This is a genomic window from Mumia xiangluensis, assembly GCF_010994095.1.
In the GTDB taxonomy this organism is placed as follows: domain Bacteria; phylum Actinomycetota; class Actinomycetes; order Propionibacteriales; family Nocardioidaceae; genus Mumia; species Mumia xiangluensis.
Window position 1 is genome coordinate 170874 of sequence record NZ_WJYO01000001.1, and the last position, 114263, is coordinate 285136.

The 114263-nt window shown below is 71.4% G+C and carries 110 protein-coding genes, 1 tRNA gene and 2 riboswitches (2 of these 113 cut by a window edge); of the genes, 51 read left to right on the forward strand and 60 right to left on the reverse strand.

The genetic code is table 11. The features are described 5' to 3' along the window. The 7 genes from pstA to GH747_RS00760 form a co-directional block, all read left to right on the forward strand. Positions 1-931, forward strand: the 3' portion of a protein-coding gene (gene pstA, locus GH747_RS00730) for a phosphate ABC transporter permease PstA (protein ID WP_149767354.1). It extends 233 nt beyond the left edge of the window; only the last 931 of its 1164 coding nucleotides appear in the window; its start codon lies off the left edge, out of view; its stop codon occupies positions 929-931. After that, on the forward strand, positions 928-2538 hold the full coding sequence (locus GH747_RS00735) for a substrate-binding domain-containing protein (RefSeq protein WP_149767356.1): 1611 nt from the start codon (positions 928-930) through the stop codon (positions 2536-2538). Before pstA ends, GH747_RS00735 begins: the two co-directional genes overlap by 4 nt. Next, positions 2535-5204, forward strand: a complete 2670-nt coding sequence (locus tag GH747_RS00740; protein WP_149767358.1) for a hypothetical protein — start codon at positions 2535-2537, stop codon at positions 5202-5204. Before GH747_RS00735 ends, GH747_RS00740 begins: the two co-directional genes overlap by 4 nt. After that, a complete protein-coding gene (locus GH747_RS00745; RefSeq protein WP_149767360.1) occupies positions 5201-6190 on the forward strand; it encodes a sortase in 990 nt (329 codons plus the stop codon). The genes GH747_RS00740 and GH747_RS00745 overlap by 4 nt, the downstream gene beginning before the upstream one ends. 154 nt (positions 6191-6344) lie before the next feature. Continuing rightward, complete coding sequence (locus tag GH747_RS00750) at positions 6345-7943, forward strand: Ig-like domain repeat protein (protein WP_163695226.1); 1599 nt, start codon at positions 6345-6347, stop codon at positions 7941-7943. A gap of 166 nt (positions 7944-8109) precedes the next feature. Continuing rightward, positions 8110-8874: a phosphate ABC transporter ATP-binding protein gene (locus GH747_RS00755; RefSeq protein WP_240466107.1), complete on the forward strand. Its 765-nt coding sequence runs from the start codon at positions 8110-8112 to the stop codon at positions 8872-8874. Positions 8875-8885: 11 nt separating this feature from the next. Next, on the forward strand, positions 8886-9656 hold the full coding sequence (locus tag GH747_RS00760) for a lytic transglycosylase domain-containing protein (protein WP_228552719.1): 771 nt from the start codon (positions 8886-8888) through the stop codon (positions 9654-9656). Positions 9657-9714: 58 nt separating this feature from the next. Here the strand turns inward: GH747_RS00760 and GH747_RS00765 are convergent, their stop codons facing one another. After that, the gene (locus tag GH747_RS00765) at positions 9715-11928 is read right to left on the reverse strand and encodes an MMPL family transporter (protein ID WP_149767364.1); all 2214 of its coding nucleotides are present in this window, start codon (positions 11926-11928) and stop codon (positions 9715-9717) included. 42 nt (positions 11929-11970) lie between these two features. Further along, positions 11971-12552 carry a TetR/AcrR family transcriptional regulator gene (locus GH747_RS00770; protein ID WP_163695230.1) on the reverse strand — a complete coding sequence of 194 codons (582 nt, stop codon included), beginning with the start codon at positions 12550-12552 and terminating at the stop codon, positions 11971-11973. A gap of 333 nt (positions 12553-12885) precedes the next feature. On the opposite strand from GH747_RS00770, the gene GH747_RS00775 reads away from it, so the two are divergent. Further along, positions 12886-14823 carry an acyl-CoA dehydrogenase family protein gene (locus GH747_RS00775; RefSeq protein WP_149767368.1) on the forward strand — a complete coding sequence of 646 codons (1938 nt, stop codon included), beginning with the start codon at positions 12886-12888 and terminating at the stop codon, positions 14821-14823. Positions 14824-14827: 4 nt separating this feature from the next. On the opposite strand, the gene GH747_RS00780 is transcribed toward GH747_RS00775, so the two are convergent. The 3 genes from GH747_RS00780 to GH747_RS00790 are packed head-to-tail and all read right to left on the reverse strand — an operon-like array spanning position 14828 to position 17525. Then, entirely contained in the window at positions 14828-15496 is a 669-nt protein-coding gene (locus tag GH747_RS00780; protein ID WP_149767370.1) for an SIMPL domain-containing protein, read from the reverse strand. Between the two features lie 23 nt (positions 15497-15519). Then, positions 15520-16083, reverse strand: coding sequence for a GNAT family N-acetyltransferase (locus GH747_RS00785; RefSeq protein WP_205602709.1), 564 nt, complete (start codon positions 16081-16083; stop codon positions 15520-15522). Next, positions 16080-17525 carry an NAD(P)/FAD-dependent oxidoreductase gene (locus tag GH747_RS00790; protein ID WP_149767372.1) on the reverse strand — a complete coding sequence of 482 codons (1446 nt, stop codon included), beginning with the start codon at positions 17523-17525 and terminating at the stop codon, positions 16080-16082. The genes GH747_RS00785 and GH747_RS00790 overlap by 4 nt, the downstream gene beginning before the upstream one ends. Before the next feature lie 96 nt (positions 17526-17621). On the opposite strand from GH747_RS00790, the gene lpdA reads away from it, so the two are divergent. Next, positions 17622-19034, forward strand: coding sequence for a dihydrolipoyl dehydrogenase (gene lpdA / locus GH747_RS00795; protein WP_149767374.1), 1413 nt, complete (start codon positions 17622-17624; stop codon positions 19032-19034). Positions 19035-19173: 139 nt separating this feature from the next. Here lpdA and GH747_RS00800 read toward each other — a convergent pair whose 3' ends face one another. Next, on the reverse strand, positions 19174-20691 hold the full coding sequence (locus tag GH747_RS00800; RefSeq protein WP_149767376.1) for an LVIVD repeat-containing protein: 1518 nt from the start codon (positions 20689-20691) through the stop codon (positions 19174-19176). 113 nt (positions 20692-20804) lie between these two features. On the opposite strand from GH747_RS00800, the gene GH747_RS00805 reads away from it, so the two are divergent. Continuing rightward, positions 20805-21494, forward strand: a complete 690-nt coding sequence (locus tag GH747_RS00805; protein WP_149767378.1) for a DUF305 domain-containing protein — start codon at positions 20805-20807, stop codon at positions 21492-21494. A 16-nt stretch (positions 21495-21510) separates the two neighbouring features. On the opposite strand, the gene GH747_RS21930 is transcribed toward GH747_RS00805, so the two are convergent. From GH747_RS21930 to GH747_RS00925, 24 genes are all read right to left on the reverse strand, one after another. Further along, on the reverse strand, positions 21511-22731 hold the full coding sequence (locus GH747_RS21930; protein ID WP_194842889.1) for a hypothetical protein: 1221 nt from the start codon (positions 22729-22731) through the stop codon (positions 21511-21513). Positions 22732-22821: 90 nt separating this feature from the next. Beyond that, positions 22822-25425, reverse strand: coding sequence for an ATP-dependent chaperone ClpB (gene clpB / locus GH747_RS00815; RefSeq protein WP_149767379.1), 2604 nt, complete (start codon positions 25423-25425; stop codon positions 22822-22824). A 111-nt stretch (positions 25426-25536) separates the two neighbouring features. Then, positions 25537-27363, reverse strand: coding sequence for an acyltransferase family protein (locus GH747_RS00820; RefSeq protein ID WP_149767381.1), 1827 nt, complete (start codon positions 27361-27363; stop codon positions 25537-25539). 111 nt (positions 27364-27474) lie between these two features. Then, positions 27475-27891 carry a hypothetical protein gene (locus GH747_RS00825; RefSeq protein ID WP_149767383.1) on the reverse strand — a complete coding sequence of 139 codons (417 nt, stop codon included), beginning with the start codon at positions 27889-27891 and terminating at the stop codon, positions 27475-27477. Positions 27892-28004: 113 nt separating this feature from the next. Continuing rightward, positions 28005-28406 carry a heat shock protein transcriptional repressor HspR gene (locus tag GH747_RS00830; protein WP_149767385.1) on the reverse strand — a complete coding sequence of 134 codons (402 nt, stop codon included), beginning with the start codon at positions 28404-28406 and terminating at the stop codon, positions 28005-28007. Further along, on the reverse strand, positions 28406-29536 hold the full coding sequence (gene dnaJ / locus GH747_RS00835) for a molecular chaperone DnaJ (RefSeq protein ID WP_149767387.1): 1131 nt from the start codon (positions 29534-29536) through the stop codon (positions 28406-28408). Before dnaJ ends, GH747_RS00830 begins: the two co-directional genes overlap by 1 nt. A 34-nt stretch (positions 29537-29570) precedes the next feature. Next, positions 29571-30167: a nucleotide exchange factor GrpE gene (gene grpE / locus GH747_RS00840; protein ID WP_149767389.1), complete on the reverse strand. Its 597-nt coding sequence runs from the start codon at positions 30165-30167 to the stop codon at positions 29571-29573. Then, complete coding sequence (gene dnaK / locus GH747_RS00845; RefSeq protein ID WP_149767391.1) at positions 30164-32008, reverse strand: molecular chaperone DnaK; 1845 nt, start codon at positions 32006-32008, stop codon at positions 30164-30166. Before dnaK ends, grpE begins: the two co-directional genes overlap by 4 nt. Before the next feature lie 165 nt (positions 32009-32173). Continuing rightward, on the reverse strand, positions 32174-32770 hold the full coding sequence (locus tag GH747_RS00850; RefSeq protein WP_149767393.1) for a hypothetical protein: 597 nt from the start codon (positions 32768-32770) through the stop codon (positions 32174-32176). Between the two features lie 76 nt (positions 32771-32846). Further along, positions 32847-33299, reverse strand: coding sequence for a MaoC family dehydratase (locus tag GH747_RS00855; RefSeq protein ID WP_149767395.1), 453 nt, complete (start codon positions 33297-33299; stop codon positions 32847-32849). A gap of 88 nt (positions 33300-33387) precedes the next feature. Then, positions 33388-34077, reverse strand: coding sequence for an energy-coupling factor transporter transmembrane component T (locus GH747_RS00860; RefSeq protein ID WP_149767397.1), 690 nt, complete (start codon positions 34075-34077; stop codon positions 33388-33390). After that, positions 34074-35438 (reverse strand): ATP-binding cassette domain-containing protein, encoded by a 1365-nt coding sequence (locus GH747_RS00865; RefSeq protein ID WP_228552720.1) that lies wholly within the window; start codon positions 35436-35438, stop codon positions 34074-34076. Before GH747_RS00865 ends, GH747_RS00860 begins: the two co-directional genes overlap by 4 nt. An 83-nt stretch (positions 35439-35521) precedes the next feature. Next, entirely contained in the window at positions 35522-36178 is a 657-nt protein-coding gene (locus GH747_RS00870) for an ECF transporter S component (protein WP_149767400.1), read from the reverse strand. Then, positions 36168-36288, reverse strand: a riboswitch (TPP riboswitch). Its footprint overlaps the gene before it by 11 nt. An 86-nt stretch (positions 36289-36374) precedes the next feature. Next, positions 36375-38114 (reverse strand): sulfatase, encoded by a 1740-nt coding sequence (locus GH747_RS00875; protein ID WP_149767402.1) that lies wholly within the window; start codon positions 38112-38114, stop codon positions 36375-36377. Positions 38115-38226: 112 nt separating this feature from the next. Further along, a complete protein-coding gene (locus GH747_RS00880) occupies positions 38227-38601 on the reverse strand; it encodes an ankyrin repeat domain-containing protein (protein ID WP_149767403.1) in 375 nt (124 codons plus the stop codon). A 45-nt stretch (positions 38602-38646) separates the two neighbouring features. Beyond that, complete coding sequence (locus GH747_RS00885; RefSeq protein WP_149767405.1) at positions 38647-39390, reverse strand: SGNH/GDSL hydrolase family protein; 744 nt, start codon at positions 39388-39390, stop codon at positions 38647-38649. A gap of 79 nt (positions 39391-39469) precedes the next feature. Next, positions 39470-39814 (reverse strand): cupin domain-containing protein, encoded by a 345-nt coding sequence (locus tag GH747_RS00890; RefSeq protein WP_149767407.1) that lies wholly within the window; start codon positions 39812-39814, stop codon positions 39470-39472. Between the two features lie 5 nt (positions 39815-39819). Further along, a complete protein-coding gene (locus GH747_RS00895; protein ID WP_149767408.1) occupies positions 39820-40674 on the reverse strand; it encodes an ABC transporter permease in 855 nt (284 codons plus the stop codon). Next, positions 40671-41576 carry an ABC transporter permease gene (locus GH747_RS00900; RefSeq protein WP_205602710.1) on the reverse strand — a complete coding sequence of 302 codons (906 nt, stop codon included), beginning with the start codon at positions 41574-41576 and terminating at the stop codon, positions 40671-40673. Before GH747_RS00900 ends, GH747_RS00895 begins: the two co-directional genes overlap by 4 nt. Further along, positions 41573-42736: a polyamine ABC transporter substrate-binding protein gene (locus tag GH747_RS00905; protein ID WP_149767410.1), complete on the reverse strand. Its 1164-nt coding sequence runs from the start codon at positions 42734-42736 to the stop codon at positions 41573-41575. Before GH747_RS00905 ends, GH747_RS00900 begins: the two co-directional genes overlap by 4 nt. Beyond that, entirely contained in the window at positions 42733-43827 is a 1095-nt protein-coding gene (locus tag GH747_RS00910) for an ABC transporter ATP-binding protein (protein ID WP_149767412.1), read from the reverse strand. Before GH747_RS00910 ends, GH747_RS00905 begins: the two co-directional genes overlap by 4 nt. A gap of 97 nt (positions 43828-43924) precedes the next feature. Further along, positions 43925-45370 carry an NAD(P)/FAD-dependent oxidoreductase gene (locus tag GH747_RS00915; RefSeq protein WP_149767414.1) on the reverse strand — a complete coding sequence of 482 codons (1446 nt, stop codon included), beginning with the start codon at positions 45368-45370 and terminating at the stop codon, positions 43925-43927. Then, positions 45357-46682, reverse strand: a complete 1326-nt coding sequence (locus tag GH747_RS00920; protein WP_205602711.1) for an aspartate aminotransferase family protein — start codon at positions 46680-46682, stop codon at positions 45357-45359. Before GH747_RS00920 ends, GH747_RS00915 begins: the two co-directional genes overlap by 14 nt. 120 nt (positions 46683-46802) lie before the next feature. Next, positions 46803-48326 (reverse strand): CoA-acylating methylmalonate-semialdehyde dehydrogenase, encoded by a 1524-nt coding sequence (locus tag GH747_RS00925; RefSeq protein ID WP_149767418.1) that lies wholly within the window; start codon positions 48324-48326, stop codon positions 46803-46805. Positions 48327-48475: 149 nt separating this feature from the next. On the opposite strand from GH747_RS00925, the gene GH747_RS00930 reads away from it, so the two are divergent. Next, positions 48476-50113, forward strand: coding sequence for a PucR family transcriptional regulator (locus GH747_RS00930; RefSeq protein ID WP_149767420.1), 1638 nt, complete (start codon positions 48476-48478; stop codon positions 50111-50113). Positions 50114-50129: 16 nt separating this feature from the next. Here GH747_RS00930 and GH747_RS00935 read toward each other — a convergent pair whose 3' ends face one another. Further along, a complete protein-coding gene (locus GH747_RS00935; protein ID WP_149767422.1) occupies positions 50130-50780 on the reverse strand; it encodes a TetR/AcrR family transcriptional regulator in 651 nt (216 codons plus the stop codon). Positions 50781-50944: 164 nt separating this feature from the next. Between GH747_RS00935 and GH747_RS00940 the strand changes: the two genes are divergently transcribed. From GH747_RS00940 to GH747_RS00965, 6 genes are all read left to right on the forward strand, one after another. After that, complete coding sequence (locus GH747_RS00940; protein ID WP_149767424.1) at positions 50945-52450, forward strand: gamma-aminobutyraldehyde dehydrogenase; 1506 nt, start codon at positions 50945-50947, stop codon at positions 52448-52450. A 90-nt stretch (positions 52451-52540) separates the two neighbouring features. Beyond that, on the forward strand, positions 52541-53857 hold the full coding sequence (locus GH747_RS00945) for an NAD(P)/FAD-dependent oxidoreductase (protein ID WP_149767425.1): 1317 nt from the start codon (positions 52541-52543) through the stop codon (positions 53855-53857). Continuing rightward, on the forward strand, positions 53854-54546 hold the full coding sequence (locus GH747_RS00950) for a DUF1365 domain-containing protein (protein ID WP_205602712.1): 693 nt from the start codon (positions 53854-53856) through the stop codon (positions 54544-54546). Before GH747_RS00945 ends, GH747_RS00950 begins: the two co-directional genes overlap by 4 nt. Next, positions 54543-55820 carry an SAM-dependent methyltransferase gene (locus GH747_RS00955; protein ID WP_149767427.1) on the forward strand — a complete coding sequence of 426 codons (1278 nt, stop codon included), beginning with the start codon at positions 54543-54545 and terminating at the stop codon, positions 55818-55820. Before GH747_RS00950 ends, GH747_RS00955 begins: the two co-directional genes overlap by 4 nt. Continuing rightward, positions 55817-57073, forward strand: a complete 1257-nt coding sequence (locus GH747_RS00960) for an SAM-dependent methyltransferase (protein ID WP_149767429.1) — start codon at positions 55817-55819, stop codon at positions 57071-57073. Before GH747_RS00955 ends, GH747_RS00960 begins: the two co-directional genes overlap by 4 nt. Continuing rightward, the gene (locus tag GH747_RS00965; RefSeq protein ID WP_149767431.1) at positions 57070-57864 is read left to right on the forward strand and encodes a DUF1295 domain-containing protein; all 795 of its coding nucleotides are present in this window, start codon (positions 57070-57072) and stop codon (positions 57862-57864) included. Before GH747_RS00960 ends, GH747_RS00965 begins: the two co-directional genes overlap by 4 nt. Positions 57865-57873: 9 nt before the next feature. On the opposite strand, the gene GH747_RS00970 is transcribed toward GH747_RS00965, so the two are convergent. Then, a complete protein-coding gene (locus tag GH747_RS00970) occupies positions 57874-58551 on the reverse strand; it encodes a hypothetical protein (RefSeq protein ID WP_149767433.1) in 678 nt (225 codons plus the stop codon). A gap of 80 nt (positions 58552-58631) precedes the next feature. Here GH747_RS00970 and GH747_RS00975 point away from each other — a divergent pair, with 80 nt between their 5' ends. Genes GH747_RS00975 through GH747_RS00985 form a run of 3 tightly spaced genes read left to right on the forward strand, consistent with a single transcriptional unit; the run spans position 58632 to position 60604 of the window. After that, positions 58632-59240, forward strand: coding sequence for a hypothetical protein (locus tag GH747_RS00975; RefSeq protein WP_149767435.1), 609 nt, complete (start codon positions 58632-58634; stop codon positions 59238-59240). Position 59241: 1 nt separating this feature from the next. Beyond that, positions 59242-59874, forward strand: coding sequence for a nitroreductase family protein (locus tag GH747_RS00980; protein WP_149767437.1), 633 nt, complete (start codon positions 59242-59244; stop codon positions 59872-59874). A gap of 25 nt (positions 59875-59899) precedes the next feature. After that, positions 59900-60604 (forward strand): GPP34 family phosphoprotein, encoded by a 705-nt coding sequence (locus tag GH747_RS00985; protein ID WP_149767439.1) that lies wholly within the window; start codon positions 59900-59902, stop codon positions 60602-60604. Between the two features lie 9 nt (positions 60605-60613). Here GH747_RS00985 and GH747_RS00990 read toward each other — a convergent pair whose 3' ends face one another. Further along, positions 60614-62071 (reverse strand): MFS transporter, encoded by a 1458-nt coding sequence (locus tag GH747_RS00990; RefSeq protein WP_228552721.1) that lies wholly within the window; start codon positions 62069-62071, stop codon positions 60614-60616. Positions 62072-62119: 48 nt separating this feature from the next. Here GH747_RS00990 and GH747_RS00995 point away from each other — a divergent pair, with 48 nt between their 5' ends. Continuing rightward, entirely contained in the window at positions 62120-62662 is a 543-nt protein-coding gene (locus GH747_RS00995) for an NUDIX hydrolase family protein (RefSeq protein ID WP_149767443.1), read from the forward strand. Between the two features lie 140 nt (positions 62663-62802). On the opposite strand, the gene GH747_RS01000 is transcribed toward GH747_RS00995, so the two are convergent. After that, positions 62803-63117 (reverse strand): DMT family transporter, encoded by a 315-nt coding sequence (locus tag GH747_RS01000; RefSeq protein WP_149767445.1) that lies wholly within the window; start codon positions 63115-63117, stop codon positions 62803-62805. 24 nt (positions 63118-63141) lie between these two features. After that, a riboswitch (guanidine-III (ykkC-III) riboswitch) is annotated at positions 63142-63201 on the reverse strand. Positions 63202-63252: 51 nt separating this feature from the next. Here GH747_RS01000 and GH747_RS01005 point away from each other — a divergent pair. The 6 genes from GH747_RS01005 (at position 63253) to GH747_RS01030 (ending at position 70039) form a co-directional block, all read left to right on the forward strand. Next, positions 63253-64455 carry an MFS transporter gene (locus GH747_RS01005; RefSeq protein ID WP_194842871.1) on the forward strand — a complete coding sequence of 401 codons (1203 nt, stop codon included), beginning with the start codon at positions 63253-63255 and terminating at the stop codon, positions 64453-64455. A 75-nt stretch (positions 64456-64530) separates the two neighbouring features. Next, the gene (locus GH747_RS01010; RefSeq protein WP_149767447.1) at positions 64531-66249 is read left to right on the forward strand and encodes a MarR family transcriptional regulator; all 1719 of its coding nucleotides are present in this window, start codon (positions 64531-64533) and stop codon (positions 66247-66249) included. Positions 66250-66328: 79 nt separating this feature from the next. Next, positions 66329-68710 (forward strand): (Fe-S)-binding protein, encoded by a 2382-nt coding sequence (locus tag GH747_RS01015; RefSeq protein ID WP_149767449.1) that lies wholly within the window; start codon positions 66329-66331, stop codon positions 68708-68710. A gap of 101 nt (positions 68711-68811) precedes the next feature. Then, positions 68812-69363, forward strand: coding sequence for a TetR/AcrR family transcriptional regulator (locus GH747_RS01020; protein WP_149767450.1), 552 nt, complete (start codon positions 68812-68814; stop codon positions 69361-69363). Further along, positions 69360-69719 carry a DMT family transporter gene (locus tag GH747_RS01025; RefSeq protein WP_149767451.1) on the forward strand — a complete coding sequence of 120 codons (360 nt, stop codon included), beginning with the start codon at positions 69360-69362 and terminating at the stop codon, positions 69717-69719. The genes GH747_RS01020 and GH747_RS01025 overlap by 4 nt, the downstream gene beginning before the upstream one ends. Beyond that, complete coding sequence (locus tag GH747_RS01030) at positions 69719-70039, forward strand: DMT family transporter (RefSeq protein ID WP_149767452.1); 321 nt, start codon at positions 69719-69721, stop codon at positions 70037-70039. The genes GH747_RS01025 and GH747_RS01030 overlap by 1 nt, the downstream gene beginning before the upstream one ends. A gap of 72 nt (positions 70040-70111) precedes the next feature. Here GH747_RS01030 and GH747_RS01035 read toward each other — a convergent pair whose 3' ends face one another. From GH747_RS01035 to GH747_RS01045, 3 genes are all read right to left on the reverse strand, one after another. Beyond that, the gene (locus GH747_RS01035) at positions 70112-70924 is read right to left on the reverse strand and encodes an ABC transporter permease (RefSeq protein ID WP_149767453.1); all 813 of its coding nucleotides are present in this window, start codon (positions 70922-70924) and stop codon (positions 70112-70114) included. Beyond that, positions 70921-71841: an ABC transporter ATP-binding protein gene (locus tag GH747_RS01040; protein WP_149767454.1), complete on the reverse strand. Its 921-nt coding sequence runs from the start codon at positions 71839-71841 to the stop codon at positions 70921-70923. Before GH747_RS01040 ends, GH747_RS01035 begins: the two co-directional genes overlap by 4 nt. A gap of 149 nt (positions 71842-71990) precedes the next feature. Further along, positions 71991-72899 carry a carbohydrate kinase family protein gene (locus GH747_RS01045; protein WP_149767455.1) on the reverse strand — a complete coding sequence of 303 codons (909 nt, stop codon included), beginning with the start codon at positions 72897-72899 and terminating at the stop codon, positions 71991-71993. 102 nt (positions 72900-73001) lie between these two features. On the opposite strand from GH747_RS01045, the gene GH747_RS01050 reads away from it, so the two are divergent. Next, complete coding sequence (locus GH747_RS01050; RefSeq protein WP_149767457.1) at positions 73002-73193, forward strand: hypothetical protein; 192 nt, start codon at positions 73002-73004, stop codon at positions 73191-73193. Between the two features lie 156 nt (positions 73194-73349). Beyond that, entirely contained in the window at positions 73350-73544 is a 195-nt protein-coding gene (locus GH747_RS01055) for a hypothetical protein (RefSeq protein ID WP_149767459.1), read from the forward strand. Positions 73545-73632: 88 nt separating this feature from the next. Here the strand turns inward: GH747_RS01055 and GH747_RS01060 are convergent, their stop codons facing one another. The 3 genes from GH747_RS01060 to GH747_RS01070 all read right to left on the reverse strand — a co-directional run bounded on the left by GH747_RS01060 (position 73633) and on the right by GH747_RS01070 (position 75496). Further along, positions 73633-74538: a pseudouridine-5'-phosphate glycosidase gene (locus GH747_RS01060; protein WP_149767461.1), complete on the reverse strand. Its 906-nt coding sequence runs from the start codon at positions 74536-74538 to the stop codon at positions 73633-73635. Positions 74539-74553: 15 nt separating this feature from the next. Next, positions 74554-75129: a dCTP deaminase gene (gene dcd, locus GH747_RS01065; RefSeq protein WP_149767463.1), complete on the reverse strand. Its 576-nt coding sequence runs from the start codon at positions 75127-75129 to the stop codon at positions 74554-74556. Between the two features lie 187 nt (positions 75130-75316). Then, positions 75317-75496, reverse strand: coding sequence for a hypothetical protein (locus GH747_RS01070; RefSeq protein WP_149767465.1), 180 nt, complete (start codon positions 75494-75496; stop codon positions 75317-75319). 80 nt (positions 75497-75576) lie between these two features. Between GH747_RS01070 and GH747_RS21935 the strand changes: the two genes are divergently transcribed. From GH747_RS21935 to GH747_RS01085, 3 genes are all read left to right on the forward strand, one after another. Beyond that, positions 75577-76305, forward strand: coding sequence for a VldE C-terminal domain-containing protein (locus GH747_RS21935; protein WP_194842872.1), 729 nt, complete (start codon positions 75577-75579; stop codon positions 76303-76305). A 45-nt stretch (positions 76306-76350) separates the two neighbouring features. Continuing rightward, positions 76351-76421 (forward strand) — tRNA-Gly (locus GH747_RS01080). A gap of 232 nt (positions 76422-76653) precedes the next feature. Continuing rightward, positions 76654-78228 carry a M28 family peptidase gene (locus GH747_RS01085; RefSeq protein WP_205602713.1) on the forward strand — a complete coding sequence of 525 codons (1575 nt, stop codon included), beginning with the start codon at positions 76654-76656 and terminating at the stop codon, positions 78226-78228. Positions 78229-78447: 219 nt separating this feature from the next. Here GH747_RS01085 and GH747_RS01090 read toward each other — a convergent pair whose 3' ends face one another. Further along, a complete protein-coding gene (locus GH747_RS01090) occupies positions 78448-79194 on the reverse strand; it encodes an SCO6745 family protein (RefSeq protein WP_149767466.1) in 747 nt (248 codons plus the stop codon). An 82-nt stretch (positions 79195-79276) separates the two neighbouring features. On the opposite strand from GH747_RS01090, the gene GH747_RS01095 reads away from it, so the two are divergent. Next, positions 79277-79498 carry a hypothetical protein gene (locus tag GH747_RS01095; protein WP_149767468.1) on the forward strand — a complete coding sequence of 74 codons (222 nt, stop codon included), beginning with the start codon at positions 79277-79279 and terminating at the stop codon, positions 79496-79498. A gap of 26 nt (positions 79499-79524) precedes the next feature. Here GH747_RS01095 and GH747_RS01100 read toward each other — a convergent pair whose 3' ends face one another. Further along, entirely contained in the window at positions 79525-79983 is a 459-nt protein-coding gene (locus GH747_RS01100) for an RrF2 family transcriptional regulator (protein ID WP_149767470.1), read from the reverse strand. Between the two features lie 145 nt (positions 79984-80128). Here GH747_RS01100 and GH747_RS01105 point away from each other — a divergent pair, with 145 nt between their 5' ends. After that, positions 80129-82000, forward strand: a complete 1872-nt coding sequence (locus GH747_RS01105; protein WP_149767472.1) for an acyl-CoA dehydrogenase — start codon at positions 80129-80131, stop codon at positions 81998-82000. A gap of 81 nt (positions 82001-82081) precedes the next feature. Here the strand turns inward: GH747_RS01105 and GH747_RS01110 are convergent, their stop codons facing one another. Beyond that, positions 82082-83020 carry a hypothetical protein gene (locus GH747_RS01110; RefSeq protein ID WP_149767474.1) on the reverse strand — a complete coding sequence of 313 codons (939 nt, stop codon included), beginning with the start codon at positions 83018-83020 and terminating at the stop codon, positions 82082-82084. Continuing rightward, a complete protein-coding gene (locus GH747_RS01115) occupies positions 83017-83619 on the reverse strand; it encodes an RNA polymerase sigma factor (protein WP_149767476.1) in 603 nt (200 codons plus the stop codon). The genes GH747_RS01110 and GH747_RS01115 overlap by 4 nt, the downstream gene beginning before the upstream one ends. 67 nt (positions 83620-83686) lie before the next feature. On the opposite strand from GH747_RS01115, the gene GH747_RS01120 reads away from it, so the two are divergent. Together GH747_RS01120 and GH747_RS01125 are read left to right on the forward strand one after the other, a co-directional pair. Beyond that, positions 83687-84226, forward strand: a complete 540-nt coding sequence (locus GH747_RS01120; protein WP_149767478.1) for a hypothetical protein — start codon at positions 83687-83689, stop codon at positions 84224-84226. A gap of 132 nt (positions 84227-84358) precedes the next feature. Continuing rightward, complete coding sequence (locus GH747_RS01125) at positions 84359-85093, forward strand: SDR family oxidoreductase (RefSeq protein ID WP_149767480.1); 735 nt, start codon at positions 84359-84361, stop codon at positions 85091-85093. Between the two features lie 28 nt (positions 85094-85121). Here the strand turns inward: GH747_RS01125 and GH747_RS01130 are convergent, their stop codons facing one another. The 4 genes from GH747_RS01130 to GH747_RS01145 form a co-directional block, all read right to left on the reverse strand. Continuing rightward, on the reverse strand, positions 85122-86981 hold the full coding sequence (locus tag GH747_RS01130) for a thioredoxin-like domain-containing protein (RefSeq protein WP_149767482.1): 1860 nt from the start codon (positions 86979-86981) through the stop codon (positions 85122-85124). Beyond that, a complete protein-coding gene (gene erm / locus GH747_RS01135) occupies positions 86978-87769 on the reverse strand; it encodes a 23S ribosomal RNA methyltransferase Erm (RefSeq protein ID WP_149767484.1) in 792 nt (263 codons plus the stop codon). The genes GH747_RS01130 and erm overlap by 4 nt, the downstream gene beginning before the upstream one ends. 211 nt (positions 87770-87980) lie before the next feature. Beyond that, on the reverse strand, positions 87981-88637 hold the full coding sequence (locus GH747_RS01140; protein WP_149767486.1) for a response regulator: 657 nt from the start codon (positions 88635-88637) through the stop codon (positions 87981-87983). Further along, positions 88634-89743 carry a sensor histidine kinase gene (locus tag GH747_RS01145; protein ID WP_149767487.1) on the reverse strand — a complete coding sequence of 370 codons (1110 nt, stop codon included), beginning with the start codon at positions 89741-89743 and terminating at the stop codon, positions 88634-88636. Before GH747_RS01145 ends, GH747_RS01140 begins: the two co-directional genes overlap by 4 nt. A 131-nt stretch (positions 89744-89874) precedes the next feature. Here GH747_RS01145 and GH747_RS01150 point away from each other — a divergent pair, with 131 nt between their 5' ends. Both GH747_RS01150 and GH747_RS01155 read left to right on the forward strand, forming a co-directional pair. Next, positions 89875-90804 (forward strand): ATP-binding cassette domain-containing protein, encoded by a 930-nt coding sequence (locus GH747_RS01150; protein ID WP_149767489.1) that lies wholly within the window; start codon positions 89875-89877, stop codon positions 90802-90804. Further along, positions 90801-91670, forward strand: a complete 870-nt coding sequence (locus GH747_RS01155) for an ABC transporter permease (RefSeq protein WP_149767491.1) — start codon at positions 90801-90803, stop codon at positions 91668-91670. Before GH747_RS01150 ends, GH747_RS01155 begins: the two co-directional genes overlap by 4 nt. Before the next feature lie 13 nt (positions 91671-91683). On the opposite strand, the gene GH747_RS01160 is transcribed toward GH747_RS01155, so the two are convergent. Genes GH747_RS01160 through GH747_RS01170 form a run of 3 tightly spaced genes read right to left on the reverse strand, consistent with a single transcriptional unit; the run spans position 91684 to position 93688 of the window. Next, complete coding sequence (locus GH747_RS01160) at positions 91684-92343, reverse strand: SanA/YdcF family protein (RefSeq protein WP_149767492.1); 660 nt, start codon at positions 92341-92343, stop codon at positions 91684-91686. A 39-nt stretch (positions 92344-92382) separates the two neighbouring features. Further along, positions 92383-93279 (reverse strand): hypothetical protein, encoded by an 897-nt coding sequence (locus GH747_RS01165; RefSeq protein WP_149767494.1) that lies wholly within the window; start codon positions 93277-93279, stop codon positions 92383-92385. Then, entirely contained in the window at positions 93260-93688 is a 429-nt protein-coding gene (locus GH747_RS01170) for a hypothetical protein (protein ID WP_149767496.1), read from the reverse strand. The genes GH747_RS01165 and GH747_RS01170 overlap by 20 nt, the downstream gene beginning before the upstream one ends. 145 nt (positions 93689-93833) lie before the next feature. Between GH747_RS01170 and GH747_RS01175 the strand changes: the two genes are divergently transcribed. Genes GH747_RS01175 through GH747_RS01185 form a run of 3 tightly spaced genes read left to right on the forward strand, consistent with a single transcriptional unit; the run spans position 93834 to position 96142 of the window. Then, entirely contained in the window at positions 93834-94637 is an 804-nt protein-coding gene (locus tag GH747_RS01175; RefSeq protein ID WP_149767497.1) for a maleylpyruvate isomerase family mycothiol-dependent enzyme, read from the forward strand. Then, positions 94634-95587 carry an oxidoreductase gene (locus GH747_RS01180; RefSeq protein ID WP_149767499.1) on the forward strand — a complete coding sequence of 318 codons (954 nt, stop codon included), beginning with the start codon at positions 94634-94636 and terminating at the stop codon, positions 95585-95587. The genes GH747_RS01175 and GH747_RS01180 overlap by 4 nt, the downstream gene beginning before the upstream one ends. 57 nt (positions 95588-95644) lie before the next feature. Next, the gene (locus GH747_RS01185; RefSeq protein WP_149767501.1) at positions 95645-96142 is read left to right on the forward strand and encodes a GNAT family N-acetyltransferase; all 498 of its coding nucleotides are present in this window, start codon (positions 95645-95647) and stop codon (positions 96140-96142) included. Positions 96143-96151: 9 nt separating this feature from the next. Here the strand turns inward: GH747_RS01185 and GH747_RS01190 are convergent, their stop codons facing one another. The 8 genes from GH747_RS01190 to GH747_RS01225 all read right to left on the reverse strand — a co-directional run bounded on the left by GH747_RS01190 (position 96152) and on the right by GH747_RS01225 (position 106094). Then, positions 96152-97474 carry an MFS transporter gene (locus GH747_RS01190; protein ID WP_228552722.1) on the reverse strand — a complete coding sequence of 441 codons (1323 nt, stop codon included), beginning with the start codon at positions 97472-97474 and terminating at the stop codon, positions 96152-96154. After that, positions 97471-98163, reverse strand: a complete 693-nt coding sequence (locus GH747_RS01195; RefSeq protein ID WP_149767503.1) for a GntR family transcriptional regulator — start codon at positions 98161-98163, stop codon at positions 97471-97473. The genes GH747_RS01190 and GH747_RS01195 overlap by 4 nt, the downstream gene beginning before the upstream one ends. 51 nt (positions 98164-98214) lie before the next feature. Beyond that, positions 98215-99699, reverse strand: a complete 1485-nt coding sequence (locus GH747_RS01200; RefSeq protein ID WP_149767505.1) for a hypothetical protein — start codon at positions 99697-99699, stop codon at positions 98215-98217. Between the two features lie 144 nt (positions 99700-99843). Then, positions 99844-101277 (reverse strand): dihydrolipoamide acetyltransferase family protein, encoded by a 1434-nt coding sequence (locus tag GH747_RS01205; protein ID WP_149768624.1) that lies wholly within the window; start codon positions 101275-101277, stop codon positions 99844-99846. Between the two features lie 5 nt (positions 101278-101282). Beyond that, the gene (locus GH747_RS01210) at positions 101283-102266 is read right to left on the reverse strand and encodes an alpha-ketoacid dehydrogenase subunit beta (protein WP_149767507.1); all 984 of its coding nucleotides are present in this window, start codon (positions 102264-102266) and stop codon (positions 101283-101285) included. Beyond that, the gene (gene pdhA / locus GH747_RS01215) at positions 102263-103372 is read right to left on the reverse strand and encodes a pyruvate dehydrogenase (acetyl-transferring) E1 component subunit alpha (protein WP_149767509.1); all 1110 of its coding nucleotides are present in this window, start codon (positions 103370-103372) and stop codon (positions 102263-102265) included. The genes GH747_RS01210 and pdhA overlap by 4 nt, the downstream gene beginning before the upstream one ends. A 186-nt stretch (positions 103373-103558) precedes the next feature. Further along, a complete protein-coding gene (locus tag GH747_RS01220; RefSeq protein ID WP_149767511.1) occupies positions 103559-104491 on the reverse strand; it encodes an alpha/beta hydrolase family protein in 933 nt (310 codons plus the stop codon). Between the two features lie 127 nt (positions 104492-104618). Further along, complete coding sequence (locus GH747_RS01225; RefSeq protein ID WP_149767513.1) at positions 104619-106094, reverse strand: MFS transporter; 1476 nt, start codon at positions 106092-106094, stop codon at positions 104619-104621. An 82-nt stretch (positions 106095-106176) separates the two neighbouring features. Between GH747_RS01225 and GH747_RS01230 the strand changes: the two genes are divergently transcribed. Both GH747_RS01230 and ligD read left to right on the forward strand, forming a co-directional pair. Next, positions 106177-106842, forward strand: coding sequence for a TetR/AcrR family transcriptional regulator (locus GH747_RS01230; protein ID WP_149767515.1), 666 nt, complete (start codon positions 106177-106179; stop codon positions 106840-106842). A 43-nt stretch (positions 106843-106885) separates the two neighbouring features. Further along, positions 106886-107875 (forward strand): non-homologous end-joining DNA ligase, encoded by a 990-nt coding sequence (gene ligD / locus GH747_RS01235; RefSeq protein WP_228552723.1) that lies wholly within the window; start codon positions 106886-106888, stop codon positions 107873-107875. Positions 107876-107890: 15 nt separating this feature from the next. Here the strand turns inward: ligD and GH747_RS01240 are convergent, their stop codons facing one another. After that, positions 107891-108511, reverse strand: a complete 621-nt coding sequence (locus GH747_RS01240) for a LysE family translocator (protein ID WP_149767517.1) — start codon at positions 108509-108511, stop codon at positions 107891-107893. A gap of 189 nt (positions 108512-108700) precedes the next feature. Here GH747_RS01240 and GH747_RS01245 point away from each other — a divergent pair, with 189 nt between their 5' ends. The 8 genes from GH747_RS01245 to GH747_RS01280 all read left to right on the forward strand — a co-directional run. Further along, positions 108701-110020, forward strand: a complete 1320-nt coding sequence (locus GH747_RS01245) for an ATP-dependent 6-phosphofructokinase (RefSeq protein ID WP_149767519.1) — start codon at positions 108701-108703, stop codon at positions 110018-110020. Between the two features lie 60 nt (positions 110021-110080). After that, positions 110081-110596, forward strand: a complete 516-nt coding sequence (locus GH747_RS01250) for a hypothetical protein (protein ID WP_149767521.1) — start codon at positions 110081-110083, stop codon at positions 110594-110596. A gap of 43 nt (positions 110597-110639) precedes the next feature. After that, positions 110640-111593, forward strand: a complete 954-nt coding sequence (locus GH747_RS01255; RefSeq protein WP_149767523.1) for an EamA family transporter — start codon at positions 110640-110642, stop codon at positions 111591-111593. A 31-nt stretch (positions 111594-111624) separates the two neighbouring features. After that, entirely contained in the window at positions 111625-112002 is a 378-nt protein-coding gene (locus tag GH747_RS01260) for a phage holin family protein (protein WP_149767525.1), read from the forward strand. A 22-nt stretch (positions 112003-112024) separates the two neighbouring features. Next, on the forward strand, positions 112025-112528 hold the full coding sequence (locus GH747_RS01265; protein ID WP_149767527.1) for a low molecular weight protein-tyrosine-phosphatase: 504 nt from the start codon (positions 112025-112027) through the stop codon (positions 112526-112528). A gap of 57 nt (positions 112529-112585) precedes the next feature. Then, positions 112586-113479, forward strand: a complete 894-nt coding sequence (locus GH747_RS01270) for a fructosamine kinase family protein (protein WP_149767529.1) — start codon at positions 112586-112588, stop codon at positions 113477-113479. A 72-nt stretch (positions 113480-113551) separates the two neighbouring features. Further along, positions 113552-114244 carry a response regulator transcription factor gene (locus GH747_RS01275; RefSeq protein ID WP_149767531.1) on the forward strand — a complete coding sequence of 231 codons (693 nt, stop codon included), beginning with the start codon at positions 113552-113554 and terminating at the stop codon, positions 114242-114244. Positions 114245-114260: 16 nt separating this feature from the next. Next, a protein-coding gene (locus tag GH747_RS01280; protein ID WP_228552724.1) for a sensor histidine kinase crosses the window boundary here: on the forward strand, positions 114261-114263 show its 5' end (the start). The gene runs 1410 nt beyond the window's last position; 3 of the gene's 1413 nt are visible here — the first part of the coding sequence; it begins with the start codon at positions 114261-114263; its stop codon lies off the right edge, out of view.

A 114263-nucleotide genomic window follows, 5' to 3' on the forward strand; every position in this document is an offset into this window, starting at 1 on the left:
GTGGGACGGTGTCCTGCCGTTCGTCGTGGTGATGCTCGTCTGCGCCCTGATCCTCATCGCGCTCACGACCGCCCTCACCGGCACGCGCGCGGAGGTCGGCGACCGTGTCGCGTCCGCGCTCGTGCACGCGGGCGCCCTCACGGTCGGCATCGCGCTCGTGAGCACGATCGTGTTCGTCTTCGCCCGTGGCGCCGAGGCGCTGCCGCACCTCAACCTCTTCACCGAGGACATGTCCGGTGTCGGGCCGCGCGACCCGTTCACGCGGGGCGGCGTCCTGCACGCGATCCTCGGCACGCTGATCCAGGTCGCGATCGCCGTCGTCATCACCGTGCCGCTCGGGATCGGCGCTGCGGTCTTCATGACCGAGGTGGGCGGCCCCTTCGCACGGGTGGTGCGTACGGTCGTCGAGGCGATGACCGCGCTGCCGTCGATCGTCGCGGGCCTGTTCATCTACACGACGCTGATCGTCACCCTCGGGGTGGCACGGTCGGGCATCGCGGCCGCGCTCGCCCTGTCGGTGATGATGCTGCCGATCATCGCGCGGGCGGCCGACGTGGTGCTCCGGATCGTCCCGGGCGGACTGCGCGAGGCGAGTCTCGCGCTCGGCTCCTCACGGTGGCGCACGGTGTGGCACGTCGTGCTGCCGACCGCTCGTCCCGGTCTCGCGACCGCGCTGATCCTCGGTGTCGCCCGCGGCATCGGCGAGACGTCCCCGGTCCTGCTCACGTCCGGCGCGGCGTCGTTCGTCGTGGTCGACCCGACCGACGGCGTCATGAACTCGCTGCCGCTGTTCATCTTCTCCACCGTCCGCAGCGGCGAGCCGATCTACATCCAGCGTGCGTTCGCCGCGGCCGCCGTCCTGATGGCGCTCGTCCTGATCCTGTTCGTCGTCGCGCGACTCCTGGCGCGCCCCAGAAAGGGAACCCGATGACCCCCGCCCTCCGCCGGCTCCACCTCCGTACGTGGGTGGTGGTGCTCGCCGCGCTCCTGACGGCGTTCACGCTCGTCCTCCGTACGGCCTCGCCCGCCCAGGCGGCGTACGCCCAGATCGAAGGCTCGGGGTCGACCTGGAGCGAGCTGATCGTGCGGCAGTGGATCGCCGACGTCGACGCCATGGGCATGAAGGTGACCTACAGCAGCGGCGGCTCGTCGCAGGGCCGCAAGAACTTCGCGCAGAACGTCACCGACTTCGGCATCAGCGAGATCCCGTACCAGGGTGTCGACGAGTACGGCGCCGCCGACACCGCGGGCAAGCGCGCGTTCGCGTACCTGCCGATCGTCGCCGGCGGCACTGCCTTCACCTACCAGGTGAGGGTCGGCGGCAAGCTGGTGAAGAACCTGCGCCTCTCCGGCGACACGATCGCCAAGATCTTCACCAACAAGATCACCGACTGGTCCGACGCAGCGATCACGAAGGACAACAACGGCCGCAAGCTCCCCTCGTTGCGGATCATCCCGGTGGTGCGCTCCGACGGCTCGGGCACGACGGCCCAGTTCACGACGTGGCTGGACAAGGAGCACCCGAAGGTGTGGCGCCCGTTCTTCGGCCGGTCGGGCCTGACCTCGTACTTCCCGCGCAAGGGCACCGCGATCGCGGCGTCCGGGTCGGACCAGGTGATGAACACGATCTCCGGCGACGCGGGCAACGGCACGATCGGGTACGTCGAGTACTCGTACCCCGTGAGCAAGAAGTTCCCGGTGGTCAAGGTGCTCAACAAGGCCGGCTACTTCGTGGAGCCGACCGAGCACAACGTCGCCGTTGCGTTGACGAAGGCGCGGATCAACGAGAACAAGAGCTCGCCGCTCTACCTGACGCAGATCCTCGACGGCGTCTACCGAGCGACCGACAAGCGGGCGTACCCGCTGTCGTCGTACTCCTACATGCTCTTGCCGACCGGGGCGAAGGACCAGCGCATGACCACGGCGAAACGGCAGACCCTGGTCGACTTCATGTTCTACTCGCTGTGCGAAGGGCAGAGCAAGGCAGGCCCGTACGGCTACTCGCCGCTCCCGCTGAACCTCGTCCAGGCCGGGTTCGCCCAGCTGGCGAAGCTGGGCACCGCCGACAAGGGCGTCAACGTGAAGAACCGCGACGCACGCCGCTGCAACAACCCGACGTTCGTCAAGGGCGACCTCTCGCGCAACCACCTCGCCGAGATCGCGCCGCAGCCCGCCGCCTGCGACAAGGTGGGCGCCGGACCGTGCGGCACCGCGCCGGCGGCGGACACCGGGGCGACCGACAAGCCGAAGGCCGGCGCGCAGCCGACGGCCGCCGCCGCGCCGGGCGCTGCCGCTCCGTCCGCGGGGGCGGCGCCGCAGGTCGCTGCGAGCACCGACCCCGAGACCGGACAACCCGTGGCGGCGGCTGCGGTCGTCGACCCGGAGTCGATCGCCGGTGTTCCGACCGAGCTGACGTCGAGCGCCCTGGGCGACCGCAAGGAGTGGTTCGGCGCGATCGCGATGCTCGAGCTGCTGCTCATCGTCACCGTCCCGGGCGCGCTGGCGCTCTACTTCCGCCGGCGGGGGGCAGCACGATGAGGCGGCGACTCGTACGGGGCGGCCTGGCGCTGCTGGTCGTGGCGACGGCGGTGGTGGGGCCGGGGTTTCGACTCGCTCCGCTCGCTCAACCAGCGGGGGCCGCTCCGGCTCAACCAGCGGAGGCCGCTCTCGCTCAACCAGCGGGGGCCGCTCTCGCTCAACCAGCGGGGGCCGCTCTCGCTCGGGCCGCTGCTGCGTCGTCCGCGTACGGCGCGTCCAAGACGCTGACCCGCGCGCACGTCGCCGCCGACGGCACGACCGAGGTCGTCGACGAGCGCAAGGTGACCGTGCGGGTCGACCAGACCACCGGGCTGCAGGGTCGGCAGCGGCTCCGTGTCAGCTGGACGGGCGCACACCCGAGCGCGGCACGCGCGGCGAACCCCTACGGCGAGGGCGGGATGGCGCAGGAGTATCCCGTCGTCATCCTCCAGTGCCGCGGCGTGGACTCGGCCAGCGTGCCCGCGTCCCAGCGGCTCTCGCCGGAGACGTGCTGGACCTCGACCCGTCAGCAGCGGTCCCAGATGGTGACGGAGCGAGCCGCGATCTGGCGCAAGGACCGCGCCGCGTCGACCGGCGAGCGCGAGCAGAAGACCGGCATCTCCCCGTGGCCGAGCGCGAAGGTCTGCCCGGACGTCGACTTCATGTCGACGCACCTGACCCCGTTCGTCGCCCGCTCGGGCAAGGTCTTCCCTGCGTGCTCGTCCGAGACGATGCCGCCCGAGGCCGCCACCGGCGCGTCGTTCCCGCCGGCCGAGATCGCAGCGTTCACCGACCTCGAGGGCAAGGGCGAGGTGCAGTACGAGGTCCGCAGCGCCGTCGAGAACGAGTCGCTCGGCTGCTCGCGCTCGGTGCGCTGCTCGATCGTCGTCATCCCGATCATGGGGATCAGCTGCGGCAGGGACGCGGCCACGCCGGCTGACGAGGAGTGCCGCAAGCCCGGTCAGTGGACCGCAGGCTCGAGCAACTCGGCGAGTCTCGGCGTCGACGCCGCCGTCTCCCCGTCGTACTGGTGGTCGGAGTCGAACTGGAAGGGCCGCTTCAGCGTGCCGTTGTCGTTCGGCCTCCCGCCGGACGCGTGCAACGTCCTCGACAGCCGGGCGCCGGTCGCGTTCTACGGCTCCGAGCTGCTCAGCCAGGCGGCGCTCCAGTGGGCGCCCGCGTACTGCCTGCGCAAGGACCGGTTCAAGTTCCAGCACAACCGGATGGCCGACGACGTCGCCTTCACCCTGATGCAGGGCGGTGGCGCCGCAGCGGCATTCGTCTCGCGCGGCCACGCGGACGAAGGGGCGACACCGGTCGGGTACGCGCCGGTCGCCGTGACCGGGTTCGCGGTCTCGTACGTCGTGGACAAGCCCGGCAACACAGGCGAGGCACTGCGGCTCCGGTTGAACGCCCGCCTGCTCGCGAAGCTGCTCACGCAGAGCTATCCCGCCTCGTACTCCGGACGTCAGCGCCCGGGCCTCGAGAAGAACCCGCTCTCGCTCAACACCGATCCCGAGTTCATCGCCCTCAATCCGGGACTCGACAAGCAGGCCCGCGAGGCGACGGCGACCGTCCTGTCGCTGTCGGAGTCGTCGGACGTGATCCGGACGCTCACCGCCTACATCGCGGCGGACCGCGACGCCGCCGCCTTCGTGAAGGGCAAGGCGGACCGGTGGGGCATGAAGGTCAACCCGGCGTACAGGGCGATCGGCCTGCCGCGCGCCGAGTGGCCGTTGAAGGACACGTTCGTCCCGAGGTCCGAGCTGGAGTGCCGCAAGGAGAACCCCGCCCCGTACCTCAGCCAGGTCGCCGCACCCGTCAGCAGCCTGCGCAAGATCGCCGAGGCGGTCCTCGACGCGTGGCCGAACGTCCAGACGCGGTGCGAGCGCGCGACGATGTCGGACCCGTGGAAGCTCGGCCGCATCGAGCGCCAGGGCGTCGGCAACCGCTTCATGATCGGCATCGTCACGCTCGGCGACGCCGAGCGCTTCGGCCTGCGCACCGCCGAGCTCCAGACGCAGCGCGCGTCGGGAGGTCGTCCCGCCAGGTTCGTCGCGCCGACCAGCACGGCGCTGAAGGCCGCCGTCCGCGAGGCGGACGGCGGCACGCTCGGCAAGGCGTTCACGCTGGACCCGACGACGCTGCGCGCTGAGGCGCCACGCGCGTACCCGGGCACGATGATCGTCTACGCCGCCGCGCGCCTGGAGGGGCTCGCGAAGAAGCAGGCCGGCGACGTCGCGCAGTTCATCGAGGTGGCGACGCGACGAGGCCAGCGCGTCGGCACCGGCAACGGCGACCTGCCTCCGGGCTACCTGCCGATCACCAGGACCGGAGCCACGGCAGACCTGTACGCCTCCGCGCAGGAGGCGGCGGACGCGATCCGCGCGCAGAAGGGTCTGCCGGGCTCCGCTGACGAGGGTGACGACAAGTCCGACACGCCTGCGGCGGACTCCCCTGCACCCTCCGCTCCGGCAGCGCCGCTCGCGGTGCCCACGGCAGCCGCCACTCCGCCGACCAAGAGCAGCGCCGTCGCCACGACGCGTGCCGTGACGACTGCCCCGACCGGGGACACTCCAGCCCCGCTCGCCGGAATCGCGCTGCCGCTCCTGCTGGGGCTGGCCATGGTGCTCGGCGTGGCCGCGCCCGCCGCGAAGCAGCTCGTCCAGCGGAGGTCGCGCCGATGACGACAGCCCTCGGCCCGTCCGCCCAGACCACCGAACGGGCTCCCGCGCCGGCGCCTCCGGCGCCCGCGCCCGAAGGCCCGGACGAGATGCTGCCCGAGTCCACCCCCGAGCCCGCGCCGTCCGGTTCCCACCCCGGCGCACCGCGCCCGGACCGGTCGTCGTTCGTGGTCCTCGACGCACTGACCGTGCTCGCCCTGGTCTGCGCGTGGACCGTGCTCCAGGTGCTCGTGCTGTCCGGGATCTCCCAGCAGCGGAGCCAGGACCTCCTGTACGGCGCCTTCCGGACCGAGCTCGCCTCCGCGACGGCGCCGGTCGGCGGCGTGATCCCCGTCGGTGCCCCGGTCGCCCTGCTCGAGGCGCCGTCGATCGACCTCGAGCAGGTGGTCGTCGAGGGCACCAGCGGCCGTACGCTCCTCGCCGGGCCCGGGCACCGTCGCGACACGCCGCTGCCGGGTCAGGCCGGCACGTCGCTGGTCTACGGACGAGCACAGACGTACGGCGGTCCGTTCGGGCAGATCAGCTCGCTCGCACCCGGCGACACCGTAGCGACGACCACCGGCCAGGGGCGCGCGACGTACGTCGTCGAGAAGGTGCGCCGCGCCGGCGATCCTCTGCCGCAGCCGTTGGCCGCCGAGCAGGGGCGCCTGACGCTCACCAGTGCCGAAGAGTCCGGTGGCCGGCTGGGAGCGCTGCGGCCGCAGGGCACGCTCTACGTCGACCTGCGACTGACCTCGAAGCCCTTCCCGACCCCGGCCGGTCGCCCGGCGGCCGTCACCGACGCTGAGCGCGCGATGGGTACGTCGACCGACGACATCGCAGCGCTCGCGTTCGCCCTCCAAGGGATCCTGCTCGTCGTCGTGGCCGTGGTCCTCGCACGACGCCGCCTCCCCGGTGCCGTCGTCTGGGTCATCGCGGCGCCCGTGACCATCGCGCTGGCGTGGTGGTGCACGGACCTGGCGATGCCGATGCTGCCGAACCTGATGTGAGAGCGGTCCGCGGTGACCCGCTGACGCACTCCCCGCGCGGACGCGAACCGGTCACCGAGTGTTCACCGCACGCCAGTCCTGTGTCCAGCCTGCGCCCCCACGATCGAGTCGGAGTCGCGTCGACTCCGTCGCACACAGAATGAGGTCATCTCCCATGTCACCAAGGCCCCTGACCGCCGTCGGCGTCGCCGCGCTCAGCGCTGCCCTCGTCCTCGGCACTCCGCTCGCCGCCTCCGCGGACCCGACCAGCACCCCCGCTGCCACCGACATCGTCGGTGTCGGCTCGGACACCACCCAGTTCGTCCTCGGCTACCTCGCGAACGGCACCACCGTCAACGGCACCGTGCTGAAGGGCTACAACGAGGGCCGCGCCACGGGGAAGCTCGCGAGCTTCGACGCGATCAAGGCCGACGGCACGACCGGCGATCCGATCGTGCTGAAGACCGGCGCCGCCTCGATCGCGCGCCCGAACGGCTCGAGTGCCGGCAAGGGCCTCCTGTACGGCGCGAGCCCCAACGCGAACGTGAACTACGCCCGTTCGTCGAGCTCGCTCAGCGACCCCGAGAAGGCCGCCAACCTCTACCAGATCCCGTTCGCGATCGACGGCATCAAGCTCGCCGTCCGCAAGGCCGGCAGCAACGCACCGGCGGCCATCTCGGGCGCGGACGTCGTGAAGATCTACAACGGCACCTACACGAACTGGAACCAGCTGGGCGGCGCCGCAGGCGTCATCAAGCCGCTGATCCCGCAGAGCGGCTCGGGCACCCGCTCGGTCTTCGAGGGCCAGCTCAAGGCGCTCAACGGCGGCGTGGCCGTCGTTCTCGCGCCGGGTGTCGCCGAGACCCAGGAGCACAGCGACGCGGACGTCAAGAACGACGCGAACGCGATCGTGCCGTTCTCGACCGGCCGCGCCAAGGTCACGCCGACGATCACTCTCTCCGGCGGCTGGTCGTTCACGCGTGCGCTCTACAACGTCGTGCGCGTGACCGACCTCGGTTCGCCGTGGGCGGCCGGAATCTTCCTCGAGAACGGCTTCGCCTGCAGCGCAGCCGCGAAGCCCCTGATCGAGGCCGCCGGCTTCGAGCAGCTCGCCACGCCCGCCAAGGGCGGCGTCTGCGGCGAGCCCACCCAGGACGCGACGTCGAACTTCACGACGTCGGCGGACACGCCCGCCAAGGTCGCGTCGACGACCTCGGTCGCCGTCCCCGGCGCCGCGTCGTACGGCAAGACCCGGACGGTCGTCGCGACGGTGCGTCGCGGCGGCGCTGCAGCGACGGGCTCGGTCGTCGTGAAGGTCGGCTCGCGTCCTGCGCAGACCGTCGCCCTTTCCGGAGGCCGCGCCTCGGTCACCCTGCCTGCCTCGCTCGGCGCAGGCGCGTACGCGGTCACGGCGTCCTTCGGCGGGAACGCCACCACGGCGGCCTCGAAGACGCAGGGCGTCCTGCGGGTCACGAAGGCGTCCTCGAAGGTCGGCTTCACGATCTCGCCGAAGAAGCTCACCGCGAAGAAGCGCGCCAAGGCGGCCGTCAAGGTGAGCCTGCCCGGCCTGCCGGCATCGATCCGCCCGTCGGGTCGCGTCCTCGTCCTCGACGGCAAGAAGGTCGTCGGCCGCGGCACCGTCTCGGCCAAGGGCACGGTGACCGTCAAGCTCGCGAAGCTCAAGAAGGGCAAGCACAAGCTCAAGGTGACCTACGCCGGCAACGGCAACGTCTTCGCCTCGACGTCGAAGGTGATCAAGGTCCGCGTCCGCTGACGTAGACCGCCCACCGCACTCACCCGCTCGCGCCGGGGTCGACCTCGTTCGAGGGCGGCCCCGGCCGAGCCGTACACGAAGGAAGCACACCGTGGCGATCGACCAGACGCTCCAGATCCCCGGGTTCCCGCCCGCACCCTCGTCCCGCTCGCTCGCGCTCGCCGAGCTGGCGGCGTACGACGTGTCGGCGTGGTTCGGCACCCACAAGGTGCTCGACCGGGTCAGCCTGACCATGCCCGCGGGCGAGATCACCGCGCTGATCGGCCCGTCCGGCTGCGGCAAGTCGACGTTCCTGCGGATCCTGAACCGCATGCACGAGCTCGTGCCCAGCGCGTCCATGGCCGGCGAGGTGCAGCTCGACGGCGAGGACGTCTACGCGCCGACCCGCAAGCTCACCGACGCGCGCAAGGCGATCGGCATGGTGTTCCAGAAGCCGAACCCGTTCCCGGCGATGTCGATCGAGCAGAACGTGCTGGCCGGCCTCAAGCTGACCGGCACGCGCGCCAGCAAGGACACCCGCGAGGAGCTCGTCCAGTCGTGCCTCACGAAGGCAGGCCTGTGGAAGGAGGTCAAGGACCGTCTCTCCGCGCCGGGTGGCGGCCTGTCCGGCGGACAGCAGCAGCGCCTCTGCATCGCCCGGTCGCTCGCGGTGCGTCCGCGGGTCCTCCTGATGGACGAACCGTGCTCCGCACTGGACCCGACGTCGACACGAGTGATCGAGGAGACGATGCTAGAGCTGGCAGAGGAGGTCACCATCGTCATCGTCACGCACAACATGCAGCAGGCTGCTCGTGTCTCGAGCCGCTGTGCGTTCTTCCTCGCTGCCCAGGGCACACCGGGTGTGATCATCGAGCACGGCGACACCCCCGCGATGTTCGGCGCGCCGCAGGACCGCCGTACGGCCGACTACGTGAGCGGCCGCTTCGGGTGAGTGGAGGCCTCGTGCGCGGACCTGTCCTGGTCGCCCTGGTGGGGGCTGCCGGGGTGTTCGCCGCGACCGCGGCGCTGCTCTCAACCTCGGGCAGCGGCGAGGCGAGCGTCGGCGAGCTCGCCCTGGTCGATCCTGCCGCGATCGCGCCCGCCGCGGCGCCGACCGCGGTCGCCGCGGCCGAGGTTCCCGGTGGCGTGACCGCCTCGCTCGACCGGCCCGAAGCCGCCGCGGTGTGGGTCGAGAGCACCGCCGCTCGGGTCGGCATCGGCCAGGTCGCGGTCGCCGCGTACGCGAACGCCTCCCTGCGCATCGGCGTCGAGCAGCCCGGCTGCAACCTCGAGTGGACGACGCTCGCCGGCATCGGCTGGGTGGAGTCCCAGCACGGCACGCTGGGCGGCAACGAGGTCCTGCACGACGGCACGACCCGGGAGCCGATCCTCGGCCCCGCCCTCGACGGCTCGGAGGGCGTCGGCGCGATCCGACCCGGCGCCGACGACACCGCCGCGCACGGCAACACCGACTGGGACCACGCCGTCGGCCCGATGCAGTTCATCGGCAGCACGTGGAGCCGATGGGGATCCGACGGCGACGGCGACGGCGTCGCGGACCGCGGTGACATCGACGACGCTGCCTACTCAGCCGGCCGCTACCTGTGCGGCGACGGGTACGACCTCGCGACCGGCACCGGATGGACGGCCGCGATCTTCGCCTACAACCACTCCGACGCCTACGTCACGTCGGTGCTCGCCGCCGCGAACACGTACGCCGAGAGCTCGGGCTGAGCTCTCGGCGTACGGGTAGTTCGGAGTACGGGTCGTTCGGCGTACCGGTCCTCCGGCGTCAGGCCCTGACCGGCTCCGGCGCCTTCTCGGTGCGCTCACCGAGGCGCTTGGCCAGCTGGTCGCCCTCGATGTCGAGGTTCGGGATCAGCCGGTCCAGCCATGCAGGCAGCCACCACGCGGACTTGCCGGCGATCGCCATGAAGGCCGGGATCAGCGTCATCCGGACCAGGAACGCGTCGGCGAGGATGCCGAACGCGAGCCCGAACCCGATGGGCTTGATCATCGCCATCGGGCTGATGATGAAGCTGCCGAACACCGAGATCATGATGATCGCCGCGGCGGTGACCACGCGGGCGCTGTGGCTGAAGCCGGTCACGACCGACGTCTGGGCGTCGCCGGTGTGGACGTAGTCCTCGCGCATCCGCGAGACCAGGAACACCTGGTAGTCCATCGCCAGTCCGAACAGGATGCCCACCATGAGGAGCGGCAGGATGCTGATGATCGGCCCCGGGGTGTCGACCCCGAACAGGCCGGACAGCCAGCCCCATTGGAAGACGGCGACGGTCGCACCGAGCGCGATCCCGACGGTCAGCAGGAACCCGACCACCGCGGACAGCGGGACCAGGATCGAGCGGAACACCAGGATGAGCAGGATGAACGCGAGGCCGACGACGAGCGCCAGATAGACCGGGAGCGCGTCGGCGAGCTTCTCCGACACGTCCACCGAGACCGCCGTCTGACCGCTGACCAGCACGTCAGCACCGGTGTCGGCGTTGACTCCGCTGACGGCGTCCCGGATCTCGTGGACGAGGTCCTGCGTCGCCGCCTCCGCGGGGCCGCTGGTGGGGATCACGGTGATCGTCGCCAGGTCGGCGTTCGGGATGACCTGAGCCGGGACCACGGCTCCGACCTTGGTGTCGATGCCTTCGATCGCTGCGGTAGCAGCCGCGACCGCAGCGTCGGGGTCCGCCGCGTCCTTCGTGTCCACGACGACGAGCAGCGGCCCGTTGGCGCCGGCGCCGAAGCTCTCGGAGATCATGTCGTACGCCTTGCGCTGCGTCGTGTCGACCGCGGCCGTGCCGTCGTCGGGCAGCGACTCCTGAAGAGACAGGACCGGGATCGAGGCGACTGCCGCGACGAGCACGCCGACGACGGCGACGACGCCCTTGCGCCGCGAGACCAGGCCCGCCCAGCGCTGACCCATGGTGGGCTTGCCCGAGTGGTCGTCGGCCTCGGGGTCGTGCTGGCGCAGGCCGGGGATCTTGCCCTTGGTGATGCGCCGCTTGGCGAAGCCGAACAGCGCCGGCAGGAGCGTGAGGGCGATCAGCACGGAGATCGCCACGGTGGCGGCTGCGGCCAGACCCATCTCGGTGAGGATCGAGATGTTCACGACGGAGAGCCCGGCCAGCGCGATGACCACGGTGAGACCGGCGAAGACCACGGCACTGCCGGCGGTGCCGACGGCGCGACCGGCAGCCTCCTCGGGCTCGCGGCCGGCGATCACCTCGCTGCGGTAGCGGGACACGATGAACAGGGCGTAGTCGATACCGACGGCGAGGCCGAGCATCGTCGCGAGGATCGGCGTCGTCGATCCCAGCGACATGAACCCGGTGAGCGCGGTGATGCCCGAGATCCCGATGCCGACGCCGATCAGGGCCGTCAGCAGCGGCATGCCGGCCGCGATCAGCGACCCGAAGGTGATGAGGAGGACCACCATGGCGACGACGATGCCGATGAGCTCCGACGAGCCGGTCTCCGGCATCTCCTGGAGCGCGTCACCGCCGACCTCGACGGTCATCCCCGCTTCGCGCCCGGCGTCCGGAGCCTCTTCGAGCGCGTCGACCTGGGCCTCGGAGAGGTCGATCGACTGCGTGTCGTAGCTGATGGTCGTGTAGGCGACCGTCTCGTCCGGCGACACCTGCTGGGCCTGGAACGGGTCGACGGCGCTGATGACGCCGTCCTCGCCGCCCAGGTCGGTCACGGTCTGCGTGACGACGGAGGCGAACTCCGGGTCCGTGATCTTGGAGCCCTCGGGAGCCTGGAAGACGATGCGGGCTGTCGCCCCGTCCGCCGCGGCGTCGGGGTTGCGCTCCTTCATGAGGTCGAACGCCTCGACGGACTCGAGTCCGGGCATGGAGAAGTTGTCCGAGGTCTTTCCGGACAGCGTCGCCGCGCCGGTGCCGGCGAGCACGAGCGCGAGCAGCCACGCGACGAGGACGCCCTTGCGGTGGCGGAACGACCACCGTCCGAGGCGGTAGAGGTACCAGGACACGAGGTCTCCTGTAGGTCGTGCGCCCGCGGGCGCGAGGGAGGGTCAGGGGGTGGTGGGAGGCGTGACACCGAGCGCGGGCAGCAGCACGGCGTCGAGGATCTCGATGAAGTAGTCCGGTCCGCACTGCTCACCGGTGAGCGCCTCGCGGAGGATCGCCGGCCCGATGAGGGTGGGGACCACGAACGGGATGGCCGGGTTGTCGGCGGCCACCTCTCCGCGTGCGATCGCCCGGTCGACGACCGTGGTCACGACCTGCACCCGCGTCGCCACCACCCGGTCGTTGAACGACTGCGCGAGGGACGGGTGGGACTTGCAGGCGTGGAGGATCGCCGCAGCGAGCGCGATGTCGCGGTCGTCGTCACGCGGCAGTGCCTCGAGCAGCGCCATGAGGTCACCGCGCAGGGTTCCCGTGTCGACGGACTCGGGGACTGCGGGGGCGTCGGCGTCGATCGCCGCGACCACCAGGGCTTCCTTGCTCCCCCACTGCCGGTAGAGCGTCGCCTTGCTCGAGCGGGTCTCCTCGGCGATCCGGTCCATGGTGAGCTTGTCGTAGCCGACCTCGGCGAGCAGCCGCAGGGTCGCTGCGTACAGCTCGTCCGTGCGCTCGGGCGTCAGACGGCTCATGGACATGCTCCTATCGAAACGAAACGGTTTCGTATCGACCGTACGCCGTGAGGGCAAGAATCGGGAGGGGCCAGCACCGTGGCCTCCCTCACAGCGCCGTCCCCGCCACTCCCGCTGCCGGTGCGCCCCCCACCCCCGCTGACCGGTGCGCCCCCCACCCCCGCTGACCGGTGCGCCCCCCACCCCCGCTGGTCGAGGCGCCCCCACCCCCGCTGGTCGGTGCACCCCCCACCCCGCAGACCGGTGCGCCCCCACCCCCGCTGACCGGTGCGCCCCACCCCGCTGGTCGAGGCGCGAAGCGATCGAGACCACCACCCCGATACCGTCGACCACATGGCCGACCTCGTCGCACCCCTCCGCGCCGCCCTCGATGGTCCGTACGCCGACGCCCGCGCCTCCGCACGCCGGCTGCTCACTGAGACCGGCACACTGACCGACCCGACGCTCTCGCTCGACGAGCAGCGCTCCCGCACCCGCGACGCCGTCCTCGCCCTCGCCTCCTCCGACGTGCCCGCCGCCGGGTTCGCCAAGGCGCACGGCGGCACCGGCGACATCGGTGCCTCGCTCGTCGGGTTCGAGATGCTCGTCTACGCCGACGTCTCGCTGATGGTGAAAGCCGGCGTGCAGTGGGGCCTGTTCGGCGGCGCGATCGAGAACCTCGGCACCGCCCGGCACCACAACGAGCACCTCGCCGACGTGATCTCCGGCGACCTGCTCGGCTGCTTCGCGATGACCGAGACCGGCCACGGCAGCGACGTGCAGAGCATCGAGACGACGGCGACGTACGACGTGGCGAGCGGCGAGATCGTGGTGCACTCACCATCGCCGAGCGCCCGCAAGGACTACATCGGCGGCGCCGCGCACGACGCGACGATGGCGGCGGTGTTCGCGCAGCTGGTGACCGGGGGTCCGGGCGAGGAGCCCACGTCGCGCGGCGTGCACTGCGTCCTCGTCCCGATCCGCGACGCGGACGGACGCGACCTGCCCGGCGTCACGACGTCCGACTGCGGCGTCAAGGGCGGCCTGAACGGCGTCGACAACGGCCGCATCGTCTTCGACCAGGTCCGCGTCCCCCGGTCGAACCTCCTCGACCAGTACGCGACGGTGGCCGAGGACGGCACGTACACCTCTCCCATCGACAACCCGAACCGCCGCTTCTTCACGATGCTGGGCACGCTCATCCGGGGCCGGGTCAGCATCGCGGGGGCCAGCGGCGCGGCCTCACGACAGGCGCTGGCGATCGCCGTGCGCTACGCCCTCAAGCGCCGTCAGTTCGCGGCTCCGGGCGCGGCAGCGGACGAGGACGGCGGCGAGATCCTGCTGATGGACTACCGCACGCACCAGCGTCGGCTGCTTCCCGCGCTCGCCCGGTCGTACGCGCTTCAGACCGCGCAGAACGAGCTCGTCACCACGCTCGCCCGGATCCAGGAGGCCGGCGCCGACGCCGACCCCCGCGAGCAGCGCGAGCTCGAGGCGCTCGCCGCGGGCCTCAAGGCGTACGCGTCCTGGCACGCCAGCGCGACCATCCAGCAGTGTCGCGAGGCGTGCGGCGGCGCCGGCTACCTCGCAGCCAACCGGTTGACGACCCTGAAGGCAGACACCGACGTCTTCACCACCTTCGAGGGCGACAACACCGTGCTGATGCAGCTGGTCGGCAAGGAGCTGCTCACCGGCTACGCGGACGAGGTACGCGGGCTCGACCCGGTCGGCATGGTGTCGTTCGCGGTGTCCAACGCGGCCGAGGTGGTGCTCGAGCGTACGGCGGTGGCGCCGCTGGTCGCCCGGCTGCGCGACGCCGCCCGCCGGGAGGGCGACGAGCCCGACCTGCTCGACCGCGGGACCCAGCTCGCCCTGCTCACCGACCGCGAGGAGCACCTGCTCGAGACCCTGGCTCGCCGGATGCAGGCGGCCCGCAAGGCCTCGGGCGCGGACGCGTTCGCCGCGGTCAACAGTGCTCAGGACCACCTCGTGCACCTCGGTCGAGCGCACGTCGAGCGCGTCGTCCTGGAGGCGTTCGCCGCGGCGGTCGCCGAGGTCGAGGACGACACCGTACGCACTGTGCTGGACGCGGTCTGCGACCTCTACGCCGTCAGCGTGGTGGAGGACGACAAGGCGTGGTTCCTGGAGCACCGGCGCCTGTCCGTCGGGCGAGCCAAGAACGCGACCGTGGTGGTCAACGAGCTGTGCGAGCGGCTCCGCCCGTACGCAGCCGACCTCGTCGATGCGTTCGGCATCCCCGAGCACCTGCTCGACGTCGAGATGCTGGGCTAGGGTCCTAGCCCAGCGTCTCGAAGTCCGCGGTCACGGCGCACGACACCTCGATGTCGTCGGGCCGCAGCTCCATGCCACCCCCGCCGGACGGCGCTGCCGCGGCACGCATCGCCACACCTCCGACGCTCACGCCGCCGCCGACGTGCGGCCTCAGGCCGTCCTCGTACAGCGTGGTGAGTCGCACCGCGCCGAGGCCCAGAGCGTCGGCGTACGCGCGCGCCCGTACGACCGCGTCCCGCGCCGCCGACGCGCGCACCTCGGCGACGGCGGCGTCGCGGCGTACCTCCGTCAGCGCCCAGTCGACGCCGCCGACGGACACGCCGTCGAGCAGCGCGACCTCGCTCGTCCAGCGCGACAGCGCGCGGAAGTCCCGGAACTTCACCCGGACCCCGGCGCTGGCCCGGAAGCGGCGGACCTTGACCTGCTCCTCCTGCGCGCTCGGCTTGATCCACTCGTCGTAGGTCCACGCCGACACCTGGTCAGCGCCCCACCACGTCGCAGCCCCCGCCGACACCTGAGCCTTGGCGCCGGACACGAGTGTCGCGTGGGTCCGCTCCGCGGCAGCGACGACGTCCTCGCGGCGTGCGCCCGAGTAGGAGACGGACAGCCGGAGCGTCCCGCGCTCGGCCGGGAGGTGCTGGGTGGCCTGTCCGGCCACGGTGATCTTCGGCATGGCCCGAAGACTACGGGACCCGCTCAGGTCGCGACGGGCTCGAGGATCCGCTGGAAGAGGACGTGGTCCTGCCAGCGCCCGTCGATCCGCAGGTAGGCCTCGGCGACGCCGATCGCGGTGAACCCCGCGCGTCGGAGGACGGCCTGCGAGGGTGCGTTGTGCAGCAGCGTCGCTGCCTGCAGGCGGTGCAGGCCGAGCTCGGCGGCGTGGGTGCATACCGCGTCCACAGCCCGGGTCATGAGTCCATGCCCGGTGTGCCGCCCGTCGATCCAGTAGCCGAGGTGCCCGTTGTGGAAGGCGCCGAGCACGATGTCGTTGACGTTGACCGAGCCGACGACCTCGGCCCCGTCCACGATCAGCGTCGTGATGCTCGTCCCGAGGCTGTCCGAGGCATCGCGCAGCACGAGGCGACGCTTCTGCTCGTCGACGGTGTAGTAGTCGTCGTCGCGTGCCGGCTCCCACGGCGCGAGGTGCGCGCGGTTCCGTACGCACGCGGCGGCGAGCGCCTCGGCGTCGCTGACCTGCGCGCGCCGCAGCAGGTAGCCACCACCGAGCGGGACCGACAGGTCAGGCAACGCGTCCGTCACGACGCGCGGGCGTCGGTCTCGGACTCTGCGTCGTCGTCCAGCGCGTCTGCCGGCTCGGCCGCTGCCGGCTCGGCCGCGGCCGGCTCGGACGCGGCGGGCTCGGACGCTGCATCCTCAGCCGGGACCAGGTCGCTCGACGGCGCGCTCAGGACCGCGCGCGGCGGTGCGACCCGCGCGATCACCGGCGGAGTCTCGCCCACGATCGCGTTGTGCCCACGTCGCCAGAAGATGTAGCGCGCACCGAGGTTGATCATGGTGGCGAGCCGGTTGCGGTACCCCAGCAGGTAGAACAGGTGGACGATGATCCAGACCACCCAGGCCGGGAAGCCGGTGAGCTTACCGGTGAACTTCGACTCCGCCACGGCCGAGCTGCGGCCGATCGTCGCCATCGTGCCCTTGTCGAAGTACTTGAAGGGCTTGTGCGCCTTGCCGGCGAGCCGCTTCTTGATGTCTTCGGCCGCGAACTTGCCGCCCTGCAGCGCCGGCTGAGCGAGCTGCGGCAGCGCACGGTCGCCGTCCTCGACGGCGACGTCGCCGACGGCGTACACGTTCTCGAGGCCCTGCACACGCAGGTGGTCGTCGACCATGATGCGGCGACCTCGTCCGAGCGGCACACCCCAGTTCGCGATGACCGGGTGGGTCGTGATGCCGGAGCCCCAGATCACCATGTCGGCCGGGATGAACTCGCCGTCGTTGACCACGACGCCGTCCGGCCTGACCTCCTTCACGGAGGTGTCCATCCGCAGGTCGACGCCGCGCTTCTCGAGCGACTTGCGAGCGTAGTCGCGGAGCTTCGGCGCGAACGGGCCGAGCACGTGCGGGGCCATCTCGACGAGCGTGATGTGGACGAGGTTGTTGTCGATCTCGGGGTACGTGATCGGCATGTCGATGTTGCGCATCTCGGCGAGGGCACCGGCGGTCTCGACACCGGTCGGCCCGGCGCCGACCACGACGGCACGGAACTCCCTGTCCTGGCCGTTGATCGCCGCGTCCTCGAGGATCGCGAACAACCGGTCGCGCACCGCGAGCGCCTGCGAGCGGCGGTAGAGCGGCAGCGAGAACTCCTCGGCGCCGGGGATGCCGAAGAAGTTCGCCGTGGCCCCCGTCGCGATGATCAGGTAGTCGTACGAGAGCGTGAGCCCGCCGTCGAGGTTGATCGTGCGCGTCGAGTGCTCCATCGACGTCACGGTGCCCTTCAAGAACCGCACGTTGTCCTGCTTCGCCCGGATGGAGCGGAGGAACCACGTGATGTCGCCGGGGTTCAGCGTCGACGTCGCCACCTGGTAGAGCAGCGGCTGGAACGTGTTGTAGGTGTGCCGGTCGACCAGCGTCACATCGACGTCGGCCCGCTTGAGCGTCCGCACCGCGGACACCCCGCCGAACCCACCGCCGACGACCACGACATGGGGTCGTGTGCGCGGCATAACCTGCGAATCCTTCATGACTTCGAGCGTACGCCGCGTGAACCAAGGGTGCGGATCAGCCCGAACGGGCGACCAGCGGGGCGTGACCTCGGTCACCTCTCTACGATTGGAGGCATGAGTGATCACTTCGACGTCGTCGTCCTTGGCGCCGGACCGGGCGGCTACGTCGCCGCGATCCGTGCCGCACAGCTCGGCAAGACCGTGGCTGTCATCGAGCCCGAGTACTGGGGAGGTGTCTGCCTCAACGTCGGCTGCATCCCGAGCAAGTCCCTGCTCCGCAACGCGGAGCTGGCACACATCATCACCCACGAGGCCGAGTCGGTCTTCGGCATCGGCGTCGGTGACGTCACCCTCGACTACGGCAAGGCGTACTCGCGCAGCCGCGACGTCGCGGACGGCCGCGTCAGGGGCGTCCACTACCTGATGAAGAAGAACAAGATCGCCGAGATCCACGGCACGGGATCCTTCACCGGCCCGAAGGCCATCGAGGTCGCCCTGAACGACGGCGGCACCCAGCAGGTCACGTTCGACGCCTGCATCATCGCGACCGGCTCCTCCACGCGCCTCCTCCCGGGCACCCAGCTGTCCGAGCGCGTCGTCACGTACAAGGAGCAGATCCTCGCGGACTCCGTCCCCGGGTCGATCATCATCGCCGGCGCCGGCGCCATCGGCGTCGAGTTCGCCTACGTCCTGAGCTCGTACGGCGTGAAGGTGACCATCGTCGAGTTCCTCGACCGCGCGGTCCCCAACGAGGACGCGGACGTGTCCAAGGAGCTCACCCGCGCGTACAAGAAGCTCGGCATCGACATCCTGACCTCGACCCGCGTCGACGCGATCGACGACTCCGGCGACAAGGTGAAGGTCACCGTCACCCGCAACCCCGAGGGAGACGCCAAGGAGGAGGTCCTCGAGGCCGACAAGGTCCTCCAGGCGATCGGCTTCGCACCGCGCAGCGAGGGCATCGGGCTCGACAAGGCCGGCGTCAACGTCTCGCCGCGCGGCGCGATCGAGATCGACGACTACATGCGGACCAACGTCGACGGCATCTACGCGATCGGTGACGTCACCGCCAAGCTGATGCTCGCGCACGTCGCCGAGGCGCAGGGCGTCGTCGCTGCCGAGATGATCGGCGGGGTCGAGACGTTCCCGCTCGACTACGTGATGATGCCGCGCGCGACGTTCTGCCACCCGCAGATCGCGTCCTTCGGCTACACCGAGGCGCAGGCGCGCGAGCTGGGCTTCGACGTCCAGGTCGACAAGTTCCCGTTCAGCGCGAACGGCAAGGCCCCCGGGCTCGCCGACACCGGCGGCTTCGTGAAGCTGGTGACCGACAAGACCTACAAGGAGCTGCTCGGCGCCCACCTGGTCGGGCCCGAGGTCACCGAGATGCTGGGCGAGCTGACGCTGGCCCAGCGCTGGGACCTCACCGCCGACGAGGTGGCCCGCAACGTGCACGCGCACCCGACGCTGTCGGAGGCCGTGCAGGAGGTCATCCACGGCGCCGCGGGCCACATGATCAACCTCTGACCCTCCGCTGGTCGAGCTCCCTCAGGTGAGCTGAGTACCGAAGCCCCCTCCCGCAGCTGCGGGAGGGGGCTTCGGTTTCGACTCGCTTCGCTCGCTCAACCAGCGGAGGGAGTCGTCAGCCAGCCAGCAGACGGAGTCGTCAGCGCCGCCAGTTCCACCGGTGCTTGATCTTCGGCTGCGACTGCGGGTTGAGCTCGTCGTAGTCGTACCCGTAGGCGCCCAGCAGGCGGACGTCCTTGACCGCGAGCGTGTCGAGACCCTGCTGGATGTCGTTGGAGTAGATGTAGCCGTTGTACCAGTACGCCGACCACGAGCCACCCAGGATCAGCCGGTCCGCCGAGAGGGGACCGCGATCGAACCACGCGATCTCCTTCGGCTTCGCGGAGTTCGTGAAGTCCCACACGGAGATGCCGCCCTGGTACCAGGCCTGGACCATGATGTCCTTGCCCGGGACCGGGATGAGCGATCCGTTGTGCGCCACGCAGTTCTCGGTCGCAGCCTGGGTGCGTGAGATCTTGTAGTAGCTCTTGAACACGAGGTCGTTCTTCTTGGTGAGGTCGTAGATCGCGTTCGCGCCGCGCTCCGGCCCGATCTCCGGGTTGCAGGTCGCCGCGCCACCGCCGCCGAGCTCGTCGGTGAAGACGACCTTCGTGCCAGCGTTGTTGAACGTCGCCGAGTGCCAGAACGCGAAGTTCTCGGTGTCGCGAACCTGCTCGATGACCTTCGGGTTCGCGCGGTCCCGGATGTCGAAGATGACTCCGTCACCCATGCAGGCACCCGCGGCGATGTCCTTGGTCGGGTAGGCCGTGATGTCGTGGCAGCCCGACGTCGCGGAGAGGTCCGCGATCGGCGTGGGGCCAGGACCACCCTCGAAGCCACCGTCGGGGAAGAGGACCGGCTCATCGACGACCGCAGCGGCGGTCGGGTTCTTCACCGGGATCTTGACCACGCTGATGAGGTCGTGCGGCGGCTGGCAGTCGGGGAAGGTGAGGTTCGGGAAGTACGACGAGACGTAGACGTACAGGTCCTTCTTGTTCTTCGACGGCGCCAGCGTGTGCGTGTGCGAGCCGCACTTCGTCTCGACCGACTTGATGTACCGCGGGTTGGTCGGCTGGCTGATGTCGAAGATCTTCAGGCCCTCCCACGACTCCTTGACGGTCGCCGGCTGCGTGACGCTCGCGCACGAGTCGTCGCTGCGGCTGGAGTCGGTGCTGAGCACGAGGAGGTTGCCGTACACGGAGACGTCGTTCTGGGAGCCGGGGCACAGCACCTGCGCGACCTGGGTCGGGCTCGAGCCCTTCTTGACGTCGTACACGGTGAAGCCGTTGTAGTTGCCCGCGTAGGCGTACCGGCCGCTGAACGCGAGATCGGAGTTGAACGCCGACTCCGGTGCGAACGCCCCGTTCTTCGGGATGTTCGACAGCAGCTTCATGTTGCGGCTGGAGGCGACCTCGCCGACTCCGAGGACGTCGCCCGGGTCACCGCTCGCCGCCATGCGTTGGGACGTGACGGCCGGCGCGGGCGACTCCGCACCGCTGCCGTCGTCGGGGACGCCGACCGACGGCGTCGCGCCCGCAAGGGACGCCAGGACGAGCACACCAGCGCCCGCCGAGATCGTGAGTAATCTGCCGAGACGTGCGCCGTGCGTCGGTCTCATCGGGCGACCTTTCCTCGTGGGTGAGATCGAGAGCTTGGTACGAGCATTGCGTCAGTTTGTGATTTCCGCAACGCTTCATTCAACAGCGCCCCTTCGAGAGAGGACGATTTCTCGTGACACAAAGCTCTCGCCGACGCTGTTCATGGTCCGCGGCCGCTGGCGCAGCGGCGGCGTCGCTCGTTCTCGCGGCGTGCTCCGGCGGCAGCGACCCCGCCAGCGAGGAGACGACCGCCCCACCCCCCGCGCTCGGGACCGTCATCCAGCCCGGCCAGCCGGGTGAGCCGAACCAGAGCGCCGGGCCCGAGGACTACCCCCAGGACGCCGACCTCAACGAGGCCGACGTCGAGTTCATGACGATGATGATCGTCCACCACCGGCAGGCTCTCGACATGGCCGGCCTGGCCGACACACGGGCCGAGGATCGCAGCGTCAGGAACCTCGCCGAGCGCATCGCGGCGTCGCAGGGCCCCGAGATCGCGGCGATGGCCGCGTGGCTGGAGCAGCACGATCTCCCCGTCCCGGACGCCGGTGAGCACGGTGGGCACGGCGGAGCCGGCGGGCAGCCGATGCCCGGGATGCTCACCGAGGACCAGATGGACGATCTGGCGGCAGCCGACGGCGCGGAGTTCGACGAGCTGTTCCTGCGCGGGATGATCGAGCACCACCAGGGTGCCGTCGTGATGGCCGAGGCCGTCGCGAACGACGGGACGGACCTGAGGGTCAGCGAGGTCGCCGCCGACGTCGGGTCGGGTCAGTCGGCCGAGATCGACCGCATGATCGTGCTGCTCGAGGACATCACCTGATCCACCGCGCCGCGCGTCACCGCGTCGTACGGCGGGGGCCGGCGTTGAACCAGGCCGTCACCTCGCGCCGCCACACGAGCACCACGCAGCCGATCTCGGCGGCGAGCCAGACGAGGCCGAGGGGCGCGGTCAGCACGGAGAGCACCATGGCGATGCCGGCGACGACCGTGAACACGACGCGGGTTGCCGGACGGCGCGACAGCATCGCGAGTGCTGCGGCTCCTCCGGCGACGGCGAGCGCTCCGAGGACGAGGGACAGCCAGAACATCACCCGCGCGAACTCGCCCGGCGTCATACCGACCTGGTCCAGCACGCCGCGGTCGGCGATCATCGGCTGCTCGGCGATCAGCGACGCGTACTCCGCCGGCGACACGACGTAGAGGAACGCGTTCGCGCCGAACACCAGCGCCACGAGGCCGGACAGCACGGTGGCCAGGATGACCGCGGTGGTGAGCTGGCGGGGCCGCACCAGCGCGGCGGGTCGCCAGTACGGCGGGGGCTGCTGCCCGTACGGCGGCGGTTGCTGCCCGTACGGCGGAGCCTGCTGCCCGTACGGCGGAGGCTGCTGCCCGTACGACGGAGGCTGCTGCCCGTACGGCGGGACCGGGGCCGTCGCTGGACCCGGGCCCGAGGCGTACGGGCGTGAGGCGGGTTCGGGCAGATCGCCGGAGCCGTCGGCGTCGGGCGGCCGGATCGCGGGTGCGGCGGGCGCGTCGAGCGACTGGCGCGCGGGCGGCGACGCCGGCGGTGGGATGACCGGTGGCGCCGACGCCTGCGGACGGGCTGGTGGCGCCGGTGCGGCCGCCTCTCCCGCGAACCAGGCGCGCGCCTCGGCGTTCCACAGGAAGACGATGACGATCACGCCGAGCAGCGCCGGGACGATGCCGGAGGTGCCTGCGACGACGAACGCAAGACTCGACAGCGCGGCAAGGACGGTCAGGCCGATCCGCGCGCCGCGGTGGCGCTTCGCCGTCCAGATCGCGAGCACGATCGCCGCAGCCGACATCGCACCGGCACCCATCAGCGCGACCCGCAGCCAGTCGAGCGCCTGCTCGATCGACAGCGCCCCGTCGATGGGGCCCGAGGCGAGGGCTTCCTCGATCTGCTTGCGCACCTCGGTCGAGCCCCAGTCGGACAGGGTGGCGACGACGCTCGCCAGCACGATCGCCGAGGCCAGCCCCGCCGCGAGGCAGGCCATGGTCACCTTCTGCGGACGTGCAGCCGTCGCGTTCGCCATGGCCCTATCCCACCACGCCACCGGTCCGACGCGGTGAGCCTGGTCCCAGCCCGTGCTCGAGACGTGGGACCAGGCTCACCGCCGAAGGGGTCAGGCCGTCCGCGTAGCCGGCGTGGCGAGCGTGAGCCCGTCCGAGGCGGCGTCGCGATCGACGACGACCTCGTCGCCGTCTCGCACCTCGCCGGCGAGCAGCGCACGGGCGAGCGGGTCGCCGATCGCCTGCTGGATCAGCCGACGCAGCGGTCGAGCCCCGTACGTGGGGTCGAACCCTGTCGCGGCGAGCCAGGTCTTCGCGTCGTCGGTGACACGGAGCCGGATCCGGCGCGACTCCAGCCGGCGCGACAGCGCGTCGATCTGCAGGTCGACGATGCGGGTCAGGTCCTCGATCGACAGCGCGTCGAACATGACGACCTCGTCGAGCCGGTTGAGGAACTCGGGCCGGAACGCCGTGCGTACGACCTCCATCACCTTCTCGCGCTTGACCGCGTCGTCGAGTGCCGGGTCCGCCAGGTAGGCAGAGCCCAGGTTCGAGGTGAGGATGAGGATGACGTTGCGGAAGTCGACCGTACGCCCCTGCCCGTCGGTCAGGCGCCCGTCGTCGAGCACCTGGAGGAGGATGTCGAACACCTCCGGGTGCGCCTTCTCGACCTCGTCGAGGAGCACGACGGAGTACGGCCGGCGGCGGACCGCCTCGGTCAGCTGGCCACCCTCGTCGTACCCGACGTAGCCCGGAGGCGCTCCGACCAGGCGCGAGACCGAGTGCTTCTCGGCGTACTCGCTCATGTCGATGCGGACCATCGCCCGCTCGTCGTCGAACAGGAACTCCGCGAGAGCCTTCGCGAGCTCGGTCTTGCCGACGCCGGTCGGGCCCAGGAACAGGAACGACCCGGTGGGCCGGTCGGGGTCGGCGATCCCGGCGCGCGAACGGCGTACGGCGTCGGAGACGGCCTCGACGGCCTGGGTCTGGCCGATCAGGCGCTGGCCGAGCTCGGACTCCATCCGCAGGAGCTTGCCGGTCTCACCCTCGAGCAGGCGTCCCGTCGGGATGCCCGTCCACGACGCGATGACCTCGGCGATCTCGTCGGGGCCGACCTCCTCGTTGACCATCCGGTCGGCGGGCTCCGCCGCCTCGTCGGCCTCGGCGGACGACAGCTGCTTCTCGAGGGCCGGGATCTCGCCGTAGTTCAGCCGCGCAGCCGTCTCGAGGTCCCCCGCGTTCTGGGCGCGCTCGGCCTCACGACGCTTCTCGTCGATCTGCTGCTTGATCTCGCCGACCTGGTTCAGCCCCGTACGCTCGCGCTCCCAACGAGCCTCGAGCCCCCGCAGCTGCTCCTCGTCGTCGGCGAGCTCCGCGCGCAGCTTCTCCAGCCGCTCCACGCTGCCTTCGTCGGTCTCCTTCGCGAGGTGCAGCTCCTCCATCTTCATCCGGTCGACGGCACGGCGGAGCGTGTCGATCTCGACCGGGTTGGAGTCGATCTCCATGCGCAGCCGGCTGCTCGCCTCGTCGACGAGGTCGATCGCCTTGTCGGGAAGCTGGCGGCCGCTGATGTAGCGGTCGGACAGCGTCGCCGCCGCGACCAGGGCCGCGTCCGAGATCTCCACCTTGTGGTGCGCCTCGTACGTCTCCTTGAGGCCGCGCAGGATCGCGATGGTGTCCTCGACGCTGGGCTCATCGACCAGCACCTGCTGGAAGCGGCGCTCGAGGGCCGGGTCCTTCTCGATGTTCTCTCGGTACTCGTCGAGGGTCGTCGCACCGACCATCCGCAGCTCGCCGCGCGCCAGCATGGGCTTGAGCATGTTGCCGGCGTCCATCGCGGAGTCGCCGGTCGCCCCGGCACCCACGACGGTGTGGAGCTCGTCGATGAACGTGATGATCTGCCCGTCGGAGTCCTTGATCTCCTGCAGGACGGCCTTGAGCCGCTCCTCGAACTCGCCGCGGTACTTCGCGCCGGCCACCATCGCGCCCAGGTCGAGCGAGATGAGGCGGCGGCCCTGCAGCGAGGACGGCACGTCACCGGCGACGATCCGCTGGGCGAGGCCTTCGACGACGGCGGTCTTGCCGACGCCGGGCTCACCGATGAGGACCGGGTTGTTCTTCGTACGCCGGGTCAGCACCTGGATCGTGCGGCGGATCTCCGCGTCCCGGCCGATCACCGGGTCGAGCTTGCCCTCGCGTGCGGTGGCGGTGAGATCGACGCCGTACTTCTCCAGCGCCTGGTACGTGTCCTCCGCGTCCTGGCTCGTCACCTTGGCGGAGCCTCGTACGGTCTGGAATGCTCCGGCCAGCGCGGCAGCGCTCGCGCCGAGCCCGTCGAGGATCTCGCGCGCCTTCGACTGGACGGTGGCGAGCCCGACCATGAGGTGCTCGGTGGAGACGTACTCGTCGCCGAGCTCCCCGGCCAGGTCCTGGGCCCGCTGGAAGACCTCGAGGGTCGCGCGGGCGTACGACGGGTTGGCCACGCTCTGGCCTGCCGCGGACGGCAGGGCGGCGAGCGCCTCGACGGTGCGGGACCGGGCGGTGGCCGGATCGGCGCCGGCCGCCTGGAGAAGAGGCACGGCGGTGCTGCCGTCGGCGTCGAGCAGTGCGTGAAGCACGTGCAGCGGGTCCACGGCAGGGTTGCCTGCGGCGGCGGCGCTCTGGATCGCGGCGCTGATCGCCTGCTGGCTACGGGTGGTGAGCTTGGAAGCGTCCATCGGTCTCCCCTGGGTTCGCGGTCAGTCAACTACTACTCAGGTCAACGCGTCCAAAGTTGAGTCCATTCCGCTCAACTCTGTGACTTCCCGACTCGTCCGGAGCGCGGCGCGTCAGCAGCCGCCGAGGGCGCCGCGGACGACCCGCGTGTAGAGGCGGGCGCCGCGCTCGTTCGGGTGCACCCGGTCCGCCGCGAGCAACGCCTCCCGCCCGGCGACCGCGGCGTGCCAGTCGGCGAGCCGCACGGCGTCGTTGTCGCGAGCCACCCGCCGTACGGAGCTGAGCGCACCCTTCTGCCACGACCTCCCTGGGACGTACGGCGAGACGAGCACCACCTCGTGGCCGGCAAGCTGCCGGCGTACGAGGCGGTCCAGGTCGGCCCGGTCGACGAGCCCGTTGGTGCCGGTGCCGATCAGGACGACCTTCCCGAGCGCGCCGCGCGCGGCGGCCCTGCGGACGGCGGCCGCGACGTCCTCGTACTGCCACCCGACCTTCGCGGTCGCCCGCAGCCTCGGCATCGTGCCGAGCAGCGCCGGTGCCGCAGCGACCAGCACCGAGTCACCGAACGCGCTGACGCGCACCGACGTGCCGACCGTACGACAGGTGGCCGGCGTCGAAGCCTCCGCAGCCGCGGCTGCCCGGTCGGGTGGGGCCGCGGCGTCGTCGGCGGCCCCTGCCGCGGACGCGAGCAGCCGCTGCCCCTGCAGCAGGCTGGCCTCGAGCCGGCTGCGCTCGGGCGCGGTGCCGACAGCCGTGACCGCACCGACAAGGACGGCGCCCACCACCGAGACGGTGAGGACCCAGCGGTACGCGGGCCGGCGCCGGTGCGCCACCAACCGCTCGATCGGCGACACCCACCGGCGCAGGGTCAGGCCGATCCCGTCGGTCCGCATCGGCATCTCGACGAACCGGTACGAGCCCGCAGCGACGGCCACCGAGGCAAGGACGGCGAGGACGCCTGCCAGGACAGCGCGGTCCGGCGGGGCGATCCGCGTCGCGAACACGATGAGCGGCCAGTGCCACAGGTAGATCCCGTACGAACGCGCCCCGACCCAGCGCAGCGGCGCGAGGGACAGCGCGGCGGCCAGCGGCGTACGGTTGGCGGCCGCCAGCACGACCGCGGCCGACGCGAGGCTCGCGACGAGGAGCCCGCCGCGGTACGTCGCGGCGCCGGACCACGGCACGAGGGCCGCGTACGCGACGAGCGCGACCAGGCCGGCCGCTCCGAGCGCGGTCATCACGGCCCGGCTGCGACTCGACGCTGTCGGCCGGTCTGACCGGAGCAGGTGCGGCACCCGCGCCAGCGCGAGCGCCCCACCGATCAGCAGCCCGAAGACGTGCGTGTCCGTCCCGACGTACGCCCGCGTCGGGTCACCCGGGTCGTACAGCGCACCCATCAGCGCGGCGGAGCACAGCGCGAGCGCGAGCATCGCTCCGGCGAGACGGCGCCGCGACATCACCAGCAGGCCCAGCGCGAGGATCGCAGGCCACACGACGTAGAACTGCTCCTCGATCCCGAGCGACCAGAGGTGGTTGAGCACGGGAGGCTGGCCCTGCTCCGCGTACGCCCAGCCCTGCGCGACCTGGAACCAGTTGGACGTCCACGTGAGACCGCCCAGGACCTGCCACCGCAGGCCGGCGCCCGTGTCGCGGCCGACCACGAGCGTGAGCGCGGCGACGACCACGATCATCGCCGTCGCCGCCGGCACCAGGCGCCGAGCTCGGCGTACCCAGAACGACGGCAGGTCGAAGTGGTGCGCGCGCGCCGCGTCCTCCATGAGGACCGTCGTGATGAGGAAGCCGCTCAGGACGAAGAAGACGTCGACACCCACGAAACCGCCGGGCAACCAGGACGGTGCGACATGGAACAACACCACGAGCAGGACAGCGACGGCACGCACGCCGTCGAGCCCGGGCGCCGTGGGGCGGCGCTGGGACATGCGGGACTTCCTCCGAGACTCACGAACAGGGCCGGGCACCCGAGGTGACGCCTCTCGACCCCGATCGAGAGTACCGACCGCACCCCAACCCCCGACCGGCTGCACGGAGCGTCAGTCCATTCTCACCAGCTGTACGCGGCAGGCGGGCGCGCTGCCCTGGTTGACCGTGAGGCCCTCGACCGTGAACGGGGTCTCGACGCCGGTCGCGACCTTGGGGATCACGAGACGGCGCGCCTTCGCCCGGGTAGCGCCCGGTGACGCCACGAGGATGGTCACCCGGTAGTCCGCGGTGCTCGCCCGGTTGAGGATCACGCCCGACGCCGTCCAGCGCCTCGGATCCGACGACGGCAGGCACTGGAAGGACAGGAGATCGGGAGCGGCAGGGGGTACGGCGGTGGGCGTCGCGGATGCCGACGCGCTCGCGCTCGGGTCGGCCGCAGCCGGGTTCTCCGTCGCGAGTGAGCAGCCCGAGAGGCTCGCGACGAGCGCGGCCCCGACCGCGAGAGCGAGGGAGGACGAGCGACGCATAGCGCCATGACACCACGGCGGGCGCCTGCTTCTGCGAAGGCACGTCCGCATCCGGGAGACCTTTGCCGATCACGCCCGCGGGCGGCTCAGCGCGACCCGCGGGTACGGCGCGGTCAGCTCCGGCGCGTGCGGCGTACGACGAAGGCCTGGGCCTCGGTGAACCGCACCGGGAGGTTGCGCGCGGGTGTCGGCGCCGCGGTGCGCGAGGCCAGCTCGGCCTCGAGCTCCGCGACACGCGCACGCAGCGCGAGCACCTGGTTCTCGAGCGCGAGCACGCGCTTGACGCCCTCGAGCCCGAGGCCGTCGGCCGTCAGCCGAGCGACCGCGCGCAACAGCTCGACGTCGTGCAGCGAGTAGCGCCGCCCGCCGCCGCCCGTGCGGGCCGGACTGACCAGCCCGAGCCGGTCGTACGTCCGCAGCGTCTGCGGGTGCAGCCCGGACAGCTCCGCGGCCACGCTGATCACGAAGACCTTGGCCTCCGGACCCGGAGGGACGAAGTCGCCGTTGCCGACCATCACGCACCTCCTCCGAGCATCGCCGCACGCGGGTCGTCACCGTCGCGGGCGGCCCGCAGCGCCTCGACCGCGGCGCGCTCGTCGTCCGACAGCGGCGACGGGACCAGCACGTCGACGGTGATGAGCAGGTCCGCCTTCGTCCCGTCGGCGCGGGGAGCACCCTTGCCACGAGCACGGAAGGTGCGGCCGTTGGGCGTCCCTGCGGGCACCTTCAGACGGACCGGCGCGCCGTTGAGCGTCGGGACGGAGATCTCGGCACCGAGCGCCGCCTCGTCGAACGCGACCGGCACGGTGATCGTCAGGTTGTCGCCCTTGCGGCCGAACATCTGATGCGACTCCACGTGCACCGAGACGTACAGATCGCCGTTCGGGCCACCGTTCTCGCCCTTCGCACCCTTGCCCTTGAGGCGGATGCGCTGGCCGTCCTTCACACCGGCCGGGATGCGGACCTGCATCGTGCGCGACGACGCGGCGCGACCCGACCCGTGGCACGTGGTGCACGGGTCGTCGACGACGAGGCCGCGACCGCGGCACACGTCGCACGGCTCCGTCATCGCGAACAGGCCGCCCGACGCGCTCGTCTGCATGCCGCTGCCTTCGCAGTGCGCACACACGCGGGGCACCGTCCCGGCCTTCGCACCCGTGCCGTGGCACGTCGCGCAGGGCTCGTCGCTGGTCGTCCGCAAGGGGACCGTCACCCCGGAGATCGCGTCCTCGAACGAGAGCGTCGCCTCCGTCTCGACGTCCGCACCGCGGCGCGCGGGTGCGCTGCGGGTGCGGGTGCCGCCCCCGAACACGCCCCCGAGCAGGTCGGAGAAGTCGAAGCCGCCGCTCGTCGTGCCGCCGGGGAAGCCGAAGCCTCCGCTGGAGCCGGCACGCGGGAAGCCGCCGCCGGACGAGAACATCGCCCGCTGCTCGTCGTACTCCTTGCGCTTCTCCGGGTTGGACAGCACGGAGTACGCCTCGGAGATGCCCTTGAACTTCTCCTCGGCGGCCTTGTCACCGGGCTTCGCGTCGGGGTGGTGGTCCCGCGCGAGCTTGCGGTACGCCTTCTTGATGTCGGACGCGCTCGCGTCCTTGGAGACTCCGAGAATCTTGTAGAAGTCCTTCTCGAACCACTCGTTGTTCACGAGACCACCTCCTCACCTGGGTGTTTCGTACGGGTTATTCGGCCGTCTCCGCGTCGGACACCTCGGCGTCGGCCTCGGTGGCCTCGGCCGGCTCGCTCCCGTCGTGCTCGACGACCGCGACCCGCGCCGGACGCAGGACCTTGTCGCCCACGCGGTAGCCGACCTGCATGATCGCGTCGACGGTCGGCTCGCCGTGCGGCGCGTCGGCGTCGAGACGGTGCATCAGGGCCTCGTGGAGCATCGGGTCGAACACGTCTCCGTGCTGACCGAACGCCTCGAGCCCGTGTGCGCCGGTGGCCTGGACCAGCGAGTCGGCGACGGCCTTGAAACCGCCCTCGAGCTCGCCGTGGTCGCGGGCGCGGTCGATCGTGTCGAGCACCGGGAGGAGCGACGCGAGGACGCTTGCGGCAGCGTTCACGCGCTGGACCTCGCGGTCACGGTCGACCCTGCGCTTGTAGTTGACGTACTCGGCCTGCAGACGCTGCAGGTCGGCCGTCCGCTCGGCAAGCTGCTGGCCGAGGTCACCCACGTCCGCTGCGCCGTCGACGTCGGCCGGCTGCGCGTCGGCCGGGCCGGGGGCCGGAGCGGTCTCCTGCTCCGGCACCTCGGACTCCGCGAACTCGTTCGTCACTTGGTGTCACCCTCGTCGTCGACGATCTCGGCCTCGACGACGTCATCGTCGTCGTCGCTGCTGCCCTGCCCGGCGCCGTCGCCGGTGGCGGCACCCTGGGCGGCGGCCGCCTCGTACATCGCGGTGCCCATCTTCTGGCTCGACTCGCCGAGCTTGGCGATGGCGGCCTTGATGGCGTCGATGTCGTCGCCGTTCAGCGTCTCCTTGAGCGCGTCGACGTCGCCCTGGACCTCGGCCTTGACGTCGTCACCGATCTTGTCGGCGTTCTCGGCGAGGAACTTCTCCGTCGAGTGCACGAGCGTCTCGCCCTGGTTACGGACCTCGACGGCCTCCTTGGCCTTCCGGTCCTCCTCGGCGTACTGCTCGGCGTCGCGCACCATCCGGTCGATGTCGTCCTTCGAGAGGGCCGACCCGCCGGTGATGGTCATCGACTGCTCCTTGCCGGTGCCCCGGTCCTTCGCGGACACGTTGACGATGCCGTTGGCGTCGATGTCGAAGGTGACCTCGATCTGCGGCACGCCGCGCGGCGCCGGAGCGATGCCCGTCAGCTCGAACGTGCCGAGCATCTGGTTGTGCGCCGCGATCTCGCGCTCGCCCTGGTAGACCTGGATCGCGACCGACGGCTGGTTGTCGTCGGCGGTCGTGAAGACCTCGGAGCGACGGGTCGGGATCGTGGTGTTGCGCTCGATGAGCTTCGTCATCACGCCGCCCTTGGTCTCGATGCCGAGCGACAGCGGGGTGACGTCGAGGAGCAGCACGTCCTTGACCTCGCCCTTGAGGACACCGGCCTGCAGGCTCGCGCCGACGGCGACGACCTCGTCCGGGTTGACGCCCTTGTTGGGCTCCTTGCCGCCGAGCAGCTCGCGCACGAGGTCGGAGACGGCCGGCATGCGGGTCGAGCCACCGACGAGGACGACGTGGTCGATGTCGGCGACCTTGATGCTGGCGTCCTTGATGACGTGCTCGAACGGGGCGCGGGTGCGCTGGAGCAGGTCGGCGGTGATCTTCTGGAACTCCGCACGGGTCAGGGTCTCGTCGAGGAACACGGGGTTCTTCTCGGCGTCGACGGTGATGTACGGGAGGTTGATCGACGTCGACTGCGAGCTGGAGAGCTCGATCTTGGCACGCTCGGCGGCCTCACGGACACGCGGCATCGCCATCTTGTCCTTGGTGAGGTCGAGGCCGGTGCTCGACTTGAACTTGTCGACGATCCAGTCGACGACCTTCTGGTCCCAGTCGTCGCCGCCGAGGTGGTTGTCACCGCTGGTGGCCTTCACCTCGATGACGCCGTCACCGATCTCCAGGAGCGACACGTCGAAGGTGCCGCCGCCGAGGTCGAAGACGAGGATCGTCTGGTCGTCGCCCTTGTCGAGGCCGTACGCCAGCGCAGCCGCGGTCGGCTCGTTGATGATGCGGCTCACGTTGAGGCCGGCGATCTCGCCCGCCTCCTTGGTCGCCTGACGCTGGGCGTCGTTGAAGTAGGCGGGGACGGTGATCACCGCGTCGGTGACCGGCTCGCCGAGGTAGGCCTCGGCGTCGCGCTTCAGCTTCTGCAGCACGAAGGCGGAGATCTGCTGGGGCGTGAAGGTCTTGTCGTCGATCTTCTGGGACCAGTCGGTGCCCATGTGGCGCTTGACCGAACGGATCGTCCGGTCGACGTTCGTGACGCCCTGGCGCTTCGCGACCTCTCCGGTCAGCACCTCGCCGTTCTTGGCGAAGGCGACGACGGACGGGGTCGTACGAGCACCCTCGGCGTTCGCGATGACGGTGGGCTCGCCACCTTCCAGAACGGCGACGACGGAGTTGGTCGTACCGAGATCGATCCCGACTGCACGGGCCATGAGTTCCTCCTGATGGATCGCGGGGCGGGTTTGTGGCCCGCCGTCTACCAGCACTCGTAAGTTGAGTCTGATCGTATCAACTTAGGTGAGCGCGGCTTCATTCCCACCGTAGCGCGGAGGATTCCCAACCCGGTCGTGGGGCTGGGTCGGTCATGGCCGGCCAGGTCACGCGGCGGCGTCGACCACCAGCCTGGCGACGAGCATCGCCTGGATCTTCATGGCGGTCCGGTCACCGCCGTCGGTCTCGACCGTCACGTCCACGAGGCGGTCGCCCGGGCAGGCACGCATGGATACCGACGAGGTCTCGTACGTCCACCACGCGTCGAACGGGGCGTCGTCGACGGGCTCGACGTCCTTGCCGATGCCTAACGGCTCACCGCACACCAGCGTTCCCTGGTCGAAGTCCTCAGCCGTCGCGACCTCGACGTCGACCCGCGTCGCGTCGTCGGCCGTGCTCCACGTGCACTTCACGGGAGTCCACCGGACGTCGTTGCTCTGGACGGTGGCCGTGACGAGCCGCCCTTCGCCCAGCGGCTCTCCGATCGCCTCTGGGAGCGTCGCGAACGCGACCGCCCGACAGGGGCTGTCAGGGGCCTCCGAGGTGGGCGCCCCCGACGGGGGTGCCTCCGACGCGGGCGTCTCAGCGCTCGCACCGGCCTCGTCGGACGGCGCGTCTCCGCCGCAGCCGCTCACGGTGAGCGCGAGAGCGACGCCGACTCCGGCGACGAACATCGGGACATGGCGCAGCGCACGACGGGTCATCCGTCCACAGTGGTCGGCACGTCGCGGCGAGGAATCCGTACGCACCCCCAGGGTGTGCGCCGGCCGTGAGGCGGGGCTACTCCGCGAAGATCGCGAGGGTGCGCGCGACGCAGACCGGCTTGTCGCCACCCTCGACCTCGAGGGTGAAGTCGACGGCGACGCGCTGCCCGAGGGCGACCGGGACGACCTCGACGAGCGTGGCGCGGCCGCGCACGCGCGATCCCACGGGGAGCGGTGCCGGGAAGCGCACCTTCTCGGACCCGTAGTTGACGCCCATCTTGACGCTCTCGACCTTGTAGGTCTCGGCCGACAGCATCGGGATCAGCGAGACGGTGAGATAGCCGTGCGCGATGGTCCGGCCGAACGGACCCTGCGCCGCCTTCTCGGGGTCGACGTGGATCCACTGGTGGTCACCGGTGGCCTCGGCGAACTGGTTGACCTGCTCCTGGGTCACCTCGTGCCACTCGCTGACCCCGAGCTCCTCGCCGACGCTCGCCGACAGCTCGGCCAGATCCTTGAACACGCGCATGTGATTCCTCCGCACTAAGCGATCGCTTACCGAGCCGATCCTAGAGCAGCAGCCGTGACTCACGGCACACCGGCTGTCGGGATCGCGGCTACCGCACCAGCCAGGGGACGAGGGCGAGGAACAGCCCGAGCGCGAGCAGCCCGGAGTCGGCGCGCGTCCAGGGTGCTGGTTCGGCCCACGTGCGGGTCCTCGCGTCGGCGAACCCGCGCGCGTCCATCGCCGCCGACATCCGTCCGGCGTCGCGCAGCGCGGCCACCAACATCGCGAACGCGAGGGCGCCGCCGTGCCGGGCCAGCGACACCGGGTTGCGTGTCGGCCCGAACCCCCGCGCCCGGCGTGCCCGGTCCAGCTGCACCCACACCTCGCGCAGCGCGGAGAACCGCTGCAACGCCGCCGCGAACGCGACGACGAAGCGCGCCGGGACGTGCAGTCGCTGTCCCATCTGGTCGGCCAGGCGCGACGGGTCGAGGAACGCCGCGAGCACCGCACCCGGGAGCGCGAGCACCACGATGCGCAACCCCGCCGTGAGCGCCAGCTCGGCATCGTGTCCGCCGAGCAGCCAGGTCGACCAGACCACCGACACCGAGGCGACCCCGACGGCGACGAAACGCAGGAGCGCGAAGCGAAGAGACGGCAGCAGGACCGCCCCCGCCACGGCGTACGCGGTGAGGGCGATCACCCCGGTCCGCAGGTCGCGCACCGCGAGCGACGCGACGACCGCCGCGAAGCCGACGAGGAGCAGCACGAGCGGGTTCGCGTCGACGACGAGGCGCCTCATCGGAGCACCTCCCCAGCCTGCAGCGCCACGACCCGGTCGGCGAGGGCGACGAGATCGGGGTCGTGGGTGGCGATCCCGACCGCCGCTCCCGCATCCGCCGCGGCGCGCACCCACCCCACGACCGCCGCCCACGTCAGCCGGTCCTGGCCCACCGTCGGCTCGTCGAGCAGCAGGACCGGGGGACGGTGGGCGAGCGCTGCGGCCGTCGCGAGACGCCGCTGCTCGCCGCCGGACAGGCGGTACGGGTTGGCGGCCGCGTGGTCGCCGAGACCGAGGTGGGCGAGGACGGCCGCAGCGTCGACCGTGACCCCCGTACGCGCTCCCGTCGCCGCGACCTCGTCACGGGCGTGGGTCGTCACGAACCCGTGCTCGGGGTTCTGCGGGACCCAGCCGACCCGGCGGGCGAGATCGCGCGAGCGCATGCGGTGCGGGGCGCGTCCCCCGCCGAGCCCGGACACGATCCCGGACGTCGGCGCCACGAGACCGGCGAGCGCGGCCACGAGCGTCGACTTCCCCGCACCGCTCGGTCCCGTGAGCACGGTCAACGCGCCCGGCACGAGCTCCACGTCGACGCCCCGCAGGGCCGGCGTGACGGTCGTCCCGCGCATCGACGACCGCCGGAGGTCGACGTGGAGCGCCTCGGCGACCACAGGCACACCTCCACCGGACGGCGCGACCAGTCCGGCCGGCGGCTCCAGCGGCACAGGGGCTGCGACGCCGGGCATCCACACCCCCTGCTCGGCGAGCGCGACAGGATCGGCCGCGAACGTCACCGGATCGGTGTCGCGGACGACGACGCCGTCGGCGTCCAGGACCACCACGCGGTCGACGTGCGAGAGCCACGGTCCGATCCTGTGCTCGACCACGACGAGAGTGGCGCCGGTCCGCGCGACGGCCTCGAGGACGCACCGGCGCACGCCGTCGGCGTTGGGCGCGTCGAGCATCGACGTCGGCTCGTCGAGGAGCAGCAGGTCGGCGTCGCTGGCAAGCACCCCTGCGAGCGCGAGGCGCTGCTGCTCGCCGCCGGAGAGGGCCGCGGTCGGGTGATCGACGGCGTACGGCAGGCGTACGGCCTCCAGCGCCAGCCGCACCCGCCTCCAGATCTCCTCTCGCGCGACGCCGGCGTTCTCGAGACCGAACGCGACGTCGCGGCCGATCCGCTCGGCCACCACGGCGTCGGCGGGGTTCTGCATCAGCAGGCCGATCCTGCCCGCGACGTGCACCTCGCCGTACGCGTCACCGGAGCCGGCGCTGCCCAGCACCCCCGCCAGCGCACGCAGCACGGTGGACTTGCCGGCGCCCGACGGTCCGGCGAGCAGGACGCGCTCGCCCGGCTCGACGGTCAGGTCGAGGTCGCGCACGACAGGAACGCGACGGCCGAGGGGCCGCCACCCGAACCCCTCCAAGCGGGCCGACCCCCGTCGTACGGTGGTGGCGTCGGCGGTCATCCGGAGGTGCGGGCGAGGCGGTCGTGGTGCTCGCGGCCGGCGGCGAAGGCGTCGAGGGCACCGGTCGGCGCCAGCGCCCGGACGAGGAGCCACCCGCCGACCCCGGCGACCAGTGCGCCGGACAGTGCGAAGAACGCGGCGTAGACGAGCTTCCAGCCGGTGCCCCAGTCGGCCCAGTAGAGGTTCCACTCGTACGCGACCGCGCACAACGCGGACACCGCACCGGCGAGCGCTGCCGCGACGACACCCCAGCGGCGCCACAGCAGCAGCGCGAACACGATCTCGGCGCCGATCCCCTGGACCACGCCGGAGAGGATGGAGGACATCCCCCACTGGTTGCCCAGCACGAGCGCGACCATCGCGGCGATCACCTCGGTCCCGAACGCGGCTCCGGCCTTGCGGACGACGAGACCGCCGACCACACCCCCGAGGAGCCAGGGCCCGGAGATCAGCCCGATGCTGGGCGGGAAGGCGAAGACGGACGCCGTGCTGACCACGGCGTACAGCTGGTTCCAGCCCCAGAACACGACGCCGATCGCGACGCCGAGCATGGCGACCGTGACCAGGTCGATCGTGCGGTAGTGGACGGCATCGGCCCAGGCGCTGCGCACCGGACCGGATCGTGCCGTCGTCGGACGTGCGGCATCAGCCATGATGACTCCCTTCGCCGGTGCTAACCGGATCAGGTTCGGAGGGTCTGCGGCTCTTCCGCACTCTCAGCGCTCCATGCCGTACGGCACCGTGCGCTCCCCTGTCGTGTGCTCGACTCTATCGCGCACCCCAGGTGCACACGAGGAGCGGGCGTCGAACGGGTCCACCCCCGCCCGACGCCCGCCCTGGGTCCCGTCGTCACCGTGTCGGCAGGACGAACGGCACCTCCTCCCCCGGCTCGATCGTGATGGTGTCGCCCCGGTGGCGCGCCAGCCGGCCCTCGGCGTACGTCAGGCCGGTGAAGCCGTCGATCACGACCGGCGGTTGTCCCGCGCGCAACGTGGCGAGCGGCGCAGAGGTGCGGTCGAGCCAGGCGCCCAGCTTCGTCCCGAGCGAGCGCACGAGCCGCGGGTGGCGCTCGGAGACGTCGTCGGTCTCACCGATGTCGGACTGGAGGTCGTACAGCTCGAAGCGCTGGTCCGTGTAGAAGTAGTACAGCTTCCAGCGTCCCGAGCGGATCGTCGAGCCTGGTTCGGCTCCCCCGCGGATGTAGCCGGGAAGGTGGTGGAAGAGGTCGCGGTCGAGCTCGCGGCCCTTGCTGAAGGCGGGGCGCAGGTCGATCCCGTCGAGCGGCACGCGCTTGGGGAGCTTCGCGCCCGCGTACGAGGCCAGCGTCGGGTAGAGGTCGACACCGTTGATCACGGTGTGGTTGGTGCTGCGCGGCTTGACGAGGTCACGGTTGCCGCTCCAGACGATCCACGGGATGCGGACACCGCCGTCGTAGAGCTCCGACTTGCGTCCCCGCAGCGGCTCGTTGAACGACCCCTGGTTCGTCTCGCCGCCGTTGTCGGAGGTGAAGATGACCAGGGTGTTGTCAGCGAGCGGACGACCGTGGTTGCGCGGGTCCGGTGTCTCCTCCAGGTAGTCGATCACGCGCGCGACGGACTGGTCGATCCCTTCGACGAGGGCCGCGTAGGCCGGGCTGGCGGGGTCCGCGGCGGGGGTCTTCGCCTGGTACTTGGCGAGCAGGTCCGTGCGGGCCTGGAAGTTCGCGACCGGGAAGTGCGGGGCGTACTGGCTCAGGTACGTGAAGAAGGGCTTGTCCTTGTCCTTGCTGCGGTCGATGTAGTCGATCGCGGCGTCGGTGATCGCGTCGGTGACGTGCTTGGGCGTCCCGACCAGCGCGTCGACCTGCTCCTCGCTGACGCCCTGGCTGTACGGCGCGATGTTCTCGTCGACGTACTCCTGGCTGTAGTCGGCGGCGTACTTGTCGAGCTCCGGCGCGACGGTGTCGTTGAAGGTCCCGCCGGATGCGTGGTAGACGGTCGCGTGGGACCACGGACCGCCGCCCCAGCTCTCGTCGAACCCGTGCGACTCGACGATCTCCTGCGCCGTCGCGGCCACATGGAACTTGCCCGCGTAGCCGGTCGAGTAGCCCGCGTCCTGGAGCGTCTCCGCGAAGGTCGGGAACTCGGTGGGGACCGCGTTCACGGCGCCGTCGGCACGCCCCTGAGGGACGCCCACCAGCGGGCTGGTGGTCGTGTTGTTGATCCCGCCGACGGCGTAGATGTTGTTGGTGGGGCGGGTCGCGTACTGACCGGTGAGCAGTGCGGACCGCGTCGGAGCGCACTGGGGCGAGGCGTACGCGTTGTCGAAGACGGCCCCCTCCTCGGCGAGGCTGTCGAGGACCGGCGTCTCGTTGAAGTCGTTGCCGTGCCCGCCGTTCGTACGCCCGGTGCCGAGGTCGGACCAACCGAGGTCGTCCGCCATCACGTACACGATGTTGGGGCGAGGAGCCTTGCGGTGGTCGTGCTTCGATCCCGCGGGCGCCGCCGGCGGAGCAGCCTGGCCAGGCTGCGCTGCGAACACCAGTCCGGTGCAGACCATCGACAGCACAGCGGGGGCCGCGATCGCTCCGAGGAGCTTCGAGGATGGCATGGGTGACCTTTCGTGAGTCGTCTCGTCGAAAGCAGAAGTTGCGAGATAAACTCTATCTACTTAGACGACTATCACCGCGAGCGTCCGCCGCTTGGACCCGACGGGAGAACGCTCAGGTGAGGAGGCTCTCCCGGCCGAACATCGCCGCGAGAGCGCGCGCCGACGGCTCGCCGAGATCCGGGTCGGCACCTGCTCCGATCAGGACCGAGACGACGAGCTCCTCGGCCTTGAAGATCGCCCCGGCGAGCGGGCTCTGGCCGCGGTCGTTGAGCCGGTTGACGTCGGCTCCCGCGTCGATGAGGCGTTGCACGATGTCGGCGTGCCCGTGGTAGGCGGCGAGGGTCAGCAGCGTGTTGCCCGTCGCGTCCGTGAGATTGACCGGCACCCCGCCCTGGACGTACGCGAGCAGGCTGTCTGCGTCACCGCTGCGGGCCATGTCGAACAGCTGGGCCGTGACCTCGTCTGCCTCGTCGCTCGGTCCGGTCATGAGGTGGACCCTACCTGCGCGGGCCCGACGCGGAACAGGTCACGGTCACAGCGGAGTCGGGGTGTGCGCACCGGAGGCCAGCGCGGCGAGCTGCTGCGCGACGTAGTCGCCGAGCTCACGGTGCCCGCGCGCCGTCAGGTGCAGCCCGTCGTCCAGGTAGGCGAGGTCGAGGTCGAGCGTGGACACGTACGCGGCGTCGTACCGGCTCGCCATCGCCGCCAGCACCTCGTCGACCCTTCGCGCACCCGCGGCCCGCGCCGGCGCGGACGCGGGACCGACCACCACCACACGCGGAGCCTCGAGCGCCCGCATCACCCGCGTGAAGCCTGCTCGCAGCGCCGCGACCGGCTGGTCGACGTCGTTGAGCCCGCCCTCCACCACCACGAGGTCGGCGCCCCCGGAGACGGCCCGGGGTGCGCGCTGCGCGAAGCAGGCACCCGCGCACGGGCTGGCCAGCCGGCTGAAGCCAGACCCGGAGAACGCGTCGACGGACACGCGCCCCGCGAGGCGGGAGGGCCAGGCATCGGCGGGGTCGTCCAGACCGAGACCCGCGGACCAGGAGTCGCCGAGCACGACGACGCGGTCTCCCGACCCGACCACGGGCTCCGCACGGCGGTCCTGCGCATCCGCGGCGAACCGCGCACACCGCGCCGCCTCCGAGCCGTTGGCGTCCGCGCCGAGGTCGACGAGCAGCACGACGGCGATCAGAGCCAGGAGGAAGGCCATCCCGAACCGCGTACGACGGCGCGCGCCGAGCAGGCGCGAGCGGGCGGTCCAGGACACGTTCACCTGAACATGGTCGCTCGCCGATCCGGGGCGTACGAACGAAATAGGCAGAATCGCCCACTCTGATGCCGACTCGTGACCGTCAGACCACGTACACCTTCCGCAGCGTCTCGCGGACCTCCCAGACCGTACGGTCGCCCGCGTGCAGGCGCACCACGACTCCGGGCCGCAGCGCGATCGTGCTGCCGTCCTCGAACCGCACCGTGGCGTCGCCAGCGAGGACGACGAACATCTCGTCGACCTCGACGTCGCGCACGGTGCCCGCGGTGATCTCCCAGATCCCCACCCGGGTCTCGCCGAGACTGCCGAGCTCCGCCGAGGCCGTCGTCGGCGAGCCCGCCACGACGTCGTCGGGGTCCGGCCCGTCGACCTCCAACGGGTGGCTGAGCGTGGCGTCGGTGAGCAGGCGATCACGGGCGTGAGTCATGGTGCTCACCCTCCTGTCAGCGTGGCGGCGACGGACGTGTTGTCGTCTCCGGATCGTCGGAGCACCGCCCACACCACCGCCAACGCGGCGAGGGTGAGCAGCAGGAGCACCGTCGACACCGCCGCGATCTCCGGGCGGAGGCCGACCTTCAGCGTGCCGAAGACGTAGACCGGCCACGGCGTGTAGCCGGGGACCTGCACGAACGACGCGACGATCGTGTTGTCGAGGCTCAGCGTGAACGCCATCAACGCGCCGGCGAAGATGCCCGGCCACGCCAGCGGAAGCGTGATCTGACGGAACCTGTTCCACGGGTTCGCGTAAAGATCCGCCGCCGCCTCCTCGATCTGCTCGTCCATGCCGCGCAGGCGCGCGCGGACGATGAACGTGACGACCGCGAGCGCCAGCGACGTGTGCACGATGACGAGCCTCACCATGCCGTTGTTGACGATCGACAACCCGCCGTCCGTGCCGAGCGTGACCAGCCACGGCAGGATCGAGATGCCGTCGATGACCTCCGGCGTGATCAGCGTGACGGCCAGGAGCGCCGTCAGGACCCCGGCCCACCGCGCACCGGGACGGGCGCGAGCGAGGGCGACGCCGCCGATGGTTCCCAGCGTCGTCGACACCAGCGACGCGAGCACGCCGGTCACCAGCGACGTACGGACCGCGTCGCCGATCACCGGGTTGTTCCACGCCCGGCTGTACGCGGCGAAGCCGAAGCTGTCCCAGGCGCCGAGCAGCCGACCGGTGTTGAACGAGTAGACGACGATCACCAGGATCGGCAGGAAGAGGAAGACGAAGACGAGCACTCCGAAGACGGCGAGCAGCAGGTCGACGGGATCGCGGCGTTCGCGCCTCACGGCGACACCCCCAGGTCCAGGTGGCGGGCTCGCCGGACGACCGCCCGTACGAGGAGGAACAGCGCCGCCACGATCAGCACGGTCAGCAGGACGAACGCCATCAGCGTCACGGCCATCGCCGCACCGAGCGCCCAGTTCTGGGCGGACGTGAACTGCCGCGCCACGATCTGGCCGACCATCGTGCCTCGCGCCCCGCCGAGGACCGACGCCGTCAGGTAGTCGCCCATCAGCGGGATGAACACCAGGAGACAGCCCGAGGCGATCCCCGGCAGCGCGTCAGGCACGGTGACCGAGAAGAAGGTACGCCAGCGGCCGGCGCCGAGGTCGCGGCTCGCCTCGCGCTGGCTGGGGTCGAGCCGTTCGAAGACGACGTAGAGCGGGAGGATCATCAGCGGCAGGTAGTTGTAGACGACGCCCAGCTGCACGGCGCCGCGGGTGTAGAGGATGTCGAGCGGGCCGTCGAGGATGCCGATCGCGTTCAGGACGTCGCTCGCCATCCCGCTCGGGGCGAGGATGACCTGCCAGCCGATCGTGCGGACGAGGAAGTTGGTCCAGAACGGGACGAGGACGAGCGCCAGCAGCAGCGGCCGCCAGCGCGGGTCGACCTTGACCGCCATCCAGTACGCGAACGGGACCGCGACCAGCAGGCACAGCAGCGTGCCGGTGAGGGCGATCCGCAGGGTCGCCCAGAACATCGGCATGAAAACGCCGTCGAGCACCTCGCCGTACCGGTCGAACGACAGCTGGTCGGTCGAGACGGCGGTGAAGAGGTCCGGCTTGTAGCCGAACGAGTACCAGACGACGAGGGCGAGCGGGGTGAACACGAAGAACACCAGCCACGCCCACACGGGGAAGGACAGCGAGGCGGTGGTGCGCTGCGTACGACGTGCCACTGCCGTCACCCCGCCTTCGCCTGGACCTGCTCGAGGATCGACGTGAGCCGGTCCTGAGCGTCGGTGAGCTCTGCGGGCGTCAGGCGCGCGACCACCTTCTCGGGCGGGAAGATCAGGTCGAGCATGTCGAGCTCCCACTCCTCGGCGAGGGCCCGCTGCCCGGCCACGCCTGTCGGGTAGCCGTTCCAGTCGACCTCGCCGATCGCGACCTCGGGGTCGAGCATGAAGTCGATGAACGCGTGCGCGGAGTCGACGTGCTGCGCGCCGCGCGCCAGCGCCCAGGTGTCGACCCACAGGTTCGCCGTCGGCGTCGGGTAGACGAAGCGCCAGCGATCGGCGTCGTCGCTCTCGGAGAAGGCGAGGCGCGCGTCGCCGTTGTACATCTGGAGCAGGGCCATCTCGTTCTGGATGACGCTCTGCGTGGGCGCGGAGTTGAAGTTTCGGACGTGCGGTGCGAGCTGCTCGGTCAGGTACGCCTCCGCCGCGTCGAGGTCCGCCGGATCGGTCGTGTTCGGGTCGATGCCCTTCGCGCCGAAGTAGATCGACGCCACCTCCCACGCGTCGTCGAGCAGCGAGACCGATCCGCTCGCCTGACCTGCCGCGAGGTCGAGGAAGTCCTGCCACGAGGTGGGACGCCCGTCGATCAACGTCTGGTCGTACGCGAACCCCGTCGTCCCCCAGGACTTCGGGACGGTGTGCACGTTGCCCGGGTCCCACGGCTGGGCGGTGAACGCCGGCTCGAGGTTCGCGAGGTTCGGGATCAGGCTGTGGTCGAGCTTCGAGAGGAGGTCGTTCGCGACCATCATCGGCACGAACTGACCGGACGGGACGAGCACGTCGTAGCCGCTGGTGCCGCGGCTCGCGCCGATCTTCGCGATCATCTCCTCGTTCGACGCGAAGCTGTCGACCTGGACGGTGACGTCGTTGTCCTCACGGAAGGCGCGGATGTTGTCGGGGTTCTCGTAGTCGCCCCACGAGTAGACGTTCAGCCGCCCCTCGAGGGCGCCGTCGGTCGACGCCGTGCTGGCGATCGACCTGCTCCCGCACCCCAGCAGGGAGGCGGTGCCGATGACGGCGAACCCGCCGAGGAGAGCTCGGCGGCTGATCCGACCGGCCTCGGCCCGAGGCGCGAGGACCCGCACCGGGTCCGGCGCCCGACGTCGGCTCACGACGCGTCCGCCGGGTAGACGTGGACGGACTCCGGCGCCCAGGTCACGCCCACCAGCGCTCCTGTCGCGAGGGGCTGCGCGCCGGCAGCGGCGGTCCGCGCGAGGATCTCGCGGCCGTCCTCGCAGAGCACGACGTGCTGGACGACGTCGCCCAGGAAGGCGGTCCCGGCGAGGGTTCCGACGGCGGTGTTGGCCGTACCGACGGGCAGCGGCTCGGCCACGACCGTCACGGCCTCGGCGCGCACCGCGACCCGGACCGTACGACCGTCCTCGAGGCCGTCGAGCGCAGACAGCTCCGGCGCGTACGTCACCTCGTCCGCAACCACGACGCGGTCCTTCACGATGCCGTCGGCGAAGTTCTGGGTGCCGATGAACCCGGCGACGAACGCAGTGGCCGGGCTCCCGTACACCTCCTGCGGCGTGCCGACCTGCTCGATGTGGCCGGCGTTCATCACGACGATGCGGTCGCTCATCGACAGCGCCTCGGCCTGGTCGTGCGTGACGAAGACGAACGTGATCCCGACCTGCCGCTGGATCAGCTTCAGCTCGACCTGCATCTGCTCGCGCAGGTTGCGGTCGAGCGCCGAGAGCGGCTCGTCGAGGAGCAGCACGTCGGGACGGTTGACGATCGCTCGGGCGAGCGCGACGCGCTGCTGCTGCCCGCCCGACAGCTTCTTCGGCCGGCGGTCGGCGTACTCGCTCATCCGCACCAGGGCGAGCGCCTCGCGCACCCGCTCGGCGAGCTCGGCCCGGCTCGGGCGCGGCTGGCCCTGGCGCCGCTGACGCAACCCGTACGCGACGTTCTGAGCGACCGTCATGTGCGGGAACAGGGCGTACGCCTGGAAGACCGTGTTGACGGCGCGTCGGTTCGGCGGGACCCCGACGACAGACTCGCCTGACAGCAGCAGCTCTCCGGCGTCCGGCTCCTCGAAGCCGCCGATCATCCGCAGGAGCGTCGTCTTGCCGCAGCCCGAGGGACCGAGCAGCGAGAGGAACTCACCCTCCGCGATGTCGAGGTCGAGACCGTCGACAGCGGTCACTGTGCCGTACGCCTTGGAGATCCCGCGCAGCGAGACCGTGGTCGTCGTCATGTCATCCCTTCGTTGAGACTTGCTGGTCGTCGCCCCGCCCCCCGCTGGTCGTCGCCCCGCCCCCCCGCTGGTCGAGGCGCGAAGCGATCGAGACCCCTCACGAGTCGAAGCCCAGCCCAGCCGCGTCGAGGGCCCGCAGCCACGCGTTGCGCTCCCCCGCGCGGTGGTCCGCCCGGTCGAGCGCCCACCGCGTCAGGTTGATCCCGACGGCGGCCGCCGGCTCCGGCGGGAACGGCAGCGGCTTCTTGCGGACCATCTCCAGCTCGGTCCGGGCGGTGCGCTCGCCGCTGAGCCGGTCGAGCATCACGTCTGCGGCGAAGTGCGTCGCGGCGACCCCCAGCCCGGTGAAGCCGGCCGAGTACGCGATGCGCCCCGACTTGGCGAGACCGTGGAACGCGCAGAACTGCGTCGACGTGTCGATCGCGCCCGCCCACCGGTGCGTGAAGCGGATCCCCTCGAGCTGGGGAAACGTCGTGAGCAGGTGCGCGGCCAGCGTGCGGTAGGTCTTCGGACGGTCCTCGTACGCCGACCGCACCTTGCGCCCGTAGTGGTAGACCGCGTCGTAGCCACCGAACAGGATCCGGTTGTCCGCCGACAGCCGGTAGTAGTGGAACTGGTTCGCCATGTCGCCGACGCCCTGCCGGTTGCGCCACTCGATCGCGTCGAGCTGCGCCGCCGACAGCGGCTCGGTCATCAGCGCGTAGTCGTAGACCGGCACGGTCATCAGCCGCGTACGGGCGAGCAGCGACGGGAAGACGTTCGTGGCGAGCGCGACGCGGTCCGCGCGGACCGAGCCTCGAGGCGTGCGTACGAGCACCGGACCGCTGCGGCCCGGCGCGTCCAGCGACTCGGCGGCACTGTTCTCGAAGATCTCGACCCCGAGCCCGGTCGCCACCCGGGCGAGCTCCTTCGCGAGCTTCGCCGGGTGCACCATCGCCGTCGAGTCGCGGTGCCAGACACCGGCGAGGTACGTCGGGCTGTTCACCTGGGCGCGTACGGCTTCGGTGTCCAGCACGTCGCCCGCGCCCTCCTCGAGCCACGCGACCTGGTGCGGCTCGACGGCGACGTCGAGGCTCCCGGTCCGCTCGAGCTCGCAGTCGATCCCGAGCGCGTCCACCGCGGTGGCGAGCGCCTCGAGGTTCTCCTGCCCGAGCCGCTCGAGCGTGTCGTACTCGTCGGGCCACCGCGTACGACCGTTGTCCTCGCCGTGGGTCAGGCTGGCGTCGCAGAAGCCTCCGTTGCGTCCGGACGCCGCCCACCCGACGGTCTGTGCCTCCAGCAGGACGACGCGCGCGGCCGGGTTGCGCAGCTTGGCCTTCACCGCGGTCCACAGACCCGTGTAGCCACCCCCGACGACCAGCAGGTCGGCGGTGTGGGCCCGGTCGAGGACGGGGTACGCGACCGCGTCCCCGACGTCCTCGAGCCAGAAGCACCCGTCCTGCGTCTGCGCCAGCGCGGCGTCGACGAGCGAGGCCGGCGGCGCGTCACGCTCGAAGACGGTCGGCTGTGCAGCGCCTCGTCGCCCCGGGTTAGCGGGCGACATGCGCGTCGCCGACCGACAGCGCCTCGTCGAGGACCGCCAGACCGGAACGTGCCTCGTCGATGCCGATGTTGAGCGCGGGGACGACGTGGATGCGGTTGTAGTTGACGAACGGCAGCAGGCCGTTCTTCTTGCACGCGGCGACGACCTCGTTCATCGCCGGGCTCGACCCGCCGTACGGCGCGAGCGGCTCACGCGTCTCGCGGTCGGCCACGAGCTCGAGCGCCCAGAACGCACCGACGCCACGCACCTCGCCGACGCAGGCGTGCCGCTCCTGCAGCTCGGCGAGACCGGGCCCGAAGACCTCCGTGCCGAGGGTGGCGGCCTGCTCCACGATCTGCTCGTCCTTCATGGTCTCGATCGTGGCGACGGCAGCGGCACAGGCGAGGGGGTGACCGGAGTACGTGAGGCCGCCCGGGTAGACGCGATCGGCGAAGGTCGCGTAGATCGCGTCGGAGACGATCACGCCTCCCAGCGGCACGTAGCCCGACGTCACGCCCTTCGCGAACGTGATGAGGTCCGGCTTCGCGTCGTACAGGTCCAGCGCGAACCACGTGCCGGTGCGGCCGAACCCGGCCATGACCTCGTCGGCGATCCAGACGATGCCGTAGCGGTCGCACAGCTCGCGTACGCCCTCGAGGTAGCCGGGCGGCGGCGGCATGATGCCCGCAGTGCCCGGGATGGTCTCGAGGATGATGGCGGCGATGGTGCTCGGCCCCTCCATCTGGATGGTCCGCTCGAGGTGCGCCAGGGCACGCTCGCACTCCTCGGCCTGCGTCGTCGCGTGGAACTCGGAGCGGTAGAGGAACGGCCCGAAGAAGTGCACGACGCCATCGGCGCCGTAGTCGTTCGGCCAGCGCCGGGGGTCACCGGTCAGGTTCACCGCGGTCTGGGTGCCACCGTGGTACGACCGGTAGCGGCTGAGCACCTTGCGGCGCCCGGTGTGCAGGCGCGCCATGCGGACGGCGTGCTCGACGGCGTCGGCGCCGCCGTTGGTGAAGAAGACGTGCTCGAGCCCGTCAGGCGCAAGGCCGGCGATGAGGTGCGCAGCCTCCGACCGGGCGGCGTTCGCGTGCTGGGGCGCGATCGTGCAGAGCTTCGCCGCCTGGTCCTGGATGGCCTTCACGACGCGCGGGTGCTGGTGACCGATGTTCGTGAACACCAGCTGGGAGGAGAAGTCCAGGAAGCGCTGCCCCTGGTCGTCGGTGACGTAGCTGCCCTCGGCGGACTCGATCACCATCGGGGTCAGCGATCCCTGAGGCGACCACGAGTGGAAGACGTGAGCGCGGTCGAGCTCGTACGTGCGGTTGGTCATGTCATCTCCGTTCAGTTCTTCCGCGTTTGCCACGCTCCCCCCGGAAGTGCCCGCCATGCACCGCAAACTTGCGGGGTACGGGGCGTACTTCCGTGGGGAGCGTGGCAAACGCCGGAAACCTCAGCTGTTCTTCGGGAAGGCGAGCTCGAGGCCGCCCACGGGCTTGACGGCAGGGTCACCCCAGCGCGACGTGACCACCTTTCCACGAGTGAAGAAGTGCACGCCCTCCGTGCCGTGCGCGTGGCTGTCGCCGAACAGCGAGCTCTTCCAGCCGCCGAAGGAGTAGTAGGCCATCGGAACCGGGATCGGGACGTTGATGCCGATCATGCCGACCTCGACCTCGTACTCGAACTTCCGAGCCGCGCCACCGTTGCTGGTGAACAGCGCGACCCCGTTGCCGTACGGGTTGGAGTTGATGAGCGCCACGGCCTCGTCGTAGGTGTCGACCCGGACGACCGACAGCACGGGGCCGAAGATCTCCTCGGTGTAGACGCTCATGTCGGTGGTGACGTTGTCGAACAGCGTCGGGCCGAGCCAGAAGCCGTCCGTGCCGCCGTCGGCGACCACGTCGCGTCCGTCCACGACGAGCTTCGCACCGGCCTCCTCGCCGGCGTCGACGAACGACGCGACCTTGTCGCGGTGGACCTTCGTCACCAGGGGACCCATGTCGGCGCCCTGGGTCCCGTCACCGGTGCGCAGCGTGCGAGTGCGGTCGGCGATCTTCGCGACCAGCTCGTCGCCGACACCACCGACGGCGACGACGACGCTGATCGCCATGCAGCGCTCGCCCGCCGAGCCGTACCCGGCACTGACGGCCTGGTCCGCGGCGAGATCGAGGTCGGCGTCCGGCAGGACCACCATGTGGTTCTTCGCACCCCCGAGGGCCTGGACGCGCTTGCCCGACTGGCTGGCACGCTCGTAGACGTAGCGCGCGATCGGCGTCGAGCCGACGAAGCTGATCGCCTTCACGTCGGGGCTGTCGAGGAGCGCGTCGACCGCGACCTTGTCACCCTGGAGGACGTTGAAGACGCCGTCGGGCAGGCCGGCCTCCTTCCAGCGCTCGGCGATCCAGATCGCGGCCGACGGGTCCTTCTCGCTCGGCTTGAGCACGACGGTGTTGCCGGCGGCGATGGCGACGGGGAAGAACCACATCGGCACCATCGCCGGGAAGTTGAACGGGCTGATGATGCCGACGACGCCGAGCGGCTGGCGCTTGGAGTGCACGTCGACGCCGGTGGAGACGCCCTCGGAGTAGCCGCCCTTGAGCAGGTGCGGGATGCCGCACGCGAACTCGACGACCTCGAGACCGCGGCCGACCTCGCCGAGCGCGTCGTCGAGGACCTTGCCGTGCTCGGAGGTGATGATCGCGGCGAGCTCCTCCTTGCGGGCGTTGAGGATCTCGCGGAACGCGAAGACGATCTGCGTGCGCTTGGTGATCGACGTCTCCGCCCACGAGCGCGCAGCAGCGGCAGCGGCACCGATCACGCGCTCGGCGTCGGCGTTGTCGGCGAAGGCGACCTGAGCGCTCACGGCGCCGGTGGCGGGGTTCGTGACGTCACCGGTGCGGCCGGTGGCGGCGTCGGCGGAGGTGCCGAGGAACGGTGCTCCGTCGAGCCAGTGCGGGATCAGCGTCGAAGTGCTCATGGGTACGAGGATGCGCCGCAGCGGTGGACCTCGACAACGGACGGAGTGTCACCCAGCCCTACGCACCTCGTACGAACTGTCCGTCCGCGAGCGCTGAAACGATCCGTCACCCGCTTCGCCCCCGGAGCGACGAACCGTACGCTGGTCCTATGCCGCTCCCGACCCTGCGCGCTGTCCTCGCCTCGGAGGCCCTCCGCGCTGCCGCCCCCGACGTGCTGGCCGGCGCGGACCGCCTCGACCGGCAGGTCCGCTGGGTCCACGTCAGCGAGGTCCGCGAGGTCACCGGCCTGCTCACCGGCGGCGAGCTGCTCCTCTCCACCGGCCTTGCGATGCGAGGGGGCGATGACGACGCAGCGGCGTACGTCGGCGAGCTCGTCGAGGCCGGGGCGACCGGCCTCCTCGTCGAGGTCGGAGAGTCGTTCCCCGAGGTGCCGCCGGCCGCGTTGGCCGTGGCCCGCGAGCGCCGGTTCCCCGTCGTCGCCCTGCGGCGGCCCTCGCGGTTCGTCGAGATCACCGAGCAGGTGCACCGCGCGATCGTGGCCGAGCAGTACGAGCGGGTCGACTTCGCGCGTCGGGTCCACGAGCGCTTCACCGCGCTCAGCCTGGAGGGCGCCGGAGCGCAGGCGATCGTGGAGACGACCGCCGAGCTGGCCGGGTCGTCCGTGGTCCTCGAGGACCTGTCGCGCCACGTCGTCGCGTACGCCGCGCTCGGCCGCCCCGCCGCGGGCCTGCTGCACGGCTGGGAGAAGCGCTCGCGCCTCGTCGCGCACACCGACGTCACCGGCGTGACCGGACCCGAGGGCTGGATGACCTCGCCGGTCGGCCTGCAGCAGCACCGCTGGGGACGGCTCGTCGTCGTCAACCCCGCCTCCGACCAGGAGCGGCTCGCGATGGTCCTCGAACGCGCGGCGCAGGCGCTGGAGCTCGGCCGGATGGCAGAGAGCGACCGGTTCGGCATCGCCTACCAGGCACAGGGCGGGTTCCTCACCGAGCTCGCGGACGCGCGGGTGGTCGACGCCGCGGAGGCCGACGCCCGCGCCCGCGCTCTCGGTCTGCCTGCGGCGGCGCCGTACGCCGGGCTCGTCGTCCGCGCCGCACCCCGCGCGGTCGGGACGCCCAACGACCCCGTGGCCGCGCACCGCAGCGCCCGCCGGCTGGTGGAGCGGGTCGCCCAGGCCAGCCGCGAGGCGCGGGTCCCGGCGCTCCTCGGCTCGTTCGGCCCGGTCGAGGTCGCCGCCGTCGTCGCGACCGGCGAACGCGGAGGCGACGGGGCGATCGCGGCGCTCGCCGAGGCGCTCCACGCCCAGCACGCCCGCCAGAGCGACCTGGACCCGGTGTCCGTCGGGGTCGGCGCCCCGGCGATGACGGTGCTCGCCGCCGGAGCCGCGCTCCGGCACGCGCAGCACGTCGCCGAGGTCGCGCACGCACTTCCACCTGGGCGGCAGAAGCCGTTCTTCCGCGCGAGCGACGTCCGGCTCCGGGGGCTCGTGGCGCTCCTGCACGACGATCCCCGGGTCCAGGCGTTCGCCGAGGCCGAGCTCGACCGGCTGCTCGTCCACGAGGCGACCCACGAGGACGGCATGCTGGAGCTGCTCCGCCAGTACATCGCGGTGGGCGGCAACAAGACCGAGCTCGCCCGGGTCAGCCACCGGAGCCGGCCGGCGCTCTACAAGAAGCTCGCGCACCTCGAGCGCATCCTCGGCGTCAGCCTCGACGACACCGACTCCCGGCTCGCCCTCGGTGTCGCGCTCATGGTGCACGACCAGCGCCGCTCGGGACAGCGCTAGGCCGCGGACCTCGCCGCTAGCTCGTGCCGGTCGTCCGCACCGGGGACCCGAGCCGCGCGAGCAGTGCGTCGACGACCAGCCCCACCGCGTACGGCATGTCGACGCGGTCGGGGTCGAGCAGCCACTGGACCTGCAACCCGTCCATGACGGCGATGACCGACGACGCGGCCGAGTCGAGGTCAGCGTCGCTGGGCGGGTCGTCGGCGCACGCCTCGCGGAGCGCGTCGGTGATCAGCGCCCGTAGATGCGCGAACCGCTCGCGGAACGACGCCTGCGCGGGATGCCCCTCGGTGACGGACTCCGCGGACAGCACCGCGTACGACTGCACGAGCCCGGCACGGCCGGTGTTGACCCCCGCCGTGTGGACGAGGTGGCGCATGAGCTCGGCGCCGCGTGGCGGCTCGTGGTTCTCGAAGTCCGCGACGTCGAGCGCCTCGCGGTACAGCAGGACCTCGACGAGGAGCTGGTCCTTGGAGCCGAAGTGGTGAAGGATCCCCTGGTGCGTGATGCCGACCCGCTCGGCGACCTCCGACAGCGACGCCTTGTGGTAGCCCCGGGCACCGAAGACGTCCAGCGCGGCGACGAGGATCTCGGCGCGCCGCTGGTCCGCAGGCACGCGCGGCGCCCGCTGCCGCTTGGGCACGCCGGACACGGCTGGGGTCGTCATCACGTGAGCCTATCGCTCACCTTCCACGCGTGCGACGACCTTGAGGCCGCTTCATCGGTCTGCCGCCGGCCGAGGTCGCGCGCCTGACAGGACGTCACCTCCGGCGCGCCGCAGGTGACACACCGCGTGTTGTCCGCCGACGTGCGACGTGCTGGAATCGCGCCATGAGCACACCGCGCGCGTTCGACCCCAGCAGCATCCCGGCCGGCCAGTTCGTCGGCGGGCGGTACGCCGAGGGCTCCGGCCCTGCCGACGTCGTGGTGAGCAACCCCGCGACGGGCGACGTGGTCGCCACGTTCGCGTCGGCGAACGACGCGGACGTCGACGGGGCGGTCGCGGCGGCGGCCGCCGCGTACCCGGAGTGGTCCGGCGCCACCCCGGGCGAGCGCAGCGCCGCGATGCACGCGCTCGCAGCCCGCCTCGAGGAGATCGCGGACGACCTGGCCGCGGCCGAGACGCTGCAGACCGGCAAGTCGATCCGCATGTCGACGGAGTTCGACGTCCCGGGCACGATCGACAACACGGCGTTCTTCGCCGGTGCCGCTCGCAACCTCGAGGGGAAGGCGAGCGGCCGCTACTCCGGCGACCACACGTCGTCCATCCGCCGTGAGCCGCTGGGAGTCGTGGGGTCGATCGCCCCGTGGAACTACCCGTTGCAGATGGCCGCCTGGAAGGTCCTGCCCGCCATCGCCGCAGGCAACACCATCGTCCTCAAGCCTGCCGAGGTCACTCCGTTCACGTCCTTGATGCTTGCGCAGGCGGCGACCGACGCGGGGCTGCCCGACGGCGTCGTCAACGTCGTCAACGGCCCAGGCCGCACCACCGGCACCGCGCTCGTCGGCCACGAGCAGGTCCGCATGGTGTCGTTCACCGGCTCGACCGCGGTCGGCAAGCAGATCGCGACGACCGCTGCCGCGACCGTGAAGCGCGTGCACCTCGAGCTCGGGGGCAAGGCCCCGTTCGTGGTGTTCGACGACGCCGACCTCGAGGCAGCGATCCGCGGCGCGGTCGCCGGGTCGCTGATCAACGGCGGCCAGGACTGTACCGCCGCCACCCGGGCGTACGTCCACGCGAGCCGCTTCGACGACTTCGTCAGCGGCGTCGCCGAGCTGATGGGCAAGGTGGTGGTCGGCGACCCGACCGATCCCGCGACCGACCTCGGCGCCCTGAGCTCGGCCGCGCACCGCGACAAGGTCGCCGCGATGGTCGACCGGGCCCGAGCCGCCGGCGCCGACGTGGTGTGCGGCGGCAACGCTCCGGACCGTCCCGGCTTCTACTACGAGCCGACGCTGCTCACCGGTCTCCCGCAGGATGCGGAGGCCGTCCAGAACGAGATCTTCGGCCCTGTGCTCGTCGCGCTGCCCTTCGACTCCGACGACGAGGCGATCCGGCTCGCGAACGACACCCCGTACGGCCTGGCGGCGTCGGCGTGGACCCGCGACGTCTACCGCGCGCAGCGGGCGGCAGCCGAGATCCAGGCCGGCTGCGTGTGGATCAACGACCACATCTCGATCGTGTCGGAGATGCCGCACGGCGGTTACAAGCAGTCGGGCTACGGCAAGGACATGAGCACGTACTCCTTCGAGGAGTACACCCAGGTCAAGCACGTGATGCAGGACCTGACCGGCGATCCGCGCAAGGGGTGGCACAGCACCGTCATGAGCGCCTGAGCCGCCGGCCCGCCGGCAGGGTGGCCGGGAGACTCTCAAAAACTTCCACCTCCGACCCATCCACGGCGGCGCGTGCTCCGAACAGAGGGCATGAGTGGGCGTGAGAGGACGACGGTACGCCGCCGCGCGGCGGTCGTCGGAGCGGGCGTGTCCGGGCTGACGGCGGCGTACCTGCTGCAGCGTGAGTACGACGTGACGGTGTACGAGGCGGACGAGCGGCTCGGCGGTCATGCGCACACCCACGACCTCGTCGACGGGCACGGACGCACGGTGGGTGTGGACAGCGGGTTCATCGTCCACAACCGGCGCACGTACCCGCACCTGACGCGGTTGTTCGAGGAGCTCGGCGTCGAGACCCAGCCGTCCGAGATGAGCATGTCGGTGCACTGTGACGGCTGCGGGCTCGAGTACGCCGGCGCGCGCGGCATCGGCGGCCTGTTCCCGTCCGTGTCGCACGCCCGACGCGCCGCCTACCTGAGGATGCTCGCGGACGTCCCCCGCTTCCACCGCCGCGCCCGCGCGCACCTCGCGAGCACCGACGCCACGGGCTCGGACTCCGACATCACGCTCGGCGCGTTCCTCGACCGGCACGGATTCGCGACCTACACGCGCCAGCACTTCGTGGTGCCCCTGGTCTCGGCCGTCTGGTCGTGCGACGCCGAGACCGCGTACGCCTACCCCGCCCGCTACCTCTTCCAGTTCCTCTCCCACCACGGGATGCTCTCCGTCACGGGGTCGCCGGCCTGGAGGACCGTGGTGGGTGGTTCGGCCCGCTACGTCGAGAAGGTCGTCAAGGGTCTGACCGCCGTCCACACCGCGTTGCCGGTCACCGCGGTGGCGCGCACCCTGGAGGGCGTGGAGGTGCAGGACGCGGACGGAGGACGTACGCCGTACGACGTCGCCGTCGTCGCGACCCACGCCGACGACGCGCTGCGGCTCCTGGCCGACCCGACGCCTGCACAGGTCGCGGCGCTCGGCCCGTGGCGCTACTCCCGCAACGCGACCACGCTGCACACCGACCGCCGCGTGATGCCGAGCCACGCCCGCGCCGAGGCGTCGTGGAACTACCGGATGCCGGCGTGCGAGGCGAGCTCGTCCGCCGTGCGGGTCAGCTACGCGATGAACCGCCTCCAGCGGCTCGACACCGACCCGCAGTGGTTCGTCACCCTCAACGACGACGGCGACACAGCCGACGCCGGCCGTACGATCGACGACTCCCGGGTCCTCGCGCGGATGGACTACGCCCACCCGGTGTTCACACCCGCGTCGGTCGCGACGCAGGACCTGCTGCCCGCCCTCAACGACGGCGTGCTCGCGTTCGCGGGGGCGTACCACGGGTGGGGCTTCCACGAGGACGGCTGCCGCTCCGGGGTCGCGGCGGCGCAGAGCCTGGGAGTCCGCTGGTGACGGCCCGCTACGACGTGACCATCCGCCACCAGCGTCACAGCCCTGTCTCGTACGGCCTGGCGACGGCGGGCGAGACGTGGCTGGTCGACCTCGACGACCTGCCGCAACTCCCGCGAGGGTTCGGCCGGCTGGCGGGCTTCCGCAGCGCCGACCACCTGGGCGACCCGTCGCGGTCGCTGCGCGAGAACCTCGATGCCTGGCTCGCCGAGGCGGGCGTCGAGCGCCCGGCGCGGGTGACGATGCTGGCGCAACCACGCGTCCTCGGCTACGTCTTCGACCCGCTCACGATCTTCGCCCTGTACGACGGCGACGGCGTCCGGACCGGCGTCGTCGCGGAGGTCCGCAACACCTACGGCGGACGGCACTGCTACCTGCTGCACCCCGATGCGCGCGGGCAGGCCGAGGTCGACAAGGCGTTCTACGTCTCCCCGTTCAACCCGGTCGACGGCCACTACACGATCCGCGTCCCGGAGCCCGGTGACGCACTGACCGTCGTCGTCACGCTCCACCGTCCCGACGAGGCGCCGTTCACCGCGACGATGACCGGCACCCGCGCGGCGAACGCGTCGCTGTGGCGGTCCTTGCTGCGCCCGTGGCGCACGCGGGGCGTCACCGCGGCGATCCACTGGCACGGCATCCGCCTCTATCTCCAGGGCCTCCGCCCTCACCCCCGAGGAGAACACGCATGACCGCCCTCCACCCCGCGCCGTCCGTCGACGCCTCCGACCTGGTCGTCGACCCGGATCGCTGGCCGCACGTCGCCACGGTCCCTCGCAGCCGCGTGCGCGCGGCAGCCGCCCGCGCCGTCGTGGCCACCGCCGTACGCCGGCTGCCGCTGCGCCTGCGGTGGCCGGACGGGACCGAGACGGGCGCCGGGGGGACGACGGATCCCGTGCTCCGGCTCGTCCGGCCTGACGACTTCCACGCGCGACTCGGCGCCCGAGGACTGATCGGCTTCGGCGAGTCGTACATGGCCGGGGACTGGGAGGCCGACGACCTCACCGGGGTCCTCACGGTGCTGGCGGCGCACGCGTCGACGCTCGTGCCACCGCGTCTCCAGCGGCTCCGCCGGGTCGCGGTCCCGCGGCGCGCGCAGGGTGACGCGAACACCCGCGACGGCTCGCGGTCGAACATCTCGCACCACTACGACCTGTCGAACGAGCTCTTCGCGGTGTTCCTCGACCCGACGATGAGCTACTCGGCGGCACTGTTCAAGAGCGGGACCGAGAGCCTCGCCGAGGCCCAGCGCCGCAAGGTCGCCCGGGTGCTCGACCTGGCCGGCGTCGGTGCGGGGACGCGACTCCTCGAGATCGGCACCGGCTGGGGCGAGCTCGCACTGCAGGCCGCGTCGAGGGACGCGGACGTCACCACCATCACCCTGTCGCACGAGCAGGCCGATCTGGCGCGACGTCGGCTGCACGCCGCGGGCCACGCGGACCGGACGCAGGTGCTGCTCCAGGACTACCGCGACACCGACGGGTCGTACGACGCGATCGCGAGCGTCGAGATGATCGAGGCGGTGGGTGCCGAGCACTGGGACGAGTACTTCGCGACCCTCGCCCGACTCCTCGCACCCGGCGGCCGCGTCGGGCTCCAGGCGATCACGATGCCGCACGACCGCATGCTCGCGAGCCTCGACACCGACACGTGGGTGCTGAACTACATCTTCCCCGGCGGCGCCATCCCGTCGAAGGAGACGATCGCCGAGCGTACGGCGGCGGCGGGCCTGCAGGTGACCTCGACGCTGTCGATGCGCGCCGACTACGCCGAGACGCTGCGCCGCTGGCGGGAGCGTTTCGAGGCGCGGGCCGAGGTGGTGGCCGAGCTGGGGTTCGACGCCGTCTTCCGCAGGATGTGGTCGTTCTACCTGGCGTACTCGGAGGCCGGCTTCCGCTCCGGCTACCTCGACGTCGTGCAGTACGGGCTCGAGAAGCCCGCCGACGACACCGGAGGCGGCCGATGAGGTCGAACGCCGAGCTGCTGCGCGCTCTCGTCACGCCGTTCGTGGGCATCGAGCCGCCGGTCCGGATCCGTGCCTGGGACGGGAGCACGTCCGGACCGGCCGACGCTCCCTTGATCGACGTCCGCTCACGCCGCGCCCTGCGCCACCTCGCGTGGGCGCCGGGCGAGCTCGGCCTGGCGCGGGCGTACATCTGCGGGGATCTCGACGTGCCGGGGGGCGCCGAGGACCTGGCAGACGGGCTGCGGACGGCGTGGCAGGTGCTCGCGGGGGTCGAGCAGCCGTCCCGGCCGGGCTGGTGGACGTGGGTGCGGTCACTCCCGACGGCGCTCCGACTGGGCGTCGTCGGACCCCGGCCGCGTCCACCAGCCGGGGAGATCCAGGTCGACGGCACCCGGCACACGACGCGCCGCGACGCCGCGGTGATCGCGGCGCACTACGACCTCTCCAACGCGTTCTACGCCCTCTTCATGGACCGGAGCATGGCGTACTCCAGCGCCTACTACCGCGGCGCGGGCGTCACGCTCGAGCAGGCGCAGCGCGCCAAGCTGGACCTCGTCTGCGACAAGCTCGGCGTCACGGACGGGTCGACGCTCCTCGACGTCGGGTGCGGGTGGGGGTCGCTCGCGCTCCACGCCGCGGAGCACCGCGGCGCGCGGGTCCTCGGGATCACGCTCTCGGCGCAGCAGCACGCGTACGTCACCGAGCAGGTCGAGCGCCGCGGCCTCGCCGACGTCGTGGAGGTGCGACTGCAGGACTACCGCGACCTCGACGCCGTCGGCCTGACCGAGCGTGGCACCGGGTTCGACGCGGTCGCCTCGATCGAGATGGGCGAGCACGTCGGCGAGGAGAACTACGCGACCTACCTCGGCGTCCTCCGCCGCCACGTACGAGCGGGCGGCCGCGTGCTCGTGCAGCAGATGTCCCGGCGGGCGGGCGCCGCGCCCGGGGGCGGCACGTTCATCGAGACCTACATCGCGCCCGACATGCACATGCGGCCGCTGTCGGAGACTCTCGGGTTCTTCGAGCGCGGCGGCTTCGAGGTCCTCGACGTCGAGGGGATGCGGGAGGACTACGTGCGGACGGTGGCCGCCTGGACGGCGACGTACGAGAAGCGCTTCGCCGAGGCCGTCGCGCTCGTCGGCGAGGAGCAGGCACGCATGTGGCGGCTCTACCTCGTCGGCGGTGGTCTCGCGTTCGAGCAGGGCAGGATGGGCGTCGACCAGATCGTGGCGACCCGGACGGAGGGCGCATGACGTCACACCTCGACGACGCCTTCTGGGGGGCGTTGCCCTGGACCGCGCTCGGCGTCGTCGCGGTCCTCGCGGTCACGTACGCCGCCGCCAAGGTCGCCGGCAAGCACGCCGTGATCGACGTCGCGTGGGGTCTGCTCTTCTGCGCGGTCGCGGTCGTGGGGTTCGTCGCGTCGTCGGGTCACGGCGACGACGTACGCCGCTGGCTGCTGCTGGTGCTCGTCCTCGCGTGGGGTCTGCGGCTCGCGGTGCACATCGGCCGCCGCAGCATCGGCGCCGGGGAGGACCCCCGCTACGAGGAGTTCCTGCGCGGTCGCAGCGAGCTGGGCGTCGTCGCGGTCGTCTACGGGCTGCAGGGCGTGCTCGCGTGGGTGATCTCGGCCCCCGTCCAGGTCGGCATGTTCCTCGACGCCCCACTCGGCCCGCTGGCGTGGGTCGGTGCCGTGGTCTGGCTCGTCGGACTGCTCTTCGAGACGGTCGGCGACCGGCAGCTCGAGGCGTACAAGGCCCAGCCGAAGGACCAGCGCCCGCCCGTGATGGATCGCGGGCTGTGGCGGTACACGCGGCATCCCAACTACTTCGGCGACGCGTGCGTGTGGGTCGGGATCTTCCTGGTGACGGCGGACGCCTGGCCGGGCGCCCTGACGGTCTTCGCCCCCGCGATCATGGTCTACCTGCTGGCGAACGGCTCGGGCAAGAAGGTCTTGGAGCGCCGGATGGCCAAGCGCCCTGCATACCGCGAGTACATGGCCCGCACGTCCGGCTTCTTCCCGCTGCCTCCGCGGAAGGGCTGAGCGGGGCGCTCAGCCGAGCGCTCCGAGCGCGGTCCTGACGAGACGGTCGTCGCGCTCGCGCAGCACCAGCGCCACCGCTGGTTCGCCGCGCCGGGCCGCGTGCGCGGCACGGTCGGCACCCGGCGAGCCGACCTCCGCGGCGCCCAGCACGTCGACGAGCGTCCCCGTCGCGAGCGCGTCCAGCTCCAGCGGACCGTGGATCTCGTCGGCGTCGACCTCCACCCTCGTACGGTCGCGCTCGGCCCGTGCCCGCGCCGAGGCGAGGACCGCGTCGACGACCGCGTCGCGGTCGTGCTCGCGTGGAGCGCGGACGTCGAGGACGCCGGCCGCGGACTCCGTGGTGAACCCGTGGTCGGGCTCACGGGTCGCGACCTCGCCGAACGTGGCACGCACGCCGTCGTCCGCGTGCACCTTCGCCTGCTTCGCCGCAGCGAGCACCGTCATGGCGCAGGTGAGCAGCGGGTCCGCCCGGACGGCCATCGGAGCCTCGTACGGCAGTGGCGTGCCACGGAAGGTGAAGGTCCAGCGTCCACGGGGCCAGACCGTCGCGACGACCCCGACCGTCGCTGAGGGCGGCAGCACCCCGGCGAGGTCGTCGGCGACCTCGACCAGCACACCGGACGCGGCGCGCCACAGGGTCCAGCCGGGCCCGCTCTCCAGGACCGCCGCGCCCGCCATGCCTGTCATGCCCGTCATCCTGCCGGGTCCGCGCCGCACGGCGCACGCCGTACGCACCACGTTCAAGCGCGCAGGCGATACTGAACGCCATGCGCATCACCCGGGAAGAGACCGACGCCGTCGAGGAGTCCGACCTCTCGTCGCTCGCCAAGGCCGAGAAGCTGATCGAGTTCGCGACCTCGGGCGAGTACGACCTGGCCGACGACGTCGCGCCACGCTCGCTGCTGGTGGCGGCGTCGGAGTTCCTCGGGTTCGACGGCGCGTGGGACCGCCAGGAGGAGGTGCTGGCGATGGCCGACACCGCCGACGGCGTCTCCGCGATCCACCCCGACGTCGTCCGTGTCGGCACCGCGCTCGCGCGCGGCCTCGACCCCACCCCGTACGCCGACCGCTACCGGAAGTCCGGCCGCATCACGCCGGCGTCGGCGCACTACATGGCCGACCTGTACGACGAGGCGGGCGAGCCGCTCGCCTCCGAGCGCTGGCTCAACATCGGCATCCGGGCCTTGGAGCACCTCGACCCCGACATGGTCGACACCACCACGTGGGACCTCCTCCTGCTGTCGCGCCGCGACCTCCGCACCCGCCTCGGCCGCCCGAAGGACGGGTACGACGAGGAGGCGGACGCCGCCGACATGCACCTCTCCGACGTACACCGCCCCGCCGACGGCGACGGCGGCGACGACCAGGCGCCCTGACGTGGAGCTCGCCGAGGTGATCCGGCGGCGACGCATGGTGCGCGCCTACGACGGGCGACCGGTGCCGTCCGACGTCATCGACCGCATGCTCGCGCACGCCACCCGCGCACCGAGCGCCGGTTTCACCCAGGGATGGGAGTTCCTGGTGCTCGACACCGCGGAGGACGTCGCCCGGTTCTGGGACGCGACGACACCGCCCGAGCGTGCGGCGTCGCCGTCGCGCTGGTTGCGAGGCATGCGTACGGCGCCGGTCGTGCTCGTGCCGCTCGCGCACAAGGACGCCTATCTCGACCGCTACGCGGAGCCGGACAAGGGCTGGACCGACCGCGACGAGGCGCGCTGGCCCGTCCCGTACTGGTACGTCGACACCGGCATGGCGTCCCTCATGGTCCTGCTCACGGCCGTCGACGAGGGCCTCGGCGCCTGCTTCTTCGGGATCCCACCGACGCGGACGGCCGAGTTCCGCGCGGCCTCCGGTGTCCCCGCCGACTACGAGCCGCTCGGCGCGATCACCGTCGGGTACGGCGCCGAGGACCACGTGCCGTCCTCGCGCGCGCGGGGGCGGCGCTCACTCGACGAGGTCGTCCACCGGGGACGCTGGTCGACCGGATCGTCCGGAACCTCTGGCATGTGATCCGTATCACGAGTACCCTCGCGCCATGTTGCTCGCCGAGGAACTCACCCTGCTCGCGCTCGACCCCCAGTCCGGGAAGCTGCGCAATCCCGACGGACGTGGCGCCCGCGCCCTGGCCGGCGCGCTGCTCCTCGATCTCGCGCACGCGGGCCACGTCGCGCTCGAGCCCGGCGACATCCTCGTGCTGGCCGACACCTCTCCCCGCCAGCCGCTGCTCGGCTCCGGGCTCTCGCTGCTCACAGGACAGGTTCCCCTGTCGGTCCGCGACGCAGTGCACCACCTCGCGGCGACGCTCCCTGAGACCGTCCTGGGCAGCATGGCCACGCGCGGTCTCCTCCGCCGGGAGGAAAGCCGCACCGTCGTCCTCAAGATCCACGTCCGCTGGCACCCGACGGCTCCTGCGATGAGTGACGCCGTCCGCGCCGATCTCGCGAGCATCCTCGACTCCGCGGGCCCGGAGGCATCCTCGTCCGCCCCGGTCCTCGGTCGACGCGAGGCCGGTCTCCTCACCGTCCTCGGTGGGGCCGATCTGCTCGACTTCGTCGAGACGCCGACGGACGCGGCGGCGGCCGCACGTCAGCGGTCGTGGTGTGCCGACGTCGCCCAGGGCCAGCGCTGCCTGCACTCCGTCGCCGACGACGTGCTCGCCTTCCAGCGGGCCGTCCATGCCGGTCTCACGTCGGCGCCCGCCGCGCACCCCGCCTCCGAGCAGCGGGCCGCAGCCGTCTGACGCGCCGGGTCAAGAAGGCCTTCCGTGTGAGGAGGTAGCCGGGTACGGGCGCGGCGCCGACACGTCGCAGCCCGCCTGCTGCTCGATCGGGATGTCGTGGGTGCGCGGCCTCGTCCGGATCGTCGCCCAGGCGATGGCGCCTCCAGCGACCATCATCGCGGCGCAGACGAGCATCGCCTGGTCGAACCCGGCGTCGAACAGGTCAGGGTCCGACAGGGCGCCTCCGACGATCCCGACGAGCGGCGGGAGCGCGGCCACGGCGAGCAGCTGTGCCGTACGCGCGACGGCGTTGTTGACGCCCGAGGCGGTTCCCGCGAGGTGGTCGGGTGCTGCCGCCAGCACCGCCGTCGTCAGCGGCGAGACGAGGATCGTCAGGCCGATCCCGAAGACGACCACACCGGGCGCGACGTCGGCGAGATAGGACGCGTCGGGTCCGACGCGCAGCATCAAGAGGAGGCCCGCAGCTCCGACGAGAGGGCCGACCGTCATCGGGACGCGCGGCCCGATCCGGGTCCCGAGGCGGCCCGCCGCCGGCGAGAACAGCAGCATGAGGATGGTGATGGGCAGCGTCGCCGCGCCCGCGGCCAGCGGGGAGTAGCCGGCGACGACCTGCAGCTGCACCACCAGCAGGAAGAAGACCGCACCGAGCGCGCCGTACACGACGAAGGTCACGACGTTCGCTCCCGAGAACACGCGGTCCCTGAAGAGACCGAGCGGCACCAACGGGTTGGGGCTGCGGCGTTCCTGCACGACGAAGAGCAGCAGCACCACGAGCCCGACCACCGACAGCCAGGTGCTCGACTCGATGAGCCCGTAGGTGAGCGCGGCGAGTCCTCCCGCGGTCAGGGCGACGCCGAGGAGGTCGAAGTGCTCGGGCGCCTCGGGGTCACGGCTCTCGGGCACGTGGCGACCGCACACCCACACGACGACAGCGGCGAGCGGGATGTTGAGCAGGAAGATCGCCCGCCAGCTCACTGCCTCGATGAGCCACCCGCCGAGCAGGGGGCCGATCGCGGTCGCCACGCCGCCGAGCCCCGACCAGGCGCCGATCGCGGCGCCGCGGTCCTCGGTGTCGAACGACGCCGAGATGAGCGCCAGGCTTCCCGGAGTCAGCAGTGCACCGCCCACGCCCTGGAGCACCCGGGCAGCGATCAACGTCTCGACGTTGGGCGCGACTCCGCACAGCAGCGACGCGACCGCGAACCACACGACCCCGATCACGAAGACGCGCCGGCGCCCCCACCGGTCGCCCAGTGCGCCGCCAAGCAGGATCAGCGACGCGAGCGCGAGCGTGTAGCCGTTGACGACCCACTGGAGCCCGCCCACGTCGGCGTCAAGGTCGTCGCCGATGGTCGGCAGAGCAACGTTGACGACGGTCGAGTCGAGCATCGCCATGCTGGAGCCGAGGACGGTGGCGAGCAGGACCCAGCGGCCCTGTGCACTGCGAAGGCGGAGCGCGGCGTCCACCCGGGCCACGTTACGCATCGCTGTGGCCCCATGGGGAAGACTGGCCGCATGACGGTACGCACTCCCGACCCGAATCCCGGCTGGCTCTCCGACCACGACCTCGACGAGACCCGCAACCGGGTCCCGATGCTGTACGTCGAGGCCGTCCCGGTGCGCGTCGATCCCGACGGGCTCGTCGCCGAGGTCGGGCTCCTGCTGCGGGGCTCGCACACCGGCGAGATCACACGCTCGTTCGTCTCCGGGCGCGTGATGCACGGCGAGCGCGTACGCGACGCGCTGATGCGCCACCTCGAGAAGGACCTCGGGCCGACGGCGTTCCCTGTCCTGCCGGTGAGCACCGTCCCGTTCGCCGTCACCGAGTACTTCCCTTATCCCGGCGCCTCGCAGTTCTTCGACGCTCGCCAGCACGCGGTCGCTCTCGCGTACGTCGTCCCGGTCTCAGGCGAGTGCCAGCCCCGTCAGGACGCGCTCGAGCTGACGTGGCTCACGCCGGCCGAGGCCGCGACCGACGCGGTGGCCGCGGAGATGGAGGGGGGCCGCGGCGCTCTCCTGCGCCAGGCGCTCGCGCACCTGGGCGCCCTGCCGGGCTGACCCCCGCTGGTCAAGGCGCCAGCTCCCGCTGGTCGAGGCGCCAGCTCCCGCTGGTCGAGGCGCGAAGCGATCGAGACCACCGCAGGTAGGTCTCGATCGCCCGCTGGCGCTTCGGCCTCGACCAGCGACGTTGCTGGCGGTCAGTGCACCGCCTTCAGCCCCACGACCCCGCCGATGATCATCGCGAGGAAGACGAGGCGGAGCACCGACACGGGCTCGGCCCCGGTCACCATCGCGTAGGCGACGGTCAGCGACGCGCCGATGCCGACCCAGACGGCGTACGCGGTGCCGGTCGGGAGGCTGCGCATCGCGACGGCGAGCCCGACCATGCTGAGGACCACGGTGACCCCGAAGACCACCGTGGGGACGAGCCGGGAAAAGCCCTCTGAGCGCCCGAGCGCGGTCGCCCAGACAGCTTCGAGGACGCCGGAGACAACGAGGATCAGCCATGCCATTGAGAACGCTCCTGGTGTGAAGGTGTGTCGACGTCTTCGCATGACCGGGTACGTCGGTTCTCGTCCGGAGCCACATGGCTGCCCCCAGGATAGCAGGCGTACGATATCCATATTCCGAGATTGGAGTCTCGCTATATGGACACGGTCGTTTCCGTTCCGCGGGTGGCCGCCCGCCACTGGGGCATGCTCGCCGTCGCCACGACGGCACAGGTCTCCGGCGCGTGCCTCGCGCACGGTGTCGCCTTCCTCATCCCCGCCCTCCAGGAGCAGGGGCGCTCGCTGGCGACCGCCGGGTTGGTCGCCTCGATGCCGCTGATCGGCACGATGCTCACCCTCGTCGTGTGGGGCGCCGTCGCCGACCGGTACGGCGAGCGCCTCGTCCTCGTCAGCGGCACGGCAGGCACGGCGATCAGCGCCGCGGTCGCCGTCGCGGTCGCCGACCACCTCGGAGCCCTGTGCGCCGCGCTCCTCGTGGCAGGGGCTTTCGCCGCGAGCACGTCCTCCGCGTCCGGCCGCGTCGTCGCCGGCTGGTTCCCCGCGCACCGACGCGGCCTCGCGATGGGGATCCGCCAGATGGCGCAGCCGCTGGGCGTCGGCCTCGCCGCTGCCACGATGGCACCGCTGGCCGCCGCCCACGGGATGGCGTCGGCCCTGTGGGTCCCGGTCGTGGCGTCGACGGTCGCCGCGCTCGCCTGCGCCGTCGTCGTCGCCGACCCACCCCGACCGAGTCGTGCCGAGGCGCAGGCCGCCGGCCAGCTCGACCACCCGTACGGCAACGGATACCTCGTCCGGATCCACCTTGCGTCGATGCTCCTGGTCGTCCCGCAGTTCACCGTCTGGACCTTCGCCCTCGTCTGGCTGGTCGGCGACCTCGGCTGGGCCGCCGGGGCGGCCGGCGCGCTGGTCGCCGGGACCCAGCTGCTCGGCGCGCTGGGCCGGATCGGCGCAGGGCACCTGTCGGACCTGGTCCGCAGTCGCCTGCGGCCCATGCGCTGGGTGGCGATCGCGGCCGCGGTGACGATGTTCGGTCTCGCCCTCACCGACCGCCTCGGCTGGAGCACCGCGGCAGTCGCGCTCCTGGTGGTCGCGACGACGGTGACCGTCGCCGACAACGGGCTCGCGTACACGGCGATCACCGAGTCCGCCGGACCGTTCTGGTCGGGCCGGGCGATCGGCGTCCAGAACACCGGACAGTACGTCGCCGCGTCCGCCGTCCCGCCCGTCGTCGGCGCGGCGGTGACCCTGCTCGGCTTCCCGCTCGCCTTCGCGCTGGTGGCGCTGTGCCCTGTCATCGCCGTACCCCTCGTCCCCATCGACGGCGAGGCGCCGCTGCGATAGCCTGCGTGCTGCCTCACGACCACGCCCGAGCAGGGCCGAGACCGGCGGTTGCCTCTTGATCCCCGCAGACGAGCGATGAGCAGCCCCGCGCGGCTGCGGACCCGGTCCGGCTTCGACGGCCTCGACCGGCGGTCTCTCCCCTTCACCCCGGTGCTCGGGCAGTCGCTGGGCGCCGCCATGCCGGCGTCGATGGCGCTGACGATCCCGTTCACGCTGACGGCCGTCGCCGGCAACGGCGCATGGCTCTGCGTGGTGATCGCCGGCGTCCTCCTGTGGCTCGTCAACCGGGCCCTGTGCCAGTTCTCGACGAGGGTCGCGGCAGCAGGCTCGATGTACTCCTACGCCGTCCTCGGCCTCGGACCGGTCGGCGGGATGGTCGCGGCGGTCGCGATGCTCGTCGGCTACGGCCTGCTCGGGAGCTGGTGCCTCGTGCGCGCGGCGATCACGACGACCGAGCTGCTGGCGCCGGCACGTCCGCCCGGCGCCGTCGGCGTGGCCGAGATGCTCGTCGCGATCATCCTCACCGGCGCGTGCGCGGCCGTCCTGCTCATCGGCGTCAGGCTCTCCACCCGCGTCACGCTCGTCGCCGCGTCCGTGTCGTTCCTGGCCCTGGTCGGGCTCCTGATCACGGCCGTCGCGCACTCGGGTCTGCCGACGCTCGCGAGGTTCTCGCTCGAGCACGCGGAGCCGGCGGGGATGGCGCACGGCGTGGTGCTCTCCGTCGCCTACCTCGTCGGCTTCGGGTGCGCGACGTCGCTGTCGGCCGAGACCGCGACGCCGTTCGCGTCGGTCCCCCGCGCCACGAGCACCGCGCTGGTGGTCGTCGTGGCGACCTGCCTGACGAGCACGATCCTCGGACCGACGCCGGTCGACGGCATCGGCAGCATCCTCCAGTGGTTCCCTCCCGAGGCGAACCACGACATGGCGGTCACGGTCGTCCGAGCCGTTCGTCTGCTCTGCTACGCAGGATGCGTCGTGGCGGTGGCCACCGCACTCTCCCGCCTCGTGCTGACGCTGGCGCGCGAGGGCGCGCTGCCGATGCGGCTCGGCGCCACCCACCCCCGCTTCCGCACACCGACGGGAGCAATCGGCGTCAGCGCGGCCCTCGTGCTGGGTCCCGCCGCCGTCGCGCTGCTCGCCCTCCCCGACGAACGGGCGATCGTGCGCCTGCTGGGAGACGCGTCGACCGTGGCGCTCCTCACCGCGTACACGCTCACCTGCCTCGCGGCGACCTCGTTCCTCCAGCGCATCGACGAGCTGAGGCGGTCCGACGTCGTCACCAACGCGCTGGGCGCGGCCGCGATGCTGGCCGTCCTGGTCGCGATGACGGTCGAACCCTGGGGCGGCGAGAGCCACACGGCCGTGCTGACGACCCTGGTCTGCGCGACCGGCGGCGTGCTGTGGTCGGTGACGCTGGAGCAGCGCCGGCCGTGGGCACTGACCAAGCTGGGCCTGTACGACGAGACCCTCGCCGGCGACGCGTACGACCTCACGCTGGGGTCTCCCGCCTCCTGGGACGAGGTCGCCCTCCTCCACGGGCGGCGGTCGCCGGCACCAGCGACCGCCGTCGCGGTCCTCGACGCGATCGTCGACGCGGGTCCGGGAGTCACGGCGCGCGAGATCACGACCCGCACGGGGCTGCCCACCCACGTCACGTCCCGCGTCCTGGCCCGTCTCGTCGCTGCCGAGGTCGTCGTGAGGACCCGGGATCTGGGCGGATTCGCCCTCGCACGGCGCGTGGCCGAGATCGCGACGCCTGCGGCGGCGGCGGACACGAAGGTTACCGACCGGTAGTGTTTGGCCTACCTAACCCAGGACCACCGTCGTCCTGGGGCTAAGGTTCGCTTGACCGTACTACCGGCAGGAGCTGAGCATGCAGGTCGTCGCGATCGTCGTGTCCCTGGCCATCACGGCTGTCGCCGTCGCGCTCGCCGCCAAGGCGATCACGCAGATGGTGCACGTGGTGCGCATGGGTGGACCGACACGGGGCACGCGCACGGACAACAAGGGTGCGCGCTGGAAGAACATGCTGGTCGAGACCATCGGCCACACCCGGATGCTGCAGTGGCACTGGATCGGCATCATGCACTGGTTCGTGTTCGCCGGCTTCATCCTGCTCAGCTCGATGGTCGCCGCCGCATACTTCCAGCTCTTCGACGCCCACGCGGTGCTCCCGATCATCGGGCACTGGGTCGTCTACCAGTGGGTCGCCGACCTGTTCTCGTGGCTCACGCTGATCGGCATCGTCTACCTGATCGTCGTCCGGCAGCGCAACAAGCCGAACCAGCTCGGCCGCAAGTCCCGCTTCTTCGGGTCGACCTTCTGGCAGGCGTACTTCGTCGAGGCGGTCATCCTCTCGGTCGTCGTCTGCGGCTTCCTGCTCCGCGGCCTCGAGTACGCGCTCTTCTCCCACGACGACCCCGCCGAGGCGTCGTTCGTCCACTTCCCCGGCACCTTCTGGCTGGGTGAGCTGTTCTCCGGCATGTCGTCCGACGCCCTGGAAACGACGATCTACGCCGTCGCGATGGTCAAGATCGTCATCTCGATGACCTGGCTGATCACCATCTCCCTGAACATCACGATGGGCGTCGCCTGGCACCGCTTCACCGCCTGGTTCAACATCTGGTTCAAGCGCGAGTCGACGGGCCGTACGGCTCTCGGCGGCCTCCAGCCCATCTACATCAAGGGCGAGCCGCTCGACCTCGAGAAGATGGAGGACCTCGAGGAGGAGGACTTCTCCAAGCTCGGCGTCGGCGCGGTCGAGGACTTCTCCTGGAAGGGCATCCTCGACTTCACCACGTGCACCGAGTGCGGCCGCTGCCAGTCGCAGTGCCCCGCCTGGAACACCGACAAGCCGCTGTCGCCCAAGCTGCTGGTGATGGGCCTGCGCGAGCACGCGTACGCGAAGTCGCCGTACGTCCTGGCCGGCGAGGACGGCCGCGAGGGTCTTCCTGAGGACGTCGTCAAGGAGGCCGAGCGTCCCCTGATCGGCGACGAGTCGATGTACGGCGTCATCGATCCCGACGTCCTGTGGTCGTGCACGAACTGCGGCGCGTGCGTCCAGCAGTGCCCGGTCGACATCGAGCACGTCGACCACATCGTCGACATGCGCCGCTACCAGGTGCTCGTCGAGTCGAACTTCCCCACCGAGCTCAACAACATCTTCAAGGGCCTCGAGCGCAAGGGGAACCCCTGGGGCATGTCGCCCAAGAACCGCATGGACTGGGCGAAGGACCTCCCGTTCGAGGTCAAGCAGGTCGGTGTCGACATCGAGGACCTCGACGAGGTCGACTGGCTCTTCTGGGTCGGCTGTGCCGGTGCGTACGAGGACCGCGCCAAGAAGACGACCCAGGCGGTCGCCGAGCTGCTCGACACCGCGGGCGTCTCCTTCGCGGTGCTCGGCGACGGCGAGACCTGCACCGGCGACCCGGCCCGCCGCGCGGGCAACGAGATCGTGTTCGCGCAGCTGGCGATGCAGAACGCCGAGGTCTTCAAGGAGACCAAGGTCAAGAAGGTCGTCTCGACCTGTGCGCACTGCTTCAACACCCTCAAGAACGAGTACGCCGAGTTCGGCGTCGAGCTCGAGGTCGTCCACCACACGCAGCTGCTCAACCGCCTGGTGCGCGAGGGCAGGCTGACCCCGGTGGCACCCGCGGCGGGCAGCGTGGGCGGCAAGACGATCACCTACCACGACCCGTGCTTCCTCGGCCGCCACAACCAGGTGTACGAGGCGCCGCGCGAGCTGCTCAACGTCATCCCGAACGCCGAGCTCAAGGAGATGCCGCGCAACTCGGAGCGGTCCTTCTGCTGCGGCGCGGGCGGTGCCCGGATGTGGATGGAGGAGACGCTCGGCGAGCGCATCAACCTCAACCGCACCCAGGAGGCCATCGACACCGGGGCCGACCAGATCGCGGTCGGCTGCCCGTTCTGCCGCGTGATGCTGGCCGACGGCCTCACGGCCAAGCAGGCCGACGGCGCCGCACGCGAAGAGGTCGAGGTCCTCGACGTCGCCCAGCTCCTGCTCGCCGGCGTGAAGCGCAAGGCCGACGGCACGGGCGCCACGGAGGCCGGTCCGGACGCGACGGCCGCGGATGCCGGCATGGCCGCCACCGCCACCGCGGTGCTCGAGCGTCCGGAGGGCCAGGGCGCCGAGCTCGACGCTCCGGAGGCCGGTACGCCCGCGGAGAACGCGGCGATCGCGGAGGAGTCCGACGTCCCCGTGGACGACGAGGGCCACGGCGACCCGAAGGCCTGACCCGACCGACGAGGTCTCGAGGGGCTCCGACCACCTGGTGGTCGGAGCCCTTCGTCGTCTCCGCGACCGGCGGACTGCCATCCAAAGGGTAAAGTAAGTACATGCCCCGAGCCGCCCACCGTCCCTCCCAGCGTGACGCGCTCCTCGACTCCGCGCTCGACCTGATCCGCGGCGGCGAGGCGCTGTCGCTGGACTCCGCCGCCCGCGCGGCTGGCGTCACCAAACCGGGCCTGATGTACCACTTCCCCACGAAGGAAGCCCTGGTCACGGCCCTCGTCGACCACCTCCTCGACTCGTTCGAGCGCGACCTCGAAGCACTGGTCCCGGCCGGCACGGCAGCTCCGGCGCACGAGCGCCTCGCTGCATACGCGCGCTGGGCGCTGGCGCACGAGCACGACGCTGCCGACCTGGCGATGCTCAGCGACCCGAGGCTCCGCGTGGCGATGTGCGCGCGCTGGACCACGCGCTTCCGTGCCTGGGTGGAGGTCCCCGACGACCTCCCTGCCCCCCAGCGCGGCCGGCTGAACGCCGTACGACTCCTGGCGGACGGCTGCTGGTACGCCGACGCCATGGACGTCCTCCCGCTCGTGGGGCGTGACCGGGACGCGGTGCTCGCCGCCGCGCTCGACCTCCTCGAGAGCACGGGCGCATGACCAGGTGGATGCTGCTCGCGGCCGCCATCGCCTGCGAGGTCACAGCCTCCCTCTCGCTGAAGGGGGCGCTCGACCGACCCGCGCTGTACGCGGTCGTCGCAGCCGGTTACCTGGCCTCGTTCGTCCTCCTGACGGCGGTCCTGCGCCAGGGCATGCCGCTCGGGGTCGCGTACGGCATCTGGGGTGCCCTCGGCGTCGCCGCGACCGCCGGCCTGTCGGCCGTCCTGTACGACGAGCCGTTCACGTCCGTCATGGTCCTCGGCCTGGTCCTCATCGTCGGCGGCGTCCTCGCCGTCGAGATGGGGTCCCACGCCGCGCAGTCCCGAGCGCACGCCGACGAGAGCGGAGCAGCGTGATGGCCTGGGTCTTCCTCGTCGGCGCCATCGTCGTCGAGGTCGCGGCGACACTCTCGCTGCGCATGGCGGCGACCGGTCGACGGGCCTGGTACGCCCCGGTCGTCGTCGGCTACCTCGTCGCGTTCACCTGCCTCGCGCTCAGCCTCGACGCAGGCATGGCGCTGGGAGTCGCGTACGGCATCTGGGCCGCGAGCGGCGTCGCCCTCACCGCCGTCGCGTCACGGCTGCTGTTCGGCGAGCCGCTCACCCTGATCATGGCCGGCGGCATCGCCCTCATCGCCGCCGGCGTCCTGCTCGTCGAGCTGGGCGCCACCCATTGACACCGGCGCCGAGGATGCGCGAAGCCCCCGGCATCACCGATGCCGGGGGCTGTCCACTGCCGCGCCGAACGGTCAGGCGTCGCGACGACGCAGCGCGACCGCGGCCATCGCCATGAGGACGGCGACCTCTCCCGCGAAGATCGCGAAGCTCGGCCACGCGTCCAGCAGGTTCGGGTTGAACGTCACCGGTGTCGCGATCACCGAGCCCGCGTTGCCGGGCATGACGCGCTCGATGAAAAGGCCGATGTCACCCGGGATCAGCGCCACCATGCCGCTGATGACGAAGACGACCGCGATCGTGATCGTGATCGCGCCCGCCGTGTGCCGCAGGAGCGTGCCGACGGCGATCGAGAGCAGGCCGAGCCCGGCCATGTAGAGGCCGCTGCCGTACATCGCCCGCAGGACGTCGCCCTCCAGCGCCATCCCCACGCCTTCTCGGTCGAGGAAGTAGTTCCCTCCGAAGTAGCCGATCAGTGCCGTCGCCGTTCCCACGACGAACAGCAGCCCGGCGACGAGCAGCGACTTGGCGAGGAGGACGCGACTACGCCGCGGGACGGCGGCGAACGTCGTGCGGACCATGCCGGTGGAGTACTCGTTGGTCACCGCCAGCACGCCCAGCACGACGGCGGTGATCTGGGCGATCATCATGCCCCACGTGATGAACGAGCCCGGCGACTCGTCGGCCCCCTCGGAGGCGAGCCAGTCGGCGTTGCCCCAGCACATGACGATCGTGAGTCCGGCGCCGAGCACGACGAGCGAGCCGAGGGTCCACCATGTCGAGCGGACGCTCCGCAGCTTGATCCACTCGGCGCGAAGGACGTCCCCGAAATCCTGCCGCGTCGCGGTGTCCGCGGCGCGCTCGGCGACGACTGCTGTCGCGGTCATGCCGCCACCTCCTCGCGGGTCTTCGACACGTACTCGACGCTGTCGGCGGTCAAGGTCATGAAGGCGTCCTCGAGCGACGACCGGACGAGCGTCAGCTCGTGCACCGCCAGCCCGTGACGGTGGACCAGGTCACCGATCGCCGCAGGGTCGATCCCCTGGACGTGGAGGGCGTTGTCGACGACCTCGACCTCGTGGCCCGCCCGCGTGAGGAGGGCACCGATCTCGGCGCGAGCCGGCGACTTCACACGCACGTACGACACGGCGTGCGTGGCGATGAAGTCCTCCGTCGAGGTGTCGGCGAGGATCTGCCCGCGTCCGATGACGATCAGGTGGTCGGCGGTCAGCGCCATCTCGGACATCAGGTGGCTGGAGACGAAGACCGTCCGGCCCTCCTCGGCGAGACGCCGCGCCAGCGCGCGGACCCACCGGATGCCCTCCGGGTCGAGACCGTTGACCGGCTCGTCCAGGACGACGACCGGCGGATCCCCGATCAGTGCGGCGGCGATGCCGAGCCGCTGCCCCATGCCGAGCGAGTAGCGTCCGGCGCGCTGGCCGGCGACGGACTCGAGCCCGACGAGCTCGAGCACCTCGCCCACCCGCGTGGTCGGGATGCCGTTGCTCGCAGCGAGCCAACGAAGGTGGTCGCGGGCGGAGCGCCCGGGATGGAAGGCGTGCGCGTCGATGAGTGCCCCGATCGAGCGCAGCGGGGCGGGCGAGGTCAGGTGACGGTGCCCGTTGACGGTGACCGTGCCGGAGGTCGGGGCGTCGAGCCCGAGGATCATCCGCATGGTCGTGGACTTGCCGGCGCCGTTGGGGCCGAGGAACCCGGTGACGCGTCCTGGCTTGACCGTGAAGTCGATGGCGTCGACGGCGGTCTTGTCTCCGAAGGTCTTGCTGAGTGCTTGAGCGCGGATCATGCGATCGCCGCCCGGGTGACTGACGTGTCCATGGCTACTACCGTGCCGGGATCGCGCGGTGAGCCCATCGGGGAACGACCCGGAGCGTCCCCTGAGTCGACCCTGGGGTCGGTACGGGGCGTCGCCGGTTCGGTACGGGCGTCGCCGCGTCAGCCGAGGAGGGGCCGGGCGTCGCCGAGCGACGGACGCGCCCCCGTACGGGCGACGGCGAGGGCGGCTGTCTCGGCACCCTTGCGCAGGGCTTGCTGGGGATCGAGGCCGTCCGCGCTCGCGGCGAGGAAGCCGGCGGCGAAGGCATCCCCCGCACCGGTCAGGTCCTCGACGTCGGCCTTCTCGGCGCGCTGGCGGACCACGAACCCGTCCGGTGTCATCTGGAGCGCTCCCGAGGCGCCGAGCGTCGCGACGACGGTCGGGTACCAGCGGCTCAGCTCGAGGACGGCACGGTCCGGATCCTGCTCGCCTGTCATGCAGCGCAGCTCGTCGAGGTTGGGGAGGATCGCGTCGACCCCCTGGGTCCAGGAGATGAACTCCGCGACCCCGACGTCGCGCAGGAAGGCGATCGACGCGGGGTCGACGGACACGAACGCACCACGGTCGCGAGCGCGGGCGACGATCTCCTGAGCTGCGGGACGGGTCGCGGGGTCGAAGAACGAGTAGCCGGTGAGATGGACCCAGCGGACGTCCTTCCACGCCGAGAGCGGGACGTCCTTCGGGGTGAGCGCGCTGTTCGCGCCGCGATCGACGTACATCGTCCGCTCTCCGCCACCGTCGAGCGTGATGACGATGGTGGCGGTGTCGTGCTCGCCGTCGGCCGCGATGCGCGCCTGGACGCCGAAACGCTCGAGAGCCTCGGTGTGCCGGCGCGCTCCGTCCTTGCCGGCACGGCCCACGAACATCACGTCGGCCCCGAGCCAGCCGAGCCACGCCGCGACGTTGGCGGCGGATCCTCCGTCGCGTCGCCGGATGACGGCCGGGGTGTCGCTCGCCGGGGTCACGGTGGTCAGCGGTCGGACGATCAGGTCGTCGACCACGTCGCCGACCACGAGGATGCGCGCCATGGGCCGAACGCTACCCGGCGAATAATCGGATGCGCTCGACGCGACCCTCGTCCTAGGCTCTGACTCGTCGCACAACGAACGAGTGCCGGAAGGAGGCTAGAGATGGACGACTACACCCACGAGATCCTCACGCGTCAGTGGGAGGCACAGCTGCGCCGCACGATGGGGCGCACACGTGCAGGGACGATCCACCAGGCCTCCTGGCGGGTACGAGCCGCCGACACGCTGCGCCGCCTCGCCGACGCCGTGGACGCCCTCCCCGCAGGGACGACCGATCCCACTCGTCCGATGTGACCCCAGGTCGCCCCGGACCGACGCAAGCCGGCACCGCTGACAGCGGTCGCCGCATGACCTGGTGACTCCACCGGTCTGCACGAACACCATCACGTATCGACGACCCGTCCGACGGGGACGTCGACGACGCCTGCACAGGCGACAGGGGCAATCATCATGACCGACCACACCCATCTCCTTCTCATGCAGATGCACGAGAGGGAGCTCAACGAGCGCATCCGGCACCGGCGCCACGGCCTCACTCAGCACCGCACACCGTTGCGTTCGCTGACTGCGAGGACGCTCCACCGGCTCGCGGACCGTCTCGACGCCAGTCACGCGCGCCGGCAGCCGGCGCACACGAGCCGCTGAACCGTGGCCGTGGCTCACGCCGCGACCGACGGGGCGCACTCCACCGAGACCGGTGGCACCAAGATCCGGTGCCACCGGTCTCGCCTTGTCACCGGTCGCGCGCGCTCCAGGCGATCGCGATCTCTCCACCGACCCGGATGTTGTTCGCGGCGATGTCGAGGTTCACCTCGAGGCTCGAGCCGCTGGTCAGCTCCACGATCCGGCCGAGCAGGTACGGACTGACGTCCTTGCCGGTGATGCCGTTGCGCTCGACCTCGGCGAGGGCCTGCCGGAGCGCTTCGTCGTGGACCACGGGGTCGAGCTGCTTCTCGTGCGGCAGCGGGTTCGCAACCAGCACCGCGCTCTCGCGGCCCAGGGCGTCGTTGGACGCCATGACCTCGGCGACCGCGGTGGCGTCCGGCACCGACCAGTCCAGGGTCTCGCCCGAGTCGGTCAGCCAGAAGCTCGGGAACTTCGTCGTCCCGAACCCGACGACGGTCACGCTGAGCGTCTCGAGACGCTCGAGGGTTGCGGGGATGTCGAGGATCGACTTCACTCCGGCGGACACGACCGTGATCGGGATCTGCGCGAGCATCGGGAGGTCCGCCGACTCGTCGAACGTCGCGCTGGCCCCACGGTGCACACCGCCGAGGCCGCCGGTCGAGAACACCCGGATGCCTGCCTTGGCCGCGAGGAACGCCGTGGCCGCGACCGTCGTCGCTCCGGAGGACCGTGTCGCGAGCGCGACCGGGAGGTCGCGGACGGACACCTTCACCACCGACTCGTCGAGGGCGACACGCTCGAGCGCAGCCTCGTCGAGGCCGATCCGCGGCTCACCGTCGACGACCGCGATCGTCGCGGGGACCACACCCTGCTCGCGCAGGATCGCCTCGAAGTCCTTGGCCGCCTGCAGGTTGCGCGGGCGCGGAAGGCCGTGGGAGATGATCGTGGACTCGAGCGCGACGACGGGTCGGCCGGCCTCCAGGGCGGCGGACACCTCGGGGTGGATGTTCATCCACCCAGTGTCGCGTCAGATCTGGGTGCGGTGGAAATTGGCGTACGAGCGCGAGGGAGTCGGCCCGCGCTGGCCCTGGTAGCGCGACCCGTACTTCTCGGAGCCGTACGGGTGCTCGGCCGGCGACGAGAGCCGGAAGAAGCAGAGCTGGCCGATCTTCATCCCCGGGTAGAGCTTGATCGGGAGCGTGGCGACGTTCGCGAGCTCGAGGGTCACGTGGCCGTTGAACCCCGGGTCGACGAAGCCGGCGGTCGCGTGGGTCAGGAGCCCGAGCCGGCCGAGCGACGACTTGCCTTCGACACGGGCGGCGACGTCGACCGGGAGTGCCACCCGCTCGTACGTGGAGCCGAGCACGAACTCACCGGGGTGCAGGATGAACGGCGCGCCGTCGGCGGCAGTGACCTCCTTGGTGAGGTCGGACTGGTCCTCGGCGGGGTCGATGTGCGGGTAGCGGTGGTTCTCGAAGACCCGGAAGAACTTGTCGAGACGGACGTCGATGCTCGAGGGCTGCAACATCGCCTCGTCGTACGGGTCGACGACGATCCGCTCGTTGTCGAGCTCGGCACGGATGTCGCGGTCGGAGAGCAGCACAGACCGACGGTAGCGCAGGCGCGTACGGAGGACCGGCGCAACGGGGTCGGCGCAACCGAGGGCGGCGTGACCCCCACCCACGCCTACGGTCGAGACATCTCGGACATATCTGTCATTTGACTCACATTGCTCGCGACCGTCGAGGAGCCGCGGGCACCGCACGAGGGGGACGTCCGATGGGGACGCATCAGCAGCCCAGCCAGGCCTGGGCGACGTACGAGGCACTGACCGCGCTGCGCTGGAACCACGGGCGACGCGACGCCTCGGCGACGCCGGTGACCCGACCCACGAAGGCGGCCGCGACGACTGCCCGGCGCCGGCGCCACCACGGGGTGAGGACCTTGCTCCACAGGATGCTGGCGAGCACACCGGGCTGACCTGCTCTTGGCTCCCTCTCGCGGATGTGCTTGACTGCCGAGGTCCCCGGAGTCGACGGAAGGTGAACTTGTGGCTACCCCCGGCCGCAGGAAGGCCCCACGCGCACGACGCACACCTCTGGCGACCCTGCGCACCCGGGCGCTGCGCCGCCGACCCGCGGCCTTCGCGGGACTGCTCGTCGCCGGCGTCGTCGGGGTCGTCGCCTCGACACCCGTGGTTGCCACGGTCGCGCAGGACGCCGACAGCACACCCGTCGCCGCCACGATGAACGCGTCCGCGCCGTCGCTCGAGGAGCACATCGAGCAGCGCCGCGAAGCCGCGGTCTCCCGCTCGTCGTCACGTGCGGCGCTCACCGAGACCGCCAAGCAGGTCGTGGCCGGCGCTGCTGAGGCCGCCGCCGATCCGAGTGCGACCGTCGTGACCCCGAGCGGCAAGATCTCCGGCAAGCCCTGTGCGAGCGGATCCAGCGTGGAGAGCGGCCTGACCGCGAACGCGATCTCCGTGCACCGCGCGGTGTGCGCCGAGTTCCCCAGCGTCACCTCGTACGGCGGCGTCCGCTCGGGCGACGGCGGCGAGCACGGCACGGGCCACGCTCTCGACATCATGGTCAGCGGAGCGACCGGCGACGCGATCGCCGACTTCGTCCGCGCCAACGCGTCCAAGCTCGGCGTCACCGAGGTCCTCTGGGCGCAGAAGATCTGGACCACGCAGCGCGGGTCAGAGGGTTGGCGTCCGATGTCGGACCGGGGCTCCTCGACCGCCAACCACTACGACCACGTCCACGTGACAGTGGGCTGAGCCGCTCGTATAGAGTGGTCCGCGTCGCCTCGGCGACGACGCCTCGCGGGCGTAGTTCAATGGCAGAACATCAGCTTCCCAAGCTGATAGTGCGGGTTCGATTCCCGTCGCCCGCTCTGCACCGAAAGGGCCCCGGACACCGTCCGGGGCCCTTTCGCGTACGCCCCTCCCCACTTCGCAAGACGACATGCGCCGGTGGCGCGCATCCGACACCCACGTATCCAGGGCCGGAGCGCGATCGTCGTCAAATGTCGCTTCGTCCCGGTTCTTGCCGCTCTGGCCCTGTCGCTAGGCGCAGGAAGCCCCTAGGTTGAAACGGGTCCAACAGACTCAACGAGGAGGTCCGACGTGCGAAAAGCACTCACCGGAGCCCTGGGAGCAGTGGTCGCCGTCACCATGGTCACCACCGCGACACCCGCAGCGGCAATCGACGAGGTCAACACGACCCAGCTCCGCAAGGCAGTCACAGTCAACGGAATCCTGAAGCACGCCCGAGCGCTCCAGGTCATCGCCAACCAGAACGACGGGACGCGAGCCTCCGGGCTCCCCGGCTACGAAGCCTCCGTCGACTACGTCGTCAAGCAGCTCCGCCGGTCCGGTTACTCGGTGAAGAAGCAGGCGTTCACGTTCTCGTTCTTCCGCTCGCTCTCGGAGCCGACGCTGTCACAGGTCTCGCCGACGCCGACCGACTACGAGACCGACATCTTCGACTACTCCGGCGGAGGCGACGTCACCGGCGTCGTCGTCCCGGCCAACGACAACATCATCCCCGCGACCCCCGAACCGAGCAGCACCGCAGGGTGCGAGCCCGAGGACTTCACCGCGGCGCCTGCTGAGCCCGCGGTCGCGCTCGTGCAGCGCGGAGGGTGCGACTTCGCCGTCAAGGCCGACAACGCGACAGCGGCCGGCTACGACGCGCTGATCATCTTCAACGAGGGCAACCCCGGCCGTACGGAGCTCTCCGTCGGCACGCTCGGCACGCCCAAGTCGATCCCGGTCGTCGGACTGTCCTACGAGGACGCCGTCGCCCTCCTCGACCAGGTCGAGGCAGGCCCGGTCAGCGTGAACGTCTCGACCGAGGTGGAGACCGACCCGAACCGCACGACGTGGAACGTCATCGCGAACCTCAACGCGAAGGACCTCAAGAAGGTCAAGAACAAGGACCAGGTCGTCGTGGTCGGGGCGCACCTCGACTCCGTCACGGCGGGTCCCGGCATCAACGACAACGGCAGCGGCACGGCCGGCATCCTCGCGATCGCGCAGGAGATGGCCGATCTCAAGCTGACCAAGAAGCTGTCGCGTCCGGTGCGCTTCGCATTCTGGGGTGCTGAGGAGGCGAACCTGCTCGGGTCCGAGCACTACGTCGCCTCGCTCACCGACCAGCAGCGGTCGAAGATCTACGCGAACCTCAACTTCGACATGATCGGCTCGCCGAACTACGTCCGGTTCGTCTACGACGGCGACGGCTCCAACGGTGGACCGGTCGGCCCGCCCGGATCCGACGTCATCGAGACGGTCTTCACCGACTACTTCGAGAGCCAGGGTCTCGCCAGCGAGCCGACGGACTTCGACGGACGCTCCGACTACGGGCCGTTCATCGCCGCCGGCATCCCCGCAGGCGGGCTCTTCTCCGGTGCCGAGGGCGTCAAGACCCCGGAGCAGGCCGCGATCTACGGCGGCACGGCCGGTGAGTGGTACGACCCGTGCTACCACCAGGCCTGCGACGACATCACCAACCTCAGTGTGAAGTCGCTGAACGAGCTCGGCGACGCCGCCGCGCACGCGACGCTGACGTTGACGAAGTCCAGGTCAGGGCTGTTCCCCGACGGCAGCCGCAAGGCCAAGGCCTCCGCGGCAGCCAAGGCGCAGGCGCTCTCGGCGCCGACCGCCGGGGCGTACTCGGGGCACGCGCTCACACACTGACGCAACCCGACAGAAGGACCCGACGTCCCCGCCAGATGGTGGCGGGGACGTCGGGCCTTCTCGATGCTTGTTCACCACGAGTTGGTCGCGCCCACCACGACGGCGGTGAGCCTGGTCCCACCGAGGTCGCCTCGGGTGGGACCCAACTCACCGCCGTACGGGTGGAGTCGCCTCGGGTGGGACCCAGCTCACCGCCGTACGGGTGGAGGCGCGTCGATGTCAGTCCGTCGTGGTCCGCTTGACGGCGAGGAGCGCGTCCGCGAGCGCGGTGACCCCGTCGGGCTCGAGGATGTCGCCGAGGAGGCCCACGAACGCGCCGTCGAGAGCGTTCTCGGCGTCGCGCCAGCGGCCCGCGTCGCTCGGCCGCTGCTGCGTGCGCACCTCGGCGACCTCGTCGTCGTTCCAGCCGAGCTTGCCCATGCGGTCCGGACCCGCCTCGGTGTCCACCAGCATCGCGGAGGGCACCGACAGCCCGACCAGCCCCAGCGCGGCGAAGTACAGGCCACCCCTGAGCTCGCGAACCGTCATCGTCGCCTGCGCGAGGCGGGCGGGGACGTCATCGGGTCGATCGGCGCGCTGCCAGCCCTGCGCGAGCAGCATCGGCGGCAGCTGTGCCACGTCGAGCACACGCTCCAGCAGGTCGGTCGCCGTGCGCGACGCGGCGTCGTCGACCAGGTGGGCGCGGCCCCACCGGTGACAGACGTCGAGGTACGCCTCTGCGGACTCCGCAGCGGAGACGCTTGCGCTGCGCTCCCAGATGGTGTCGACGACGCGGCGCGGGAAGATCCCGAGGACGTCGTACGCCGCGTCGGTCGTGACGTCGCCCAGGACGCCGACCCGGCCGCGGAAGTAGAGGGCTGATGCGGGCATGCCGATCTCCTTCGACGTCGACCGGATCAGGTCCGACGTCATGAAGATGCTGCCGAGGGGGCCGAGCGAGTCGCGCCAAGGATTCAGGGGGGCCATACCTGCACCGTAACGGCCCCGTGACTCCGGGCGCAGCGCCCACCACTAGGGTTGGTGGGACTTCTTCCCCCGAGGAGTCACCTTGCTCGTCCTGCGCCTCATCGCTGCCAACTGCGCCCTCGTCGCAGCCTGGCTCGGCACGCTCTTCCTTCTCGGATTCCGGGCGATCCCGATGCAGCTCGGCCTGCTGGCGCTGGGCATCGTGACGTCGTCGATGCTCGTGTCGAAGGCGATCCTGGAGCGCGAACGCCGGCGTGTGCCGGTCGATGCTGGGCCGGAGTCACTGGCAACAGCCGAGGCCTGACCACGACGCACGCCGCGGGAGTCGGCTCAGTGAGGTTGCCAGGCGTCGTCGTCCTTGGTCAGCGATTCGACGCCGCCGGGGAGCTGGCCGTCGGCCAGGTGCTGGATCGTGACCGACTCGAAGACCTCTCGGAGGCTCGCGCGGGCGGCGATCCACACGTACTGGAGGACCTCGGCCGAACCGCTGTACGAGACAGCCTCAGGCCGCAGGCCGTACACGCTGACGAGCGGGCCGTCGACGGCGCGGATCACGTCAGCGACGGTGATATCGGTCGCCTCGCGCGCAAGGCGCCACCCGCCGGACTGACCGCGCTGGCTGACGACGATCCCAGCACGGCGCAGGTCGGCGAGGATCGCCTGGAGGAACCCGTGCGGGATCTCCTGCTTGCGCCCGATCTCCTCCGCGGAGACCGGGGAGGAGTCGTCGCGTCCGGCGATCTCGATGAGACCGCGAAGGGCGTAGTCGGACTTCGTGGAGACCCGCATGAGATAAGTCTCCCAGATCCGTACACGTACTCGGGTTGCACCGCCCCGGGCTTGCGTTGGTTACTTGTGAGTAGGACACTGTTATTACTCGCTAGTAATCCCGCTGCACACCCCAAGCAGCACGAATGATCAAGGACCTGTCGCCGTGAGCCACTACAAGAGCAACCTTCGCGACATCGAGTTCAACCTCTTCGAGGTCTTCGGCCGCGACGAAGTCCTCGGGACGGGCCTCTTCGAGGACCTCGACGTCGACACCGCCAAGAGCATCCTGAGCGAGATCGACCGCATGGCCCGCGAGGACCTCGCCGAGTCGTTCGCCGACGCTGACCGGAACCCGCCCGTCTACGACCCCGAGGCCTGCACCGTGACGATGCCGGCAGGCTTCGCCAAGGCGTACAAGACCTGGATGGACTCCGAGTGGTTCCGCCTGCAGCTGCCCGTCGAGCTCGGCGGCCAGCCTGCTCCGGCGTCGCTGGTGTGGTCCACGGCCGAGCTCGTCCTCGGCGCCAACCCGCCGGTGTGGATGTACTCGGCCGGCCCGAACTTCGGCTACATCGTCCACCGCAACGGCACCGACCGTGACAAGCAGATCGCCAAGCACATGGTCGAGCGCCACTGGGGCGCCACCATGGTGCTGACCGAGCCCGACGCCGGCTCCGACGTGGGCGCCGGCCGCACCAAGGCGTACCTCCAGGAGGACGGCACCTGGCACATCGAGGGTGTCAAGCGCTTCATCACCTCGGCCGAGCACGACATGAGCGAGAACATCATCCACCTGGTGCTCGCGCGTCCGGTCGGCATCGAGGGCGTCGGCGGCCCGGGCACCAAGGGCCTCTCGCTGTTCGTCGTCCCCAAGTACGGCTTCGACCTCGAGACCGGTGAGCTCGACGGCACCCGCAACGGCGCCTACGTCACGAACGTCGAGAAGAAGATGGGCATCAAGGTCTCGACGACCTGCGAGCTCACCTTCGGCGACTCCTCGGTGGGCAACGGCCAGCCGGCCAAGGGCTGGCTGCTCGGCGAGGTCCACGACGGCATCGCCCAGATGTTCCAGGTCATCGAGAACGCCCGCATGCTCGTCGGCACGAAGGCCATCGCGACGCTGTCGACCGGCTACCTCAACGCCCTCGACTACGCGAAGGAGCGCGTCCAGGGCGCCGACATGCTCGACCCGGCCAAGGACGCGCCGCGCGTGACGATCACGCACCACCCGGACGTGCGGCGCTCGCTGATGACGCAGAAGGCGTTCGCCGAGGCGCTGCGGTCGCTGGTCCTCTACACCGCGAGCTGGCAGGACCGGGTCATGCAGGCGGAGGCCGCTGGCACCGAGGACAAGCTCGCCGAGCGCGTCAACGACCTGCTGCTCCCGATCGTCAAGGGCTACGGCTCGGAGCGCTCGTGGGTCCTGCTCGGCACCGAGTCGCTCCAGACCTTCGGCGGCTCCGGCTTCCTCCAGGACTACCCGATCGAGCAGTACGTCCGCGACGCCAAGATCGACACCCTGTACGAGGGCACCACGGCGATCCAGGGCCAGGACCTCTTCTTCCGCAAGATCGTCAAGGACCAGGGCCAGGCCATCGCGCACGTCGCGCAGGAGATCCAGGCGTTCATCGGCTCCGAGGCGGGCAACGGTCGTCTCAAGCTCGAGCGCGAGCTGCTCGCCAAGGGCCTCGAGGACGCCCAGGGCATCCTCGGCGTCGTCTTCGGCCAGATGATGTCGGCCAACCCGGCCGACGGCGGCGACCCGAAGAACGTCTACAAGGTCGGCCTCAACACCAGCCGCCTGCTCATGGCGCTCGGCGACGTCGTCTGCGCGTGGCTGCTGCTGCGCGGCGCCGAGGTCGCGCTCAACGCCCTCGCCGGTGAGGTCTCGGCGTCGGACAAGCACTTCTACGAGGGCAAGGTCGCTGCTGCGCAGTTCTTCGCCCGCCAGGTGCTCCCGAAGCTCGCCGCCGAGAAGGTCATCGCCGAGTCGACCGACCTCGACGTCATGGAGCTCGACGAGGCCGCCTTCTGACGAAGGACCTGACCGGAGGACCCGGCGTCCCCGCCACGACCTGGCGGGGACGTCGGGTCCTTTCGTAGCGACGAACGCCCGTCACGGGAGGCAGGTGGAGGGGCCGGCGGCGGACGTCGCGAGCTGGCAGAGGTCCCAACCGCGGTCGTCGGTACGAGTCGTGCCGGGACTGCGGGTGATCCCGCCACCGTCCTCCTGGTCCCCCGGAGCGTCCAGCAGGGTGCCGTCGTGGCCGACGACCTGCGTCTCGAGCGAGAGCGCGTGCGCTCCTCGGAGCGCGGTCGGCGCGACCCGCGCCTGGACGAACACGTAGCGGCCGACCGCGCGGGCCACGTGCCACGGGCCAGGCACGCCGTCGACGACGAAGCGCTGACGGACGGCGGCGACCCGCTCGTCGACCTCGTACGTGGCACCGTTGCTGCCGACGGCGTAGCCGCCCGGTCCGTCGGTCGGGATCGCCGGATGCGTCGCATCAGTGTGGTTGTCGGCCGACTTGCTGCCGCGCCCGCCCATGCTGGCGACACCGTCGACGGCACGGAGGGCGCCCGCCTTCGTCAGGGTGGCCTCGCACCCAAGCGTCTCGCCAGTCTCCGAGTCCTTCACGATGACGATCGCCGTGGCGGCGCGGCCCCGGAGCAGCGATCGCTGGACCTGGGCCGAGAGCACCTCTGACGCGACGATGGTCGCGCTGCGGCCGATCGAGGTCACGCACTCCGTGGCGACCGCAGCAGCCTGATCGGGTGGCAGGTCGCGGATCCAGAGCTCGACGTCGGCCGGCTGCCCAGAGGCCACCGACGGGGCCGCGACCGACGGCACCGACGGCGGTGTGCCGACCGGGTCGTCCCCGGCGTAGCCGAGGCTGAGGCCGATCACGGTCGCCGCGGCCACGGATGCCGCGACCGGCGCTGCCCAGCGCAGCGCCGGCGTGCTGCGACGACGCGGCGGGGACGTGGCGAGGATCCGCGCGACACGCTCGTCCTTGTCCGGGAGCAACCGCTCGGGCGGAAGGTCGATCCTCATGCCAGTTCCTCTCGTCGCACGATCACGGGCTGCTCGCCGAGGCGCGCACGGGCGCGGGCGAGGCGGGACTTGACGGTTCCGACCGGGACGTCGAGCGCGTCCGCGGTCTCCTGCATCGAGCAGCCGGACCACCACACGAGCTCGACGACCGCGCGCTGCCCAGCGGGAAGGCGGTCCACGACAGCCCGGATCTGACGCATCCGGCGCTCGCTGTCGACGTCGGCCGCGACCGCGTCGGCGTGGTCTCGGCTCACCTCGTCGACCGGGACCTTGCGCCTCAGGGCTGCGAGCCGACGCGTGCCACGCAGCGCGTTGGCGCACTCCTTCGACGCCATCGCGAGCAGGACCCCGCGCGCCGACTCGCCCCGCAGCTCCTCGACCCTGCCGACCCGCACCCGGCGCCACAACGCCAGGAACGTGGCCTGAGTGACGTCGTCGGCGGTCGCCCAGCACGCCACCCGCCGGAAGGCGAAGTTGTAGACCTCGTCGCCGTACCGCGCGAACAGCGCAGCGAACGCGCGCTCGCTCCCCGCCCGGAGCTCGTCCCACGTCCCACGGTCGGTGTGCGAGTCGCGACGGGGTCCATCAAGGCTGCTCACACCCAGAAGAGTCCACCATCGACCGGCGGGTTCCCTCGTCCGGGCGTGCACGGCCTACCCTCGGGTCATGCCGTCGCGCGCGTGGTACGGAGTCGGGCTTGCCCTGGCGGTGATCGGCATCGTCGGGGCGGTGCTGCTCGGCCTCGCGGCCGTCGGCGTCGCCCGGAACGCCGAGGTGACGTCGCTGCCGCCGGACGGGTCACTCAACGTGCCGGTCAACCGGTTCGCCGTGTGGGTCGAGGCGGACGTCCCTGCCGGCAGCACCGGAGCCGATCTCGGCGTCACGTGCGACCTTCTGCCTCAGGGCGGAGCGGTGATCGAGGTGCCGGCGTTCCGCAACCAGTCCGCGTCGGTCGGCGACTGGCACCTGGTCGCCCTCTCGGCCACCGACAGCACGAGCGACTGGGCAGGCGTTCCCGCGACCCTGTCGTGCGAGTCGACGGACCCGCGGCTGGCCGACGCGACCTGGGGCACCGGCAAGCAGCCGCAGGTCCTCGGGGTGCTCGCGCTGTCGCTGGGCGCCCTGGCCATCGGTGTCGGCGGTGTCGTCGTCGGAGCCCTCGCGGCGCTGCTCGTGTGGTTCCTGAGGCGACCGCGGCGAGCCTAGTCCGCCGTCGTCCGACGCAGGAAACGCGGCGTCCGATTGCCGCCAGCAGGCCATGCCTGCCGATGCTGGGATGGAGGTCGCGCCGCGATAGACCAGGGCCGCGGCGCCCACCTCTCCGAAAGGACGTCGTCCATGAAGGTTGCGCTCATCACCGGCGCCAACAGGGGGATCGGCTTCGCCACCGCACGCCTCCTCGCGAAGCACGACCACCACGTGATCGTGGCCTCGCGCAACCCTGCGGCCGGCGAGGAAGCGGCGCAGCGCCTGGCTGAGGAAGGTCACTCCGCCAGCAGCCTCGCCCTGGACGTCACCGACCCGACCCAGATCCGGTCAGCGGTGGCGGACGTCAGCGAACGGTTCGGCCACCTCGACGTGCTGGTCAACAACGCTGGCATCCTCCCCGAGGCGACCGAGGCCGAACCGGGGAGCGACATGGACGTCGCGATGTTCGAGAAGACCTTCGCCACCAACGTGTTCGGGCCCGTCGCCGTCTCCTCCGCCTTCCTGCCGTTGCTGCGCGAGAGCACGGCCGGCCGGATCGTGAACGTCTCGAGCACGATGGGGTCGCTGACCGACCAGTCCGACCCCGAGTCTCCGTACTACCCGATGATGGTGCCGGCCTACCGGGCGTCGAAGGCCGCGCTGAACAACGTCACGGTCGCGCTGGCCAAGGCGTTGGCGCAGACCCCGGTCAAGGTCACCTCCGTGTGCCCCGGATGGGTTCAGACCGATCTCGCTCCCGGCAACCGCCAGCAGGCACCCACGCCCTCCGAGGTCGCGGCCGAGGTGGTCGCCGCCGCGGCCACGCTTCCCGAGGACGCCGCGTCGGGCACCTTCGTCGACGCCCACGGGACGGTGCCGTGGTGAGCGGCGGCGAACCCCGCCGTCGACGGGCCTAGCTCGCCCCGCCGAGCGGCAGGTCGATGCGGGCGGCGCCGTCGTCGGTCAGGCGGACCGGCACTCCCCAGTCCTGCTGGTGGACGTGGCACGCTGCACCGACCTCGTCGCCGTCGTCGCACGAGGCCGCCATCGCCGCCACGTGGAGGACACCGTCACCGACGGCCGGGTCGAGGACGAGACGTCGTACGAGGCCGGTCCCGCGGCCTTCTCCCTCACGGATCAGCGCCGGCGGCGTCGAGGTGACGACGAGGCGGGTCGCGGGGCCGTACCGCTCATCGAGGTGCTGGCCGGGCGGCGGCGTGAACGCGATCGAGAGCTCGACCTCGCCGCCGCGGACCTCGGTCGTCGGTCGTCCCGTGGTGTGGCTCGTCCCGGTGGCCCGCGCCGACGCGCCCAGCGCCACCCGCGTCAGCCGGTGCGCCGCCGACTCGACGACCAGCAGCACGTCGCCGTCGAGGAGCAGGCCCGACGGCTCCGCGAGACCGGTGGCGAGCGTGCTCACGATCTCGGTACGAGGGTCGTAGCGGCGTACGGCGCCGTTGTAGGTGTCCGCGATCGCCACCGAGCCGTCCGGCAGCGCGGCCAGCCCGAGAGGATGCTGCAGCAGCGCGTCGGCGGCGGGTCCGTCCACGAACCCGAAGTCGAACAGGCCCTTCCCGATCACCGTCTCGACGACGAGACCGGCGTCCCGCTCGACGATGCGCCGCAGCGCGCTCGCCTCCGGGTCGGCGAGCCACAACGTGTCGCCGTCGGGCGCGAGACGCGACGGCTGCGAGAACCACGCCTGCGCAAGCGGCCCGTCGACCAGCCCTTCGTTGGTCGTGCCCGCGACCACCTCGACGTCGCCGGTCGCCGGGTCGTACGTCCAGAGCTGATGGATGCCGGCCATCGCGATCCATACCCGGTCACGCCACCAGGCGACGTCCCACGGGGAGGACAGCGACGTGGTCCCGTCGCCCTGCATCCACTGGCGTCCGTCGCCGGCCAGGACCTGAGTCTCACCGTCCGCGAGACGTAGTCCGACGAGCTGATGGGCGAGGGTGTCGGCGACGACGACGTCGTACGCTGCCGCCTCCCGCACGTGCTCGGGCAGGAGGACCAGGCCGTTGGGCTCGCGGAAGCCCTCGTACCGCCGCACGACGGTGTCGCCGTCCAGCTCAGTCCCCGACGCGAGCGAGAGCTCAGTCCCCGACGCGAGCGAGAGCTCAGTCCCCGACGCGAGCGAGAGCTCAGTCCCCGACGCGAGCGAGAGCTCGACGAGACTCCCGCTCCCCGCATCAGCAACCAGCACAGACCCTGACTCGAGCCGGATCGCGGTCGCCGGGAAGCGGAGGTCTCCCGCCTCTGGGACGGGAGCGACGTACGGGGAGCGGCCCCGCGTCAACGTGCCGCGGGCCTCGTACTCCCCCATCACCTCGCCCAGCAGCGCGTCGATGGCGTGGACGTGCCCCTCACCGGCGTACTGCGCGATGACGTAGCCCTCAGGATCGATCAGCACCAGCGTCGGCCAGGCACGCGCGGTGTACGCCTGCCAGGTGGTGAGCTCCGGGTCGTCGAGCACCGCGTGCGTGATGCCGTTGCGCGCCACCGCGGAGGCGAGCGCGTCGGCATCGGCCTCGTGGGCGAACTTCGGCGAGTGCACGCTGACGACGACCAGCGCGTCGGCGTACTTCTCCTCCAGCGGGCGCATCTCGTCGAGGACGTGCAGGCAGTTGATGCACCCTGACGTCCAGAAGTCCAGGACGACGAACCGGCCGCGGAGCAGCCCGAGGTCGAGGTCCTCCCCACCCGTGTTCAGCCAACCGCGGCCTACCAGCTCGGGCGCCCTCACACGGGCACGACGCTTCTCGCTCACCCTTGAAGCCTAGGCACGGGTGCCCGCGGCCCGACCACCGACCACAGCGACGCCCACTGCTGAGGCGTGAGGTCCCTCGGCAGGGCATCACGTGTCACTCCTGCGGCTCGCAGTGCGTGCCGCACCTCACCGGTGTGTGACCCGCTTGCCCGGACGAGGATCTGCTCCAGACCCGAGCCGCGGCCGGTGAAGGCCGCCTTGACGAACGCTTCGTACGGCGCTCGCTGGCGTGCGGGGACGAGCGGGCGTCCTCGGCGCTCGACGACGAGGATCCCGCCGTCGACACTCGGCACGGGCCTGAAGTGCCGGGCGGGCACGCGCTGGTGCAGCCGGAACTCGAACCACGGGGCGCTCTGCGCCGTCATCATCGTGCTCCCGCCGACCCCGGCTCGCTTCCGTGCCACCTCCCACTGCGTCAGGAGGATGCCGTGGCGCCAGCCGGGCGATCTGAGCAGGCGCCGGAGAATCGGTGTGGTGAGGTGGAACGGGACGTTGCCGACCACCACGGGACGATCGAGCCGGACGTCGAGCGCGTCCGCGTGACGCACCGTGACGGACGGCAGCCGGGACCGGAGCCGCTCGACGCGCCGCCGGTCGAGGTCGACCGCGGCCAGCTCGCGGCCCAGGCGCGCGAGCGGGTACGTGAGAGCGCCGTCGCCGCAGCCGATCTCGAGGATCGGCCCGTCGGTGGCACGGACGAGCGCGACGATCCGGTCGATCGTCGGACGGTGGTGGAGGAAGTTCTGGCCGAGCTCGTGCCGGCCGCCGTGCGGTGTGCGTGATCGCAAGAGAGCGCTCCAACCGGAGAGGAGAGGAGCACCCGGACGTGGGTCGTTCGACGCGCTGCCGGGTGCGAGGGCATCCGGAGGACGGCGCGGAGGAAGAAGGACGCGCCGTCAGGCTCGGCGGGGGCGCACCACGAGAGTGCACGCGCGAGCCAGCGCGGGAGTCGTACTCATGCGCGACACCGTACGCGGGACGGCGACGACCGTCATCCGGTTATCCGTCAGCCCGCAGGCCGGACTCGATCGCGAACACCACGAGCTGCGCCCGGTCGCGCGCGTGGAGCTTCACCATCGCGCGGCTGACGTGCGTGCGGACCGTGTCCGGACTGACCACGAGCGCGTCGGCGATCTCGGAGTTGGAGCGGCCGGTCGCGACCCAGCCGAGGATCTCGCGCTCCCTCTCGGTGAGGTCGTCGAGCCGCGGGTGCGGGCGGGCCGCGGCGGACGAGCCGCTGAACCGCTCGATCACCGTGCGCGTCACCGACGGGGCGAGCAGGGACCCGCCCGCGGCCACGACGCGGATGCCGTCGAGCAGCGCCGCCGGCTCCGCGTCCTTGAGCAGGAACCCGCTGGCCCCGTGCCGCAGCGCCTCGAAGACGTACTCGTCGAGCTCGAAGGTCGTGAGCATCACGATGCGTACGCCGTCCAGCGCGGCGTCGCCGTTGACCTCCGCGAGCAGCGCGAGCCCGTCGAGCACCGGCATCCGGATGTCGCACAGCACCACGTCGGGTGTCGTCCGGCGGATCAGCGCGAGCCCTTCGCGCCCGTCCGCGGCCGAGCCGACGAGCTCGAGCCCGTCCTCGGCGTCGATCAGGGTCGCGAGTCCCATCCGGACGAGCGGCTGGTCGTCGACGAGCGCGACCCGGATCACGGCTCCTCCGGCAGCGTCGCGCGGACGCGGAAGCCCGCGCCGCCGGCCGGACCCACGTCGAGCACGCCGCCGACCTCACCGACGCGTGCGCGCATGCCCGTGATGCCCATGCCCTCATCCTGGCCGGAGGACGGTCCACCGCGCCCGTCGTCGCTCACCGTCACCTCGAGCGCGCGGTCGATGCGGGCGAAGGCGACCACGGCCCGGGTCGCGCCTGCGTGCCGCAGGACGTTGGTCAGTGCCTCCTGCACGACCGCGTACACGACCTCGCCGCGACGGTCGTCGACGTCGTCCAGGTCGCCGGTCCTCACGACCTCCAGCCCGCCTGCGCGGACCCGGTCGAGCAGCGCGTCGAGGTCGTCGATCCCCCGTGCGGGTCGGCGTACGGCCTCGGTGCCGGACATCCGCCCGAGCTCGGCACGCAGCGCGTCGAGCGACTCACGGCTCGTCGCGCGGATCGCCTCGATGCTCTCGCGTGCCTTCGCCGGATCGCGGTCGAGCACGTGCAGAGCGACCCCCGCCTGCATCGCGATCACCGCGAGGCCGTGGCCGACCCCGTCGTGCAGGTCCTGCGCCATCCGCAGCCGCTCCTCGGTCGCAGCGCGGGCGCTGCGGTCGACGCGCGAGGACTGCAGCTGGCTCACGGCGGTGGCGACTGCACCGGCCGCGGCGACCACGGCGAGCAGCCCGATGGCCTGCCACACCTCCTGCGTCCGCTGCCCGTCGGTGGCGAGCATCCGGATGACGAGCGAGACCGCGGCGACGAAGGCGGCGCCGACGGCCCAGGGCACCCAGCGGTGCGACGTGGCGCGCACCGCGACCACGAACGTCACGGTCGGGAGCGCCAAGAAGATCGGCCCGTCCGCGAAGCCCGCCCCGAGGTAGACGGCCGTGCAGACCCCGCTCGCCGCGAGCGCGACGTCCGCACGCCAAGGGAGGACGGCGGGAAGGACGGCGAGCACGGCAGTGAGAGTGGCTCCGACGACCTCGCCGTGGCTGGAACCCAACTCCCGGTTGGACGCGACCGTGCCGAGCAGCACGACGATCACCACGGTCCACGGCCACCAGCCGGGAGCGTGGACCAGGTCGGTGCGTCGGTCGCTCACGGGCCGAGGATAGACCGCACCGAGCACTGCGGCGTACGACCACGCGAGGCTCCTCCGTACGCAGATCCGCGTACGCAGGAGCCGCGTCAGGGCGGACGACTGGTGGCGCCGCGGCGACGACCGTGGAGGTCATGGACGATCTGGTGGTACAGACAGACGGGCTGACCAAGAGGTACGGCGAACGACTCGCCGTGGACTCGGTCAGCATGACCGTACGGCGGGGCGAGGTCTACGGATTCCTCGGCCCGAACGGGGCCGGCAAGACGACGACCCTGCGGATGATGCTCGGACTGATCCGGCCCACGGCCGGCACGGCGAGCGTCCTGGGCCGGCCTGCCGGTCGCCCCGACGTGATCGCCAGGGTGGGGGCGCTCGTGGAGGGGCCGGGGTTCTTCCCGTACCTGTCCGGGCGCGACAACCTGCGGACGATGGCCCGCTACCGCGGCCTCGGCGACGACGCGGTCGATGCCGCACTGGCCCGCGTCGACCTCACCGACCGTGCGGGCGACAGGTTCAAGGCGTACTCGCTCGGCATGAAGCAGCGGCTCGGTGTCGCCTCTGCGCTCATGGGCGAGCCGGAGCTGATCGTGCTCGACGAGCCGACGAACGGTCTCGACCCGGCCGGCATGGCCGACATGCGTGCCCTCGTGGTGTCGCTCGCGCGCGGCGGGCAGACCGTGCTGCTCTCGAGCCACCTCCTGGCCGAGGTCCAGGAGATCTGCGACCGTGTCGGTGTCATCAACGGCGGCCGGCTGCTGCGCGAGGCGCGGGTCGACGAGCTGCGTGGCGAGGCCACGTTGCGGGTTCGCGCGACGCCGGAGGATGCGGCGATCGCGGTCGCGATGCGTGTTGCTGGCGAGGACGCCGTACGCCGGACCCCGCACGGCCTCGAGCTCGGGCTCCCGGCGTCGGCCGCACCCGCGCTCGTCCGCGACCTGGTCACCGCGGGCGTCGACGTCCATGAGGTGTCCCCCACCGAGCGCAGCCTCGAAGAGGTCTTCTTCGAGATGACCACCACCGCACCGACCAACGCTGTGCCGACGGAAGCGAGAGTCTCATGACCGCAGTGATCGACAACCCGATGACGCGAAGCACGCGGGCGGAGCTGCTCCGCCTGCGCAAGTGGCCCGCCGTGTGGGTGACCGTGGCCGTATGGGTCGCGCTAGCCCTGATGTTCGGCTACCTGTTCCCCTACCTCTCCTACCGGACGGGTGACCTCAGCTTCGCCGGCGACGGCGACACCCGGGCGCAGCTGCTCGTCGAGATGCTCCCGGCCGCGCTCCCGACCGTGCTCGTCCAGGGACTGCCGATGTTCGGCGGCGCGCTGGCCCTGGTGCTCGGCGCGATCGTGGCCGGCAACGGCTACGGCTGGGGGACGTGGAAGACGGTCTTCACCCAGGGTCCGTCGCGGCCGACCACGGTGGGTGGCTCGCTCGTCGCCCTCACCATTGCCGTCGTCGGCATCCTCGCGCTGACCCTGGTGCTGTTCACCGGCGTCTCGCTGGTCGTCGCGGGTGTGGAGTCCCAGGCGGTCACGTGGCCCGCAGCCGGGGCGCTGCTCGAGTCGTTCGGTGGCGGCTTCCTGGTGCTCGAGATGTGGGCGCTGCTCGGATACACCCTCGGGACCGTGGCCCGTGGCCCGGCCCTGGCGGTCGGCCTCGGCCTGGTCTGGGCCCTGGTCGTCGAGAACCTCCTCCGCGGGGTCGGCGCGCTGCTCGGCCCCGTCGAGGCGGTGACCGAGGTCCTCCCGGGGACCGCGGGGGGCTCGCTCGTCGGCGCGCTCATCGACGTCTCGGCCAACCCGAACGAGACTCCCGGGATCCTCGACGTGCTCTCGGGCGGGCAGGCGCTGGTGACGGTGACGGCGTACTGCGTCGGGCTCGTGGTCCTCGTGCTCGTCCTCGTACGGCGCCGCGACGTCGCCTGATCGACGTCGGCCGTCAGGGCTTGGCCCAAGAGGCGCGGCCGTCGCCGGTGATGGGGATCTCGGGGCCGAGCAGGACGTCCGGGCGGAGCGTCGCCTCGCCGAAGCCGCGGACGCGGGCGAGCACCTCGCGCGCGCTGACCCGGAGGCGGTTCGCGTCGCCGACGGCGAGACCCCGGACCTCCATGCCGGCGGCGCGACCGAGGTCCACGGCGCGCGCGACGTGGAAGTCCTGCGTGACGACGACGGCGCTCTCGACGCGGAAGACGTCGCGGGCGCGGCGCATCGTGTGCCACGTGCTGCGGCCGGCGTAGTCGGTGAAGACGTCGTCGGGCGGCACACCCGCGCCGAGGACGGCATCGCGCATCGCGTCCGGCTCGTTGTACGCGTGGGTGCGGTTGTCCCCGGACACGAGGACCTTGTCGACCGTCCCCGCGCGATAGAGCGCGACCGCGGCGTCGACGCGCTGCTGGACGACCGCACCGAGCCGGCCGTCGGGGAGGACCCACGACCCCGGCACGATCGCGACCTGCGCGTGCGGCAGGGTGTCGGGGTCGTCGGTGACCTGGTCGTCTGTCCGCTTCACCACGACGGCGTTCGCGGTCGCGACCACGAGCGTGCCCGACAGCGCGACCGTGCCGGCGACGATGAACAGGCGGCGACGCAGGCGACTCATGCCGGTCAGCGTAGGCGATGACCTTCGCGCTCGACTGCCTCAGCAGGTGCCGGCGAGCTCGCCGACCGAGTCCGCGGGGCGGACGTCGAGGCGCACGGCGTCGCTGCGCGGCACCAGGAAGGCGCTCCCTGTCTCGTGGGTCCACGACTGGGGAAGGAGGACGTACTGGTCGCCGGCCTGGAGGAGGAGGACGAGCCCGGCGTAGCGGACGCGGTAGGCCGGGTCCACGGACGTGCAGACCGTGAGGTCCACCTCGTCGGCGGGGATGCCCAGGCTCTGGGCGCTGAAGAGCACGACCGACGGGGCGGTGCCGAGCCCCTCGACGATCTGCCGGGCCCGCTCCCGGCCGACGGCGGCGGAGTAGTCGGCGGTCGCCCAGAACAGGCCGAGCGCGACGATGACGAACAGCACGACGAGCTCGACCGCACGTGCCCGCCGCTGCGCAGTCGTACGGCGGGGGACGCGGCCGCGGACCACGAAGGCGAGCACGAGCACACCGCCGATGAGGCACAGCGGCGCGACCGCCACGCCGTCGAGCACCGCCCGGCCGAAGAGGCCGAGCAGACCGTTCGCCAGCAGCAGGAGCCCGACCACGATGGCGACGGGCGGCAGCCATGTGCGCGCGAGCAGCCAGCGGAACGGCCCGGGCACGACGAGCGCGCACCAGCTGCCGGCCAGGCCCACGAGTGCGACCACGGCGACCGGGACGAAGAGTCCGTCCTGCGCACCGAGGAGGTAGTCGGTCGTGCTGAGCCCCAGCACGGTCGGGTTCAGGCCGAAGTAGCCGAACAGCGCCGTCGCACGCGACCAGCCGAAGAAGAACAGCAGCCCGGTGAGGACCGTGACCGGCGCGACGACCTGGGCCAGGATCCGCGTCAGCCGCGAGACGTCGAGGGTCTCGCTCCCCTCCTCGGCATCAGTCTCCGGTGCTGCCATCGGAGGTCTCGCCGCCGTCGTCGGTCTCCTCCGGCGTCTCCGTCTCCTCGGTCTCCTCGCCGCCGCACGAGTCGTCCGCCTTCACCGTCACGGTCGAGCCCTCGTCGACCTGGCCGCTCGACGGGTCGAAGCCCTGGAAGCAGGTGCCGTCCTCCCAGACGAGGTTCACGCAGAGGTCGCCACCACACGCGTCCTCCCACACGCCGGTGATCCCGTCGCGGATGTCGTCGATCGGCTGGCCGGGATCGGGGATGCTCGGTACGTCGACCGGAGAGGCCGGTGCACCGTTGCCACCGTTGCCGCCGTTGCCGCCGTTGCCGTCACCGTCACCGTCGCCGTCACCGGCGCCTTCGCAGCCGGCGAGGAGCAGCAGCCCCAGCGCCAACGCGGCCAGGCATCGTCGCACCATGTCGTCCGCCTCCCAGCACGAGAGGGGGGATGCAGCGAACGTAGCAACGCGGCCGGTCCACCGCATCGTCGATTGCCTCGGTGAACGGGGACGATCGTAGGAGGGCAGGGGCGCAGGGACCACGGCGTCCCCTAGGCTGCCGCGCATGGATCTCTCGTTGTACGTCGCTGGCTGGGCGGAGTCGGCCGAACGAACCCTCTCACTTCTGGACGGCCTCCCCACCGACGCGTGGACGGCACCCACCGGGTGCCCGGGGTGGACCGTGCGCGACGTCGTCGCCCATCTGGCCGCACTCGAGTCCGAGCTCGCCGGGACCGGTCGTGGCGGCCCCAGCGGCGCCGCGAGCAACGGGGGCGAGGTCAGCGCCGCGTACACGGAGGCCGGCGTCGACCAGCGCGCCGACATGTCGCCGACGGAGCTCGTCGAGGAGTTCCGCACCGCGTACACCGCTCGGCGGGCCGCGCTCGAGACGCTCCCGGACGACCCGAAGGCGATGGCCGAGGGCACCCCGGGCGGCATCGCGTGGAGCAACGAGGTGCTCCTGCGCAACCGCCTCATCGACATGTTCGTCCACGAGCAGGACATCCGGAGCGCTGTCGGGCAGCCAGGCGGCTACGACGGGCGGGCCGCCGTGATCGTCGTGAGCGGGTTCCTGCTGGCGCTCCCCTACGTGCTCGCCAAGAAGCTGAAGGCCGAGACAGGCACGGCGCTCGTCCTCGAGATCAGCGGCCCGGTGAACCGTACGGTGACCGTCGAGGTCGGCGAGGACGGCCGGGGCCGCCTCCACGACGGGGCGTCGGACGACCCTGCCGCACACCTGAGCATGACCACCGAGACGTTCGTCGACCTCGTCGCCGGTCGCGAGATCCTGCGGCCGGTGTCGATCACGTGGACCGGCGACTCGTCGCTGGTCGGCGACGTCCTCGCCGAGATCGCGATCACGCCGTGACCGACCGCCGCGGCGCCCGCTGGACCACCGAGGACATCGGCGACCTCCACGGTCGTACGGTGCTGGTGACCGGCGTGACCGGCGGCCTCGGGGCCGAGGTCGCCTACCAGCTCGCCCACCACGGAGCGCGCGTCGTGGCCACCGGACGTGACTCCGCCCGCCTCGAGGAGGCGTTGAACGCGCTGCGGCACGGCGTCCACGACGCCCAGGCCTTCGGCGTACGCCTCGATCTCGCGGACCTCGACTCGGTCGCCGCCGCCGCGTCCGAGATCGCCGAGCGGTTCGGACGGATCGACGTCCTCGTCAACAACGCCGGCATCATGGCGGCGCCGTACCGCACGTCGCCCCAGGGGTTCGAGCTCCAGATGGCGACGAACCACCTCGGGCACTTCGCCCTCACCGCGCGGCTGTGGCCCACGCTCGTGGAGAGCCGCGCTCGGGTCGTCTCCGTGTCGTCGTTGATGCACACGTTCGCCCGCAGGATCGACTTCCGCTCGCTCGAGCCCGGCGCGCCGATCACGAAGTACGACCGCTGGTCCGCGTACGCGCAGTCCAAGCTGGCCAACCTGCTCTTCATGCGCGAGCTGGCGCGTCGCACCCGTGATGCCGGTGTCGGCGTCACGAGCGTGGCGGCGCATCCCGGCTACGCGCTGACCCACCTCTCGCAGTCGGGCCTCCAGCTCGGCGGCCGGAGCTTCCAGGGGATCGCTGTCCACCAGGTGAGTCGTGCCATCGGGCAGTCGGCGGCAGCAGGGGCGTGGCCCATCGAGCGCGCCGCGACGGATCCGGGCCTGACCAGCGGCGCCTACGTCGGCCCCTCGAACCTCCGCCAGCTCCGTGGGCACCCGAAGCCGGTCGGCATGACGTCGACGGCACGTGACCTCGACCTCGCGGCGCGTCTGTGGGCTGCCTCCGAGCGGGCCGCCGGCCTGACGTTCGCGGCGACCTGACCCGAGGGCCCCATGGGTTCTCACCCATGGGCGCCTCTCAGCGGTTAGGCTCCGCCCATGCTCGTACGCCGGATCGCCCCCGCCGACCTCGATGCCGTCCTCGCGCTCAACCAAGGTGCACCCGAGGGCGTCGGCTCCCTGACGATGGCACGGCTCGAGGAGATCCTTGGGTTCGCCGAGCAGGCTGTCGTCGTCGCCGACGCGGAGGGAGCGGTGGCCGGGTTCGCGCTCACGCTGCCGCCCGGCACGGCGTACGACAGTGTCAACTACCGCTGGTACGCCGACACCCTGACCGACTTCGCCTACCTCGACCGCGTCGTCGTCGCGCCCGCGTTCCGCCGGCGCGGGGTCGCCACGATGCTCTACAACGTCCTCGAGGAGCGGGCTCGCGTCCACGACGTCATGGCGCTCGAGGTCTACGTCGAGCCGCGCAACGACGCGTCCCTGGCGTTCCACGGCTCCCGCGGCTACGCCGAGATCGGCCGCCTCGACCAGCTCGACGGCAAGAAGGTCGCGCTGATGACGAAGCAGGTCGGACGGCGTACGGCGGGCTGACGCCGACGCTCAGACGCTGACGGCGTCGCCGCGGCGGATCGCCTCGAGGCGTTCGGGTGCGGTCTCGGCGAGCTTGCGGCGGATCGCGCGCCGGTGCCGCAGGATCATCGTCGAGCCGACCGCCCACGGGATCGCCTGCACCGCCATCGCCCACCGGAACGCACCCGACGAGTACGCGTCGGCGCCGGACGGGGTAAGCAGATCGAGCACGATGCCGATCGCGAGCATTGTCAGCAGCGAGGCGATGAAGCCTCCGGTGTTCACGAGCGAGGTCGCGAGGCCTGCCCGCTCGGCGCTGCCGAGGGTCCGGACGAAGTCGAAGCCGACGATCGACGCCGGACCACCGACGGCCGTCACGACCACCAGCACCACCAGCAGCCATGCGGGCGCGTCGCCGGGCCACAGCAGCACCACCGCCCAGGTCACTGCGATCGCCGCGATGATCGTGAGGGTCGTCGTCGACCGGTGGTACGGCCGGCGCGCGGTGATCCAGCCGAGCATCGGGCCCACCGCCATGGTCGCGACGGTCAGCACGGTGAGCAGCATCGCCGCGAACGCCGGACTCGTGTGCTCGCCGCGGACGAAGAACGGGTAGCCCCACAGCAGCGCGAGCACAGTGCCGCTGAACTGCGTGGAGAAATGGGTCCAGAAGCCCAGCCTCGTGCCGTCGTCGCCCCAGGCGTCCCGGATCCGGCCGCCGAGTCCCCGCAGCTCCAGCGGCGGACCGAGCCGCCGCCGCGAGCCGGGCGCGTCGTGGACCACGACCAGCAGCAGGACCGCGAGGACGACGCCCACCGCCGCGGTGACGAGGTAGGCACGCGACCACCCGAGGTGATGCAGCGCCCAGGTCATCGGGACGGCAGCGACGATCGTGCCGAGCTGGCCGGTGATGCCCGTGAGCTGCGTCATCATCGGGACCCTGCGTGGTGCGAACCAGTTCGCGACCAGGCGCAGCACGCACACGAACACCATCGCGTCGCCGGCGCCGACCGCGATCCGGGCGGCGAGCGCGACCGGGTACGACTCGGCGAACGCGAACACGACCTGCGCCGCGCTCAACGTGACGACGCCGGTGAGGATCACCGACCGTGGGCCGAACCGGTCGAGCGCGAGGCCGACCGGCACCTGCATCCCGGCGTAGACGACGAGCTGCAGCACCGCGAACGTCGACAGCTGAGCCGCGCCGATCCCGAACCGGTCGGTGGCATCGAGACCGGCGACGGCGAGGGACGACCGGTGGAAGACGGCGAGGCCGTAGACCGCGAGCGCGACGATCCACACCGCGTACGGGCCGCGCCGCAGACCCAGGCGGCGGGAGATGCGCGCGATCACGCGAGCGCTCCGAACCCGAGCACGGCGTGCCGGCTGCTGGCGAGGTGGGCGTCGACCGCGGCGACGAAGGCATCGAGGTCGTCGCCGGCGATCAGGCGCGCCAGCTCGCGGTGGTCGCGTACGGCACTCTCCATGCGCTCGGGCGACATCCCCATCGCAGCGGCGTTGACCATCATCTGGCGCTCCCGGAGGCTGCCGTAGAAGCGGGACACGTGCGCGTTGCCCGCAGCGTCGACGACGACCTCGTGGAACTGGCGATCGGCAGCGGTGAACCCTGCGAGGTCGCCGTCGGCGCGGTGCTGCTCCGCCGCGTCCACGAGGGCGTCGAGGTCTGCGCGGATCCGGGCGCCCGCCGGGAACGCGCGCGGCGCCGCCCACTGCTCCACCAGCGCGCGCGCCTCCCACACGGAGTCCGCCTCGGCACTGGTCACCGGAAGGACGATCGCGCCCTTCTTCGGGTAGATGCGCACGAGGCCCTCGGTCTGCAGGCGCAGCAACGCCTCGCGGACCGGCGTACGGGAGCATCCGAGCCGCTCGGCGAGTGCGACCTCACCGAGCTCCTCCCCGCCGGGGAGCTCACCGACCAGGATGGCGCGCTTGAGCGACGCGTACGTCCGCTCGGTCGCAGACGTCTTCGTCGGAACGGAAGCAGAGGCGGAGGGCGCAGGATCGCGCGGTGATGCACACATGTTGCATACATGATGCCAGCAGGCGGAAGGCTACCCCGTGACCGGGTCGGATCAGACGACGCGGAGGTCGTCGACGCGACCGCCCTGGGCGAGCCACCACCGGGCACCCGCACGCATGCCCGGCGAACGGCTGCGGTCCTTCGCCAGCACCGACAGGATCGGGTCCTGCTGCATGCCCGCGGCGAACAGGGCGGCTGCCGCGACGCCGAGGTCCGCGTGGTCGACGAGCTCGCCGACACCCGGGGCCGGCCCGCCCGGCACGTGCGCGAGGGCGATCAGCGTCTGACGGAGGTCGACGCCCGGAAGACCGAGCCGCGTGATGAGGCAGTCCCGCTCCGCCTTGCTCACGAGGTACGGAAGGACTCCCGGCGCACCGTCGAAGCACCGGTTGGGCTGGGTCTGCTCGACGAGGACCTCGCCGAGCGCGGCAGCGTACGGACTGCGGGCGAGGACCAGTGCGGACTGGTGTCGCACGTCGTGGCTGGTGGCGTTGTAGGCGTCCTCGATGATGGCGCGGCCGACCGGGTCGACCTCGCGACCCGTGAACGCCTCGATGCGGGCCGTGGCACCCCGCACCGCGGTGGCCAGCAGCGTGGCGCGGTTGGTCGCGGAGCCGGCGACTCCTCGGGGTCGGGTCGGGAAGAGCTGCGGCCGCAGCCCGCGGAGCCGATCTGCCGTCGGCTGCGGGAGGACCTCGAGGAGCGGACTGATCCGCAGGAGCGCCCCCTCGTTGCTGCCGTCGAAGATGATCTGGGCGAGCTGCGCCTCGAGCGCAGCCATCGACGCCGGCGTCACCTCGTGGCGGCTCAGCTTGCGGTGCAGGCCCCACGTCGCGCCGAGCTGGAGCTGCGCCGAGGGCTGCGTCAGCAGCGAGATGAGCGTGTTGACCGCCTTCTCCGCGCGCACGTCGGCGATGAGCACGACCGGGACGAGCGTGGCCTGGGCGTCCGGGTCGATCACCTGACCGCCGACGGCGCGCATCGTCCGGGCCTGGAGGTGCGGGACCTCGATGAGGCGTCGCAGCGCCTCGAACCGCGTGACGAGCGCGAGCCCGTTGGCGCGGGACGCCTCACTGACGAGCTGGTGGATCAACGCGTCGAGCGCGTCGACCTGCGACTCCGGCACGGCGTCCGCCGCGGCGAGGCAGCCGGCCCACTCGAACCAGTCCACACCCTCGACGGCGGCCCCTTGGACCGCGCTGAAGGCAGCCGCCAGCATCTCGTCGGAGACGGCGACGCTGCGCGCGGGCGGTCGTGCTCCCCACGAACGGGCGATGCCTTCGCACAGCGCCGTCAGGCCCGCACGCGGCAGGCCGAGGATCTCCTCGTACGACGTGAGGACGGACTCGGGCACGCGCAGGCGCCCCGACTCCCAGCGACTCACCCGGGACGCGTCGGCGCGATGCCCGTGCTGGGCGAGCACCTCTGCGAACGGCTGAAGCTTGCGCAGGTCGGCGTCGGGCGACATCAGCCGCCACTGACGCAGCAACCATCCGACGCGTTCGTACGCGCTGACCTCTCTGGATTCGGCAGCCACCGGATCACCCCTTCGCCCCCCGGCACCGGTCATCAGGCGAAACGTAACGACTCGGCATCAGGCTCGGCAGGAAATCCCAGGAACTGGCGTAATCCCGCCACCTGACGCACTTGCGCTAGTGGTGACGATGTGACACAGGGTCGCTCAGAGGACCAGCGCGTTGGCGGGATCCTCCAGCAGCCGTCCGACGTCCGCGAGGAAGCGGGATCCCTGCTCTCCGTCGACGACCCGGTGGTCGAACGACACCGCGAGCGTCGTGACCCACCGGGGCACGATCTGCTCGTCGACCACCCACGGCCGCCGGTTGATCGCGCCGAAGGCGAGGATCCCGGTCTGTCCGGGGACCAGGATCGGGGTGCCCGCATCCACGCCGAAGACACCGACGTTGGTGATGCTGAACGTCCCTCCTGCGAGGTCGGCGGGCTGCGTCTTGCCGGCACGCGCGGTCTGGACGACCTCACCGACCGCCTCGGCGAGGCCGCGCATCGGCAGACGGTCGGCATCTCGCACGACGGGGACGAGAAGGCCGCGCGGCGTGGCCGCCGCGATGCCCAGGTTGACGTCGTGCTTGAGGACGACTTCCTGGCGCGCCTCGTCGAGGGTCGCGTTCATCTCCGGGGTGCGCCGCAGCGCGAGGCAGACCGCCCTGATCACGAGGAGGAGTGGCGAGACCTTGACGTCGGACAGCGCACGGTCGGCACGCAGCCGGTCCAGCAGCTCCATCGACGCGGACACGTCCACGGTCAGCCACTCGGTCACGTGCGGCGCGGTGAACGCCGACGCCACCATCGCCTCGGCGGTCGCCTTGCGGACGCCCTTGACCGGCACGCGGGTCTCACGGCCGTTGCCTCCGCCGGTCTCCCCACCCCCGCTGGTCGAGGCGACTCCACCCCCGCTGGTCGAGGCGGCCTCCCCACCCCCGCTGGTCGAGGCGACGGAGTCGATCGAGACCCCGCCCCCACCGATCTGCTTCGCATACGCCTCCACGTCCGGGCGTCGCACGATCCCGCCGTCGCCCGGCGGGACCTCGCGCAGATCGATGCCGAGATCCTTGGCGAGCTTGCGCACGGGGGGCTTGGCGAGCGTACGGAGGGTCGCGGGGTCTCGATCGCTTCGCGCCTCGACCAGCGGGGGTGGAGTCGCCTCGACCAGCGGGGCCGGCTCGACCGGCGGGGCCGGGGACGTCGCGGGCGGCGTCGGCGCCGACCTGCGGCGCCTGCGTACGGTCTCGCGCTCACGCGGCCCGTATCCCACCAGCGTGGCGACCGGCGGCGCCTCGATCGACTCCTCGACCGGCCGCGGTGGGGGCGTCGCCTCGCCCTGCGCCTCGTCGGCGACGCCGTCGGACACCGCGATGATCGGCGTGCCGACGGCCACCGTCTCACCCTCGGCCACCAGGAGCGCCGTGACGACCCCTGCGTACGGCGTCGGAAGCTCCACGATCGACTTGGCCGTCTCGACCTCGCAGACGATGTCGTTGACCGCGAGCGTGTCGCCGACCGCGACGTGCCACGAGACGATCTCGGCCTCGGTCAGACCCTCGCCGGGGTCGGGCAGCTTGTACTCGTTCGTCGTCATCGCGCTCACCACGCCAGGCTGCGGTCGACAGCGTCGAGCACCCGGTCGAGATCGGGGAGCCAGGCCTCCTCGACACGGCTCGGCGGGTACGGCGTGTCGTACCCTCCGACGCGCAGGACCGGCGCCTCCAACGAGTAGAAGCACTCCTCGCTGATGCGCGCGGCGATCTCGGCACCCATCCCGAGGTTGCGGTGCGCCTCGTGGACGACGACGGCGCGGCCGGTCTTGCGGACCGACTCGTGCACCGGCCCCATGTCGAGGGGCGAGAGCGTGCGCAGGTCGATGACCTCGAGGTCGAGACCGTCGGCGAGCCCAGCCTCCGCGGCACCCATGGCGACGGAGACGGCCGGCCCGTACGCGAGGACGGTCGCGCTGGTCCCCGGGCGTACGACCTGGCTGGAGAACAGCGGCGTCGGCGTGGCCTCGACGTCGATCTCCGCCTTGGTCGAGTGGTAGAGCCGCTTGGGCTCGAGGAACACGACCGGGTCCGGCGACGCGACGGCCTGCTGGATCATCCAGTACGTGTCGCGCGGGTTCGAGCACGCGACGACCTTGAGGCCGGGCGTGTGCGCGAACTGCGCCTCCGGGCTCTCGGAGTGGTGCTCGACGGCACCGATCCCGCCGCCGAACGGGATGCGGATCACGATCGGCATCCCGACACGTCCACCGGAGCGGTAGCGGTACTTCGCGACCTGGCTGACGATCTGGTCGTACGCGGGATAGACGAACCCGTCGAACTGGATCTCGACCACCGGCCGGTAGCCGCGCAGCGCGAGGCCCACCGCCGTGCCGAGGATGCCGGACTCGGCGAGCGGTGTGTCGATGACCCGCTCGTCGCCGAAGTCCTTCTGGAGGCCGTCGGTGATCCGGAAGACTCCGCCGAGCCGGCCGATGTCCTCGCCCATCAGCACGACCTTCGAGTCGTCGTCCATCGCGCGCCGCAGGCCTGCGTTGAGCGCCTTGGCCATGCTCATCGTCGTCGCGGTCATCGGGCCACCTCCGTCTCGAGGCTCGCGGACCAGGAGCGGAACTCCTCCTGCTCGGCGGCGAGCTCCGGCGTCTGCTCGGTGAAGACGTTGCCGAACAACGTGGTGGGGTCGGGATCCGGCAGTGCGCGGACCTCAGCACGCAGTCGGACGCCCAGCTCCTCCGCCTCGGCCTCGATGTCGGTGAAGAACGCCTCGTCGACCGCGTTGACCCGGCGCAGGTAGGCGCGCACCCGCTCGAGGGGGTCGCGCAGCTTCCAGCGCTCCACCTCGTCGGAGTGGCGGTAGCGGGTCGGGTCGTCGGTCGTGGTGTGCGCGCCCATGCGGTAGGTGAACGCCTCGATCAGGCTGGGGCCGCTTCCTTCGCGAGCCCTCTGGAGCGCTTCCGTCGTCACCGCGTGGACGGCGAGCACGTCGTTGCCGTCGACCCGCACCCCGGGGAACCCGAAGCCGGCTGCCCGCTGGTAGAGCGGCACGCGGGTCTGCCGCGTGGTCGGCTCGGAGATCGCCCACTGGTTGTTCTGGCAGAAGAAGACGACGGGGGCGTTCATCACCGCCGCGTACACGAAGGCCTCGTTGACGTCGCCCTGGCTGGTGGCGCCGTCGCCAAAGTACGCGACGACGGCCGCGTCACGGCCTGCCTCGCCGGTGCCGACCGCGCCGTCGCGCTGGATGCCCATCGCGTACCCGGTCGCGTGGAGCGTCTGCGCGCCGATCACGATCGTGTAGAGGCCGAAGTTGTGCTCGTCGGGGTCCCACGTGCCCTGGTCCGTGCCGCGGAAGAGGCGCAGCAGCGCCATCGGGTCGACGTCGCGGCACCACGCGACGCCGTGCTCGCGGTAGGTCGGAAAGGCGAAGTCCTGCGGGGCGAGCGCGCGGCCGGAGCCGATCTGCGCGGCCTCCTGGCCGAGGAGCGAGGCCCAGATGCCGAGCTCGCCGTGGCGCTGGAGCGCCGTGGCCTCGGTGTCCACGCGACGGGTGAGGACCAGGTCGCGGTAGAGCGCGGCGATCGTCTGGTCGTCACCGTCGAAGCGGTAGTCGGGGTGCTCGACTCGCTCTCCCTCGGGGGTGAGCAGCTGGACGAGCGGGGGGTCGACAAGGTCGGCCATGAGCACTCCTCGCGTTCGCGGCGCGGGGTCTCCGCAGCCGACGGATCTGAGACGTGGCACGCCGACCGGACGGTGTTTGGGCGTACGAGCCACGAGATGTGAGCGGGCTCACATCGTGCAGCCAGGTTAGCACCGCGACCACAGGATCCCGGACGGCAGGCCTACCGTCCGGGACCCCGTACGACGTCAGCCGATCGTGGTGCTCACCGTGACACCGGCATCGGCCGCGTCACCGCTCGAGTAGACGTAGTCGGCGGCGGCGGCGTCGCCGAGCTGCGCCTTGAGGAACTGCGCGGCCCAGCGCGCGGTCGTGTCGATGCTGGCGGCCTGCGAGACGGCCTGGGCGCTCGTCTCGGCCTCGGCGCCCGAGGGGCTCTGGACGTTCGTGATGCCGTAGTGGTTCACCCCGGCGACGCGGACGATCTGCTTGGGACCGTTCTCGAGCGCGGCGTACGACGCCTCGGCGTCGGCCGGCAGGGCCATGCCGTCGGCGGCACCCTGGACGAGCTGGACCGGGATCTGGTTGTCCATGCTCGCCGTGTTGCCGAACAGCGGGGACTTGTTGTTGGTCCCGAACAGCGAGGCGGCCTTCACCTCACCGGGGAGCGAGTAGCCGAGCGTCGTGCAGAACGGGATCCCGCACGACTCCTCCGCGACGCCGAGCGCGGCGGCGCCGCCGAAGGAGTGCCCGAGCAGGACGAGCGTGTCGGTGTCGATCTTCCCGGCGAGCGGCGACGAGGTCCTGGCGTTCTCGTCGTCCATCCACTCGAGCGCCTCGGCAGGCATCTTCTGGGACGGGTAGTAGTTCTGGTCGAAGAACACGAGGCGCTTGTGGTTGGGCACCACGACGACGAAGCCGTACGAGGCGACGGCCTTGGCGTACTCGGCGTAGTACATCCGGTGGACCTTCGCGCCCTGCATGAGAAGGGCGACGGGAAGCTCACCGGTGGCACCGGCCGGGTAGTAGACGTCGGCGCCGTCGTTGGTCACCTGGGTGGAGTAGTGCGCCACACCGGTCGCGGCGTTGGCGGTGGCGTTCGTGCCGGCGAGGACGGCCCCGCTGGCGGCTGCGGTCAGCGCTGCGGCGAGGGCGAGGTGGGCAGTACGTCTCAGACGCATGGGATCCCCTGTTTCCTTGTTTCGGAACGGCGTTCCAAGTTGTGTGCTAGAGGTTGTCGCCTCCCATGCCGCGCGGTCAAGAGCGCAGACCAGGTATCTCGTCGTACGGTCGTTTCGCGGCCGACCCCTAGCTCGCGACGGTGTCGTCGCGGCGCGATCGTGCCGTCAGCGCGAGGGCGGCAGCGACGCCGACGAGGCTCGCTCCGGCCGCCACCCAGAACACGAGCGAGTACGAGTGCGCGACGTCGTGCCCCGCAAGAGCACCTGCCGACAGCACGGCAGTGACGATCGGAGCGGCGGCAGCCGAGCCGATCGTGCGTACGACGCTGTTCAGGCCCGTGGCCGCCCCGGCCTCTGCCGCCGGCGACCAGGACATGACGAGTCGAGCGCAGATCGCGTACCCGATCCCGTTGCCGTAGCCGAGGATCGAGAAGCCCACGATCACGGCCCACGGCGTGGTCGGCCACAGTGCCAGACCGGCCGCTCCGACCGCCATGACCGCGGCGGCCACCGTCGCCGCGCCGCCGGCGCCGCAGCGGGCGACCAGGAGCGGGGTCGTCCGCCCTCCCAGGAAGACCAGGACCGCGCTCGGCAGCATGGCGAGCGCCGAGGCGGTCACGCTCATGCCGTGCCCGTACCCTGTGCCGGCTGGCGCCTGCATGAGCAGCGGCAACGCGATGTAGCAGACGTACGGGACAAAGCCGACGGCCACAGTGAGCAGGCTGATGAGCACGAGCGGGCCGTGACGGAACGTCCGTACGTCGACCACCGGCGCCGCCGTGCGGAGCTCCACGAGCACCAGCAGCGCGAGCAGCGCGACGCCCGCCGCGCCGACCCCGAGGGTCAGCGACGAGCCCCAGCCCCAGGTGCCGCCCTGCGACACCGCGAGCAGCACCCCGACGAGGCCGCCTGCGAGCAGCACGATCCCAGGCCAGTCGGTCGGCCGCGTGACGGCCGGCGCACCGGCGCGGGGCACCCAGGCCATCACCATCGCGGCGGACGCCAGGATCAGGACCGCCCCGAGGGCGAACAGCCAGCGCCACGACAGCGTGTCGACCACGACGCCACCGACGACGAGCGCGACCCCGGCGCCGAGACCGATCATCCCGGGGATCCACCCGAAGGCTGCCGCGAGTCGCGGACCGCGCAGCATGCCGCCCGCGAGAGCGAGCGCCAGGGGGAAGGTGGCGGTGCTGACGCCTTGCACCACGCGTGCCACGAGGAGCAGCCCGAGGTTGGGCGCAAGGGCAGCCAGGAGGGTCGCGGCGGCGAAGACGAGCACGACCGCGAGCAGGACACGGCGGTGCCCGAGCCGGTCGCCGAGATTCCCGACCACCGGAGCGAGGACCGCGCCGGCGAGAAGGAATGCCGTGAGGATCCAGCCGGCGCCCTGCCCGGTCGCGCCGAGCTCGCGACCGAGTGTCGGCAGGGCCGGAACGACGAGCGTCTGCATGAGCGAGAACGAGAACACCACCGCGCTCAGCGCGAAGATGAACAGGCCGGGGCGTGCGGTGGTGGCCGGTTCGGCCTGGCGTTCGCGGCTCGCCACAGCGCCGGGGTCGATCGACACGGCAGCGTCGGTGACAGGAGTGGAGGGTGGCACGGATCGCTCGCTCTCGATGAATCGGAACGGAATCTCCGTTCCGCTTCAAGATAGCACCCGTCGCCACAGATAAAGTGTGGCCATGCCCGACCTCCCCGACCGCCCCCTTCCCGGTCGCCAGCGCGAGGCTCGGTCGAACGACTCCGCCGTGCTAGCCGCTGCGCGCGAGGTCTTCTCGACCCAGGGCCCTGGCGCGTCCATCGCTGCCGTCGCACGGCAGGCTGGGGTCGGCGTCGGGTCCATCTACCGCCGCTACCCGACCAAGGACGCCCTCGTCGAGGCGCTCCACGTCCACGCGGTCCGCGAGGCAGCCCAGCTCGCCAGCGACATCGCGGACGAGGCGGAGACTGGCGAGGCAGAGACGAACGAGGCAGGCGGCGCCGTTGCCGCGTTCCTCGCCCGGCAGATCACCGGAGCCACCGGGCCGCTGCTGCGACCTCCCGGCGCCGGAGGCCCGCTCCCTCCTCAGCTGGCCGCGGCGTCCGACGACCTGCACGCCGGCCTCGAGCGGCTCGTCGCACGCGACCGCGCCGCCGGAGTCCTGCCGGCGGGCTTCACCGCCGCGGACGTCATGCAGCTGCTGACGCACCTGCGCCCACCGCTCCCCTTCCCTCGCGCGGAGGCCGATGCCCTCCACCTGCGCTATCTCGCCCTCGTGATGCGCGGGTTGCGCGAGCACGCTCGCACCGACGCCTCACTTGCCGACGGTCCGCGTTGGGAGGAGTGGGTCGGCGCCTGGCACGTCTGAGCCATCACCCGCGCGCGCGGGTGATTCGTCGTACGGTCGTCTCGTGGCCGGGCTCTGGATCGCGCCAATGCTCGCGACGTTGTCGTCGCGGCGTTTCGACGACCCGTCCTGGGTGTTCGAGCGCAAGCTCGACGGCGAGCGGCTGATGGCGATCCGGGAACGCGCGACCGTCCGGCTGTGGACCCGCAACCGGATCGACGTCAGCGCAAGCTATCCCGAGATCGTCGACGCACTGAGCGCGTTCGACTCCGCGAAGGACTGGGCGATCGACGGCGAGCTGTGCGCGATGCGCGGGGACCAGACGAGCTTCGAGGACCTGCAGAAGCGCATGCACGTCACCAACGCACGGACGATCGCGACCGCTGGTGTCACCCTCGCCTTCTGGGCGTTCGACCTGCCGCGGTTCGACGGCCACGACCTGTGCCCGCTCCCGCTGACCGCCCGCAAGGACGCCTTGCGCGACGCGTTCTCCTACTCGCCGGTCGTCCGCTTCAGCGAGCACGAGGAGGAGCATGGCCTCGCGCTCTTCGACCAGGCCGGGCGCGCCGGCTGGGAAGGCGTCATGGCCAAGCGCGCCGCGTCGACGTACCAGCCCGGGCGGCGCTCGCCGGACTGGCTCAAGTTCAAGGTCGTCCGCGGCCAGGAGCTCGTCGTCGGCGGCTGGACCGACCCTCAGGGTGCCCGCTCGGGACTCGGCGCACTCCTTCTCGGCTACTACGACGGAGACGAGCTGCAGTACGCGGGCAAGGTCGGCACGGGGTTCGACGAAGCGACCTTGGCTCGGCTCGGCACGCTGCTCGCTCCCCTCGCCCGTGCCGAGAACCCGTTCACGGAAGCAGCGACCGAGATCCGCAAGGCCAGCCGCACCAGCCCGGCGCAGACGCACTGGGTGGAGCCGCGACTCGTGGTCCAGATCGGGTTCAGCGAGTGGACGGGAGCCGGGCGCCTGCGCCATCCGCGCTACCAGGGGCTGCGCGACGACAAGGACGCGCGCGAGGTCGTACGCGAGCAGCCGCGCCCGCTCGGCCCCTGACGCGCGATCGGACGGTCAGCGGGTCGCGGACACGAGCGTCGTGACGCCCAGCGTCGCGATGATGCCCGCACTGCCGCGATCGATCGCCTGCTCCACCCGCGGGCGACGCAGCCAGCCGATCGCCTTGCCGGCCGCGACCGCGATGAGGGCGAAGTAGACGAAGCCGATCGCGGCGAAGATCGCCCCGAGCAGGAGCGTCGCTCCGAGCGTCACGTCGTGGCCGGGCAGGAACTGCGGCACGATCGCGACGAAGAAGAGCCCGACCTTCGGGTTCAGCACGTTGGAGAGCAGACCCGCGCGCATCGCCGCCGCCGGGCGGACGCCGTACGCGCCGTCGACGTCGCCGACACCGCGTCCGCGCCGGATCAGTGCACGGACCCCCAGCCACAGGAGGTAGAGGCCGCCCGCGATCTTGACGACGCGGTACGCCTCGGCAGACTGCTCGAGCAGGGTCGCGAGGCCCGCGGCGACCGCGAGCGCCCACAGCAGCGAACCGGTCGCCGATCCGGTGGCCGCGGCCAGCCCGGCACGAGTGCCACCGAGACTGAAGCGCAGCACCAGGAACGTGTCCGGTCCGGGCGTCAGCGCCAGCAGCACGCAGAGGCCGGCGAAGCCGAGGAGAAGCGAGAGATCCATTTTTTCCTGAGAAACAACATAATAGACAGAGTGAAAGGCCGAGCAGGTTCGATCATAGCAGTCTGCCTATCTACCCCTCTAAAGGGGTATCAGATTGACAAGCGATCCCGACACCAGATCGCAGAATGACCAGCCAGGGCAGCAGGCACGGGGAGGCGCGGACGGGCCTGGGTTGCCTACGCTCGTCCCGTGACCACGCTCGCCGACCTCCAGGTCTCCTCGCTCGGGCCTTCCCGGCACGACTCCCCGCTGGGGTCGTACGTCGCGGGACGCAAGACCAACGAGTACTACGTCTCCGAGGACGACCGCGTCCTGTACGACGACACGATCTCTCTCCTGGAGCAGCGGGGCGAGCCCGTCGAGCGGTGGCCGTCCTTCGAGCCCGGCGGCCCCCGCGCCCGCATCTTCCACGACCCGGCGACCACGCACGTCGGCGTCGTCACCTGCGGTGGTCTCTGCCCCGGCCTCAACGACGTGATCCGCGCGGTGACGCTGGAGCTCTACACGCACTACGGAGTCACGCGGGTCACCGGCTTCCGCAACGGGTACGCCGGGCTGGTACCCGAGCTGGGCTTCGAGCCCGTGACCCTGACCCCGGGGCTCGTCGGATCCATCAACGAGCGCGGCGGCACCATCCTGGGCACGTCGCGCGGAGCCCAGGACCCGGCGGTGATCGTCGACCGCCTCGTCGAGCTCGAGGTCGACGCCCTCATCGTCATCGGCGGGGACGGCTCGATGCACGGCGCCCACCGGATCGTCGAGGAGATCGCCGACCGCGGGCTCGAGATCGGCGTCGTCGGCATCCCGAAGACCATCGACAACGACATCCCCCACATCGGGCAGAGCTTCGGCTTCGCGACCGCGTTCGCCGAGGCTGCCAAGGCGATCACCGCCGCGCACGTGGAGGCGGAGTCGGCCGAGAACGGCGTCGGCCTCGTCAAGGTGATGGGGAGGCACGCGGGCTTCATCGCGTGCTACTCCGCGCTCGCCAACCACGACGCCGACTTCGTGCTCATCCCCGAGGTCCCCTTCAGCATCGACGGCGAGAACGGGCTGCTGCGCTCGCTCGCGCGGCGCGTGCGCGAGCACGGGAGCGCGGTCATCGTCCTCGCCGAGGGCGCCGGCCAGGAGCACGTACGCGCCACCGGCAAGTCCGACGCGTCCGGCAACAGCCGGCTCGGCGACATCGCCACAATCGTGCGCGAGGCCATCGAGGACGACTTCCGCGAGCGCGGGGAGCCGCTCACCCTGAAGTTCCTCGAACCCGGCTACGGCATCCGCGCGGTCCCGGCAGACGCCTCCGACTCGGTCTACTGCGCGCGTCTCGCCCAGGTGGCCGTCCACGCCGCGATGGCCGGCCGCACCGACATGGTCGTCGGACGACGCCGCCACCGCTTCGTGCACGTGCCGATCCCGCTCGTGATCGAGCGTCGCCACTCCGTCTCCCCCGACGGCGACCTGTGGCTCTCCGTGCTCGAGTCCACGGCACAACCGCTCGACATGAGCTGAGCGCCGACGGTCCGCTAGCATCGCCACTCCCCGCCCGCCTCGCCATTCTCGGGAGCCCTCATGCCCACCTCAACCCTGCTCCTGGGCGTCGTTCTCCTCGTCGTCATCGTCGGTCTCGCGCAGCTCCGCAGCAGCATGAAGCGGAAGGTGAACGCCCGCAACGCGCAGCGAGGCGCCGAGCGTGGCGCCTCGCGAGCACACACGTGGCTCGGCACCGGCGTGGTCCTCGAGACCGACCCGCAGACCGCGACCGGCCTGGTCGACGCCGTCGCCGCCAAGACGATGAGCAAGCAGGTCGGCCCGACCCGGTGGGCGCTGATGACGGGCTTCGAGGAGTACGCCGCATCGGCAGCCTTCGTCCGTACGCCGACCGGCGAGGTGGCGCTCGGCGCCACGACCGCCCCCGACCAGGGCGGCGCTCCGGACGGCGCCGCCTGGCTCGACTTCCGGGACCGCGTCGCCAAGGCCGCGAAGAAGGCGGGGATCACCGCTCGCCAGGTCGAGACCGGCACGTTCACGCCGTCGACCGGTCCCGACGGTCGTACGATCTGGACCTCCCCGGCGCAACCGGCCTGACCGGCCCTCCGGGCGGCCCTGACCGTCGTGAGAGCATCCCGAGGTGGCACGCGGACAGTCGAAGGTCGGTCTCGGGTACGCGCTGGTCGTCGGCGGCGCGTGCTTCTTCATCGTCAACGCGGGCGTCTCCCGGGTCGTGATGCGGGCCGGGATCGACCCGGCACTCCTCACCACCCTCCGTACGACGGGGGCGGCGCTGCTGTTCGTCGCCTTCGCCCTGGTCGCCGACCGCAGCGCCCTGCGGGTCCCCCGAGGCCGCGAGCTCGCCCTGCTCCTGCTGCTCGGCGTCGTCGGGGTGGCGGGCGTCCAGTGGACGTACAACATCGCGATCGACCGCATCCCCGTCGGGATGGCGCTGCTCCTCGAGTACCTCGCGCCCGTGCTCGTCGTCCTGTGGGCGCGCTTCGTGCAGAAGCAGGACGTACGCCGCACGATGTGGCTCGCGATCGCGCTGACGCTCGCCGGCCTCGCCCTCGTCGCCCAGATCACCGAGGGCCTTGCGTTCGACGGTGTCGGCATGCTCGCCGGCCTGGGCGCCGCCGTGTGCTTCGCGGTCTACTTCCTGGTCGGTGAGCAAGGGGTGCGGGACGCCGATCCGGTACGGGTGATGGTGTGGGCCTTCACGTTCGCCGCCCTCGCGATGAACGTCGTGAGCCCGGTGTGGACCACTCCGGACCTGAGCACTCCGGCCAACCTGCTCGGGGCCCTCGACGCGTACGAGGTGCCGCTGTGGCTGGCGCTCGCGTGGGTCGTCGTGCTGGGCACGCTGACCCCGTTCTTCATGGAGCTCAGCGCGCTCCAGTACCTCCCTGCCACCGTCGTCACGATGGTCGCCACCCTCGAGCCCGTCGGCGCGGCCGCGCTCGGGTGGGCGTGGTTCGGCGAGTCGCTGAACGCGGTGCAGGTGGTCGGCGGCCTGCTGGTCGTCGCCGGCATCGCGCTCGCACAGCTGTCCCGCACCGCGCCGCCGAGCGTGGTGCCGGAGGTGGCCGGCTGACCAGCACCGCCGGTCTGCTTGGATGGTCCGCATGAAGATCGTGCTGACCTGGTTGTGCAATGCGGCCGCCATCGCCGTCGCCGCGTGGATCTTCGGCGGCATCAGCATCGGCGACGCGAGTCAGGACGGCTGGGAGAAGGCCGGGACGCTCCTGGTCATCGCCGCCGTCTTCACCGCGATCAACCTCACCGTCGGCCGGGTACTCAAGCTCGTCTCGATCCCGTTCATCGTGCTGACCCTCGGCATCCTGCTGGTCGTCCTGAACGCGCTGCTCCTGCTCCTGACCGAGTGGGTGACGGGCGCGCTGCCGATCGAGTTCCACGTCGACGGATTCTGGGTCGCGCTGTGGGGGTCGATCGTGATCTCGCTCGTCAACATGGCGCTTCGACTGTTCGTGGACACCGAGTGAGATGGGCCCGGCACCCAGCGGCATGAGCGGTCCGCTCCGCATCGCTGTCGTCTGCCTCGGCAACATCTGCCGCTCCCCCATGGCCGACGTCGTGCTGGAGAGCAAGCTCGCGGACGCCGGGCTGTCGGACGTGGTCCACGTCGACTCGGCCGGCACCGGCGACTGGCACGTCGGTGAGCCGATGGACCCACGGGCCGCCGCCGTGCTGACCGACCACGGGTACGACCCGTCGCGCCACCGCGCCCAGCAGATCACCCCCTCGTGGTTCGGCGACCACGACCTGATCCTCACGATGGACGACGCCAACCTCGACGACGTGACCGCGCTCGCCCGGACGCCGCAGGAGCGGCGCCTCGTCCAGAAGTTCCGCGCGTACGACCCGGTGGCGAGGCCCGGCGACGACGAGGTCCCGGACCCCTGGTACGGCGGCCCTGAAGGGTTTGTCGCCGTCCTCCGGATGATCGAGCGCACCGCCGACGCCATCGTCGAGCGCGTGCCTTCCCTCGTGTCCGACGTCACCGACTAGGAAGGCCGCCTCGCACGACGAGGGGCAGGGCGCCCCACTCCTGTGTACCGTCTGCTCATGGCGCGCATGGGGGGCATCGCAGCGAAGGCCGAGGCACTGCTCGGCGTGACCGTCGTCGCGACGACGTCGGTCGCGGGCGGCGACACCAACACCGCGACGCGGCTGCGGCTCACCGACGGACGCAGCGCCGTGATGAAGACACGCCCGCAGGCGCCGCACGACTTCTACACGTCCGAGGCCGAAGGGCTCGTGTGGCTCGGTGAGGCCGGCGGCGCGCTCGTGCCCGAGGTGCTCGGCGTGGCCGAGGACTGCCTGGTGGTGTCGTGGATCGAGCCCGGCAAGGCGACGACCGATGCGGCGGAGGCGTTCGGCCGTGGTCTGGCGACCACGCACGCGGCCAGCGCCGACGACTTCGGCTTCGCCCGCGACGGCTACATCGGCGTCGTGCCGCTTCCCAACAAGCCCGCGACGTCCTGGACCGAGTTCTACGCGACGCGCCGGATCCTCCCCTACCTGAAGGTCGCCGTCGATCGCGGCGCGATGAGCACCGAGGACGCCGGCCCCATCGAGGAGGTGGTGCGACGCCTCGACGAGCTCGCCGGGCCGCCCGAGCCGCCGGCACGCATCCACGGCGACCTCTGGTCGGGCAACGTCGTCTGGTCGACCGAGGACCGCGCGTACCTCATCGACCCGGCGGCGCACGGCGGCCACCGCGAGACCGACCTCGCGATGCTCGCGCTGTTCGGCATCCAGCACCTGCAGCGGATCATCGACGCGTACGACGAGGCCGCGCCGCTCGCCGACGGATGGCAGGCGCGGGTGCCGCTGCACCAGCTCCACCCGCTGCTGGTGCACGCTGCGCTGTTCGGCGGGGGGTACGGCGAGCGTGCCGTGGCGGCAGCGGCGTACGTGCTCGCGGGCGAGGCTCCACGCCCCGACCAGGGTGGCTAGGCGCCCCGGCACTGTCCGAATTCTTCGCTGACGCTCAGGCGTTCCTCGGCCTGACCTGGCACCCTGGCAACCATGCGCATCCTCGTGGTCGACGACGACAGGGCTGTCCGTGACTCCCTGCGCCGCTCGCTGGAGTTCAACGGGTACGCCGTCGACGTCGCGTCCGACGGCGCCGAGGCGCTCGCGCGAGTCCCGATGATCAAGCCGGACGCGATCGTGATGGACGTGATGATGCCGCGGCTCGACGGCCTCGACGCGACGCGAGCACTCCGCTCGGCCGGCAACGACGTCCCCATCCTCGTCCTCACCGCGAAGGACGCGGTCGACGAGCGGGTCGACGGCCTCGACGCCGGCGCTGACGACTACCTCACGAAGCCGTTCGCGCTCGCCGAGCTCCTCGCGCGCCTTCGCGCGCTGCTGCGGCGCGCCGCTCAGGCTCCCGACGGCGACGACGAGGAGGTCGTCCTCCAGTTCGCCGACCTGACGATGAACACCGCGACCCGCGAGGTCCACCGCGGCGAGCGTTCGATCTCGCTGACGCGCACCGAGTTCGCGCTGCTCGAGCTCTTCATGGAGCGACCCAAGCGGGTCCTGGAGCGGTCGTTCATCCTCGAGGAGGTCTGGGGGTTCGACTTCCCGACCACCGCCAACTCGCTCGAGGTCTACGTCGGCTACGTGCGCCGCAAGCTGGAGGCCGAAGGCGAGCCGCGTCTGCTCCACACCATGCGCGGTGTGGGCTACGTCCTCCGGGAGACTGCGCCGTGACGACGGGCTCGCCGACGTG

Bases quoted from the DNA above. Each gene is read 5' to 3' on its own strand.
- GH747_RS00735 (WP_149767356.1), top strand. From the start codon at position 928: ATGACCCCCGCCCTCCGCCGGCTCCACCTCCGTACGTGGGTGGTGGTG.
- GH747_RS00740 (WP_149767358.1), top strand. From the start codon at position 2,535: ATGAGGCGGCGACTCGTACGGGGCGGCCTGGCGCTGCTGGTCGTGGCG.
- GH747_RS00745 (WP_149767360.1), top strand. From the start codon at position 5,201: ATGACGACAGCCCTCGGCCCGTCCGCCCAGACCACCGAACGGGCTCCC.
- GH747_RS00750 (WP_163695226.1), top strand. From the start codon at position 6,345: ATGTCACCAAGGCCCCTGACCGCCGTCGGCGTCGCCGCGCTCAGCGCT.
- GH747_RS00770 (WP_163695230.1), bottom strand. From the start codon at position 12,552: ATGAGCCGTCTGACGCCCGAGCGCACGGACGAGCTGTACGCAGCGACC.
- GH747_RS00775 (WP_149767368.1), top strand. From the start codon at position 12,886: ATGGCCGACCTCGTCGCACCCCTCCGCGCCGCCCTCGATGGTCCGTAC.
- GH747_RS00780 (WP_149767370.1), bottom strand. From the start codon at position 15,496: ATGCCGAAGATCACCGTGGCCGGACAGGCCACCCAGCACCTCCCGGCC.
- GH747_RS00790 (WP_149767372.1), bottom strand. From the start codon at position 17,525: ATGAAGGATTCGCAGGTTATGCCGCGCACACGACCCCATGTCGTGGTC.
- lpdA (WP_149767374.1), top strand. From the start codon at position 17,622: ATGAGTGATCACTTCGACGTCGTCGTCCTTGGCGCCGGACCGGGCGGC.
- GH747_RS00800 (WP_149767376.1), bottom strand. From the start codon at position 20,691: ATGAGACCGACGCACGGCGCACGTCTCGGCAGATTACTCACGATCTCG.
- GH747_RS21930 (WP_194842889.1), bottom strand. From the start codon at position 22,731: ATGGCGAACGCGACGGCTGCACGTCCGCAGAAGGTGACCATGGCCTGC.
- clpB (WP_149767379.1), bottom strand. From the start codon at position 25,425: ATGGACGCTTCCAAGCTCACCACCCGTAGCCAGCAGGCGATCAGCGCC.
- GH747_RS00820 (WP_149767381.1), bottom strand. From the start codon at position 27,363: ATGTCCCAGCGCCGCCCCACGGCGCCCGGGCTCGACGGCGTGCGTGCC.
- GH747_RS00825 (WP_149767383.1), bottom strand. From the start codon at position 27,891: ATGCGTCGCTCGTCCTCCCTCGCTCTCGCGGTCGGGGCCGCGCTCGTC.
- GH747_RS00830 (WP_149767385.1), bottom strand. From the start codon at position 28,406: ATGGTCGGCAACGGCGACTTCGTCCCTCCGGGTCCGGAGGCCAAGGTC.
- dnaK (WP_149767391.1), bottom strand. From the start codon at position 32,008: ATGGCCCGTGCAGTCGGGATCGATCTCGGTACGACCAACTCCGTCGTC.
- GH747_RS00850 (WP_149767393.1), bottom strand. From the start codon at position 32,770: ATGACCCGTCGTGCGCTGCGCCATGTCCCGATGTTCGTCGCCGGAGTC.
- GH747_RS00855 (WP_149767395.1), bottom strand. From the start codon at position 33,299: ATGCGCGTGTTCAAGGATCTGGCCGAGCTGTCGGCGAGCGTCGGCGAG.
- GH747_RS00860 (WP_149767397.1), bottom strand. From the start codon at position 34,077: ATGAGGCGCCTCGTCGTCGACGCGAACCCGCTCGTGCTGCTCCTCGTC.
- GH747_RS00870 (WP_149767400.1), bottom strand. From the start codon at position 36,178: ATGGCTGATGCCGCACGTCCGACGACGGCACGATCCGGTCCGGTGCGC.
- GH747_RS00875 (WP_149767402.1), bottom strand. From the start codon at position 38,114: ATGCCATCCTCGAAGCTCCTCGGAGCGATCGCGGCCCCCGCTGTGCTG.
- GH747_RS00880 (WP_149767403.1), bottom strand. From the start codon at position 38,601: ATGACCGGACCGAGCGACGAGGCAGACGAGGTCACGGCCCAGCTGTTC.
- GH747_RS00890 (WP_149767407.1), bottom strand. From the start codon at position 39,814: ATGACTCACGCCCGTGATCGCCTGCTCACCGACGCCACGCTCAGCCAC.
- GH747_RS00910 (WP_149767412.1), bottom strand. From the start codon at position 43,827: ATGACGACGACCACGGTCTCGCTGCGCGGGATCTCCAAGGCGTACGGC.
- GH747_RS00915 (WP_149767414.1), bottom strand. From the start codon at position 45,370: ATGTCGCCCGCTAACCCGGGGCGACGAGGCGCTGCACAGCCGACCGTC.
- GH747_RS00920 (WP_205602711.1), bottom strand. From the start codon at position 46,682: ATGACCAACCGCACGTACGAGCTCGACCGCGCTCACGTCTTCCACTCG.
- GH747_RS00925 (WP_149767418.1), bottom strand. From the start codon at position 48,326: ATGAGCACTTCGACGCTGATCCCGCACTGGCTCGACGGAGCACCGTTC.
- GH747_RS00930 (WP_149767420.1), top strand. From the start codon at position 48,476: ATGCCGCTCCCGACCCTGCGCGCTGTCCTCGCCTCGGAGGCCCTCCGC.
- GH747_RS00935 (WP_149767422.1), bottom strand. From the start codon at position 50,780: ATGACGACCCCAGCCGTGTCCGGCGTGCCCAAGCGGCAGCGGGCGCCG.
- GH747_RS00940 (WP_149767424.1), top strand. From the start codon at position 50,945: ATGAGCACACCGCGCGCGTTCGACCCCAGCAGCATCCCGGCCGGCCAG.
- GH747_RS00945 (WP_149767425.1), top strand. From the start codon at position 52,541: ATGAGTGGGCGTGAGAGGACGACGGTACGCCGCCGCGCGGCGGTCGTC.
- GH747_RS00955 (WP_149767427.1), top strand. From the start codon at position 54,543: ATGACCGCCCTCCACCCCGCGCCGTCCGTCGACGCCTCCGACCTGGTC.
- GH747_RS00960 (WP_149767429.1), top strand. From the start codon at position 55,817: ATGAGGTCGAACGCCGAGCTGCTGCGCGCTCTCGTCACGCCGTTCGTG.
- GH747_RS00965 (WP_149767431.1), top strand. From the start codon at position 57,070: ATGACGTCACACCTCGACGACGCCTTCTGGGGGGCGTTGCCCTGGACC.
- GH747_RS00970 (WP_149767433.1), bottom strand. From the start codon at position 58,551: ATGACAGGCATGGCGGGCGCGGCGGTCCTGGAGAGCGGGCCCGGCTGG.
- GH747_RS00975 (WP_149767435.1), top strand. From the start codon at position 58,632: ATGCGCATCACCCGGGAAGAGACCGACGCCGTCGAGGAGTCCGACCTC.
- GH747_RS00985 (WP_149767439.1), top strand. From the start codon at position 59,900: ATGTTGCTCGCCGAGGAACTCACCCTGCTCGCGCTCGACCCCCAGTCC.
- GH747_RS00995 (WP_149767443.1), top strand. From the start codon at position 62,120: ATGACGGTACGCACTCCCGACCCGAATCCCGGCTGGCTCTCCGACCAC.
- GH747_RS01000 (WP_149767445.1), bottom strand. From the start codon at position 63,117: ATGGCATGGCTGATCCTCGTTGTCTCCGGCGTCCTCGAAGCTGTCTGG.
- GH747_RS01005 (WP_194842871.1), top strand. From the start codon at position 63,253: ATGGACACGGTCGTTTCCGTTCCGCGGGTGGCCGCCCGCCACTGGGGC.
- GH747_RS01010 (WP_149767447.1), top strand. From the start codon at position 64,531: ATGAGCAGCCCCGCGCGGCTGCGGACCCGGTCCGGCTTCGACGGCCTC.
- GH747_RS01015 (WP_149767449.1), top strand. From the start codon at position 66,329: ATGCAGGTCGTCGCGATCGTCGTGTCCCTGGCCATCACGGCTGTCGCC.
- GH747_RS01020 (WP_149767450.1), top strand. From the start codon at position 68,812: ATGCCCCGAGCCGCCCACCGTCCCTCCCAGCGTGACGCGCTCCTCGAC.
- GH747_RS01025 (WP_149767451.1), top strand. From the start codon at position 69,360: ATGACCAGGTGGATGCTGCTCGCGGCCGCCATCGCCTGCGAGGTCACA.
- GH747_RS01030 (WP_149767452.1), top strand. From the start codon at position 69,719: ATGGCCTGGGTCTTCCTCGTCGGCGCCATCGTCGTCGAGGTCGCGGCG.
- GH747_RS01035 (WP_149767453.1), bottom strand. From the start codon at position 70,924: ATGACCGCGACAGCAGTCGTCGCCGAGCGCGCCGCGGACACCGCGACG.
- GH747_RS01040 (WP_149767454.1), bottom strand. From the start codon at position 71,841: ATGATCCGCGCTCAAGCACTCAGCAAGACCTTCGGAGACAAGACCGCC.
- GH747_RS01045 (WP_149767455.1), bottom strand. From the start codon at position 72,899: ATGGCGCGCATCCTCGTGGTCGGCGACGTGGTCGACGACCTGATCGTC.
- GH747_RS01050 (WP_149767457.1), top strand. From the start codon at position 73,002: ATGGACGACTACACCCACGAGATCCTCACGCGTCAGTGGGAGGCACAG.
- GH747_RS01055 (WP_149767459.1), top strand. From the start codon at position 73,350: ATGACCGACCACACCCATCTCCTTCTCATGCAGATGCACGAGAGGGAG.
- GH747_RS01060 (WP_149767461.1), bottom strand. From the start codon at position 74,538: ATGAACATCCACCCCGAGGTGTCCGCCGCCCTGGAGGCCGGCCGACCC.
- GH747_RS01090 (WP_149767466.1), bottom strand. From the start codon at position 79,194: ATGGCCCCCCTGAATCCTTGGCGCGACTCGCTCGGCCCCCTCGGCAGC.
- GH747_RS01100 (WP_149767470.1), bottom strand. From the start codon at position 79,983: ATGCGGGTCTCCACGAAGTCCGACTACGCCCTTCGCGGTCTCATCGAG.
- GH747_RS01110 (WP_149767474.1), bottom strand. From the start codon at position 83,020: ATGAGGATCGACCTTCCGCCCGAGCGGTTGCTCCCGGACAAGGACGAG.
- GH747_RS01120 (WP_149767478.1), top strand. From the start codon at position 83,687: ATGCCGTCGCGCGCGTGGTACGGAGTCGGGCTTGCCCTGGCGGTGATC.
- GH747_RS01125 (WP_149767480.1), top strand. From the start codon at position 84,359: ATGAAGGTTGCGCTCATCACCGGCGCCAACAGGGGGATCGGCTTCGCC.
- GH747_RS01150 (WP_149767489.1), top strand. From the start codon at position 89,875: ATGGACGATCTGGTGGTACAGACAGACGGGCTGACCAAGAGGTACGGC.
- GH747_RS01155 (WP_149767491.1), top strand. From the start codon at position 90,801: ATGACCGCAGTGATCGACAACCCGATGACGCGAAGCACGCGGGCGGAG.
- GH747_RS01160 (WP_149767492.1), bottom strand. From the start codon at position 92,343: ATGAGTCGCCTGCGTCGCCGCCTGTTCATCGTCGCCGGCACGGTCGCG.
- GH747_RS01165 (WP_149767494.1), bottom strand. From the start codon at position 93,279: ATGGCAGCACCGGAGACTGATGCCGAGGAGGGGAGCGAGACCCTCGAC.
- GH747_RS01170 (WP_149767496.1), bottom strand. From the start codon at position 93,688: ATGGTGCGACGATGCCTGGCCGCGTTGGCGCTGGGGCTGCTGCTCCTC.
- GH747_RS01175 (WP_149767497.1), top strand. From the start codon at position 93,834: ATGGATCTCTCGTTGTACGTCGCTGGCTGGGCGGAGTCGGCCGAACGA.
- GH747_RS01185 (WP_149767501.1), top strand. From the start codon at position 95,645: ATGCTCGTACGCCGGATCGCCCCCGCCGACCTCGATGCCGTCCTCGCG.
- GH747_RS01195 (WP_149767503.1), bottom strand. From the start codon at position 98,163: ATGTGTGCATCACCGCGCGATCCTGCGCCCTCCGCCTCTGCTTCCGTT.
- GH747_RS01205 (WP_149768624.1), bottom strand. From the start codon at position 101,277: ATGACGACGAACGAGTACAAGCTGCCCGACCCCGGCGAGGGTCTGACC.
- GH747_RS01210 (WP_149767507.1), bottom strand. From the start codon at position 102,266: ATGACCGCGACGACGATGAGCATGGCCAAGGCGCTCAACGCAGGCCTG.
- pdhA (WP_149767509.1), bottom strand. From the start codon at position 103,372: ATGGCCGACCTTGTCGACCCCCCGCTCGTCCAGCTGCTCACCCCCGAG.
- GH747_RS01220 (WP_149767511.1), bottom strand. From the start codon at position 104,491: ATGCGTCTGAGACGTACTGCCCACCTCGCCCTCGCCGCAGCGCTGACC.
- GH747_RS01230 (WP_149767515.1), top strand. From the start codon at position 106,177: ATGCCCGACCTCCCCGACCGCCCCCTTCCCGGTCGCCAGCGCGAGGCT.
- GH747_RS01240 (WP_149767517.1), bottom strand. From the start codon at position 108,511: ATGGATCTCTCGCTTCTCCTCGGCTTCGCCGGCCTCTGCGTGCTGCTG.
- GH747_RS01250 (WP_149767521.1), top strand. From the start codon at position 110,081: ATGCCCACCTCAACCCTGCTCCTGGGCGTCGTTCTCCTCGTCGTCATC.
- GH747_RS01260 (WP_149767525.1), top strand. From the start codon at position 111,625: ATGAAGATCGTGCTGACCTGGTTGTGCAATGCGGCCGCCATCGCCGTC.
- GH747_RS01265 (WP_149767527.1), top strand. From the start codon at position 112,025: ATGAGCGGTCCGCTCCGCATCGCTGTCGTCTGCCTCGGCAACATCTGC.
- GH747_RS01270 (WP_149767529.1), top strand. From the start codon at position 112,586: ATGGCGCGCATGGGGGGCATCGCAGCGAAGGCCGAGGCACTGCTCGGC.
- GH747_RS01275 (WP_149767531.1), top strand. From the start codon at position 113,552: ATGCGCATCCTCGTGGTCGACGACGACAGGGCTGTCCGTGACTCCCTG.